Raw genomic sequence first — 115,343 nt, 5'->3', positions numbered from 1 at the left:
TTACGAGATCACGGACCGCGATGTAACGCATGACCCCGAGCTGAAAGACAATGACCGCAAGATCACCGTTACCAGCTGGCATACCGTAAACGGCCAACATTTCAAGATCACCTCCGGTGACTATGTAACCCGCTCTGAACAGATCCTGGCCGGCCTGCGCATCAGTATAGTGTCCAAACTCATCATCCTTATATTATTGCTGGTGCTTACCGCCCGCCTGGCCTCGCGCATCGTTCTGGCGCCGTTTTACAGCACCCTCAAAAAACTCCAGCATTTTAACCTGAAAAACAAAAAGAAACTCGCCCTCCGTCCCACCCGCACCAAAGAGTTCAGCGAACTGAACACTTACGTGAGCAAAATGACGGACAAAGCGGTGGACGATTATATCTCCCTCAAAGAATTCGCTGAAAATGCCAGCCACGAGCTGCAAACACCGCTGGCCATCATCCGCAGCAAACTGGAATTGCTCTCGGAATCGGACATCCGTGGCGAACAGGCCGTGCTGATCTCCGATATGCAGAACTCGGTGGACAAACTCACCCACATCAACCGTTCACTGGTACTGCTTTCCCGCCTGGAAAACAACGAATACGAGGCCCGGGAGGAAGTATCCCTCAGCAAATACACGAAAGATGCCATGGGCTCTTTCGGCGATCTCATTACCCTCAAAGGCCTACACCTGGAATACAAGGTGGCGGACGATGTGGATGTAAAACTGCACGCCTCCCTCGTGGACATCCTGCTGAACAACCTGATCGGCAATGCCATCCGGCACAATATACCCAACGGCCGCATTGAAGTGGTACTGGACAAAGACTGCCTGCGCATCAGCAACACCGGCGTGCCGCCCACCGGCAACCCGGAAGAAATGTTCCAGCGCTTCAAAAAGGGCACACAATGCAACCATTCCATCGGTATCGGGCTGTCTATTGTAAAACAGATCTGCGACATAAATTCCTTCAAGATCCGCTACCAGTTTGCATCCAGCCTGCATATGGTGACCATCGCCTTCCCCGCGGCCTCCAACTCTTCAAAATTGCTTCAAAATGATGAGCGCTATTTGCATGAGAAAATTCAGCTTTAAAGCTGCCCATGCTTAAATCGCTCATAAATACAAGATGACACAACGCTCTGCTGTTCATCTGCTGTTGTCTGTTATCCTTCTGAGCTGTACCTGGAGCGCTAAAGCACAGGTGCTGACCATGAAAGATGCAGTGCAGACGGCGTTGAACAATTATGGTACCATTAGGGCCAAAGCTAACTATGTGAATGCCTCCAAGGCGACCGTACAACAAGTGAAACGGGACTATCTCCCTAATCTGAATATCTCAGCCCAGCAGGACTATGGTACAGTGAACGGACAGAACGGACCTTTGTACGGCTTTGGTGGTTTAGGGGTAGCCTCCTCGGGCCTTCCGCTGCCTGAGCAAAACTGGAATGCCGCTTTCGGCGCCCTTTACCTGGCCAATATCAACTGGGAGTTTTTCGCTTTCGGGAGAATGAAGGAAAGAATAAAGACCGCTGAAACACTTGCCCGCCGGGACGAATCCGACTGGCAGCAGGAGCAGTTCCGCCACGAAGTAAAAGTAGCGGCCGCTTACCTGAACCTGCTGGCCGCGCAACGCCTCACGCAAAGCTGGCAAAGGAACCTCGAAAGGGCGGATACGTTCCGCTCCGTGGTGGCCCGCCGCGCCAGCAACGGCCTCATTGCCGGGGTGGATTCCTCCCTCGCCAATGCCGAAGTATCCAGCGCCCGGATCGCCCTCACCCGCTCCATAGACCTTGAACAGGAACAAGGCAACCAGCTCTCCCAGCTGATGGGCGTGCCCGCGCAGGACTTCTCGCTGGACAGCCTCTTCCTCACCCGCCTGCCCGCCGTCGTTACAGACACGCTCAGCTTCCGGGGGGAAACGCACCCGCTGCTGCAATTCTACCAAAGCCGCATCGCGCTCAGCAAGGAACAGGAGAAATATATCAAAACACTGAACTACCCGGCTTTCAGCTTCTTCAGCGTCATGCAGACGAGGGCTTCCGGCTTCAGTTCTTCCTACGCCGTGGATCAGAGCGCTTATACACACGATTACTGGGAAGGCATCAAACCCACCCGCAGCAACTACCTGCTGGGCGTCGGCGTCACCTGGAACCTTACCAGCCCGCTGAGGGTAAAGCAGCAGAGCACCGCTCAGAACTTTACATCCAAAGCATTGCAGGATGAAATGACCGTGATAGACCAGCAGCTGAAAGCACAGATGGTACTGGCGGACGCGAAGATGAAAAATGCGCTGGACAACTACCGCGAGGCCGGCATCCAGATCAGCAGCGCATCACAGGCCTATCTCCAGAAAACAGTGATGTACCGCAACGGTCTCAGCACGCTGGTAGACGTGACACAGGCCCTCTATACCCTCAACCGCGCTGAAACGGACCGCGAGGTGGCGTACAGCAACGTATGGCAGGCGCTGCTGCTGAAAGCCGCGGCCGTTGGGAATTTCGGGTTATTTATCAATGAATTCTAATTATACAAGATAATGGGACTTATCAGAAGCGCACTGGAAAAACCGATCACCATACTCGTACTGGTGGCGGGGCTGTTTTTCTTCGGCCTCAAAGCAGTGCGGGACGTGAAGGTGGACATCTTCCCTAAGCTGGACATGCCGGTGCTGTACATTGCGCACCCCTTCGGCGGTTACACGCCAAACCAGATGGAAGCGTTTTTCGCGAAGAACTATGTGAACATCCTGTTGTTCGTGAACGGTGTGAAATCCATCGAAACCAAAAACGTACAGGGCCTGATGCTCATGAAACTGAGCTTTTACCCCGGTACGAACATGAGCCAGGCCGCCGCGGAAGTATCCGCGTTCTCCAACCGCGCCCAGGCTATATTCCCGCCGGGCTCCCAGCCCCCGTTCATCGTACGTTTCGACGCATCCACGCTTCCCGTGGGCGAGCTGGTGCTCAGCAGCGACAAACGTACGAACAACGAACTGATGGACCTTGCGAATGTGTATGTGCGTGCATCCTTCACCTCCATCCCCGGCCTGGTGGCGCCGCCTCCCTTTGGTGGCAACATCCGTACCGTGGTGATCAAAGCGGACCCCGAACAACTACGCGCGCACCAGCTTACGCCGGACCAACTGGTGGAAGCCCTCCGCCTGAACAACCAGGTGGCGCCCTCCGGCAACGTGCGCATCGGCGACAAAAACTATATCACTCCCACCAATACGATCATCAAAACGATCAAGGATTTTGAGAACATCCCCCTGTTCAAGGGCGGCGGGGTGCAAAACCTTTACCTGCGTGATGTGGCCACGGTTGAGGATGGTGCGGACATCGCCGCCGGATATGCCCTGGTGAACGGTAAACGCTCTGTATACCTCAACGTGGCCAAGTCCGCGGACGCCTCCACCTGGGAAGTAGTACAGAACCTTAAAAAGGCGATCCCGCGCCTGCAATCGCAGCTGCCGGAAGACGTATCGCTCACCTATGAGTTCGACCAGAGTACTTACGTAATGAACGCCGTAAAAAGCCTCATCAGCGAAGGTATCATCGGTGCCGTGCTCACCGGCCTGATGGTAGTGCTGTTCCTCGGTGACCTCCGCGGCGCGCTGATCGTGATCATGACCATCCCGGTGTCCATTATCTCCGGCGTACTGTTCCTGAGCCTCTTCGGGCAAACCATCAATATCATGACGCTGAGCGGCCTTGCCCTCGCCATCGGTATCCTGGTGGATGAGAGTACAGTAACGATAGAAAATATTCACCAGCACCTGGATATGGGCAAACCAAAAGCCCTGGCCATCTGGGATGCGTGTAAGGAGATCGCGTTCCCGAAACTGCTGATCCTTTTCTGTATCCTCGCGGTGTTTGCCCCCGCCTTCACCATGAGCGGCATCCCCGGTTCGCTCTTCCTGCCGCTGGCATTGGCGATCGGCTTCTCCATGGTGACGTCATATTTCCTTTCACAGACCTTTGTGCCGGTAATGGCGAACTGGATCATGAAAGGGCATAAAAAAGGCCATGTGCCCGCAGCCGCATCTGAAAACGATACCTGGGACCAGAAAAAAGTATTGGTGGAACGCGCGGACAGCAACGCAGACGGGAAGATCTCCCGCTTCGAAAAATTCCGCAACCGTTTCATGCGCTTTATAGACAGGATCATGCCTTACCGCGTGCCCATCGTGATCGCCTACCTGGTGATCATCAGCGGCCTGGCCGTATGGCTGCTCTCCGGCATCGGCCGCGACGTACTGCCTAAAACCAACGGCGGCCAGTTCCAGGTAAGGATCAGGGCGGAGGAAGGCACCCGTATGGAACGCACCGAAGCCAAAACCCTCACCGCGCTGCACGCTATCGAACAGGTGGTGGGGAAAGAAAACATTTCCATTACCTCCGCTTACGTAGGCCAGCACCCCGCGCTGTTTTCCGTGAGCCCGATATACCTGTTCATGGCCGGCCCTCACGAAGCGGTGATACAGGTGAGCCTGAACAAGGAGAAACATTTTGAGCTGGATGAAGTAAAGGACAGGATCCGTGAGAGGCTGAAAGAAACCGCCCCGGACCTGCAGCTTTCCTTTGAACCGATTGAACTGACGGATAAGATCCTCAGCCAGGGCTCGCCCACACCGGTAGAGGTACGTATCTCCGGCAGGAATAAAATACAGAACGAAGAATACGCCAATAAAGTAATCAACAAACTGAAGCAGATCTCCTACATGCGCGACGTGCAGCTGATGCAAAGCACAAAGTACCCTTCTATCAATATCGAAGTGGACCGTACGAGGCTGGCGCAGCTGAATGTGGACATGACGGATGTAACGCGTTCCCTGATCGCTTCCACCTCTTCTTCGCGCCTTACGGAAAAGAACGTATGGGTGGATGAAAGGGCGGGCCTCATGTACAGCGTGCAGGTGCAGATACCTGAAAACAAAATGAACAGCCTGGACGAGATCGCGGAGATACCGCTGATGAAAAACTCCGCCAGGCCGGTATTGGGAGATGTGGCTACCATCAAGCAGTCCACCACCTACGGTGAAAACGACAACCTGGGCGCGATGCCCACGATGTCCGTAACGGCGAACCTGAACGATAAAGACCTTGGCACCGCTTCCGCGGACGTGCAGAAAGCGATCGCATCGCTGGGCGAGCTGCCCCGCGGCCTGGCGGTAGAGGCGGTAGGCATGAGCAATACCCTTACCGAAACGCTGGACAGCCTGCAAAGCGGCCTGCTGGTAGCGGTGGTAGTGATATTCCTGATGCTGGCGGCAAACTTCCAGTCCTTCAGCGTATCGTTTGTAGTACTCACCACCGTGCCCGCGGTAATACTCGGCTCGCTGCTGCTGCTGAACATTACGGGCAGCACGCTGAACCTGCAATCGTACATGGGCATCATCATGTCCGTGGGCGTATCCATCTCGAACGCGGTACTGCTGATCACGAATGCGGAACATTTACGGCTACATAACGGCGACTCCATAGCAAGCGCCAGGGAAGCGGCGGCGCTGAGGCTCCGGCCGATCCTGATGACGAGCCTTGCGATGGTGGCGGGCATGATACCTATGGCTATCGGCCACGGCGAAGGCGGCGACCAGGTGTCTCCCCTCGGTCGCGCGGTAATAGGCGGGCTCGTGGCTTCCACCGCGGCTGCGCTCATTATCCTGCCCCTGGTATTTGCCATGGTGCAGAAAAAAGCATCCATTGCTTCCGTTTCCCTCAATCCAGAAAACAAAGACAGTAAACATTATATACCCTCCCTGTATGATAACAATCATCAATAGAACGCCCGGGCGCGTACTGATGGCGGCAGTGTTGCTGGCCGGCTGCGGCGTTTCGCAGAGCAAACCGGACAATAAAAAAGCGGAAGAATCACTCCCTGCGGCAGTGAGCACCTTCCCGCTGGAGAAACAGATATTTTCCGCTACCCTCAGGATGCCCGGTGAGCTGGTGGCATTTCAACAGGTGGACCTGTATGCCAAGGTGAACAGCTTTGTCAGAAAACTCTATGTAGATGTAGGTTCCAGCGTAACCGCGGGCCAGGTGCTGGCCACCATGGAAGCGCCGGAGCTCAGCTCGCAACTGGCCGGCGCGGAATCGCGCCTGCACAGCCAGGAGGCCGTATACCTGGCCAGTAAAGCCAATTACGACCGCCTGTACCAAACCAGCCTTACACCGGGTACCGTGTCTCAAAACGACCTGGACCTGGCGTTTGCCAAACAGAAATCAGACCTCGCACAGCAGGAAGCAGCCCGCGCCGCTTACCGCGAGATCGCCGATAACCGCAATTACCTGGAGATCCGCGCCCCCTTTGCCGGCGTGATCAGCTCCAGGAACGTGAGCGCCGGCGCCTATGTAGGCCCCTCCGGCAGAGGCTCCGAAATGCCGCTGTTTACCCTCCAGGAACAAAAGAAACTGCGCCTGGTACTGGCTGTGCCGGAACAATACACCGCTTACCTGAGCGGCAAAAGCGATGTGAAATTCACCGTAAAATCCTTCGTGGGCCAGGAATTCAAGGCAAGCATCAACCGCCTGTCCGGCACGCTGGACAGCAGGCTACGCAGCCAGCGCGTTGAAATGGACGTGACCAACAACGATAAAAAACTCCTGCCCGGGATGGTGGCGGAAGTATATATTCCACTCAATACCGCGGACAGTGTGTTTGTAGTGCCTTCCACCGCGGTGGCCAACGGCACGGAGAAGATATTTGTAATCCGCGTGAAGAACGGAAAAGCTGAATGGGTGGATGTAAGAAAAGGCCGCGAGGCAGACGGGAAAACGGAAATAATCGGCGAATTACAAACCGGAGATATGCTTATGGAAAAGGCCAATGATGAAGTACGCAACGGATCAGCAGTGACGCCTAAAAAGTAACGAATCAAAGACTGGAAATGTGAAAGGGGAACGGCACGGTGATAGGTGCTGTTCCCCTTGTGTTTTAGGCGGTTTCAGGCCATCCACAAACTGTGCCATTGTGAAACCCTTGCCAGTACAGCGTTAGCGCAGGCAATAAGTGTGGAGATAAATCTACAGTGGGATCGCGGGAAAATTAGATAATTTACCGGCTGTTTTTTTATTGTTATGACTTGATATGATCCTTATCGTAGACGACCGTCCCGAAAATATATTTTCCCTGCAAAAGCTGCTTGAGCTGAACAATTTCGCCGTGGACACAGCTTCTTCCGGGGAAGAAGCTCTCCGGAAGATTTTGAAGAATACCTATTTCCTGGTCATCCTGGATGTGCAGATGCCCGGTATGGACGGCTTTGAAGTGGCTGAAGCCATCACCGGCTACAGTAAGTCAAAAGATATTCCCATCATATTCCTCTCCGCCGTCAACCTGGAGAAAAGGTTCATCACCAAAGGCTACACCTCCGGCGGAATGGATTACGTGACCAAACCTTTCGACCCGGAAATACTCCTGCTGAAAGTAAGCACCTTTTACCGCCTCCACCTGCAGACGAGGGAGCTGCACGACGCGCAGCAAAAGCTCCGGGAGGAAGTCGCGGAGCGCAAAGCGGCCCAGGAAGCGCTGTATCACAGCCTGGAAGAGCTGCGCTCCATCCTGGAATCCATCCAGCACATCGCTTTTACCCTGAACCGCGAAGGCAATATCGAATTTGTGAACCGGTACTGGCACGAATATGCCGAGGGGCGTGAAAACCTCCCCGCCACACCGGAGGAGGGCCCTTCCATTACGGAATGTATCGAAAAAGCCATGGCCTCCGGCCGCCAGGAAGTGCTGGAAGTATGCATCAAACCACTCAAAAGCGAAGAATACCGCTATCACCTGCTGAGCATGACGCCGGTGCGGAAAGACAACGTTATCGCAAAATGGGTGGGCATCTTTACGGACATCCACGAGCAGAAAATGATGAACCAGCTGCTGGAAAACCGCGTGAGCCAGAGAACGGAGGAGCTGCAACGGGCCAACCGGGACCTCGCCGCCAGCAACCACGAATTGCAGCAGTTCGCCTATGTGGCCTCCCACGATCTGAAAGAGCCGCTACGGAAGATACAGGTGTTCGGCAATCTCATCCATGGCAAATTCGGCACGGATCAGCAGGATACGGTGCAATACCTCAGCAAGATCATTTCCAGCGCGGACCGCATGAATAAACTCATCACCGACGTGCTGGATTATTCCAAATTGTCCATCAGCGAAAAGTTCCATGCCACGGATGTGAACGTGATCATCCGCGAAATACTGGACGATATGGAGCTGCTTATCCGTGAAAAAAGCGCGGACATTGTTGTGGATAATATACCGCCCCTGTGGGCCGTGCCCGGGCAGATGCGGCAGGTATTCCAGAACATCCTCAGCAATGCATTGAAGTTTTCGGCAACAGGCGTGAAGCCGGCCATACACATCCGCGCGGAGCGCGTAAGCCGGCCGGCCCCGGATGCCACCGTGGATAAAAACGGGCAATATTGCCGCATTGCCGTTTCAGACAACGGCATCGGCTTTGATGAAGTATACCTCGACAAAATATTCGTCATATTCCAGCGCCTTCACGGCCGGAACGAATACGAAGGCACGGGCATTGGCCTGGCTATCGTCAAGAAGATCATAGACACGCACGGTGGCGTTATAACGGCCACCAGCGAGGAAGGGAAAGGCAGCAAATTTATACTGGTATTGCCCATGGGCAGCCAGCAAACAAAACAAACAGAACAAACATATTCATGAAGTCGACATTTCAAAGAAACCTTGCCATCGGGTTCGGCTTTTCATTATTCCTGCTGATCATCAGCGCCATCGCCTCTTACGTGAGCATCAGCAACCTTGTAGCGAGCGCGGAAAGGGTAGAGCATACCAATGACGTGATCCGTTACCTGGATGATGCTATTTCTTCCATGAAAGATGCGGAAACCGGCCAGCGCGGTTATATTATCACCAACGATGAAAATTTCCTCGATCCTTACCGCGGCGCGGAGGACAGTATCAGGAAATATATCCGCCAGTTCAAAGACGCAACGGTGGATAATCCCACACAACAGGCCGCCGCGGAGCAGCTGATCACCGTCAGCAACCAGCGGATGACCGTGCTGAACAACAACATCCGGAAAAAAAGAAAGGGTGACGTGCTCACCATGCAGGACATGGCTGAAGGCAAAGTGTATATGGATGAATCAAGACGGTTGATAGAAGAGATGAAAGACCGTGAGCGCGCATTGCTCGCGGAACGTACCGGCAGGATGAACAGGTTCGCCACCACTACGCCGGTGTTTATCGTAATCGCTTCCATCATCGCCGTACTGATCACGCTGATTTCTTACGCAAGAGTGAGCAAAGATTTCCAAGAACGGCTACTGATACAAAAACAGCTGGAAGACAAAGACGCGGACATCAACCGCCGTATCAATATTATCCAGAACGTGGCCGGAAATATCTCAGCCGGGGAATACAATACCCGCGTGAAAGAAGAAGGGGCGGACGGCCTGGGTGTGCTTTCCGTATCGCTGAACAGGATGGCCGCTTCGCTGGAAAGCAGTTTCAACGAACTGTCTGCCCGCGAATGGCAGCAAACCGGCATTGCCTCGATGAATGATAAAATGATCGGCGAATACGACCTGCCCACACTTTCCCGCAACATCATCGATTATCTCGTACAATACACCGGTAGCCAGACCGGGGCTTTTTATGTAGCCGAAGGCGATTCTCACCTCAACCTCACCGGCGGTTTTGCCATTGACAACGCAGGTACGGACAAAACCATCGCCTTTGGTGAGGGCCTTGCCGGCCAGTGCGCGCTCAGCCGCCATACGCTGAAGCTGGAAGACATTCCCGAAGAACTGCTCACCATCCGCCATGCCACCGGTACCCTCAAACCCCGCTCCGTGATCGCCATCCCGCTGTATCACGAACGGAAAATAACCGGCGTGATAGAACTCGGCTCTTTGAAAAACTTCGGCCCGCGCGAACAGTCTTTCCTCGAAGACGCCGCGCATAACATAGGCACCGCCATCTACAGCGTGGAAAACCGCAGGCGCCTGCAGGAACTGCTGGAAGAAACACAAAGCCAGTCAGAGGAGTTGCAGGCACAACACAACGAACTCGAAAATATTAACAGCGAGCTGGAAGCACAGACGGAAAAACTCCAGGCTTCCGAAGAAGAACTGAGAGTACAGCAGGAAGAACTGGTAGATGCGAACGACCTGCTGGAAGACCGCGCCCGTGTGCTGGAAGAAACCAACCAGCTGGTGATGGAACGGAATGCGGATATACAACGCAAAGCTGAAGAACTGGCGCAAAGCACCCGCTACAAATCGGAGTTCCTGGCAAACATGAGCCATGAACTGCGCACCCCGCTAAATTCCATCCTCCTGCTGTCTCGCCTGATGGCGGAAAACAGCAAGCAGAACCTGAGCGATGAGCAGATAGAATACGCACTCGTGATACAACAGTCCGGTAAAGGCCTGCTCACGCTGATAGACGAGATACTGGACCTTTCCAAGATCGAAGCCGGTAAAATGGACCTGGTATATTCCGAAGTGGATGTGAATGAGCTGACGCAGGATATGAAATCGCTGTTCACCCCCATGGCCATGGAAAAAGGCATCCGCTTTACGGTCACGCAGGAGCCGGATGTGCCGCCTTCCATGGAAACGGACCGCCAGCGGCTGGAACAGATATTACGCAACCTGTTGTCCAACGCGATGAAGTTCACAGACGAAGGCAGCGTGGAACTGAAGATATACAGGCCCGAAGGCTCCCGCGACAAGCTGGCTTTCGTGGTGAAAGACACAGGCATTGGCATTGCGGCGGATAAACAGAACCTGATCTTTGAAGCCTTCCGGCAGGAAGACGGCTCCACCCGCCGCAAATACGGTGGCACCGGCCTTGGTCTGTCCATCAGCCGGGAATTTGCCAAACTGCTGGGCGGCGAGATCCGCCTGAAAAGCGCACCCGGCAAAGGCAGCGAGTTTATCGTCATATTACCCGAAACGGCCGCCAGTATCATTGTGCCGGAAGAAGAACAGAACAGCGGGCCTGCTCCCTTAAAAGAGATACCGCAATTGCGCCAGCGTTTTGTAAGTGAAACCATCCCCGCGCCAATAGAAGACGACCGGAACCAGGTCAAACCCGGCGACCGCGTGATCCTGATCGTGGAAGACGATACCAACTTTGCGAAATCGCTGCTGGAATTCACCAGGAGCAAAGGTTACAAAGGTGTTGTATCCGTACGCGGCGACGAAGCGTTTAAGCTGGTTGAACAATATTCGCCGCTCGGCATCCTGCTGGACATCCAGCTGCCCGTAAAAGACGGATGGGAGGTGATGGAAGAACTGAAGAACAACCCGAAGACCAAACATATTCCCGTACACGTCATGTCCAGCTACCAGGCGCGCTTCAAGAGCCTGAGCAAAGGCGCGGTGGATTTTATAGACAAACCCGTGAGCTTCGAAAAGATGGAAGATATCTTTTCGCAGATCGAGTTTATGCTGAACAAAAACCCGCGCAAAGTGCTGATCGTGGAGGAGAATATCAAACACGCCAAGGCGCTGGCTTATTTCCTCGGCAACTATAAAGTGAACACGGAAATAAAAGACTCCATCAGCGGCAGCGTGGAAGCATTGCTGAAAAAAGAAGTGAACTGCGTGATCCTGGACATGGGCGCGTCGCGCAGCCGCTCTTACGACACGCTGGAAGAAGTGAAAAAACAGCAGGGGCTGGAAAACATTCCCATCATCGTATTCACCGGCAGGAACCTGGGCCGCGAGGAAGAGCAGCAATTGCGCAGCTATGCGGATTCCGTGGTGATCAAAGTTGCGAATTCATACCAGCGTATCATGGACGAAGTATCCCTGTTCCTCCACCTGGTGGACGGGCAGAAAGACGCCAACGGCAACGCCGGCGGCCTGGGTATGATGGATGTGGTACTGCGTGGCAAAACAGTGCTGGTGGCGGACGATGACGTGCGAAATATCTTCTCGCTGTCCAAAGCCCTGGAGCAATGCGGTATGAAGGTGATCTCCGCCATGGACGGCAAAGAGGCGCTGGATAAAGTGAAAAAAGAACCGGTGGACATTGTGCTGATGGATATGATGATGCCTGAAATGGACGGTTACGAATCCACCCGTCTCATCAAAGCGGACCCGCAAACCGCCGCCATGCCGGTGATAGCCGTTACGGCCAAAGCGATGAGAGGGGACAGGGAAAAATGTATTGAAGCAGGCGCTTCGGATTATATCAGCAAACCGGTAGACATTGATCAATTGCTCTCTCTGTTAAGGGTATGGTTGTATGATACCGGTAAATAACAAGGAGATGATGGAGGAATTTGGGGTGCAGGACGCACAGATAGACGCATTGCTGGAACAGATCCTGGACAGGTACGGATATAATTTCACGCATTATGCGCGGCCTTCCCTGAAACGCAGGATCAACCGGCTGTATATGCTGGACCGGTTCCGGGACTTTGAAGATTTCAGGAACAGGATACAGTACGACGCGGATTATTTCAGGCACTTCGTGGAAGAGATCACGGTGAACGTTACAGAGATGTTCCGCGACCCGCATTTTTACCGGTGCCTGCGGCAGGAAGTATTGCCTAAACTGGCCGCCGCCCCCCTGATACGCATCTGGCATGCGGGCTGCTCCACCGGCGAAGAAGTGTTTTCCATGGCCATCATGCTACAGGAAGCCGGCCTGCTGCAAAAATCGCTGCTGTACGCTACGGATATCAATCCCGGTGTACTGGAAAAACTCAGGAAAGGGATCTTCCCGCTGCGGTACATGAAACAATTCTCCGAAAACTATATCCTCAGCGGCGGCACCGAAGATTTTTCCAAATACTACTCCGCCCGCTACGACTGGGCGAAGTTCGACGAACAGCTCGTCAAAAGAATGGTTATTTCCCCGCACAACCTGGCCACAGACCGGTCCTTCAACGAATTCCAGCTGATCCTGTGCAGGAATGTGCTCATTTACTTCAACAAAGAATTACAACACAAAGCCCTCCAGCTCTTCGATGACAGCCTGGAAATAAACGGTTACCTGGCGCTCGGCGGCAAGGAAAATCTGAAATATTCCCCGATCGCGTATAAATACCGCCAGTTCCCGGACCACCAGCGCATCTGGAAAAAGAACATTTAACGGAATATGTGCCCATTCCGCGTAAACATAGCAGCGGGCAACCTATTCAGTCAGCCGGAAAAAATCAGTTAAAATAACGTTTGAGGATCTCCTTCAGCGAAGCGATACTGTATTGTTTCACCACGTAATCCGTCGCGCCAAGCTCTTTGGTGTCCTGGATATCCTTCGGGTCCGAAGAAGTAGAGTAGATCACTACCGGGATGGAAGCCAGCATGGGATTGCTTTTGATGGCGGTCAGGCAGTCTTTGCCGGTCATGCGCGGCATATTGAGATCCAGGAAAATGAAACTGGGAACAAAGTTCTCCTCCGTTTGCAGCATTTGCAAACCCTTGATACCATCATCCGCAGTCAGGCAATACACTTCCTCGTTTACATCCTGTAAAGCAAGTTTGAATATTTCCTGGTCATCCCTATCATCATCAATCAACAGGCAGCTAAGTTTGTGCTTCATTTGGATTGAACAATCTTTTTGTAATGAGCAAAGGTAATAAAAGCGAAATGAAAAAGTGTAGCCCGGCGCACAATACCGGGCTATATTTTATTTACGCGCGGCTTTTTTGGTAAGTTCCGCCAGATCAAGGTTTAATTCCCTGCCGGCCGGTCTTCCCTGCCGGTAAGAAATGACCCGGATATGATGAGCGCCTTTCGGAATAGCAACGGGGGCGCCGGTATAGCGGGGATAAAAATTATCGGGGCTGGTATCGTCGAAACTATAATGAATATCAAGCCCTTCCACTTCCGCGGCTAAACGGATGCAGTAAGTACTGTCCGGCATAATGACGGCATTTACGAGCGGTTCCAGGTATGCGGTGGCATATTTTACGCCGGCGCGGTCAAAGCGCGGAAACTGGGCCTCCATACGCCCGGTAAACCGGGGCCAGTTCAGGCTGTCCCTGGGCGACCACAATACTTCGGCCAGCGCCAGCGCCCGTGGCCAGGTCATATATTGGAGTTTCCGCTCGTTGGGCACCTGTTCCGTCCAAAGACTGCCCTGCCCGCCAAGTACGTTGGTTTCCAGCGCACCATCCGCCAGCGGGTCAAAGGCGTAGCAGCTGCTGAGGCGGCAAACGGTGAAAGGACCGTTTTCCAGCGAAGGATCGTTTTGATAAAAATCGAGGTAGGTAAAAAATGCGGGCGTCATCACTACTTTGTGTCCCGCCTGCGAAGCCAGCGCGCCGCCTTTGGTGTTTTTCCAGCTCATCTGCGCCATGCCGGGCACCATACTGCTATCAAGGTTTTCGTACCAGCCCATTACCTTTTTGCCTTTGCTCTCCACGATCTTCGCCACGCGGCCGATAAAGTAGGTTTGCAATGCTTCCGCGCTTTTAAGTCTTTCGCTATTGATGCGACGCTTGCAATGCGGGCATTTGTTCCAGTAGATCCGCTGTACTTCGTCACCGCCAACGTGAATGTATTCGCCGGGAAACAGTGCAGCCACTTCCGTGAATATTTTATCCAGCGCGGCGTAGATGCTGTCGTTTCCGGCGCAGAGCACATTCGCGCGCGAGGTATTCCATGGATCGCCGGCCAGTACCTGCTGCGGCTGTTTGGTACAGCTCAGCTCCGGATAGGAGGCAATCAGCGCAAGACTGTGGCCGGGCACATCTATTTCCGGCACGATGGTCACAAATCTTTTGGCGGCGTATTGTACCATTTCACGGATATCGTCCTGCGAATAAAACCCGCCGTCAGTAGCCGCTTCACCAGGCGCGGGTGCGGGCATGCCTTTCCAGTAACCGGTGCGCGGCACTCTCCATGCACCCACACTGGTAAGCTTCGGCATGGATTTGATCTCTATGCGCCAACCCTGGTTGTCCGTAAGGTGGAGATGGAACGTATTGAGTTTGTATTTCGCCATCTGGTCGATGTAAGAGAGGATCACCGCTTTGGAGAAAAAATGACGGCTCACGTCCAGCATCAGGCCGCGCCAGGCGAAGCGGGGCCGGTCCGTGATCTCCATGCAGGGAATACCGCGCTCCGCGGGAAGCAGCTGCAACAGGCTTTGTATGCCGTAGAACCAGCCCGCGGGCTGGTGAGAAATTATGTTGATCCGCCCCGGTAATATTTCCAGCCGGTAACCTTCATTGCCCAATGAATCCGCGCCCTGCAGAAAATAAATACTGCCGGGACCAGTAGCAGCTGTTTTTAGATCTATACCCGTCAGCTCCCTGACAGAGGCGGCTAATAGCTTTGCCAGCGCGGTATCCGGGGCCACAATACGCATGCTCTGTTTTATAACAAAACTGCCTTTTGTTCTCACTGTTTTTGCAGGCACGGGCAGGATAGAAATATTTTGCGCGGCCAGAGGGCTGGCCGCGCAAATGAATACAATACATCCGAATAAAAAAGACTTCATATTAAGGCACTATAGTCAACGTAATTTCTTTCACAACTGTTTTTATTTCCTTCGAGCTGGTATTCGATCCTACAAAAGTGACGGTGTAGGTGCCGGGTTTGGCGAATACATAGCTGTAGCTTTCTTTCCTTTTGCTGTAGTCTTTGATGGCAGTGCCTTTGTCCGGCGCTACTTTGGTAACCCAGATAGGTTTGGTGATCATCCAGTCTTCGGATACTTCCAGCGTGCCGTTTGGTGCAAACTGGATATTATCCGCGGCCACCGCCCATTTGTTGGCCTTATTGATCACGTCAATGGCCAGCCAGCCCGCGGATACGTGATTCACGAGGGTATTCGGAGAGCCGCCGGGCAATGTGCTCGTCAGCGAGAAACCGAGAATACGCCAGGTACGCTGTGTGGGGGTGGCGCCGGGCGGTTTTTCACCGAGGTACTGGAAACCGAGATACAGCGGTTTGCCTTTTACCACGAGGTCGGAGAGGTCCGCTTTGCCGGAAGGTGTGTTTGCGCTCAGGCCGCCGCCGGGCGCGGTAGCCAGCGTAAAGCGGCTGGTGATGTCCACCCAGCTGCTCTTTTTTACATTGGCGGAGTCGTAGATGCCCGTGAATTCGTTGGAGGCTACTACCTTCAGGTTGTTCGCCTGGCTGCCGTATAGCACGCGGCTGATGAATTCCAGCTGGGTAACGCCGGCTTCCATATCCGTACGGTCTTTGTAACGGTATTCTTTACCAGGCTCGCCGGAGTAAAATGTAATGATGTCCGGCTCGCCGGAGAAAAAGAAAAGCACGGAATCTCCCGCTTTATATTCCGCTTTTTCGGCACGCGCTTCGAAGGCTGGAAGCTCCACCACATCCCGCTTGCAGGCGAAAAGAAGGCTGATGGCGGCCAGGGGAAGCATATTTTTATACTTGAACATTTGTCGATGATTTAAGGGTTGCTGAATTGATTACCATTCCGGGTTTTGAACAAGCGCTTTGTTGATCGCCATTTCGGAACTGGGTATGGGCAGCAGCAGGTGGCGCTGGCCCAGGTTGTCCCCGTGGCGGGAAGCGTATTTGTAAGCCGCCGGCGCCGTAGTAGTGATCTCGTTCGCAAGGTCTTTCATCGTGGTGATGTAAATGCCCCAGCGGATGAGGTCGTGGCGGCGGATGGCTTCAAAACCAAGCTCCAGCGAACGTTCTTTTCTAACGGCATCGCGGAAGGAAACCTGGTCCAGGCCATCTGCAAGGTCCGCGTCCGCAGCAGGATCGGGAGGCGTGGGCAGCAGCAGGCCATAGGCTCTTCTTCTTACTTTGTTCACCGCTTCGTAGGCTTCGGCGGTCGGGCCGCTCACTTCATTGTCCGCTTCGGCGAACATCAGCAGCACGTCGGAGTAGCGGAGCACAGGGAAGTTGATGGAAGAGGTGTTGATGTTTTTGGGAAGGGCTGTTTCATATTCCCTTCTCCACTTTGCATTACACCTGTTATAAATGGAGGTAGCCGGGTAAGGTATTTTTGAATTCACCACACCGCCTACGGTGCCGTAATAATAAGCGTTGCTGGTCCAGTCGCGGCGCAGATCGCCCGCGCCGAACGCGCGGTAATATCTTTCGGTGATGTGCACCGCGCCGTAGCTGTACATGCTCCTGTCCGAAGAACCGATGCCGTTGATGGAGCCCACGGAACCTTCTTCGTCCTGGCTGCCGTTGTTCACTTTGTTGAACTCCACTTCCCACAGCACTTCTTTTGTATCGTATTTATCCTGGCACTGGTTGATGAAGATCTGTGCGTAATTCGGATTTAAAGTATGACCGTTCGCCGGTTCCATGGCCTTAAAAGCCCATTTGCGCGCTTCTGCCCAGCGGGTGGCGTCGTTCAGCGGATACCCCGCCATCTTCAGGTTCACCCTGGCGAGGATGCCCCATACTACAGACTTCGTGATACGGCTGTTGTAAGTATAGGCGCTGATCGGGTTCACCAGGTCCGCCGCCGCTTCCATGTCTTTTACGATGAAGGCGTATATCTCTGAAGAAGCGGTTCTGGCACGGCTTACATCGTTTACATTTTTGATGGATTCCAACCGCACCGGTACATCGCCCCAGTTGCTCACCAGCATAAAATAATAATACGCCCGCAGGAAAAGCGCCTGGCCTTTGGCAGCCTTGCGTTTGGCCTCATCCATTTCCACATCGGCATTGTCGATGTTCTCAAGGAATACGTTCGCGCGGTTGATGCCCTGGTACAAAAGGTTCCAGAGCGTGTTCACCTTGGTGTCCGACGAATTGAAGTTGTTGATGGACAGGTCGATGGTAGTGGTGGACAGGGCGTTGAAACCTTCGTCGCTCATATCCAGCTCAAAGAACAACGTACGGCCATAGGTGCCGGTTTTACCCAGCGGGTCGTAAATGCCGCTGAGCGCGGTATTCACGTCGTTCTCCGTTTTGAAATAATTTTTCGGCAGGGGGAAGTCCGTGGGCGTTTTATCCAGGAATTTGTTGCAGGATATGGCGCCGGTGGACAATATCAGGAAGCTATACAGGATGTATTTCATGTTCTCGCCATTTTGAAATTAGAAGGTAACGTTTAAGCCTACGGTAGCTGTTTTCGGCCGCGGGTAAGCGGAGTAGTCGAAGCCGGGCGTAAGCGCGCTGTTGCGGATGGACACTTCGGGATCATAACCGGAATACTTCGTCCAGGTGTACAGGTTCTGCGCGGTGGCATATACGCGGATGTTGCTGATCTTCGCTCTTTTCAGCACGCTCTGCGGGATGTTGTACCCCAGCTGTACGGTTTTCAGGCGAAGGAAAGAACCGTCTTCCACCATCCAGGTGGCGTAGGTCTTCATGGTAGTGCCTTTCACACGCGGGATGTTCGATTCGGGATTCTCCGGGCTCCAGTGATTCTTATAAGAGGCGTACTGGTTCGTGTTGTATTTATAACCGGTTTCCAGCATCAGGCGGTTCGCATTGTAAATGTCGTTGCCATAAGACCACTGGAAAAAAATGCCGAGGTCAAAACCTTTGTATTCGAAATTGTTGCTGAAGCCGCCGGTATGCACGGGCAGCGGGTTGCCGATCACCGTTTTGTCGTAATCGTCTATCAGCAGGTCGCCGTTCATGTCTTTGTATTTGATGTCGCCGGGCTGTACCTGTGTGCGCACTTCGCCGTTGGCGGTTACGTTGTCTTTGAGGATGTAATTTTCACCTACTTTATCGAAGTCTGAATATTTATATACACCGTCTGATACATGGCCGTAGAACTGTGCTACAGGCGAGCCAACCCTGGCGATGTACGCCGGTATCAGCACCCAATCGTCTCCCCAGTACTGGGTCGTGAGCATGGAGCGTTCGTTTTCCGCCAGTTCCAGTACCTTGTTGCGGTTAAAAGAGATGTTGAAGCTGGAATTCCAGTTAAAGTCTTTTCCTTTCACCACGTTCGCAAAGAGGCTGATCTCCAGGCCTTCGTTGCGCACCTTGCCGATGTTTTTGAACTGCGTGGCATAACCGGTACTGCCGGGAAGGTTCGCGTTCAGCAGCAGGTTGCTGGTGTTTTTGCGGTATACGTCCACCGCCAGTTTGATGCGGTCTTTCAGGAAACCGAGGTCCAGGCCGATGTCTGTCTGCGCCGTCCTTTCCCATTTCAGGTCCGGGTTGCCCATGGAACCGGGATAGCTGCCCGGGTTCTGGATGTTGCCGAAGGAATAGCCGCCGGTGGTGGGCGTGATGTAGTTCATATAATTGGAGAAGTTACCCACGTTGTTGTTTCCCGTGATGCCCCAGCTGGTGCGCAGTTTCGCGTCCGAGATAAAATGCAGTGACTGCATGAAGGGCTCCGCGCCGAAACGCCATGCGAACGCGCCGGAAGGGAAGGAGCCCCAACGGTTGCCGTTGCTGAAGCGGGAAGAGCCGTCCGTACGGAAAGATGCCGTGAACAGGTACTTCGACATAATATTATAATTCACCCTGCCCAGGAATGAAGCCAGGCTCCATGCGGAAGAAGTGGAGGTGATCGATAAAGGAACGCCTTCATCCAGGCCGCTCAGGCCAAGGCCCTCGTTGGGCAGCAGTTTGGCATATGCGCCAAACGCAGAGCTGGCGCCTTCCTGCATGGTAAAGCCACCGAGTACGGACAGGCTTTGGTGCTGGTTGATCTTTTTATTCCAGGTCAGCGTGTTTTCATTCAGCCAGCTGGAAGAGTTGATATAGGTCATGCCGCCGTTCACCTGGTTGTTCGTGGTAGGGTTGCCGCTGCGGGAAAGGCCGTTGTTAAATACGTCCACGCGGGTGGCGCCTTTGGTATAACCGATGCTGCTCCTGAATTTCAGGCCGGGCAGGATGGCGTATTCGCCATAAGCGTTGATGGAGAAATTGTCGTTGTAGTTTTCGCGCAGCTCGTTTTGGGTGGTGATGATGGGGTTCCACCTGAAATCAAAACCAGGCTCTACTTCGGGGTCCGTCCCTTCCTCGATGAGGTTGGAGGTAGAGTTCAGCAAAGTGATGGGGCGGTAGGCCCATACGCTGAAGAGTAGGTTCAGCTCGTTGTTGTAACTGCTGGAGGAAGTGGGCGTGCCGTACCGTTTTACGTTCGCATACGCGGCGTTCATCCCTACTTTCAGTTTGTTGGACACGGTGTGGTCCAGGCTCAGGCGGCCCTGCAGCCTTTTGAAGCCGGAGTTGATGATGATGCCCTGCTGGTCGAAGTAAGAAAAAGAGGCGTTGAATTTCGTTTTGTCATTACCGCCGCCGAGCGAAAGGTGATGGCTTTGCATAGGCGCGGTTTGCATCACCTGGTCTTCCCAGTTGATGCCCTGCACGTTTTTATAATATTCCAAAGGCAGGGTGTCCTTCACGCCATTCTGGTTCCTGATGCGGTAGAGCGTCATGGTCATGAGCGGATCGATGTCGTTCTGGAGTTTGATGAACTCGTAAGGGTCCAGTACGTCCAGGCGTTTGTTGCTTTCCTGCCAGCCGAAGTAGGTATTATAATTAATGGTGGTTTTGCCGGCTTTACCGCGTTTGGTGGTGATCACGATCACGCCGTTCGCGCCGCGGGCGCCGTAGATGGCGGTGGCGGAAGCGTCCTTCAGGATGTCGATGGATTCGATGTCCGCAGGGTCCAGCGCGTTGATGGGATTGCTTTCGTTGTCCCCGCCCGGGTTCTCCATGGGGAAGCCGTCTATCACGTAGAGGGGCGAGTTGTTTTGGGTAACGGAGTTACCGCCGCGGATCACGATGTCTATAGCGGCGCCGGGGCGGCCTTCGGAGGAGGTTACCTGTACGCCCGCCACGCGGCCGGCCAGGGCTTCGTCAAAGGATTTTACGGGCGCTCTCTGAAGGTCCGCCACGTTCACGCTGCCCACCGAGCCGGTGAGGTCTTTGCGCTGGACGGTGCCGTAACCTACTACCACTACCTGTTTCAGGGCCTGCGGGTCCTGGACGAGCACGGTGTTGTACACGGTGGCTTTGGTGAGCGTCACTTCTTTGGTGAGGAAGCCGATGCTGGAGAATACGAGGATCCCTTTCAGTTCCTGGGGGCTGAGGGTGAATAGGCCCTGTTCATTGGTGGCGGTGCCTGTTTTGGTGCCTTTTACCATAATAGATACACCGGCCAATGGTTCCCCATCTTCCCCGGTAACCTTTCCGGTGATCTTAACGGCTTGTGCTGCTGATGTGAGGGATGCCAGCATCAGCAACAGGATAGCGAATGTTGTTTGTTTCATTAGCGTACTTGTGGTTGATATGTTTCGAGATACTTGCGTTTTGTCCGTGGTATGCATAGCGTGTTATCAAAGCAATAGTTGAAAAAGCGGTATAGGAACGTGGCACTTCCCGGCAAAGGCCGGCTGATTACTTAGTTAATTATTTTAAAAGCGAGTTTCAAGTTAATAATTAATATTTTAATAGTATAGTACTTTTTAAATAATATTATTTACTAAGCTCCTTTGATACAAAAATGATAATTAATTAATAGAGAGGAAGATAAACGGGTTAGAAAGTATAGGATATGCGGGGCTGAATTTTGTATTTTGGGAGTAATTCCAATCGTTATGAAACAACTTGTCATGAGTTTGCTGCTGTGTATAGCCGCCGGAAAAGCGGGTGCGCAGCAGGTTCAAAGACCGGAGATCACCGGTATCGCTTATGTTGAGATTCAGGTGAGCCACCTGGATTCAGCCGTTAAGTTTTATGGGGATTACCTGGGCTATCCGCTGCAAAGGACGCCGCATACCCTTATTGCGCAGGTGAATGCCCGGCAGCACATCCTCCTCAGGGACGGCCTGCCGCCCACGCAGGACGACCGGCTGCTGAGCCTCGCTTTCCAAACCTCCGATTTAGCCCGAATGAAGGCTTATTTACTCCAGAAAGGGGTAAGTGTCCAACCCGGGCCGGATAAGTCCGCTATCGGCGTAAAAGACCCCGATGGGCATAAGATCTTATTCGTGCAGCTGGAGGTGGGTAAACCGGCGGCTACCCCCGCCATCTCGGATCGTATCCTTCACGCGGGCCTTACCGTGGCTGATCCCATCCGTGCGGATTCTTTTTACGCCGCCATCCTGGGTTTCAGCGAAACCTGGCGCGGCGGCGCCACGGACAGTGTTACCAGCTGGATCAACATGCGCCTTCCCGAAAGCACGGATTACCTGGAATACATGCTCGTAAAACCACCGGCAAACCGCCGCCAATTGGGCTCCGCCCATCACATCGCCCTGATGGTGCCCGATATGCAGAAAGCCGTGGACGCCCTGCGTTTCCGCAATGGCGGCGTGCCTTCTCCCCGCATCGGGCGAAACAACCGCTGGCTGCTGAACCTTTATGATTCGGATGGCACCCGGGTGGAGCTGATGGAGCCGTTCACCGCCCGGTAAACGGTTGCTGCACGTCGTATCCCCTGTACTTAGCGCAAACTGCACAGGCGATGGCGTTTCTAACCGGCCTCTAACCTACGTCTAACCTAGGTAAAAACCCGGTCTAACCGGCCTCTAACCTACGTCTAACCGGCCTCTAACCTACGTCGCCTTTTTTTCGTACAATCCTTTGTCATGAGCATGACAATGTGGTGGGTGGAGGGGTGAAATTTGGTTCTTATCGGGTCTACCTCGGTTCTATACCGGGTCTACATCGGGTCTATATCGGGTCTACACCGGGTTTGCACCGGGTCTACACCGGGTTTGCATCGGGTTTGCACCGGGTTTACACCGGGTTTGCACCGCAAATCATTGTAAGCCTATATCAGGACAAGACCGGGCAAAATGCCGGCTAACCTTTGTCTAACTCACCGTAACCTTTGTAAAAGCCGGTGTAACCTTTGTCTAACCTTTATGTAACCTTTATGTTTTTCGGGAAAAAATGGCTGCCCGTACCGTTGAAGTATAGATACTCCATAGATACTCCTACGATACGCCTGGGATAGTGTATGGTGAGTGTATGGACGGGGTGCTTTTGTCATGAGTATGACAATTGGCGTCTAATAGCGGTGTAAGAGTAGTGGTAGTGTAGTAGTAGAGTAGTCTAATAGTAGTGATAGAGTAGTAACAAGTAGCGAAGCTGTTCCTAAGCAGTATAGAAGTAGCAGACAAGTAGTAAACGGGACCGGTAATAAAAAGACCGGAACACCGTTCCGGCCTTTTTAATCATTTTATCCCGGCAAAGGCATCATTTTAAAATTTTACCCCGCCTGTATCTGAGTTTTAATTTTCCAGCCCACGGCTCTTCAGCAGGAACTTCACCTCCGGCGCGCGAAGGCGGAAGGCCTTATAAAGGTCCATCGGCTCCACGGTGCCGCCTTTTTCCAGCACATTCGTACGGAACGATCTGGCCGTAGCAGGATCGAAGATATTGCCGGTTTCCTTAAACGCGGCAAAGGCGTCATTATCCAGTACTTCGGACCAGATGTAACTGTAATACCCCGCGGAATAACCGCCGGAGAAGATATGCTGGAAATAAGTGCTCTTGTAACGCGGCGCTATCTGCGGGATGAGGCCGAGTTTATCCATCTGCTGTTTTTCAAAAGCGGGCGCGTCCACTTTCGTGCCGGCAGCGATGGTATGATAATTCATATCCAGCAGCGAAGCGGCCAAATATTCCACCGTGGCAAATCCCTGGTTGAATTTGGACGCTTCTTTCATTTTGGCTACCAGCGCATCGGGCACCAGTTCGCCGGTTTCATAATGTTTGGCGTACATCTTCAGTACTTCAGGCTCAAAGGCCCAGTGCTCCATGATCTGCGAAGGCAGCTCCACGAAGTCGCGGGGCACGGAAGTGCCGGAAAGGGTTTCGTACCGAACGTTGGACAGCAGGCCGTGCAGCGCGTGGCCAAACTCGTGGAAGAAGGTTTCCACTTCATCGGGCGTGAGCAGCGCGGGCTGGTTGCCGTTCGGTTTGGTGAAGTTGCATACGATGGATACCACCGGCGCAATGCGTGTTCCTTTTTCGGTGGCCTGCTTGCGGTAGGAGGTCATCCATGCGCCGCCGCGTTTGGACGCGCGCGGGAAAAAGTCCATATAGATCACACCGATGTGCTGCCCGTTTGCTTCTTTTACCTCGTAAGCGGTCACGTCTTCCCGGTACACGGGAATGTCCTTCAGTTGGGTGAACGTGATGCCGTAAAGTTTTTGGGCGGTGGCAAAGATGCCTTCGCGCACGTTCTCCAGCTTGAAGTACGGGCGCAGTTCCTCAGCGTCGTAGTTGTATTTTTCCTTTCTTACTTTATCCGCGTAGTAAAACCAGTCCCAGGCTTCCAGCTGTTCGTTTTTGCCCTCCCGGTCCATTACTTTCTGCATTTCGGCGGCCTCGTTTTTGGCAACGGGCAGTGCGGCGGTCCAGAGTTTGTTCAGCAGTTCGTTTGCCTGCGCGGGCGTTTTAGCCATGTTTTCTTCCAGTACAAAGTCCGCATGTGAGGCATAACCCAGCAGCGCCGCTTTTTCCGCGCGCAGGGTAGCCAGCCGGGATACGATCTCTTTATTGTCGAGCGCATCGTTGTTGTTGCAGCGGTTGGTATAGGCTTTATACATTTTTTCACGGAGGGCGCGGTTCTGCGCGTATTGCAGGAAAGGCATCACGCTGGCGTTGTGCAGGGTGAAACGCCATTTGCCTTCTTTGCCGGCGTCTTTGGCGGATGCCGCGGCGGCCGCAGTCACGGAGGCGGGGAGGCCTGCAAGGTCCTCCTGTTTGTCCACGATCATTTCAAAACCGTTCGTTTCGGCCAGCAGGTTCTGCCCGAATTTTACGGTGAGCAGCGACAGCTCCTTGTTGATGTTGCGCATCTGCATCTGCTGCGCTTCGCTGAGTTTTGCGCCGCTGCGCACAAATGCCTTGTATGTTTTTTCGAGCAGGCGGTACTGTTCGGGGGTGAGTTTGAGTGTGGCGCGATGGTCGTACACGGTTTTTACCCGGGCGAACAAATTCGGGTTCAGGTAAATATCGTCGCTGTGCTGGGCCATGCGCGGCGCTATCTGTCGGCTGAGGGCTTCCAGCTCAGGATTGGTATTGGCGGAAGTAAGGTTAAAGAAGACCGTGCCGGCAAGCTGCAATTGTTTGCCGCTTTGCTCCAGCGCCGCAATGGTGTTCTCGAAATCGGGCGCGCTTTTTTGTGCGGTGATCGCTGTTATCTTTTCCTGTTGCTGCTGCATGCCGGCTTCAAACGCGGGCATAAAGTGCGCTGGTTTGATGTCTGTAAAAGGCGGCACCTTAAAAGAAGTGGTGTAAGGCTGTAACAACGGGTTGTCCGCGGCCGGCGCCTGGCCGGATAAAGTAGTGGCTGTAGTCATGCTGATGGCGAATATCAGGTTGCGGGAAATGTTTTTTGCCCTCATCGGTTAGATTTTGAATGTAAAGCTGGCTAAAGCCTAAAAATAACAAAAAACACGGAGGATATAAACGGAACAGCCCGCAGGCTTCAAAACCTGCGGGCTGTTTTTATATTTTATTGCTCATGTATCTTAGCGTACACGCCTCACCCTGATCTGCCGGGAAAAACTCGGCGTCACTGTCCGGATCATGATCATGCTGTCCCCCTTTATCGTATACCGGTAACCCTGCACGGTGGAGGAAGAGGCCATTTCTATGCCGTGAAAATAAATACTGTCCGCCCCGACCGTGTAATACCGCTGGCCCTCCATTTTCAATTCGTTGTCCGAGGCCGGGATCTTCTGGATAAAATCGTATTTATCGCCATCATGAAAAGACAGGTAAATATCCAGGATATCCCTCTTGAGGTCGCCTTGCAGCGTATAGGTTATGCCTTGGTAATGATAATCTCCGAAGGGAGCATCGGGATTAATATCCTTTTTATTTTTTTTACAGGCAAAAAGCAGCAGTGTGGAGAGAAGCAGGAGGACTAGGGACCGCATAGCTTAGGTTTTATTTCTGTTTAAACGGAGCGGGGCCGGCGGATGTTACAGGCCCCACGCCATTAATTTACGTGTTTTACCTTAAAATAACCCTTCCAACCCGGGCATATAGGCAGTACTGCTCAAGTTTTCCGGTTTGGCGTAAAGAATTTTCCTTTTGCGTAAATGCCCTGGTTGTTTTTTAGCCACATTTGCCCTCCGGCAATCCGGGCCAACGCTAAATCATCATCATGAAACATCTCCGGCTCCAATGGGCGAAGCACCAGCAGCGCTGGTTCGGCAAATGGCACCTGTACCTGGGTATCGTCGCGGGCGCTATTGTGGCCTTTGTAGGCGTCACCGGCAGCATCCTGGTGTTCCAGGACGAAATAGACCGGGCGCTGAACCCGGAGCTGTTCCTCGTCATGGAGCAGCAGCACCGCATGAGCATCCCCGAAGTAGTGCCTGTCATCAAAAACAAATACCCGGACATACGTTTCGATTACCTGCTGATGGACGTGGAAGACAAGCCCAACCGCGCTTACCGGCTTTTTAACTTTAATACGGAAGACGAGTTTTTTATCAATCCATATACCGGCGGGCTAAGCGGGAAACGTATTCATGAAAGTTCTTTTATTCACATCGTCACGGAGCTGCACCGCACGCTGCTGATACCCGTGGCGGGAAGATATATTGTGGGCCTTTCGTCGCTCTGCCTGCTGATACTCACTATCAGCGGCCTCCGGCTCTGGATCCCGCAGAAGTGGAACCAGCTGAAGGCTATGCTGACGGTGAAGTTCAGCGCCGGGTTTAAACGCCAGAACTACGACTGGCACAATGTACTCGGGTTTTATTCCTCGCCTGTGGTCGCTTTGCTGTCGCTCACGGGTTTCTGCATCACCTTTTCCCCGCTGGTGATCGCATTGCTTTTTATACTGAACGGCCAGAACCCGCAGGGCGTGGCCGCGTTGCTGGGCGCACAGTCCACGTACACGGCGGGCGCCAAAACCTTGTCGCTGGACGAAGTAGTGTCCATCACAGGAGAAACGATGCCGGGCGCAAGGATCGCCGGGCTGGCGTTTCCGGTGGACAGCACCGGCAATTACCGCCTGGACCTCGTTGGCCAGGGCGCGCCCAAAAGCGGCAAGCGCGAAATGCTCATCCTGGACCAGTACAGCGGCAGGGTGCTGCTGAACAGCAGGACGGACTTTCCCCCATCCGGCAATGCTTACCTCAGCTGGCTCACACCGATACATTACGGCAGCTTCGGCGGCAGGCCTACGCAGGTGCTGGCCCTGATCGGCGGGCTGATGCCGCTGGCGTTGTTCGTCACCGGTTTTATCATCTGGTGGCCGCGTTACCGCAAACAAAACGGCAAACCGAAAGAACGCATCAGGATACTGATCCACACCGGTATCAGAAGCAGGATGCAATACTTCTTCACCATGTTCAAAAAAGGATGCAGGTATGCCTTGTATTGCCTGGCGGTGACGCTGCTGATGGGCGTTTTGTACGGGCTGGCCTCGGGGCTGGTGATTGAGCCCGCCGTGTTTGCCGTATCGTTCACCGCTTTGCTGGTGGTGATGAACTTCCTGGTGGCGCTGCCCGTCTGGGGTGTTCACTTCTTTTTCCTGGCGCCGTTCAGGAAAGGCAGCAGGAAGATAGTGCGGTATTTTGCGTTGAGTCTTTCTTTCCTGTTGGTGTTCCTGGTGAGTTATCTTTTACTGATGAATACAGGAATGGGGATATTTTAAAAGAGGATTGATTAATTTCAGGCTTTGCTACTCTGAACATGAAAAAGATATTCCTCCAGGCGGTATGCTGCCTGTTATCCATCGGCGGCTTCGCGCAGGCGCCCGTGTACCGTCAATCCTTCGACGATAAGGCCGCGTATCACACCGGCAAAGGGATACAGGGTGCGGCCCTGGACCTTGGCGCCGATGCGGCCGCACGCAAGCCGCTTTATTTTCCCTACGTTCTAAAAGATCATAACGGCTCTTATTCCGTTCAATGCTGGTTGAAGGCTTCCCCTTCCCAAAGCCGCTACACTGCCCTGGCGGCTTATGCCCCGAAAGGAACGGCATACACAGGCTGGCAGCTGGGCGTGCAGGAAAACGGCGCATGGTTCTGGGAAATGCGCGGCGAAAAGAACATGTACAGCTATCAGCCCACCCCGCAACGACAGACTGTCCGCGATACGAAATGGCACCAGCTGACGTATTGCTTCGATGCGGAGAAGTCGGAAGCCAGCCTGTATTACGACGGCCTCCAGGTAGCCGTTTATTTCATTGAAGGCATACCGGCCATGCAGCAGGCGGACACACTGTTTGCAGGAGGACGGGAGCAGGGTGACCGTGGCGAATGGAATACATTTTACGGCGCCATGGACGAAATTACATTGTACAAAGAAGTGCTCAGTCCCGCATACATCGCAAAGAGTTATGCTGCATTTTTCCCCATGAAACCCGCTGCACAGCTGGCTCCGGGCAAGGCGCTGAAAGTAATGAACTTTAATATCTGGCATGGCGGCAACGAAACCGGCAAAGACGCCGGCCCGATGCGCGTAGCGGAAGTGATCCGAAATTCCGGGGCGGACATTGTGTCTATGCAGGAAACCTACGGTTCCGGCGAAAAGATAGCCGACGCGCTGGGATATTACTTTTATCTGCGCGGCAGCAATCTCAGCATCATGAGCCGCTTCCCCATCGAAAATACACTTCCCGGTTCCCGTTCTTTTTTTAACGGCGGCGCGCTGATACGCCTCAATGCAAAACAAAAAGTAGCCTTTATTACGAACTGGCTCAGTTATCCATTCGATTACTGGGATATGCAGGAGAAAAAACAACCGCTGAACGTGGATACGCTCATCGCAAAAATGGAGATCAGCAACGCAGGCCAGCTGCGCCGCACGCTGGAAACGATAAAGGAAGTGACCGCCGCCGCGGACGAGATCCCGGTCATCTTCTGCGGCGACTTCAACAGCGGCTCCCACCTGGATTGGACGGAAGCCACTAAACAGTTCAACAATGGTTATGTGGTAAAGTTCCCGCAAAGCCTCATCATGCAGGAAGCGGGCTACAAAGACAGTTTCCGTGAGATCCACCCGGACCCGCTCAAAGAAAGAGGCATCACCTGGACGCCTGAATTCCCGAATGCTTTCAAAGACCGCATCGACTATATCTATTATAAAGGCAAAAACCTGAAAGCCCTGCAATCCGAAGTGCTGAACCGGCACCCGGTGCGGTGGCCGTCGGATCATGCGGCGGTGGTGACGACGTTTTCAGTGAGGTAATAAGAAGAGCTAAGTGATAAAATAGAGTAAGGATAAGTAATAAAGTGACAAGCCTGGCTACTTTCTGGCCGGGCTTTTTTATTTGTCCCAGCTGTTAGTTAAAAGTATAGTAATGCGGGAAAATCTAACACAGAACTGGCCTTATTTGTGGCGTCGTTGTAAAAAGGCCGTCATTGCGAGGAGCCGCGGGGGATCTGTGCAGAAGCCGCGACGAAGCAATCTCCGGATATTGGAGTACATCCATTCGATAGAAGAGATTGCTTCGTCGCCCCACCCACTTTGGCGCTGCTGCTCCTCGCAATGACGTGTTATTCCTAAAATATTGAAAGTGAGTGAATATCTACTCAATCATAGAAATATTTGGGCAACCAAATGGTTGTGCTTATATTTGAGCAACCAAATGGTTGTATAATGATAGAAAGAAGAGATGTTTTCCAGGCCATCGCAGATCCCACCAGGAGGATGATCATACAGAAGTTGTCGCGCGGGCCGCTGAACCTTGCCGGGATCGGGGAAGATTTCGGCATTAGCAGGCAGGCGATTGCCAAACACATTAAAGTGTTGAACGAATGCGGCATGATCTCCGTTACGCAAAAAGGGCGGGAGCAATTCTGCGAGGCTCACCTTGGTAAGCTGGATGAGGTGTTGAGCTGGGTGGCGGAATCGCGCAAGGTGTGGAACCAGCGGTTTGATAAACTGGAGAAATTCCTGGACGATACTTCGTCTGAGTAGCATATTGATAAATCGAAAAAACAATAACATGGAAAATCGTGTGAATACTACGGAGGTTTTCATAGAAAAGACCTTTAACGCAAGTCCTGAAAAAGTCTTCAGTGCCTGGACGGACCCTGAGAAATTGATGAAATGGTATGCACCCGATGGCTGCACTATAAATTTCAAAAAGCTCGACATTATAACAGGCGGGCGCTTCCACTCGTGTATTACGAATCCTCAATACGGAGACTGTTGGTGTATAGGAGAATACAAAGAGATCCTGCCGCATACAAAAATTGTGTTTACCCTGATCAATGCAGATGAAAATGGTGATCCTGCAAACCCCGCGGACATTGGAATGGACCCTGACTGGCCCGGAGAAACACTGGTTACTGTAACGTTCAAAGCAGAAAACGGGAAAACCGCTATGCAGCTAAGGCAGACCGTTCCCCAGGAATTGGCTAAGAAAACAGGCGCATACAGGGGCTGGATACAAATGCTGGACAATATGGAAACCATGCTCAACCTAAACTAATCCAATGAAAAGGACAATGATATACGCTGTTTGGACACTACTGGTATTATCGTCAAACAGCGGGAAGGTTAAAGCGGATTTTAATGATACCCTGGTTGCCAAAAGTGGTTATTCGGAAGTGAACGGGATTAAAATGTATTATGAAATCTATGGGCAGGGCAAACCACTTGTTTTGATACACGGTGGCGGCTCTACGATTCAGACAACATTTGGACGGGTCATCCCCATGCTTGCCAGGCACAGAAAGGTTATAGCCATTGATTTGCAGGCTCACGGAAGAACCAGTGACAGGAACAAGGATCTGTCCTTTGAGCAGGACGCGGATGATGTTGCGGCGCTTTTAAAGAACCTTGGTATTGACAAAGCGGACTTTTTTGGATTCAGCAACGGGGGAACCACTACGGTCCAGGTTGCCATTCGTCATGCCGGGATAGTCGATAAGATCGTGTTGGGTTCAGCGCTTTGCAAACGCAATGGTATGCCCGCATGGTTCTGGGATTTTATGAAACAGGCGCAGTTATCCAATATGCCGGCGGAGCTGAAGGAAGCATATTTACAGGTTGCGCATAATCCTGCCGGCTTGCAGGTAATGCATGATAAAGACGCCAAAAGGATGGTGAACTTTAAAGACATACCGGACGAACAGATCAGATCTATCAAAGCGCCGGCGCTGATCCTCATCGCGGACCGGGATGTGATACAACCGGAGCACGCTCTCGAAATGCACAGGCAGATGGCCGGCTCATCATTGGCGATCATTCCGGGTGTGCACGGTGAGTATATTGGGGAGGTAACGACGTTGAAGTCTGGTACTAAAGAGGAGGAGTGTGTTATTCCGATGATAGAGAGATTCCTGGATGGAGCAAAGACGAAGGCTGGATCCTTTTAGTATCCCTTAAGGATCTGCATAAACCAAACTAAGCTATAAAAATGCTCCAACCAGGTAGCAAACAAGAGAGATTTGAGGTTCTGCAAACAAAAAAGCCTCTGAATTTCTTCAAAGGCTTTTTTCTCTTGTGGAGGACAGGGGAGTCGAACCCCTGACCTCTTGCATGCCATGCAAGCGCTCTACCAACTGAGCTAGCCCCCCAAGCGGAGTGCAAATTTAGCCGGTTTTTTGAAAAAACAAAAAATAATTATTAAAGGCCAGCCATTTCGGCCACAGCCGCCGCCCGGGAAGCACCGGCGCCGGGTTAATCAACAGTTGATTATTCCCACATATCTGGAACATTTCCCCACCCCCGTCCGCCTGACAAACCCCACTCATCCTTTCCCCATAAATTTTCCATCCCCAAAATTTGGTAATAATTATTCATATCGTATATTTGCCTACATATTCTACAGAAATAATAGAGTATATAATTTACCACCACAAGACATTCACGGAAACCGCTCCCGGAGCAGGCTTCATTTAACTCGTAATAAAATGCATCAGCTCATGAATCATTTGCGTTTTGTGGTGTGCTCCCGCTCCTGTTCGTGTTGCACGCGAATGTAAAACTCATCGGAAATATTGTAACCTGATTATAAGCCTTTGTCAGGCTGCGGGGGAAGCACGCCTTGTATTACTTGGTGGTAAATTATCGGCGCCGCCGATCCCGCAACCGCCTGACACTATCCTGTAAAACCAGAAACCAACCATTTCCCAGTTTTTAAGGCCCCGGCGCCATATGTTGACTGCTATGGCGCCGCTCCGGCCTTTTTAAAACATTGTCTTTGCCAATATTGTTAATAATGATGGATCTGTAAACAGCCTGCGGAATCACTCCGCGGGCTGTTTATTTTTTTCAGTATATTCATTATCCAACGGAAAAAATGAAGATTCTTATCATTGAAGACGAACAGGCCCTGGGAAAGAGCATTGCCGCTTACCTGCAAGCGGAAAACTACACCTGCGAGCTGGCGCCGGACCGCAAAACAGCCCTGGACAGGATTGAAAGTTTTGACTACGACTGCATCCTGCTGGATATCTCATTGCCGGACGGCAACGGCCTGTACGTACTACAGGCCCTCAAAGAAAATCATAAGACGGACGGCGTTATCATCATCTCCGCCCGCGATTCCATAGACGACCGCATCAAAGGCCTGCAACTCGGCGCGGACGATTACCTTACCAAACCATTCCACCTCCCGGAGCTCAGTGCGCGCATCGCCGCCGTGATCCGCCGCCGCCGTTTCTCCGGCAGCAGCCTCCTGGAAGCGGACGAACTTACCCTCAACACGCAGGCCCGCACCGTGCAGGTGAACGGCCAGCCCGTGGAGCTCACCCGCACGGAATACGACCTGCTGCTGTACCTGCTCACGAACCGCAACCGCGTGGTGAGCAAACACGCCATTGCAGAACACCTTAGCGCGGATGGCGAAGGCCTCTTTGATAATTATGACTTTATTTACGCCCATATGAAAAACCTGCGCCGCAAGCTGGTAAGCGCCGGCTGGACGGACCGCATCAAAGCGGTGTATGGGATGGGATATAAAATGGAGGTGGGGGCATGAAATGAAATTCCATTAGACAATTGAAAAGACATTGATTACTAATGAAACTGTTGAACAAAACAATACAGTATTATTTTATCCTCAGCATGGTATTGCTGCTGGTAGCGATACCTGTGTTTTATTTTGTGCTGCGGAAGATCGTGATCGCCAATATAGACGCGGACCTCGTAGCCACCAAAACCCAACTGATCCCACGGCTGCGGGTCATGGAGATCAAACCCGGCGACCCCAATCCATTGCTGAACAACGATGTGACGCTGGAAAAATCCCAGGGCAGGGGGGAAGCCTCCGATTCTTTGTATACATCCGAATCGCACCGCCTGCTTTCCTCCTACCTCGTGATCAACCAGGAGACATACCGGCTGCAGATCAAATCTTCCATCGCCAATCACCAGAAACTGATCGGCAGCATCATCATCCTGCAAAGCGTGCTGCTGATATTGCTGCTGGCCGGCCTGCTGCTGGTGAACCAGGGGCTTGCCCGCCGCATCTGGAAACCTTTTTACCAGACACTCCGAAAGCTGCGCGCTTATAAAGTAGACGATGCCGCGCCCCTGGAACTGGGCAGCTCCGCCGTCGCTGAGTTCAGGGAGCTGAACACCGCCGTGGAACAACTGGCGGAACGCAGCCGCAAAGCATACGTCGCGCAAAAGGAATTCGCGGAAAATGCCTCCCACGAAATGCGTACGCCCCTGGCTATTTTCCAGGGCAAGCTGGAACTGCTCATGCAGACGGACCCGCTCACGGAAGAACAGGCTGACCTGATCACCGATCTGGCCACAGCCAGCCAGCGCATGGCCCGGCTGAACAGGGGGCTCATCCTCCTCACCCGTATCCAGAACGGGCAATTCCCCGAAACGGAAGAGATCGATGTGAAAAGGACCGCCGAACACCTGCTGGATCAATACCAGGCCCAGATAGAACAGAAAAACCTGCAACTGGAAAAAGACTGGCTGGACGATATCTCCCTCACCATAAACCGCACCCTGCTGGAGGTGCTCCTCGGCAACCTGCTCTCCAATGCCATCCGTCACAACATCCCCGGCGGCAGGATCGTCGTGAAGCTGGCCAACGGCGCATTTACCGTGCGCAATACCGGGCAGCCCTACGCCCTGCCGGAAGACCGGATATTTGAACGGTTTACCAAAAGCAGCGCAGATACGGATAGTATGGGCCTCGGCCTGGAGATTGTGAATAAAATATGCGCCCTTTATGGCTTCTCCATCCATTATTCCTATGAAAATCAATACCATTCCTTCACAGTGCAAATGAAAAGTTAATTCTCTCCCTCACCCCGGCGGTATTCAGAATGTATTCAGAATGGGCGGTCATTTTTACACCATCTAAACTGGATACTATGAACAAAAGAAATCTTATTGCAGGCGGCCTCGTGGTCGCGGCTTTTACAGCCGGCGCCTTCGCATTCAGCGGAAAGGCCGGTGATCTTTATAACAGTATCGCACAGGACCCCACCCAGCCCCTGATCAAAACGGCCTATACCGGCACCCCGGCGGCTCAACCAGTAGATTTTGAAAAAGCGGCAGGTGCGGCAGTGCCTTCTGTGGTACATATTAAAACACTCGTTCAGTACAAACAGGCAGCGGACCGCCAGAATCCTTTCGGTGGCGAAGAAGATGATATCTTCCGCCGTTTCTTTGGCGACGGTGGCGGCCAGCGGCAATTCAGAAGCCCTGAACAACGCGCTTCCGGCTCCGGCGTGATCATCAGCGAAGACGGTTTTATCGTAACCAATAACCACGTGGTGGACAATGCCACCGAGATCACCGTCACCCTGAACGACCGGAAGAACTACAAAGCGAAAGTGGTAGGTACAGACCCGAATACGGACCTGGCACTGATCAAGATCGATGCGGACAACCTTCCGGCGGTAGCCATCGGCAACTCCGATGAGGTAAAGCTGGGTCAATGGGTACTGGCTATCGGTTTCCCGCTGAACCTGGACGTAACGGTTACGCAGGGTATTATCTCCGCCAAATCCCGCAACATCGGCATCAACCGCCAGGGATCGGCTCCCGTGGAGTCTTTCCTGCAAACAGATGCGGCGGTGAACCCGGGCAGCAGCGGCGGCGCATTGGTGAACACCAATGGCGAACTGATCGGTATTAACGCGGCCATTGCCTCTCCCACAGGCTCTTACGCCGGTTATGCCTACTCTATTCCCGCGAACCTGATGAAAAAAGTGATCAATGACATTAAACAGTTCGGCAGCGTACAACGCGGTTACCTCGGCATCAGCATGGCGCCGGAGAACCTGGAAGACGCACAGAAAAAGGAACTGGGCATTAATAACGATGTGGCCGGCGTATTTGTAGCCGGTACAGATCCGAACGGCGCGGCAGCGGCTGCCGGCGTTAAACAGGGCGATGTGATCACCAAAGTGAACGGCGCGGCCGTGAGCACAGGATCACAGCTCTCCGAGCAGATCGCCAGGCTGAAACCCGGTGACAAGGTAAGCCTCACCCTCAGCAGGAACGGCAGCGAAAGCACCGTGAACGCTACGCTGAAAGGCAAAATGGGTGACATCGCGGGCTCCCGTTCCGGCAGCGCGGTCATCGAATCGCTTGGCGGTGAATTCGCCAGCCTGTCAAGAGAAGAAGCTGCAAAGCTGGGTATTGCAGGCGGTGTGAAAGTAACAGACATCAGCGAAGAAGGCATGCTTGGCGACCAGACGAACATGAAGCCCGGCTTCGTGATCACCAAAGCCGGCGGCATCCCTGTGAGGAACGTGGACGAGCTGAAGGCGGCGCTGAGCCGGCAGAGCGGCAACTTCCAGCTGGAAGGCACCTATCCCGGCAGCGGCAGAACTTATTTCTACGGCATTAACGATTATTGATAAACGAAAGGAATTTAAACAGGGGTTAACTAGAAGTGGTAAGGCTTCTTCATCTTATGAAGGAGCCTTTTTTTATTGCTCCTTGAAGATGTTTTCGATCACTTCCTTCAGCTCTTTGGGCTGCAAAGGCTTTTTGAGCAGGCGGATCACCATGGGGTTCGCATTTGTACGGGAGATGTCGCCGAAGTCCAGCGAAGAGGAAACCATGATGATATAACACTGGTTTTTGATCTTCTGCGGGTAGGAATCAAAAGAGCGGAGGAATTCGAAGCCGTCCATCTCGGGCATCTGGATATCCAGCAGGATGACGGTGGGCGGAATGTGGGGCAGGGTGATGTTGCTGGAAAGAAATTCCAGCGCTTTGTTGGCATTGCTGAACGAAAGGATCGTATGGCTGAGCTGCTGGATGGATATCAGCCGCTCATGCAATAGCAGATCGATGTCGTTATCGTCTATCAGTATTACGCGAAGATCAGGAATCGAATTCATTTCTGTTTGGAATCGTAATTTCAAATTGGGTGCCTTCACCATAACGGGAATCAACACCAATGGTGCCGCCGATCTTGCTAAGGGCTTCTTTCACGATGTATAAGCCGATCCCGCTGCCGGGCTTGTTATTGTTCTTGGAGCGGAAGAACATCTTGAAAATATTACTTAAGTGCTCGCTCAGGATACCGATGCCATTATCTTCGATACGGATGGTGGCTTTGTGCGGTTCCACCTTGACAGACAGATTCACCTGCGGGCTCGATTCGTCAGGCTTTTGATATTTAACGGCGTTTGAAATGAGATTGTTCAAAATAACGCTGATCCTGAAGAAATCGCCTTTAAAAGGTACCAGCTGATCCACTTTCACATTAAAATTGATAGAGGTGTTCTGATGTTTGAAGGTATCGATACAATCATCGATCAGGAGGTTGAAGTCAATCTTTTCGAATTCGAGGTCAAGACGGGAGTTGCGGTAATATTCGATGATCTTCTGGATGAAACTGTCCAGCCGGGTGATGCAGACCTCTATCATGCCCATATATCCCTGCGGGTCCGTCATCGAATTGTCCAGCCGGCTGAGATTGATGATACCCTGCACACTCATGAGCGGCGCGCGCAGGTCGTGGGAAGTGGAGTAGATGAAACGGTTCAGCTCATCATTTGTTTTTTCCAGTTCCAGCACCTTTTCCTTAAGCTGTTTGCGGGCGGAATATATCTCGTAGGCGTTATTGATCGTTTTAAAAAGTTCGTGCTCGTCCCAGGGTTTTTTGATGTAGGAAAAAATGTGGCCTTTGTTGATGGCGTCTATGATATCCTCTACATCGGTATAGCCGGTCAGCAGGATCCTGATGGGGTCAGGCAGTAAGTCTTTGATCTGGTTGAAAAATTCCACACCCGTGGTGGTGGGCATCTTCTGGTCCGCAATGATGATGTGCACTTCAATGCCCTTCAGCACCTGCAGGCCTTCCGCGGCTGAATTGGCCGTATATATCTCGTAGCTCCGCCTGAAATTTGCACGGAACGCATTGAGGTTATGTACTTCATCGTCGATGTACAGAATTCTGATACGGTTATTTTTCATGAGGGTCTTTTAATTAGGACGCTTGACTTTGGGCAATTGGCACATTCTGCGGTAAATATATAATAAATTCCGCTCCTTTGCCCGGCTCTGATTCAACCACTATCTTACCATGATGCTTCTCAATGATACTAAATACAATGGATAATCCAAGGCCCGTCCCTTCACCAACATCCTTGGTAGTGAAGAACGGCTCGAATATCTTTTCTTTCACCTTTTCCGTCATGCCTATGCCGGAATCCTTGATGCGTATGCTGATCATCTTGTTCTCTTCCAGCCTGGTGGAGATGGTGAGGCTTTCTTCTCCCTGCTCCGGTTTCATTTTGATGGCGTTCAGCGCGTTGTTGATGATGTTCAGGAACACCTGGTTCAGCTTGCCCGCAAAACACTCTATCTTGGGTAGCTCCGCGTAATTGTAATGTACGGTCACGTTTTTCGGGACATTATTGCGAAGCAATACCATCGTGGAGTTCAGCCCTTCGTGGATGTCCACGAACTTCAGGTCGCTCTCGTCCAGCCGGCTGAATGTACGCAGCCCTTTCACGATCTCGGCCGTACGGTTCGCCCCGTCTTCGATGCCTTTGATGAGGGTTTCTATCTCCGTGTGTACGTAATCGATATCGATCTGCTGCTTGAACTGTTCTATCTCGTTGAGTTTCTCCTGCACATCATCCGCGGGATTGATGGATTCGTATTTGCGCAGCAGCGCCTTCAGGTCTTCAAAATCGAGCTTCAGCGGTTTGATGTTGCTGGTCACGAAGTTGATAGGATTGTTGATCTCGTGGGCGATACCGGCCGTGAGCTGACCGAGGGAGGCCATCTTTTCGGCTTCCACCAGCTGGGTCTGGGCTTCTTTCAGGTTATTCAGCACACGGTTCAGTTCTTTGTTCGAGTTCTGCAACGCCTCGGTGCGTTCGGCTACTTTGGCTTCCAACACAATGTTCTGTTCGCGCACCAGCTGCTCGTTCTCCTGCGATACGGCCAGCGCCATGGCCTGTGATTCTTCTTTTTCCTTGCGGTAGATATTGATCTTATTCGCCAGGGCAAAGGAGAGGAGGGTTACCTCCGCCGCGGAGCCTACCTGCAGGGCATAGTAGGTAAAGTCATTGTACGGCAGGATGTTGAAGTTCCGCATCACGAAAATGCATACGCTCGTGAGGAAGATGCTCCAGGCCAGCAGGAAATAACGGGCGGGTATAAAGCCCGTCCCCGCTACTTTGAAACCGATGAACATAGCGGCCAGCGAAGCGGTCATGGCAGTGATCTGGGCCATCATGTTCGCGATAAAGTACTGGTCTATGAACGTGGGGATGAGCACCAGTGAATAGGCGATCACCACCCCGGTGAGTATTTTGTGCCCGAGCTTGTAACGCTCGCGGGTATGGAGGAACGATTGTATGAACAGGGCGGCGGTGATGCCGTTCAGCACGGGGATGATGAGCGTGTCGTGCGCGGCCAGCCACATATTGTTCGGCCAGAGGAAGCGGAAGGTATAGCCCTGCTGCGATGCCTGGGTGAGGCCCACACAGATGATATAACTTACGTAGATGAGGTAGCTCCGGTCCCTGGTGGTAAGGTATATGAAGAAGTTGTACAGGGCCATTACGAGGATGATGCCGATGTACAGCCCGAAAATGAAGTTCCTTTCGTTGTTTTTGACGTTGAGGGTGGTCTCCGCGCCGAGGTAAACGGGCAGCTGCGCCTGTTCGCCGGCCCTTACTTTCAGGTAAAACTCCCGGGTTTCGCCATGCGGGATGTCCAGGGGGTAGATGTAGTTCTGATGGTCGTAAGGACGGTTCCGGTAAGGCTGGAACTGGCCGAGGCTGACAATACGGTAACCGCCGCCTGGGAGTACTTCGTACAGGGTGATCTCGTCTATGGTCGGGTATTCCACTTCCAGCAACAGTCGTGGCAGGTCTGTTTCATTTTTGATAAAGAAGCGGGCCCAGTTTGAAAAGGGGGAGATCTGGAGGTTAGGCACTGTTTGCCCGGTAGGCGCAAATTGCTGTTTCCGGATTTGGTCGATGGTAAGCAGGTTGGTACTGTCCCGGTAAAGGTCCAGAGATTGCCCTATCTGCATGAGTTTTGAGCTGTCTCTGAATACTACCGGTTCAGATGCAAAAACGTTCCCATACCCAGGCAGGACGAGGAAAAACAAAACAAAAAAACGTATAGGCATCTCAAATCGGGATTGTATATGCAAACATAACAGATTATTGCACCATTTGTGGCAGACCGAGCAGGTAATTCACTTCAAAAGTTCCTTTAGGGCCCGTTTCTGTCCTTACCTGGTTGGGGTTGCTGCGGAGGTTGCGTATCAGTTCTCTTTCACCGGGGTCCGCGCTGGCTACTTCGTGTATGTCCCTGATGATCATGGCGGTAGCCACCAGGTCGTCTTTAGGGTAATAGAACACCCCTTCGTTGCCGAGGGAGGTATCTATCACGGCGCCCACTCTTTTGGCCCCACGGGTGGTTACGGGGGCGCAGAGTACGTGCACGTTGTCCACCGGCAGCTGGGTCATGAGCGCCACGCATACCCTGCTGAGTATCAGGCTTCCGATGCCCATACCGGCTACTTCCTTCGAGTTCCACAAGCCGCAGATCTCCGCGCTGCCGATCTTCACATCTGAATATATCTTGGGATCATACTTGCCGATTGCCGTTTCGATAGGCAGGGGGAGTACCCCGTCCGCCATCTGCACGCGAGCGCCGCCATAGGTTTTGGTGCCGGTATCGTCCTCCACGATCACCACCACGGTATTCCTGTGGTTGATCCAGTCCACGTTGCCGGACGTGATCTTGGTGATACCGAAGTATATCTGCAACAATTTACTGTGGCCTTCGTAAAACCGCATAGCTGCCTCCGGGTCATCCGGTGCAAAAAAAGCCCTTACGTTAATCGGTGCGCTCATTGGTTGCTTCTTTTATTTACAGGGGCATTATTGAATAAGTTGATCAAAATCCACATAATACCGGCCTGATACCCTCAGCTGATCCAGCAGTATGCGCCTGCATGTATCAGTTACCATTGCACCTCCCAGCATCACAGATGATGCCAGTTGCGGCCAGGTCGTAATTGTTTTGCCGATCTGCCCCACGGAATATTTCATTCGTTGGCTCATATCGGCGAAACCTGCCATCGGGCCCAGGATGGGCACCTTTTCCTCGTTGGTGAGGTGGCGCAGCGTGCTGAGGTCATCAATCTGCGGAATGAGGCCGTGGAGCATCGGGTAATCCGGGTCCAGGTCGTACCGTTCAATATCCAGCATGCCGCGGTCGTTCGTATCCATCACCACGGGTATTTGCAGGGCTTTGGCTTTCTGGCGGCTGAGTATCTTTACGTCTATGCCGTCGCACTCTTCCACGAGTATATCCAGTTTACCGCCTTCGGTCAGGAAGCTGTCTAAATTGTTTTCTGTAGCGCCGTCTGTAAAACATTTGACGCTGAGATAAGGATCCATTTCCGCGATCTCGCGGGCCGCTACGATCACTTTGGGCATTCCCAGGCTGGACACATCCGTACGCAGCCGGTTCATGTTCGTCAGCTCCACCGCATCAAAATCCGCAAGCCGCAATTCGCCGCACACCCTTTCCATGGCCAGCGTGAGCGCAATCGTCTGCCCTACGCTCAGGCCGATAATGCCGATCTTTTTCTCTGCCAGCAAGTCCCTTTCTTCCGCGGTGATCTTATGCATGTTGCGGGATGTGCGCAAGGCTATGAACTCTTCCCTTCCCAGCAGGTGTACCACCTTGCCGGACCAGGGAAAATATACCCAGACGCCGTAGTCTTCCGGCTGTACCCCGTCCAGATGCCGCGCGATGGCGGCTTCGGTCTCCGCTGCCGTGAGGCTGCGGGTAGGATGGCTAATTTTGATAAGCTCCCTCATCTGGCTGTGGAGCTCGTCAAATACGCTGATCTGCGGGTTTTCACGCAATAGACCCAGCAGGGCATCCTTTTCCTCTTTCCGGGCTGGCTCAAAAAATACTGGCGAATAGGTTAAACGCTCATGCCGTGACTGCTGTATACGTTCCTGGATTGTCATGCTGCCTCCACTCTCAATTTTACTAGGTGATCAATTCTGCTTTTCGTGGTGCTCCTTGATGCTTCGTTAGGTTATTATGTACTTCAAAGTATAAGGACCATTCACCAAATCTTTTCTCCGCCGGAAAAGGGCTTTAATTAAAAAACTCCTCTCAGGCTTCAAAACAAGCAATAAGTGAATTAAAATTAAATCTGTTAAAAATACTGTTGGCTTCCCGGCTTCACAGCCTGGTAAAGTATATCTGTGTCTGCTAAGCCCCTCTTTTGGGGAATAGCGGTTAAATTATGAACTGAAGGAAAATCAAGAACTACATTCAAACATTTGCGGGGGATGGACGAGTGCCGGCGGCAGCCGGTGAAGGAAGTACAGGTTTCCCTCCGGCGAAGTCCGGTTCGGGGAAGGGTAAAGCCTTATTCCAGGGATAAATAGCTTCATCTTTCGAAAATGATTAAAATACTACTACTACAACACATGAATATAAAAGTAAAATAGCAATTAATTTCAAATTAAACTATATTCTTCTACTTTATTTTAATCAGTTAGCAAATATAACGATAATATTATGTTCGGTTTTTCAACCCTAAAACATCACATTGGTGTAAAATTTGCTCCCATTGTGATGTTAAATTATAGATTTGTAACATTAATATTTTCATATGAATAAAAGAGAATTCATAAAATTGGCCGGCCTCGCAGGGATTGCAGCTCTTGCAAACCCCGGAACCGGCTGGGCAGCCGCTCCCGCGGCGGACAATAAAAGCCTCCTGGCCCTTAAGGCGCCCTTTACGCTGCCCGCGCTGCCCTACGCTACGGACGCCCTGGAGCCGAACATCGATAAGATGACCATGGAGATCCACCACGGAAAACATCATGCTGCCTACGTTACCAATCTGAACAACGCCACAAAAGAAGGTGCTTTCGCCGGTCTCAGCCTCGGGGAAATCCTCTCCAAAGTGACCGCTAATGACGCCGCCGTTCGCAACAACGCAGGTGGTCATTACAACCACAGCCTCTTCTGGACCCTGCTGTCCGGCACCAAATCCGCTCCCGCTGATGCACTGAAGCAAGCCATCAGCACTGCTTTTGGTTCGCAGGAAGCAATGCAGACCAAGTTCGCCGATGCCGCCAAAGGCGTATTCGGCAGCGGCTGGGCATGGCTGATCGTGAAAAAAGGCGGTGGCCTGGCCATCACCTCCACGCCCAACCAGGACAATCCATTGATGACCAACCTGGCCAAAGAACCGGGCACCCCCATCCTCGGCCTGGACGTTTGGGAACACGCTTATTACCTCAAGTACCAGAACAAACGCCCCGATTACATCACGGCGTTCTGGAATGTGGTGAACTGGAATACGGTGAATGAGCTGTACGCGGAAGCACTGAAGAAATAACGCAGTCTGTACGACATAAAAATGCCGGGTGAGCAGCAGGAGATTCCTGTGTTTACCCGGCATTGATGTTTATGGCGCCGTGGGAGGGAAGTATCTTTACCTGGGCTTACCCCTTTTTCGGTCATTTCCGTTTGAAGAAGACAAACCCGTTCTTTTCCCCGATCTCCTGCAGGTTCGGGTGCTGTCGCCAGGGCTCCGCATCGGTGATGCGGCAGATAAAATAGGCCGGTTTGTCTATATCGCCTTCCAGCAGCCACTTTTCACGGCTGGCTTTGTCCGTGTAATAGGCCTTGTTCTGCGTCGGCTGTTTCCTGCTATAATAAAGGTGTGCATAACTGTGATAACTCAGCGGCTTCACATACACATCCTTCCCGATAAAGGATTCGTAATATTCAATGGCCGCACGCTGGCTGAACCCCTCCACCTTCGGCACAAAATGCACCACGGTGATCCATATCATCAGGACGCTGCTGGCAAAGAGGCAAAGCAGGCCCCGCTGCACTTTTTTGCGGAACAGCAGTACACAACTCACGATCACCAACACCATATATATAAGGCCAAACGCCATTTCGCCAAAACTGAAATGGATATCCGCCTGCAGGTTCGCCCGGGCAAAACGGTCGCCGATGTGCGGGATCAGCTCGTTTTTGTAAATACCCACCAGCGGCAGCACGCCTATTGCCAGCCCCAATATTATGCCGATCACCAGGATAAGGGAAATATTCCAGCCTTTGAGAGTGAACCGGCCTTCCAGCAGGCGGTACACCTGCAGCGCCGCGAGGTAGCTCAGCGGGAAATAACAGAGCGAGGAATAATGTACGATCTTGGTCTTGACAATGCTGAAGAGAATAAGTACTACCCAGAACAGTACCCACATCCATACCCTGAAATCCTTTCCCTCCGTGGGTTGCGAGAGATAAATGGATTTTGCGCGCGCGGTGGTGATATAACTGAAAAGGAACAGGCTCGCCGGGAAACAACCTATCAGCAATACCATCGGGTGGTAAAAGAAAGGCTGGTCGTGCCCCGCATCCGGCGTGGAAAACAGGCGCCACTGGTATTTTACGAACTCTTCCACGAACCACCAGCCATGGCTGGCTATCTCGTAACCGAACCACAGCAGCGTGGTGACGATGGCGGAAGTGGCGATCAGCAGCAGGTGCGGGATGCGGATATAAATGCGGAATTTGTTGTAGACCCAGTACACCACGAGCGTAAGGCCGGATATCAGGATGGCCGCGGGGCCTTTGGTGAGCACCGCCAGCCCGAGGAATATCCCGCTGAAGATCGCCATGCGGAACGCTTTTTCAGCATAACCGATGCGATAGGCAAAATACAGGCCGAGGAAAATAAAATAGTTAAAAGCAGGATCGATGATGCCGGACTTAAAATAAAAATGCGGCAGCCAGCTGCCGGCATACACCAGCGCCCACCAGAGGCCGAACTTTTCATCCACCTGTTTTTTGCCGATATGAAAAAAAGTGAGCAGCGTGGCAATACCGATCACGGCATTCGGGAAACGCGCGGCGAAATCATTGATGCCAAAGAGTTTCATGCTGAGCGCCTGGAACCAGATGAACAGCGGGGGCTTTTCCCAGAAAGGAGAGAAATCGATCTGTACCTGCGAATAGTTGCCGGTCACGATCATTTCCCGCGCAGCTTCCGCGAAATTGATCTCATCCCAGTCGAACAGGTGAGAGTCGCCAAGAAAAGGAATGAACAACAGGGCAGCTACAATAGCTATCAGCAGATACTTCATCAGGATAATACGATTTATGTGCTCCGGGCGCGGGGCCGCGAAGCACTGAGTTCCTCAGGTAAGGTGAATGACGCCGTTTCAGGCTACGCCCGCGGACGGAGTAATAACGGTTTCACGGGAGCGTGTAGTACCCGGTTTGCCCGTTTTTCTAAGTTCAAACAGCCCGTAGATGAATACGCTGCTGAAAGTACCGATGATGCTGCCGGCATATACGTCTTCAAAAAAATGCTGGCAAAGGTAGATCCGCGAATGTGCCGCGGCCAGTCCCAGTGCAAAGAACAGCAGACCCATCTGTTTTTTCTCCCACCAGATGGCCATAAAGCAGAATAGTGCGAAGGCCGTGGAAGTATGCCCGGACGGAAAACTGTTCCACGCATGTGGCGGCACCCATGATACCGTGTGCAGCGTGGAGGCGATATCCGCGAAATAGGTGATGGGCCGCGGCTCGTCAAACACATGTTTGCCGCTGATGACCAGCAGGGTTACCAAAGCAAGGATGGAAGCGCTGATCATAAAAGGCCGCCATTGGCGCCTGATCAGGAGGATGAGCAGGATGCCGCCGTATGTTTTACCATCGCCCAGGTAGGTGGTGATGGTGGTGAGGATGTCAGCCACCGGATTGTGCAGCTGATTGACGGTGAGGAATAGGTCTTCTTTCGGGTACAATAATATCAGGAGGCCGCCTAAGATTATCCATACAAGGAATGGAATAAAAAAATAACGGTTCTTCTGCACCATTGTAACAAGGGTGTAGAACATTAGTAATAGTTGTAGGTCCGCAATGTGTGTTAGTCAGCTACGGCGCTTAAGTGCTTATCTCGTGTTGGCTGCGCCGCTTCTGAATGTATTTTTTAACAGTATTAAATGCTCTGAAGTAAGCCTCTTTATTGAAGAGGTTCGAATCGTTCATGGCCTTGTATACCAGGAACGCCGCAATAGGTAAAAGGGCAATGTTGGCCAGCCACATCCCGCTCCAGGATGCCATTACATCCTTACGGGCCATTTTCTCCCCCAACATAAAAAATATATTGAATATCACAAAGAATATCACCGCAAATACGAGTGGAGTGCCTAATCCGCCTTTCCGGATGATGGATCCGAGGGGTGCGCCGATCAGGAACAGCACGATACAGGCCGCCGCCAGCGAGAATTTACGCTGCCATTCCACTTTAAAGAGCGCTATTTTGCTCCGGTTGTCCGTATAGTCTTTCGCGCTGGTGGTAAGCGAGGTTTCCGTCTCACGCAGGTTGGACTCCACGCGTTCCAGCACATAACGCTGTGATTTTTCGGGGACCACCTTCCAGAAACTGTCCACCTTCAAAGGCGGCGCTGTGGCCAGCCAGCCGGTATCTTTCCATTTGTAGAAAGGATAACGGGTGGTCACATAGGCATGAACGGTACGGATATACGAAGAATCGATGCCGCGCAGTGAGTCGATGCCCTCGTCCAGCTGGCGGATATTGAGCATCTGCTGGTTGGAGGCGAACGCGTCCAGCGGCAGGCGGTCAAATGCCAGGGCTTTGAGGTCGAATGGTTTGATGTATGTTTTGAAGCCCAGGCGGATCAGCTCATTGCCGCTTCTGCCGGAGCGGCTGCCGTCTCTTTCTTCAAAGCGCCAGCCGTTTTCAAGGGTAAAGTTCAGGTAACGTTTATCCGGCGACAGTTCCATGGTGCCTTTTTCCGCGAGTATCAGCTTTTCGTCGTTGCTGCCGCTGTTCGGAGAGCGGTCGTAGATCATCACCTGGTGGATGGTTTTGTTATCCGGGTCTTTTTTCGCCACTTTGATCACATACCCGGGAATGTCACTGTAAAACACGCCCTGCTTGATGTTGAAGGCGGGTTTGGACTGGGTGATATCGTACAGGAGCGATTTTGCGCGGAGGTTGGCGATGGGGATGATATAGTTGGCGAAAAGAAAAGCGCCGGTGCCGATGATGGCGGAGAGGAAAAACAGCGGCCTGATAAAACGCAGCAGTGAAATGCCGGCGGATTTGATGGCCACCAGTTCAAAACTTTCCCCGAGGTTGCCGAAGGTCATGATGGAAGAAAGCAGCACGGCCAGCGGCATGGCCAGCGGCACGAGGCTGGCACTGGTGTATACCAGCAGTTCCACGATCACCGGCGTGTCCAGCCCTTTACCCACGAGATCGTCTATGTACTTCCATACAAACTGCATGATGAGCACAAATAGCGTCACAAAAAAAGTGGCTATAAAAGGCCCCACGAAGGTCTTAATGATGAGTTTATCGAGTTTCTTCACAACCGCTCAACGGAAATTAAAATTGAAAAATGTAAAACTGCCTGGTTTTCAGTATACTTTTGTAAACCAGCCGCACAAAGTTAACACGAATCCCTGAAGCAGGAAGCGGCCGTAAATCAAAAAACCGTTAATTTATTTTCATGGGCACATTTGAGCTGAATAATACGGAAATGGGAATGGTGCGGGATGCCGAATGGATCCTCACCAAAAACCGGATCATTGACAAGGTGTATGGCCTGTTCGGGGCTTTGCAGGAGGCGATGGCGGCGGAGCCCGCGATACAGGCATTGCAGAAGGAGTATACGCAGGCGCCGAAGATCAGCAGGGGAGAACAATACGAAGGGCTTCCATATGTGATCCTGGATTACCCGCGGGCTTTCAGCCGTGAAAGCATTTTTGCCTGCCGCACGTTTTTCTGGTGGGGGAGGTTTTTCAGTATCACGCTGCACCTGGCGGGTGAATCGCTGGAGGGCTACCGTACACGGCTGGACGGCGTTCAGGCGGCGCTGGCGGATGCGGGCTGGTATGCCTGCGTGCAGGACGATCCGTGGCAGCACCATTTCGGGCACGACAACTACCGCACAGTACAGTCTCTCACACCGGCGCAATGGGGATCGCTGGTGCGGAAGCCGTTTGTGAAGCTGGCAAAACAGTATGACTTAGAGGACTGGGGAAACGTGATACCCGTTGCAGTGGCTCAATATGCCGCACTGCTGGAATTGCTGAAAGGGGAAACGGTCTAGTTGCCTATACGGTGGAAAAGATCTTTAATCTGGTAATCCCACAGCTGGCTCTGATCTGCCACTTCTTTCTTTTCGGCGAAATCTCTGATCACCAGTATGGTCATATTGGTAACTTCGGAAATCTGGATCCTGAACTCGAAGAATTCATTTTTTGGAGCGTGTAGCCAATGTAAACGGATGAACTCGTCTTCCTCCTGTTCCATTACTTCTGCTTCTTCCATTGATCCGTTCCAGGAGAAAGAAAAAACATTGTCACGGAAATCAACTTTATCTGCAAACCATTCCTGCAAGCCTGCCGGGGTGGAAAGAAATTCAAAAAGGATACTTGGAGAGCACCGAACCGGATATTCTAACTCATATTGCACTTTCTTTGACATCGCACAGTATTATTAATAAATCAAAATCATCTGCCCTGCAATTATAGAATTTTTTTCATGCTATCAAAATAAATTTTAGAAAATTTTCGATATATTAACTATTTCATTCTCAAACCTGAGTATTATTTGAAATATGAAGTTTTGTGATTATGTATCAGGCAGTTTCTTACCTTATTAGTCAGGTTTACTGACTATCTGCTTCAAAATCAAAGCGAATCCAGTATCAAAACATGTTAATAGAGTATAACACGAACAGATTACAGCCAACAATCGATTTAGCTTAAAGATGTTTCAACGGGGGGATATTTTTTTTGGGTGGTATCTAAAAAAAGTTATTTTTGTCTAGCATTCTTCTAAATTAATCTATTAATAACCTGTAACTGTTCCCGTGCTATGTCAATGCGCCAACTTAAAATCACGAAATCAATCACGAATCGTGAGTCACAGTCGCTAGAAAAGTATTTGCAGGAGATCGGCAAAGTGGATCTCATTACGCCGGAAGAAGAAGTGAACCTGGCAATCCGCATCAAACAAGGGGACCAGCGTGCTTTGGAGAAGCTGACAAAAGCCAATCTGCGTTTTGTGGTATCCGTTGCAAAACAATACCAGAACCAGGGCTTATCCCTTTCCGACCTTATCAATGAAGGCAACCTCGGCCTTATCAAAGCCGCCCAGCGATTTGATGAAACCCGCGGGTTTAAATTCATTTCCTATGCTGTATGGTGGATCCGTCAAAGTATCCTCCAGGCTCTGGCTGAGCAGTCCCGCATCGTTCGCCTCCCGCTGAACAAAGTAGGCCTGTCCAACAAGATCAGCAAGGCATATTCCCAGCTGGAACAGGAATTCGAGCGTGAACCCTCTCCCGACGAGCTGGCTACCATCCTCGAGATCAATACAGAAGAAGTAGAAGCTACCCTCGGCGTTGCCGCCCGCCACGTATCCATGGATGCGCCTTTCATAGACGGGGAAGACAACTCCCTGCTGGATGTACTGGAAAACCCGAACGCCGTTAGCGCGGACGAAGAGCTGGATCACCACGATTCACTCCGCCGCGAGATCGAACGCTCCCTGTCTACCCTTACAGACCGTCAGAAAGACGTGATCATGCTGTATTTTGGCATCGGTGTGGAACATCCCATGAGCCTCGAAGACATCGGCGAAAAATTTGGCCTCACCCGCGAAAGGGTACGCCAGATCAAAGATAAAGCGATCACCAAGCTCCGTACTACCAGCCGCAGCAAACTGCTGCGCAACTACCTGGGAGGCTGAGCCGGTACATAAAAAACAAGCTGAAAAAGTAAAAAAGAAGGTTCGGACGCAATGCCAGCCATCTTTTTTACTTTTTTAGTTTATATAAACCGTATTTTTGCAGTCCAAAATTTTTACCAGCATAATATATGTTTGAATCATTATCAGAGCGGCTCGAAGGGGCCTTCAAACAACTAAAAGGGGAAGGCCGCATCTCGGAAATCAACATTGCCACCACGGTGAAGGAAATCCGCAGAGCCCTGGTGGATGCCGACGTGAACTACAAGATCGCCAAGGATTTTACTGATAAAGTGAAGGATAAAGCCATGGGCGAAAAGGTGCTCACCGCCATTTCTCCCGGCCAGCTCATGGTAAAGATCGTGAAGGACGAGCTGGTGGAGCTGATGGGCAGCACGGAATCCGAGCTGGACATCAAGACCAACCCCACCGTCATTCTCATCGCGGGCCTGCAGGGTTCCGGTAAAACCACCTTTTCCGGTAAACTGGCCAATTACCTCAAAACCAAGAAAAACAAGAAACCCTTGCTGGTGGCGGCGGACATTTACCGTCCCGCGGCTATCGATCAGCTGAAAGTGCTGGGCGGCCAGGTAGGGGTGGAAGTATACAGCGAACCTGAGAACAAAAACGCGGTGCAGATTGCCGAAAACGCCATCAAACACGCGAAAGCCCAGGGGAACAACATCGTGATCATCGACACCGCCGGCCGCCTCGCGGTAGACGAAGTGATGATGACCGAGGTGACCAATGTCAAAAAAGCCGTAAATCCCCAGGAGATACTGTTCGTGGTGGATTCCATGACCGGCCAGGATGCCGTGAACACGGCCAGTGCGTTCAATGAGCGGCTGGACTTCTCCGGTATCGTGCTCACCAAGCTGGACGGTGATACACGCGGCGGTGCGGCCCTTACCATCACTTACACGGTACAGAAGCCCATCAAGTTCGTGAGTATGGGCGAAAAGCTGGACACGCTGGACGTATTTTACCCCGAGCGTATGGCCCAGCGTATCCTCGGCATGGGCGACATCACCACCCTCGTGGAAAGGGCCCAGTCACAGTTCAACGAAGAGCAGGCCAAAAAGCTGGAAAAGAAGATCCGCCAGAACCAGTTCGACTTCGATGACTTCAAGGAACAGCTGCAGCAGATCAAAAAGATGGGCAGCATCAAAGACCTGCTGGGCATGATCCCCGGCGTGGGCAAAGCGGTGAAGGACCTGGACATCAGCGATGATTCATTCAAAGGCATCGAAGCGATGATCAATTCCATGACCCCGGCCGAGCGCGGCAACCCGGACCTGATAGACGGCAGCCGCCGCAGGAGGATCGCAAAAGGAGCCGGTAAGGAGATACAGGACGTGAACCAGTTCATGAAACAATTCGAGCAGATGCGCCAGATGATGAAAATGATGAATAAGATGCCAGGTGGTGCGAAAGGCTTGAAAATGAAATAGTAAGGTATAACAGCAAATAACAGAGTTAATTTTATTTTGCGAATTTCAATTTTAACTCTACATTTGCTGCCCCAATAGAAACAATATTTTTTAACAACTCGCAACAAATAACTCGACTTATTTATGCCAGTAAAGATCAGATTACAGAGACACGGCGCGAAAAAGAGACCTTTTTACTTTATTGTAGTGGCAGACGCCCGCGCGCCCAGGGATGGTAAATTCATCCAGAAAATTGGTACATACAATCCTTTGACTGTACCCGCATCTATCAACATCGATACGCAGAAAGCGCTCCGCTGGCTGCAGAAGGGCGCACAACCCACCGATACTGTTAGGCGCATCCTGTCCTTCAAAGGCGTACTGTACCTGAAACACCTTCTCAGAGGGGTTAAACTCGGTCTGTTCGACGAGCCTACCGCTTACACTAAGTTTGAGCAATGGCAGGCTGACCACGAAGAGAAAGTATCCGCACGCCGCGAAAGCCAGAAAAGGGCTGTACGCGCTGTTACACCGGTTGTAAGGAAAGTTGAGGACGTAGCTCCCAGCGCTCCTGCTGCTGAAGGCGAAGCGCCTGAAGCATAATCCGGGCAACAAATAACATAATTCAGAAAGGGAAGATTTGTTCGCAAAGATTCCCTTTCTGCTTTTACAACGTACCCGTCCAATGGCTAATTATTTCAATATCGGCAAGCTGAGCGCCACTTACGGCACAGACGGAGAGTTTATTCTCCGCCACAGCCTGGGTAAGCGCACAACCCTGAAAGACGTCACGGCTGTTTTTATCGAAGAACGGAAGGACAGCTTTATGCCCTATTTCCTGCAAAGCGCCCGGGCGAAGGACGCCGAGCACGTATATGTGAAGCTGGAAGGCATAGATACCCGTGAAGCGGCCAGGAATATGCTCCAAAAGGGCGTTTACCTGGAAGAGACGGACTTTAAGGCACAGGCATCCGGCTCCGCGCCGCTCTCCCTGCTGGGATACCAGGTGGAAGACAGCGTGCAGGGCCCCCTCGGCCAGATCGAAGAGATCATCGAAATGCCGCACCAGGTGCTGGCCAAGGTGACTTACCGGGAAAAAGAAATGCTGCTGCCGCTAAATGAGCAGACGTTGCTGAAAGTGGACAAAAAGAACCAACTGGTGCGTCTTGAGCTGCCGGAAGGCCTGCTGGACATATATTTAGGCTAAGAAAAAGAACATTATGCGGATAGATATCATTACCGTATTACCGGAACTGCTGGAAAGCCCTTTTGCCCATTCCATCATGAAAAGGGCGAAGGACAAGGGCCTGCTGGAAGTAAACGTGCATCACCTGCGCCAATACTCCAATTTCCGCCAGAACCAGGTGGACGACTACCAGTTTGGCGGCGGGGCCGGTATGGTAATGATGATAGAGCCGCTGGTGAACGCGATAGAGGCCCTGCAAAAGGAAACTACTTACGACGAGATCATCTACCTCACGCCGGACGGCCAGACCTTTAACCAGAAAATGGCTAACAGGCTGAGCCTCAAAGGGAACCTGCTGCTGATCTGCGGCCATTACAAGGGCATAGACGAGCGGGTGAGGGAACATTTCGTGACCATGGAGATCTCCATCGGGGATTTTGTACTGTCCGGCGGAGAGCTGGCGGCAGCCGTGGTGGTGGATGCCATCGGGCGGTTATTGCCCGGGGTGCTGAACGACGAAACCTCGGCGCTGTTTGATTCCTTCCAGGACAACCTGCTGGCGCCCCCCGTATACACCCGCCCCGAGACTTTCCGCGACTGGAAGGTGCCGGCCGTGCTGATGAGCGGGGATCACCGGAAAATTGAGGAATGGAGGCACGATGAGGCGGTAAAACGCACACAGGAGCGCCGGCCGGACCTTTTAAATCACGATTAGAGTAATATTTTTATTAAAAACCGGGAAAAAGGTCTTGGTATTTGGAGATTGTTCCTTACCTTTGCCGTCCTATAAATAATTGAAAGATGAACGCAATTTCTTTTGTTCACGAGCAGTTGACTGCTAACAAGCAACTTCCGAAGTTCAAAGCCGGTGACAACGTTACCGTTAACTATAAGATCGTAGAAGGTAACAAGGAGCGTATCCAATCCTTCAAAGGCGACGTAGTGAAGCTCCAGGGTTCTGGATTTACAGCTTCTTTCACTGTACGCAAAATCTCCGACGGAGTGGGCGTAGAAAGGCTGTTTCCCCTCTACTCTCCCAACATTGACTCTATCGTACTGAATAAAGTTGGTAAAGTGAGAAGGGCTAAACTGTATTACCTCCGCGAACGCCAGGGTAAAGCAGCACGTATCAAAGAAAAAAGGGTTTAGTATTTTATACAGGGAAATTAGTATGCGGAGGTCCACCGGACTTCCGCTTTTTTTATGCCCTGCCGGCGCTGAAGCGGAATACCTTCAATGTCCCGGTTCACGAAGATTTCCGGGCTGGAACAGCTGTATATGAAGGCGGTTCATGCGTGAAGTGTCATTTTTTTGTGGCAGGAAGTCCGGCGGCCGGAAATAAACGTATCTTACCTACGGTAAATGTGTATGCAGACAGGGTGAGAGGAGCGTTGAAGGACCATGCCACGGCTGTTTTGAGGAACCTTAAAAGTTCATTAAAGTATAGCCATGTGCATTGAAAAAGCCCGAAATATACCCTACCTTTGTTAGCTGAACTTTTTAAAAACTGAGAAATGACTGCTATTTTCGCTAAATCACCGTTTTTACTTTTTCAAGAATTAGGCATGACCGAACTTATCCTTATTGCTGCCGTTGTATTACTCCTGTTCGGCGGTAAAAAAATCCCTGAGCTCATGCGTGGTCTTGGTAAAGGTATCCGTGAATTCAAAGATGCCAAAGACAACGTTCGTCGCGAGATGGAAGATGGCATGAAAGAAACCGAAGTTAAGAAAAACGCCTAGTCAACCTTACGGGAATGGCTGGTATAGCCCATTCTCATTGTTGTAGAAATCTCCGATTGTAAGATTTAAACTGGTTTGGGTTTGACTGAATTCAGCAGTATATCGTCTTTTCATGAGGCGTTGTATGCCGGAAAAACGACCTGCGAGTCCATGGTACGCATGTACCTTGACAGGATTGAGCAGGCCCGGCACCTCAATGCTTATTTAGAAGTATTTTCAGAAGATGCTTTGGCGCAGGCGCGTTCCCTGGATGAAAAGATCCAAAGGGGAGAGCGTCCGGGCCTTTTGGCGGGTGTGGTAGTGGGCATCAAGGATGTGATCTGCTACAAAGGCCATAAAGTTTCCGCCGCATCGAAGATATTAGAGGGATTCACCTCCCTGTATAACGCAACGGCGGTTGAAAAACTGCTGGCCGAAGGCGCCATTATCATCGGGCGCCTGAACTGCGACGAGTTTGCCATGGGTAGCACCAATGAAAACTCCGCATATGGCAAGGTGCTGAACGCGCTGGACGTCACCCGGGTACCGGGCGGCTCTTCGGGCGGTTCCGCAGTGGCGGTACAGGCCGGTCTCTGCCAGGTAAGCCTGGGCAGCGATACCGGCGGTTCCGTACGCCAGCCGGCCGATTTCTGTGGTATTGTGGGACTTAAGCCCACTTATGGCAGAATTTCGCGGCATGGCCTTATTGCATACGCTTCTTCCTTTGACCAGATAGGTATTTTTGGCTCGAATATTGCAGATACGGCGTTGGTTCTGCAAGTCATTTCCGGGCCTGATGCCTATGATAGCACAGCCTCTCAAAGTGAAGTTCCTGATTACCAGGCGGATCTCCGGCACAATAAAAGCCGGAAATTTGCGTATTTGAAAGATGCCCTGCACCATGAAGGTCTGGATACCGAAATGCGGGGGGGATTTGAAAGTTTCTTTGAACAATTAAAGGCTGAAGGTCACACCGTCGAAGGGGTGAACTTCGATTACCTGGATTACGTGGTGGCCGCATATTATGTGCTCACTACCGCGGAAGCCTCCAGCAACCTGAGCCGGTTTGACGGGGTGAAGTACGGCTACCGTACCCCTCAGAAAGGCCTGGACCTGACCGATTTTTACAAGAAAAGCCGGTCCGAAGGGTTTGGAAAAGAGGTAAAACGCCGTATCTTACTTGGCACCTTTGTATTGAGCGCCGGATATTACGACGCTTATTTCACGAAGGCGCAGCAGGTAAGAAGGCTGGTGGTGGAGAAAATGCAGCATATTCTGTCAGAATACGACGCAATTTTACTGCCTACCGTGCCCAGCACAGCCTTTAAGATCGGAGAAAAAATGGACGATCCCATAGCCATGTACCTGGCTGACATTTATACGGTATTGGCCAATCTGACCGGGGTTCCGGCGATTTCAGTACCTTTGCTCCGGCATTCAAACGGGATGCCATACGGCCTGCAGATCATCACGAAGGAGTTTGACGAAAGGAACTTGTTACAGATAGCACATAACATGTTGCAAGAGCAGCAAGTACAAATAGTATAAAAACAAACAACAACGCGTATGACGAAAGTCTTTTTATTACTCTTATTGCCGGCCTTAGCGGGGAGTACCAGTGCGGTAGCCGCCAGCAGTGAGAGCCCTAAGGAGATAGTGTTTCCGGTTCAGGAAGCGCGCGCCGATACCTCCGTTACGCTCAAAAAGTCCGCCCACCTGCCGAAAGACACGGTAATACACGGCGCACCCGCTTCACAGGCGGTTAAGCAGGCTGCCCAAAACATGCCTGTCGTGGTTCGTACCCCCAAGGTATATGAACAGCTCGGCAATCACTTCGTAAAAGGTTATATCAACGATTACGCGACCCGTTATTCCCGTCACCTCGCGGTGATGGTAGAGCGCTCCGCACCGTATTTTACCATGATAGAAAAGGTATTCACCGACCACGGCATCCCCGAGGAAATGAAATACCTGGCCGTGATAGAATCCGGAATGTCCTATAATGCCCGCTCACGCGTTGGCGCCGTAGGCATGTGGCAGTTCATGAGCGGCACCGCCCGCATCTTCGGACTGAGCGTTGGTAAAAAAGTGGACGAAAGGAAAGATTTTTATAAATCCACCGTAGCCGCCGCCAAATACCTGAATGAACTGTACGAACAGTTCGATGACTGGTTACTGGTGGTAGCCGCCTACAACTGCGGCGCAGGCGGTGTACAACGTGCACAGAAGATCAGTGGCAGGAGCGATTTCTGGGGTATCCAGTATTTCCTCCCGGCCGAATCCCGCGGGCATGTGTACAAATTCATCGCTACCGGCTACATCCTGGACCGTTTCAATACCTTCTTTGGTGTGGGTGACAACTACGCCGCCGCTCCCGCAGCCCGTATGACCACCGCCGCGGAGTTCCGCAAAGCGGCGCCGCTCACGGAAGATGATATGTTCAATACAGTGGAATTCAACATCTCCGGTAAATTCAGGCTGGAAGCCATTGCCAAAAAACTGGCCATGGAACCCGCTGAACTGGAACGCCTGAACCCCGGCTTCTCACAAGCCCTGGCCAGCGAAACCAACAGCTACGACCTGCGTATCCCGAAAGAGAAAATGAAACTCTTCCAGGCCGAAAAAGAGGAGATACTGAAAGAATCCCTCCAGATCACGCTCGACGACAAGGCTTCAACGGTTGACAGGTCCCGCTTCCCGGCCCCTGTTAAAAGACCGGAAGTGAATGCCAACCCGAAAAAGAAAGTGGTAGCCAAAAAGACCTCCACCCGCAAAAAAACAACGACCAAGAGAAAATAACAGTTCAGAAGATATAAGAAAAGGGCCGCTTGAAGAAAGCGGCCCTTTTTATTTGGTAAAGGCCCGGATTCCCGGGCCTTCGTTATTTGTAAAATGATATGCAGTTTCTGAAGGGTAGGAGGAATGCAGGCTTTTAAGCTGCCGGAATCATCCCGGTTGTTATCACCCTTCTAATGCTGGTGCAAAGTCTTTTGCCTTCCCTGTGCGTAGCTGAAATTGATAATGTCCAGCAGCGGCCCGGTCATGAAAGTGGTGGCCAATGCCATCAGTACAAGCATCGCAAACACCTGGGGCGTAAGAATACCCAGCTCATAGCCGATATTCAGCACCACCAGCTCCATCAGGCCGCGGGTATTCATGAGTGCGCCGATAGACAATGCTTCCGGCCAGGGCTGCCCCACGATCCTCGCGGTGAGCGCGGAACCTGCAAATTTCCCGGAAACAGCCACCAGCATGATCACGCCGAATACCGCCCACAGATGGCCTTCATTCAGCAACCCGATCTGCGTGCGCAGGCCGGTCAGAACGAAAAATATAGGGAGCAGGATCACCACGCTCACATCTTCCAGTTTATCCGTCAACACATTTTTGATATTACTTTCAACCGGCATGATCACGCCTGCCAGGAAAGCACCGAACAGCAGGTGTATGCCGATCACTTCCGCCAGGTACCCCGAGATCAGTAGCACAAAGAAACCCAGCGCCACTTTGGTTTTGGTGCCGTAAAGCGTACTCATCCTGTGTTTCAGCCAGGGGCGCACCACCAGCAGCATACACAGTACAAAAGCAATCGCCAGCAGGATAGTGAACAGGGCGCTGAGGATACCGCCTGCCTTTACGATCGCCACTACCACCGCCAGGATACCCCAGGCCGTGATATCGTCCGCGGCCGCGCAGGTGATAGCCATCACGCCCAGCGGCGTGCCGGTGAGCCCGCGCTCCTGCACGATGCGCGCCAGTACCGGGAACGCGGTGATACTCATCGCGATGCCCATAAACAACGAAAACGAAAGGAAACTGACGTGTACCGGGGCATATTGCTGGTAGATAAAATACGCCAGGCAAACGCCCAGGAAAAAGGGTATGATAATGCTCGCATGGCTGATCATTACCGCGTCATGGGCTTTCTGGCGGATCTTGCTGATGTCCAGCTCCATGCCTACGATGAACATAAAAAACGCGAGGCCGATCTGGCTGAGGAACTGGAGGTTGGACAGGGAGGCTGTAGGGAATACCCCCTGCATAACCGCCGGAGACAACCATCCCAACAGGGAAGGGCCGAGGAAAATACCGGCGACGATCTCGCCTACCACGGCGGGCTGCTTCACTTTACGCGCCAGGAAACCAAAAGCCCGGGACACACAGAGGATCAGGATGATCTGCATCAGCAGCATACTCAGCGGGTGCTGCGCATGATGCAGCAGTTCTGCGAATACATTGCTGCCAGCCGCTGCGGGAGCGGCAGGCGCCGGTTGCGCCACGGCATTGGTGAGCGGTGTGGCGGTGCGTTCAGGTAATTTTTCTCCCCGGGCGATGATCAGCCAGGTGAGCAGGGCAAATGCCCCGATGATCAGGGGGTAAAGCAGGTGGCTCCTTTTCATTCCGATAGATGATAATTCTCCGAAATATACGAACTCATCGCTTTATTCTCATGCAAAACGAAGGCCGGGAGATGTTACATTCCTGTAAAATCTCCCGGCCTGATATTGAAGTATATGCGTTATCAGCCGAAGGCTATATCGGTTTTACCTTCCTGTGCCAGCTTCTGCCTGCGCAACTTATGATAAAGGAAATAGGAGCCAAACACGAACGCCATGGGCAACGGGATGAACCCCCAGGTGCTGGCAGGATCACCGGACATAAAGTGTGAATACATGGCGCCGATGAGGTCGAATATAAGGCCGGCATAAGCCCACTCTTTCAGCCGTGGGAAGCCCGGTACCAGTATGGCGATGAGCCCCAGTATTTTAGCTACGCCCAGGAATTGAGCGATGTAGGCGGGGTACCCCAGCTTAGTGACGTAAGCCACGGCCTCGGGTGCGCCGCTGGCGTCATAGATAGCGCCTAGGCCCATAAATGCGGCCATCAGGCCGGTTACTATCCAGTAGAAGATCTTTGTTTTTTTCATAGTAGTGTGGTTTTGTGGTTGTGTGAAACAAAATTAAGCCAGGCCCTTTGTTCAGACGGGTTGTGATTGAGACATATTGGGGGTCGGATACGACATTTTGCGTAATTTTGCGCCCATGAGCGCGGAAAAAGTACGCCTGGACAAATACCTCTGGGCCATCAGGATATTCAAAACCCGCACACAGGCGGCAGCCGCCTGCGACAGCGGGAAAGTAAAGCTGCGCGGCACAGCCGTGAAAGCCGCAAGACCCGTGGTGACCGGCGACCAGTACGACATACGCACCGAAGCAAAACGCTGGAAGATAGAGGTGACGGGGCTGCTGGCCAACCGTGTGCAGTATACCGAAGCCATTAAATATTACCTGGATATCACTCCCGAAGAAGACAAGCTGTTCAATCAACGGACGGCCGCCAGCTTTGATACCGGCAAGCGCCAGAGCAAGATCGGGCGCCCCACCAAGAAGGAACGCCGGGACCTGGACGATTTTATGCAGGAAGATTAATATTCTTATTATTTTCGCACATTCAATTTACAAGATACAATGGCTAAACAAAGCGATGTTCTCAGCGCGGAGTTCCTGGTGAAAACCGCACAGGAATTCGGCACCCCGGTATACATTTACCATGCGGAAAAGATCAAAACACAGTACGAGAAGTTGCAGAGCGCCTTCAGCAAGGCGGATGCACGCTTTTTTTATGCCTGTAAAGCCCTGACCAATATCAACGTGCTCCGCTATATCAACTCACTGGGTTGCGGGCTGGACACGGTTTCTATCCAGGAAGTACAGCTGGGCCTGAAAGCCGGCTTCGATCCGAAGAACATCATTTTCACCCCCAACTGCGTTGACCTCCAGGAAATCATCGCGGCCAAGGAGCTGGGCGTGAACCTGAATATCGACAACATTTCCATCCTCGAACAGTTCGGCAACCAGTTTGGCGGCAGCTATCCCATCTGCATCCGGCTGAACCCGCACATCATGGCAGGGGGGAACTTTAAAATATCCACCGGGCATGTGGACAGCAAGTTCGGCATCTCCATCCACCAGCTGCGCCACATCGAGCGTATCGTGAAATCCACCAAACTGAAGGTGACCGGCCTGCACATGCACACCGGTTCCGAGATCAAAGACGTGGACGTGTTCCTGCGCGGCGTGGAGATCATGTTTGAAATGACCGAGCACTTCCCGGACCTGGAATTCATCGACCTGGGCAGCGGTTTTAAGGTTGCTTATCAGCAAGGCGATCCCGAAACGGACATCGACCTGCTGGGTAAAAAACTGACCGAAGCTTTCAACAAATTCGCCAAAAACTACGCAAGGCCTTTACAGCTCTGGTTTGAACCGGGGAAATTCCTGGTGAGCCAGTGCGGTTACTTTGTGGTGAAAGCCAACGTGATCAAACAAACCACGGCTACCGTGTTTGTGGGTGTGAACTCCGGTTTTAACCACCTGATCCGCCCCATGTTCTACGATTCTTTCCACCTGATCAAGAATATTTCCAACCCGAAAGGCACGGACAGGATCTATACCGTGGTAGGTAATATCTGCGAAACGGACACCTTCGGCTGGGACCGCAAGATCAACGAAGTGCGCGAAGGCGACTACCTCGTGTTCTACAACGCGGGCGCCTACGGTTTTGAAATGTCCAGCAACTTCAACAGCCGCCTGAAACCTGCCGAAGTGCTGGTGAAAGACGGGAAAGCGCACCTGATACGCAAGCGGGACACGATAGACGACCTGCTGAAAAACCAGGTAGAAATCACGATGTAATGATGACGGGCCAGCTGATCCAATCGCTCCGGGAACAAGGGTACGAGGAATACTCCCGGTTCAGCTTCAACGAGCTGGTGATCCCGCTGCGGGAAGGGCTGAAATCCGGCAATATATACGCCACTTCTTTTTTTGTAGTGATATTAACAGGCTGCGGAGGCATGGGTGCCCTCGCAGCCTTTTTTCTTTTATCCGATACCCTTACCGGCAGCCAGATGGCAGGCTGGACGCTGGCCTGCATACCCGCCACACTGCTGCTGGTGCCGCTGCACGAGCTGATCCACGGCTGGATGTTCCGCTGGTATGGCGCAAAAGACGTACGGTACGGCGTGATCTGGAAAAAACTGATGTTTTACGCCGTGGCGCACGGTTTTGCCGTGAACTACAGGCAGTTCCGCTACATCGCCCTCGCCCCTTTTGTGGTCATTTCCCTGCTTTTGATAGCCGCTTTCCTGTTGGTAACCGCCCCCTGGAAAGCGCTGATCCTGGGCGTCATGGTGTTTCATGCGATGTGCTGCGCCGGAGATTTTGGCCTCTGCGCGTACTTTTACCAGGTCCGCCACCGCCAGCCCCTCAGTTTCGACGATGCGGACGGGGACGTCACCTATTTTTACACGCTGCCGGATTTGAAAACGGAAAACCCGTAACTTTGCATAACTAACTATCCCTCGCAACCGATCTGTTTTCCTGCACTGTGACTGTAAGCACAATTGGATTTATGTATTGCATATGAAAATACTCACAGCACACCCCGGCTTATTTAAGGACGACCTCCTGATAGATAGTCACATCTCGTTTGTGCCATTTATCAGGTTCATGAAAGATAAAGCTGAACAAGCACAGGGTGCAAGAGCCGCATATTTTAGAGAAATCGTCCGCCACTTTGAGAGTAACCCGGAACTGCAGCAGCCGCTCAGGGAAGACACAGACATCTCGAAGTACCAGGAATACCTGGACCTGATCACCGCCACCGTGTTTCCCGTCACTATGGATGAGAGCCGGGATATTTACGGCATCGGGGTACCATACCGTTTCGCCATATTTTATTATTCTGACCGATTCCGCCAGATATTCACGGAAGACGGGAAGGAACTCATGGCCGTGCCGAAAGGTATTTCCGTGGATAAAGTGAGAAGGGATAAACTGTACTGGCTGTACAAAATGATCCTCGAACGCTGGTACAACCTGCCCATCAACTACGACCAGGAGCTGATCCATCATATCGTGAACCCGGAGACCGGGCTTTCCAAATACATCAAAGTACACATCGACCCGCGTTTTACAGACGTAAAACTCGTAGGCGAGCTGCCCAAGCTGGACTGCGGGGAGATCTGCGCCGGGGACTTTAAGTTCCAGGACATCGAGGAACTGGAAAAACTCGTGCCGCTGAAAAACTTTGAGCTGGAAGGTTTCGTGATCTGGACCATACAGGACGTGACCAGGGAACATGTCGTGAACGGCATGAAAAACCTGGTGCTCAACATCCGGAAAGATAACGAGCTGAAAACATACACCCAGGCAAGGGAGTACCTGAGAACACTCACGGGCCGCAGTGATATGAACATCCACCTGGTACCCTTCCTGAAGGTGAACAACAAAAGCGTGCTGGAAACCACCTATATCACGCAAAGCATCATCTTCTCCAGCGCCCGTAACGACCAGGAGCGCCAAAGCATCAACGAACAGCTGCAGGAATTCCTGGAGAACAATCCGCAGCCACTGGTATTGCCGGAAGTGAACCGGCAGACGGTGGAGCTGTATCCTTTCCTGAAATACCTGCCCCTGCATGGCGTAAAAAGTTTCCTGCTGTTTCCCATACAACATGAAAACAACCTGCTGGGTATGCTGGAAATAGCCACTACCGGCAGCCAGGGAGTGGATTGGGATATACTGGGCCAGCTGCAGCCTACCTATGCGGTGGGCACCATGTTGCTGGGAAGAAGCATTGAGCTGGCGAACGAACGGATCAATGAAGTGATCAAAGAACAGTTTACCGCCCTGCAACCTGCTGTGGAATGGAAGTTCACGGAAGCCGCGTGGGAATACCTGCATACGCCCAAAGCGCAGCAGAAAGACATCGGCAATATCCTTTTCGAAGACGTGTACCCGCTGTATGGCGCGGTGGACATCCGCAACTCTTCCGTAGAGCGCGGCTCCGCCATCCGCGATGACCTGAAGGAACAGCTTCAGCTGATCCAGCAAACGTTTAAACGCATCAACGGCGACCTGCACCTTCCCTTGCTGGAAGAACTGCAATTCAAGAACAATCGCATGCTGAACAGTATGCACGACACGCTGTTTGCGGAAGATGAAGTAAAGATCAATGAATTCCTGGATCACGAGATAGCGCCCACTTTCAAACACCTGTATGAAAGCGGGGAAGAGCTGAAACCTTTATTGAACCAGTATTTCGAGAAGATAGACAAAACTACCGGCCACGTATATCATCACCGCAGGGAATACGAAGAAAGCCTGCGCGATATCAATATGGCCATCAATCAATTCCTGGAAAAAGAAAAAGACGAACTGCAACGCTCTTACCCCTGCTACTTCGAAAAGTACCGGACAGACGGGGTGGAGTACAATATCTATATCGGGCAAACGATCGCGCCGGACCGTAAGTTTGATACGCTGTACCTGCGTAATCTCCGCCTGTGGCAGCTTTCAAGTATGGCATCCATCGCTAGGATCACGCGCGAACTGGAACCGAAGCTGAAACTGCCATTGCAGACCACGCAGCTGATCCTTGCGCATAGCAATCCTATCGATATCAGTTTCCGGAAAGATGAAAGGAGATTTGATGTGGAAGGGGCTTACAATATCCGTTACGAGATCATGAAAAAACGGATAGACAAAGTACGTATCAGGAATACCAATGAAAGGCTCACGCAGCCCGGAAAGATAGCGATCGTATATTCTTACGCACGCGAAGCGGACGAATACCGCAAATACATCGAGTTCCTGCAAAACAAAGACGTATTGCTGCCGGACGTTGAGATGCTTGACCTTGAAGAGGTACAGGGCATCAGCGGCCTGAAAGCAATACGCCTTACAGTGAATTTTCCTAAAACTTAAACCCGAACGTTACGTAGGGTAAAGTATCTTCGGTGGAGTGGCCTATCACTGCCGTGATTACCAGCAGGTTCACGGGAGAGAAGTAGAGCCCTCCGCCAAAACCGTCGTGCCACTGGCCGGACTTTTCTCCTTTCTGCCAAACCCTTCCCACATCGTTGAATGCGATCAGCCCCACAGAGCCGGGCACGATATACGATGCAAAGTCGAACAGCTTTACGCGGAGTTCCATATTGTTATAAACCATGCCGGTACCGGTAAAACGGTTGTTCCTGAAGCCGCGCAGGTTGGCCGTTCCGCCGAGGGACAGCGCCTGGAAAAACTCGGGCTTGCCCCAGGTGTAACCACCGCCGATGCGGGTTACCAGCACTACGCTGGGCGGCAGGCCGAGGGAGGCGTATATGCTCATGTCCGACCGAACCTGGAGGAAGTCATTGCTGAATTCATTCAGACCTTTGTTGCCAATAATGGAAGTATTCCACAGCAGGCCGCGGGTGGCCACTACGTTGTTGTCACGCGTATCAATATTAAATGTACCGCGCAGCCCGGCGAAATATTTATTCTTGAACAATGCGGCGGAATCCAGCCCATGAGCCTTGTAATTCGTGAGGAAGCGACCTTCGTTGTCCTCCTGCTCCAGCGTGACGGCTGTAAGGGAAGGGCCTATGCCGAAGCTGATATTCTGCGCGAGGTTGGTCCGCAGGAGCGCTTCCACGGAATACAGGTTAAAACGGCTGCGGTAATAACGTATAGGCGGATCAGTTATATTTTTATCATACACGGTTTCGTTCCCATACCCGAAGAAATTCGCTGTATTGTGCGGCGCTTTGGCGATGCCGTACAGCAGCAGGTCCGATTCTCCGATCACGTCATTGAACTGCCCTTCGTATTTGAACTGGAACGCTTCCGTAGCCACGGCATGTACGCCGGTGAGCGTATGTTTTACAGCAAAGGAATCTTTCCTGAAACCATGCCCGGTGTATTGGAGGCCCAGGCCGATGAGCAGGCCATCGTCCAGGTTGTAGCCGCCGGCAACCAGGGGCATGAGTTTGTTGTATTTAAACGCGAAACGGTTGTAACGGATCACTTCCGGGCTGGAAGAGAGTTTCAGCTTTTCACGGCGCGTGATGGCAAAGCTGTCTTCTTTTCCTTTGAGGTCGTAAATGAGCACACGTTTACCGCCGCCGGCACTGGCGCTGTCAATATAGGTATCCTTGTTCCTGCCGCCAACGAGGCGCACACGGATGGGGGATTTATTGTCTCCGCGTACCACGAACCGGTCTTCGCCCCCGAGGCCGTAAACGACCACTTCTTTCGTGTGGGCGGGGTTGAAGGTACGGTCGTAGAGCGTTTGCTCCAGCTCACCTTTTTTGCTGATCTTCTGCGAAGTAACCTGTACATGGCCGCCCGGCAGGCGGTTCACAGTGAACAGTTCGTTTTTCTGCGAGCCGGGCACATCCACGGCTTTAGCGAGGAAGCGGTAATATTTCATGGCTTCTTTTTCCATGATCCCTCTCCTGGCGATCAGCGTGCTCACCATCATGTCCTCCGTCTGTTTGCGGATAGTATCCGGGAGCTGCGCCACTGCGGCTTTGATCACGCTGTCCGTCATAGCGGCTACCAGTGCTTTTGATTTTTCCTTCCACACTTCTTCACCAAGCCCGGTCAGGAGGGTGTGATCAAAATAGCGGTTGTTAAAGGCAAAGCCGTTTACATTCGGGATCTTTTTGCGGAAACCCTGCGCGAAAGGTAAAAAGTAGGGCTGGCTCAGGATTCGCGGAAGCACGCCGGTGTTTATAAAAAACGCCTGGTCCCTGTCCCTGGGAATGGGATAAAAGATCTTCCGTTTTTTATCTTTCTCCGCATACCAGCGCCACTGGTCGTCATGACGGTCCCAGTCTGAAATGTAGGTGTCAAACAGCCGGGCATACAGCACGGACGGCTGATGAACGCTGTTGTCATTATCTGCCAGCATTTCTTCCAGCAGCTTCATGGTGTTATAGGTTTTGCTGGCGGTCACGGGCTCGCGCTCTTCAAAAAGATACAGTTTGTTGGCGAAGTCTTTCCTGTAAATGCCCAGCGCGGTATCGTCGGGGAGATATACAAATGTGGGCGTGGTGTGCGGAATGCCGGCGGCCTTCGCCAGTGGCGACACGGCCAGCGGGGCATAAGGGTTGGCGGCGGATATCTGGTCCTGTACGATCTCTTTCGCAAAAGTTTCTCTCAGTATTTCAGGCATGGCGCTGACCGGCCATTTTTCCAGCGAGCGCAGCACCCATTCCTGGCCGGTGGGATCTTCAAGACGGAGAGAGCGGGTCTGTTTGCCGCCGCCGCGTTTCAGGATCTTCAGGCCGCCTTTGGCAGTGTCCAGGTTTATTACCGGGAAGGTGAGGGGAGTGGCCCATACATCGCGGTAGTTCGTTCCGAGGAACCATTTGTGAAAGCCGTTTACATCCGCATATTGCGGATCCGCGGGCAGGGTCACGGTTTTAGGCGGCGGTATGGAAGCCTGCACGGCCAGGCGGCGCTGGTAATCTTTCAGGTTCAGCAGCGGTTCGCTGTAAATGGGCTGTGCATTTGTTTCATCATAAAAGTCCACGCGCACGGAACCGTTTTTCATTACGGTAATGGTGCTGTAACCATTGAGGTGGCTGGCGAAGAGGGAGTTCTTTCCTTTTTTGGCCCTGTTATCTTTTGCACCCGAGCCGCTGACGATATAATTCCTGTCGTGCTCACGGATGAGCTGGAGACTATGGTCATGACCGGAAACAAATACCACGGCGGCATCTTTCGGCATGGCCTCTTCGATGCCCGCGATCATTCTTTTATAGAGCGGGTGCGGGAGGTCTTCCCGGGTGCCAAACACACCGCGCACCAGGGGATATACGGATCCGATGACGGGCATGGGCACGTAAAGGAAACGTTTCGCATCCGTTAAGGGAAAAATATGCTGTTTGAGGGTATAATATCCGCCGTGTATGCCATGACTGCGCAAAGGGTGATGCGCGGCGAACACCAGCAGTTTACCGGGATTGCGGGCGGCGATGTCCGCCAGTTCGGTGAGTACTTCATCTTCCGTTTTCTGGTCGCAGCTGGATTCCACACCGGGTTTTCTGCCGGGGTACAGCCACCATTCGGTATCCATGATCACCAGCAGCACATCGTCTCCGAGGGGCACGGTAACGGGGCCGGGGCATCCGTCCTTTGGCAGGAAGTTCACATTCGGCAACAGCAGGGAATCGATGTATTGCTGCTGGTTGCGGATCTGGCGCCATCCGTCCGGGCGGTGTTTGCTCCAGTCGTGATTGCCGGGCACAAATATGCCATCCGCCTTGGTGTCTTTCACGAGGCTCACCTGGTAATCGAGGATGAAGCGGGCTTCGTCATAATTTTTGGCGAGGGCGTCGGGTAACCCGAGGGGATACACGTTGTCTCCCAGGAACAGGACGGTGTTTTTACCCTGGTTCAGATTGATGTTGCGGCGTACGGCATCTACCACGGCGTTTTTGCCGTTCTGCATTTCACCGGCGTCGCCGATCAGGATGATGCGTTGCTGCACGCTGTCCTGCTGCGCCAGGGCGCCTGTGGCGATACAGCTGAGTAGGAGAATAGATAGGTATTTCAATTTTTCGGATGATATTTGAATTTGAGAATATCTGCGGTGTTTTCATCGTCCCCCTCATTGGAGATATACATATCCCCGTTAGGTGCGAAGGTAATACCTTCCGGTTGTGAAAAGTGCTTCCGGGGCAGGTGGTGCGCCTCCAGGACGTTACCCTGAAGGTCGGTAATCACCAGCAGTTCATTCACAGAAGCCACGATATATACACGCCTTTCAACAGGATGTACAGCGGCGCCGGAGGGGCGGAAGTGTTTGGAAGGGGATTCGGCCAGCCCCGGTATGGTGGCGGTGCTGATCCTGAAGGCGGTATCGGGGATGTAGGCCATGGAGTCCAGCCTGAAGGCATATACGCTGTTATAGGGCTGTTTTTTGTCCTCGTCACAGGTTTTGCAGATCACCATCACCTGGTTCCGCTGGATGTCGTAATAAGCGGCTTCCATATCCCGTTTGCCGGGTTTAAAGAATGGATAGGTAGTGGATTCTGTGGTATCAGTAAACAAATAATTGATCTGGTTGATGGCGCCGTTGCTTTTGAGCACGAGCCAGTCTTTGCCGGTGTAAACCAGTTCTTCGTAATCGCCGCCCTTCCCGAACTTCCAGAAAGGATAGGCGGATTTGGTGCGGAGCCCCACCTGGAACACCTTTCCCTGCTCGTCGTTATTGGCCATAAAGTGGTTCTCATCGCGGTAGAACACGAGGCTGGATATCTCCTGCAACGATTCCCTGACCTTAAAACGCTCATATTGCGCAAGGTTATAACCTTCCGGGGAGGTCTGGTGTTTCCTGGACTTTATCCCCAGCGCATCGCAGGAAATGAGGGTAGTGACCAGCAGGGCCTGCATTAACATCTTCATACGCCATTCTTTATACAATAAAATTAACGCAAAAAATGCCGTAATTTGGAAATAGAAATACTTTCTCAGTAAATACAACATCAAATGGAAATAAGTTCAGTGATTGCAACTGCACAATCCTATATTACCCGCCAGTATGAGCAACATGCGGACCCGGTGCTTGTTTATCATAATCTCGCGCATACTTTACAGGTAGTCAGCGCCGCGGAGCAGATCGCAGCTTATTACAGGCTCACGGAGGCGGACCAGCTGGTGGTGTACCTGGCTGCATGGTTCCATGATCTGGGTTATATACTGGGCGACCGTACGCAACACGAAGCGGCGGGCGCGGAAGCGGTCAAAACCTTCATCGCGCAGCAGCAACTGCCGGAAAGTATAGGCCAGGCCGTAGCCGACTGTATTTTGGCCACCCGCATCCCGCAGCATCCCCGCAACCTGGTGGAGCAGATCGTTTGCGACGCGGACCTTTTCCACCTGGGCAGCAAAGATTTTTCCAAACGCAACAAACTGCTGCGCACCGAATTGGAGCTGGCCACCGAACAAAAGATCTCCGGCGCCGACTGGGCGAAGTCCAGCATCCAGTTCCTCGAATCACATACTTACCACACCGCTTATTGCCGCACCCTGCTGAAGCAGCAGAAGGAAGAAAACCTTGAAAAACTCCGCGGTAAACTGGAGCAGAAGCTGGCCGAAGCATTGGAAGAGAAAAAGGATAAAACATTCAAAGCGGATAAAGAAGAAATGAAAGAAGGGAAAAAGGAAGAGAAAAAAGAGAAGGAAAAGAAACCGGAACGCGGTGTGGAAACCATGTTCAGGACCACTTCCACCAATCATATCAGGCTGAGTTCCATGGCGGACAGTAAGGCGAATATCATGATCTCCGTGAACGCCATTATCATTTCGGTGCTTTTATCAGTACTGCTGCGCAAGCTGGAAGATTACCCGAACTTTATCCTGCCGGCCATCATCTTCCTGACCACGAGCGTGACCACCATCGTGTTCTCCGTGCTGGCCACCCGTCCGAATGTAACCAGCGGCCGGTTTACAGACCAGGATATCCGCAGCAAAAAAGCGAACCTCCTGTTCTTCGGCAATTTCCACCAGATGACTTACCAGGAATACGAGCAGGGCATGGAAACCATTATGAAGGAAGGTGAGTACCTGTACAGTAATATGATCCACGACATTTATAACCTGGGCGTGGTGCTGGGCCGGAAGTACCGCCTGCTGCGCCTGGCATACAATACATTCATGTTCGGCATCGTGGCTTCCGTATTGGCTTTCACGATAGCCGCCATATTTTTCCCGGTAAAAGGATAGGCTTTGCAAAAGAACGATATACCACTGAACGACCGGGACCTTAGCTGGCTTTCCTTTAACCACCGCGTGCTGGGCATGGCGGCGGACCCGCAGGTGCCCTTATTTGAACGCGTACGTTTCCTGTCCATCTTCTCTTCCAACCTCGATGAATTTTTCAGGGTGAGAATGCCCGCGCTGATGGCGCTGCATCATATCGAGGAAGCGGACACCGCCGTGCTGCCCACCGTGCAGGAAGAGCTTAAAAAACAATTGCAGGAATTCGGGCAAACGCTCACCAAACAATTGTTGCCCGCCCTCAAAGCGGAAGGCGTGCACCTGTATTACGGCGAAGAAATAGACGCGGCAAATAAAAAACCGGTCAAGGATTATTTTTACAATACCGTACTGGGTTTTCTTCAACCGTTGACGCTGGAGCTGGATAAGCCCGTGGAAATGTTCCTGGAAAACAATGCGCTGTACCTCATCGTATGCCTCGAAGATGGCAGGCACGGCATCGTAAACATCCCGTCTTCCAATCTACCCCGCTTCCTCCGCCTGCCGGATAAACAGATCGTCTTCCTGGACGACGTGATCCGGGAGCACCTGGATTTCCTCTTCCCGCACAAAAAAGTCACCGGCTGTTACAGCATCAAAGTGACCCGGGACGCGGAAATTGATGTGGAAGAATTCAGCGGGCATCTTTTGGACAAGGTGGAGGATATGCTGATAAAAAGACAGCTGGGCGTGCCCACGCGTTTCCTGTACGATGCCCGTATGCCGGACGAACTGCGCGATTCCCTCGCTGCGTATTTCCGCATTGCGAACGTGGAGCTGGCTGCCGGAGGCAGGTATCACAACCTCAAAGACCTCGCGGAGCTGCCCATGCAATCCGGCAATTCCGCCTGCGCATACCCGCCCATGCCCGCCGCGCCCGTGGCTCCACTGGAAGGAGATGGCAGCCTGCTGGATACCATCAAACAAAAGGATGTGCTGCTGCATGTGCCTTACCAGAAATACGATTACATCGTCCGGTACTTTAACGAGGCCGCCACCGACCCTGATGTGAAGGAGATCTACGTGACGCTGTACCGTGTGGCTTCCGGCTCGCAGATCGTGCATGCGCTGATCAGCGCGGCGAAAAACGGTAAACAGGTGACGGTGATGGTGGAGCTGAAGGCCCGTTTTGACGAAGCGAATAACATCCGCTGGGCCAAACGGATGAAAGAAGCCGGCGTAAAAATATTATACAGCATCCCCGGTTTGAAAGTCCACGCCAAAGTAGCGCTGGTAAAACGGAAACGCGGTTTTCACTGGGATCATATCGGCCTGCTGGCAACGGGTAATTTCAACGAAAGCACCGCGCGTTTTTATACGGATCATATCCTGCTCACCGCCCACAAGGGCATCACGCAGGAACTGGAATTATTGTTCGTATACATGCAGACCGGCATAACACCTACCCGGTACAACTTCATGCATTTTGAAGACCTGCTGGTGGCGCAGTTCAACCTGGTGGACCGCTTTACCGCCATGATCCGCCGCGAAGCGGAAAACGCCCGTAAAGGCCTGCCCGCGCGCATCGTGATAAAACTCAACAATCTCCAGGAAAAACAAATGATCGCGGAGCTGTATGCTGCCGCCGATGCCGGGGTGGAGATAGACCTGATCGTGCGCAGCATCTGCTGCATCGTGCCCCGCAAGGGCATACGCCTGCGCCGGATCGTGGACCGTTACCTGGAACATGCGAGGATATTCATTTTCCACAACAACGGGGAAGAAGAAGTATACATGGGCTCCGCGGACTGGATGAACCGCAACCTGCACCGGCGGATAGAGGTCTGTTTCCCGGTATACGACCCCGTTTACCGCCAGCAGGTAAAAGATATCATCAATATTCAGCTCGCGGATAACACAAATGCCGTAATATTGGATGCGCAAATACGGAATATTCCCGTTACAAGGGAGCCCGGCGAGCCGGCCGTAAATGCGCAGAAAGGCATTTACGCCTATGTACATCAACGTTAATGACCCTGCATATGGCCACACCCTCTTCCACAGAACGGTTTATCGCAAAAGTGAACAACCGGTTCAAATTCTCCCTGTTCCTGCTGTACAAACTGCCCAGCGCATGGATGGCCGGTGTGCGTGTGCGTTCAATGACCGCTGAAACCTGCACCACGGTAGTGCCCTACCGCTGGCTTTCCCAGAATCCCTTCCGCTCCACTTATTTTGCCTGCCTGGCCATGGCCGCGGAAATGAGCAGCGGCGTGCTGGCCATGGCGCATGCGGATGCCGCACCAGCCAAAGTATCCATGCTGGTGACGGGAATGGAAGGGCTCTTTCTCAAAAAAGCCAAAAACAAAACTTATTTCACCTGCAACGCGGGCAATGATATCCTGAATGCAATTCATCAGACGGTGCAGACCGGGGAATCTTCGGCGCTGACCATTTCCGTGGCCGGCGTTTCGGAAGACGGTACGGAGATCGCCCGTTTTATGATCACCTGGAGCTTTAAAAAAATTTCATCATGAAGATAACATTTCACGGCGCGGCGCGTACGGTGACAGGTTCCAAACACTTGGTCACATTGAAGAACGGAAAAAAGATCTTACTGGATTGTGGTATGTATCAGGGTATGGGCAAAGAGACGGTGCCGCTGAACCTTGACTTTGGATTTGATCCGAATGAAGTGGATGTGATGATCCTTTCACATGCGCACATAGACCACTCCGGCCTGGTGCCCCGCCTTTCCAAACTGGGCTACCGCGGCAAGATCTATTGCACGCCTGCTTCCCGCGACCTCACCGAGATACTTTTACTGGATTCCGCGGAGATACAGGAAGACGATATCAAATACGTCAACAAAAAGAATGCCCGCGAAGGCAAACCGTATATAGAGCCGCTGTACCGCATCGAAGACGCGAAACGCGCCATTGATCAGCTGCATCCCGTGCCTTACGGCAAGTGGTTTAAGATCGACAAGGATGTGGAAGTACTGTTCACGGACGCGGGCCACATCATTGGCAGCGCCTGCGTGCACCTGCGTATCACGGAAGACGGCAAGGCAAGACAGATCACCTTCAGCGGCGACATCGGCCGTTATGGCGACGCCATCCTGAAATCACCCGAAGTATTCCCGCAGGCGGATTACATCATCATGGAATCCACTTATGGCGCCAGCCTTCACGAAGACATTGCGCCCACAGATGATGTGCTGCTGAAATACATTCACGATACCTGCGTAGGAAAAAGAGGTAAACTGATCATCCCCGCATTCAGCGTGGGCCGTACACAGGAATTGCTTTATACGCTCAACCGCGCGCAGCTGGCAGGCAAGCTCCCGCATGTGGACCTGTTTGTAGACAGCCCGCTGTCGCTGGAAGCCACGGAAGTGACCCGGCTGCATCCGGAGTGTTTTAATAAAAAAGTGCAGAAGATACTGGAAGTGGATGATGACCCGTTTAGCTTCCCCGGTATGAAATATATCAAAACCGTGGATGAATCCAAGATGCTGAACTTCCGGAAAGAGCCCTGCGTGATCATCTCCGCATCAGGCATGGCCGAAGCGGGCAGGGTGAAACACCATATTGCGAACAACATCGACCAGGAGCGGAACACCATCCTGATCGTAGGATATTGCGAGCCGCAATCCCTTGGCGGGCGCCTCATGCGCGGCGCGAAGGAAGTATCCATTTATGGCGAAAGGCACGAGGTGAAAGCCGAAGTAGGCGTGATCCGCTCTATGAGCGCACACGGCGATTATGAAGATATGAGCCAGTGGCTCGCCTGCCAGGACCCGCAGCAGGTTAAAAAATTATTCCTGGTACATGGGGAATATGAAGTGCAGACCGTCTTTAAAGACTGGCTGGTGAAAAAAGGATTCGGTGACGTAGAGATCCCTGAAAGACATTCGGAAGCAGGCCTCGGCTAATCTTCCAGCAGCGGGAACCAAAGGTTCACCCTGGTGCCGCTGGCATTTCCATTCGTTTCCTTCAGGTCCTCGATATCAAAGGAAGCATCCATATTGAACCGGCTGTTGTATATCTGCAGCCGGTCTTTTGTTATCTGCACGCCCCTCGAAATATGCGTGGGATGGCTTTGTTGTTTCAGCGTGGTGGCGGCGTCGCGGCCGATGCCGTTATCTTCAATGATACAAAGTATCTGGTCGCCGCGGCGGATAAATTCTATGGTCAGCAGCCCCCTTTCATTTTTATGCTGAAGCCCGTGCCAGATTGCGTTTTCCACGAACGGCTGGATCACCATGGCGGGTATTTCCAGGAAGTCTTTTTCGAGTTTGGGGTCCACCATGATGCGGTAATCGAAACGCTCGGAGAGGCGCAGGCGCTCCAGCTCCAGGTAGTTTTCCAGCATATCCGTTTCGCGGGTGATGGAGATGCTGTTCAGCTGCGAATGGTCCAGCACGTTGCGGATCAGCCTTGCAAAGCGGCTCAGGTAGGCCAGCGCCTGTTCCGTTTCATTTTTCATCATGAACGTCTGGATGGAGTTCAGCGCATTGAAAATAAAATGCGGGTTCATCTGCGCCCGCAGGGCTTTCATTTCAAGCTGCGCCAGCTCTTCCCGGAAAGCCGCGCGGCTTTTGGCTTCTTTCCTTACGAGGTACATCCTCACCCTGAAATATCCGTACACCAGCGATAGGATCACGAGCACAAACAGCAGGCGGAACCACCACGTCTGCCAGAAGGCAGGCAGCACATTGATGTACAGCGACGTGACGTTGCGGGAAAACACGCCGGCCATATTCATGCCCTTCACCCTGAAAATGTATTCGCCGGGCGGAAGGTTCGTATACCTTGCCACCAGCAGGTTTCCCGCATGTATCCAGTCTTTGTCCAGGCCTTCCAGCTTGTAGTAGTACTGTGTTTTTTCCGCGTGGTATTGCAGGGATTTAAATTCGATGCCGATATAATTCTGGTGATGCGTCAGTTTGAGCGGCGTGCGGGGATTCAGCGCGGAATCCACGTTCACCGGGTGATTGAGTACCCTGAAATCCAGTATGCTGACGTCAGGGGGCGGCGGTTTTACCTCCAGCCTGAATGCGGAAAATGCCACGGCATGGTCCGAAGCGCCCACGAGCAGCCGCCCGTCCTGGAGAAAAACAATGTTGCGGCGTACTTTCCTGGAATTGTCGATGATGTCGTCGTTTTGTACAAACGAGGACAGTGCGCGGGTTTTCCCATTGAGCCTGTAAAAACCGAAGGGTGTGGCGAACCATGTATCGTCATTGCCTGCCGCCTGCATGCTGAGTATCCATTCGTCAAACAACTGGTCGTTGATGGTCTGGGCTTCCCAGAAGTTGCCCCGGTGATTATAAAAAAAGATGCCATGATCAGTACCTGCTATGAGCACACTGTCCGAATAAGGTAGCAGCGCGGTGACGTTGCGCACGGTATCCGTGCCGTGGCGGAACATGATCTGCCTGTCCAGCTTTCCGGAGGGCCTGTGAAGCCGTAATATGCCGCCGTTGCTGGATGCGAGCCAGAGATAGTCGCCCTGTGGTACAACGCCGATCACGGATGTATTGCGGTGAATGTATTCCTGTAGTTTGTAACCCGTCACTTCACCGGAGTGCATATTCCAGCGCACGATGCCGAGTTTGTAAAGACCTACCCACACGAGGGAGTCGTTTTCCGGCCATATACAGAGCACTGTCTGGTCGCTGAAGCCGGGAGGATGATAATGTTTAAAGCGGCGGCTGGCCGGGTTAAATTCGGAGATATACCCGTTTTCCTGCCCGATAAGGATAGATCCGTTTTGCCGCTCGGCAAAACTCCATACCTGCGAACGTTCTTCCGGAATGCCGGAGCCGTCCGCCTTATGGGTGTAATGCGCTTTCATCCGCAGGTCCGGTCCCAGCCAGGCAAAACCCTTGCCCCAGTACCCGATGAACACATCGCCGTTGCGCGTGGTTTGGATGCCGGTCACTTCGGACTGGGGGAGGGGGCGGTTGCGGTAATCCAGCCGGGTGAAAGACTGGTTGTGCAGGCTCATGATATTCACGCCGCGGTCCGTACCTACCCAAAGGTGGCCGTCCCGGTCGGTAAGCAGGCAGTTAGTCTCATAATCGTAATGAAGGCCGAGAGGGTCCTTGTTATTGCCGGGGAGCTGGAGGTTGAACCCGCTTTTTTCGTTGTACCGGTGAAGGCCGCCATGCTCCATCGCGATCCATATTTCTTCGTGGATGTCTTCCGTGATATCGTACACCTGGTCGTTTTCGCCCTTTTTATACGGGAATGCGAATGTGTGGAGGCGGTTGGTATCCGGGTGCCAGGCATACAGCTCGTTGAGGCCCCGGGAGGCTATCCACAACCGCTGGCGGTGATCTTCGAATATTTTTTTGGCACTGGTAGGGATGTTCAGCACTTCCAGGCCTTCGGGGTTGTTGTGCTGACTGAATACTTCCTTCCGGTTTTTGGGGATCATGTACATTTCGTGGATACCGCTTATCCACAGCCTGCCGGAAGCATCTTCAAGAATGGCGCTCCGCATCCTGTTGCGCAGGCTGTCCGGTATGCCGGGAGCTTTGCGGAACAGGTGGTTTTTGGCGTCCAACCGGAGGAGGCCCGCGCCGGTGGTAAGCCAGAGCACCCCGTTGTGATCCTGCAAAAAGGCATGGCAGCGGAGATCGCCGGGGCTCATAATGCCGGGCTCCAGCGGCACGGTGGTCACTTTGGCGGTCACGGGGTCGTACACGCGTATATTGTCCGGGGTGCCCATCCAGATGCGGCCCTGGTGGTCTTCGAACAGTGCAATGTCTTCGTAATAAATGGAGCCGGGCAGCCGGTCGAAGTTGGAAATGGTGAGGAAGTTTTCACCGTCAAACCGCTGGAGGGCGGTGCTGGCGATCCAGATAAAGCCTTTTTTGTCCTGTAGAATAGCGGATACGTGGTTGCCGGCCAAACCATCTTCCATGTCCAGGTGGGAAAAGGTATAGGCGTGCTCGGGCTGTTGCGCTACCGCGCTTAATCCGAAAAATATGGCTGCCAGCAGATGTATAACTCTCATTCAGGTATAAGCAACTTCCGGGCGGGCGGATTGCCGGCCCGGAAGGTGTAAAGTTACTTCGTTACGTTCAACTGGTAAGCGGAAACATTGTTACCAAAGAAGGTCGGCACGTACACGATCTTCTTTTTGGCATCATAGCCGATGTCCGCGGACTGGAGCTTGTTCGCCTGCGTGTCCAGCACTTTGGTGGCAGTACCGGTTTTGATGTTTACGTAAAACACCTCGCCCTGCCAGCAGGAAACAATGTATTCATCGCCCTGGACATGTTCGATGCCGTCCGTACCGCGGGTCACGTCCGCCAGTTTGGTGAGTTTGCCGTCTTTTCCCGCACGGAATACCGCGCCGGCATCCAGCACCAGCAGGCCGTCAGCACGGTAAAGTACACCGTTGGGGCCTTTCAGGCCGTTGGTGGCGCTGTCCAGCAGTACGGCGGATTTGCCGTTGATGAGGGTGTGCACTTTTTTCCTTTTGGAATCGGTGACGTACACCGTGCCTTTCGGGTCCACGCTGAGGTCGTTCAGGTTGAGCGCGTCCGGAATGGCGTGCCTGGTGACGATAGCGCCCTTGGCGATGTCTATTTCCACTACCTGGCTCATATCCGCAACATACAGGCGATTGCCGTGAATGCCCATGCCTTTGGGTGAATTCAGGCCGTCCACCCAATGCAGGGAGGTGATCTTGCCATCAGGGCTCATTTTGGAAATAAAGCCCTGGCCGTCGTTAGCCCATGGCTGGCCGTCGATATTGGCGACGAAGAGCACATTACTTTTGGCATCGAAATAAACGGATTCGGGCACGCGGAGCGTGGTGTCTGTTGTCCATTTTTTCTCTAAAGAGGCCGATTGGGCGGAAACGCGCATAAGTGGAAGGGCTGCGCATGAAAGACAAAGGATAGCAGCTGTAAATTTCATAACTGGTTAAGATTAGGTCTTAAATTTAATAAATCCCGCCGGTATTAATGAAATAAGAAAAGCCGGCTTCTGGAGCCGGCTATGCCAATGTTGTTCTGTTGTTTTTCAAAAAGTGAAGCGTTCAAACTGATATTATTTTAACCAAACCGTGGAGCTTATACGAACCTTATACGATCGATATAGGATCGATATAGGATAGATATAGGAGAGAATGGTGAAAAAAGTACCGGAAAGGTGTCAGGGCTGCTGTAAATAATCCGGGGGAACATCCGTATCGTTCTTTTACTCTTTGATCTTCAGCAATCCCGCATTAATCGCCACCACCACCGTGCTCACGCTCATCAATACGGCGCCGGCCGCAGGGCTCAGCAAGATGCCCATGCCGCTCAGCACGCCCGCCGCCAGCGGAAGGGCCACCACGTTGTAACCTGTGGCCCAGGCCAGGTTCTGTACCATTTTACGGTAGGTGGCCTTGCCGAAAAGCACCAGGTTCACCACATCTTTAGGATTGCTGTTCACCAGCACAATGTCCGCCGTTTCGGCCGCTACGTCGCTGCCGGAGCCCACGGCAATGCCCACATCCGCCCGGGCGAGGGCAGGGGCGTCGTTCACCCCGTCTCCGGTCATGGCCACATATTCACCGGCTTTCTGCAACGCTTCTATTTTTTCAAGTTTCTGGTGGGGCAGCACTTCGGCGAAATACTGGTCCATGCCCAGGGTTTTGCTCACGCTTTCCGCCACCACTTTGTTGTCGCCGGTGAGCAGCACGGTTTTGATGTTTTGTTCGCGCAGCGTGCGGATGGCGTCCGCGGATTCAGGCCGGAGCTTGTCGGAGAGGGCGATGTAGCCGATCACCGCCTCATTTTGCAGTACGTATACCAGTGTTTCTCCCACCCGAATGTCCATCGGCTGCGACTGCAAAGCATTCGGGCTTACGATGGACACGGTCTGGCCGTTCACCGTGGCGGTAATGCCTTTGCCCGTAATGGCTGTTACATTGGAAGCTTTTTCAGCGGTCAGTTCCATTTCTTTTACTTTCTGCACAATGCCCGTGGCAATGGGATGTTCGGAGCTTTGCTCCAGCGCATAAGCAAGGCGGAGGATATCATCATCTTTAAAATTTTTATCCAAAGCCCCGTACCGCACCACGGCAAACTGGCCAACGGTGAGCGTACCGGTCTTGTCGAATACGAGGGTGCTGATTTTGCGGGCGTTCTCAAAGGCCGTGCGGTTTTTGATCAAAAGGCCATGCCTTGCCGCCAGCGCGGTGGATTTGGCCACTACCAGCGGGATGGCCAGCCCGAGCGCGTGCGGGCAGCAGATCACGATCACTGTCACCATTCTTTCGATGGCGAAAGCAAGGGTACTGCCTGAAAAATACCAGGCTGCAAAGGTGGCGAGCCCCGCCACGATCGCGATCAGCGTGAGCCAGCGGGCCGCTTTATCCGCCAGCAATTGGGTATGCGATTTGGATTGCTGCGCGTCGTTCACCAGTTTGATCACCTGCGAGAGATAAGACTCCGCGCTGTTGTGCGTCACTTTTATCCGTAATGCGCCGTTGCCGTTGATGGACCCGGCGATCACTTTGTCCCCTTCGTGTTTCTCCACCGGCCGCGATTCCCCCGTGAGCATGGATTCGTTCACGGCGCTTTCTCCTTCGGTCACCAGCCCGTCCGCGGCGATCTTCTCGCCTGGTTTCACGAGGATGATGTCCTCTTTTTTTAATGAACCAGTCTCCACTTCCATCACATGATCGCCATGCACAAGGTGGGCGGTGGAGGGCATCAGTTTTACCAGCAACTCCAGCTCCCTGGAGGCGCCGGCCACGGAAGTCATCTCTATCCAGTGGCCCAGCAGCATGATGAGTATCAGTGTGGCCAGTTCCCAGAAAAAGTCCATTCCTTCCAGGCCGAATACCGTAGCGGCGCTGTAGATGTACGCCACGGCAATGGCAAAACCGATCAACGTCATCATACCGGGATTGCGGGTTTTCATCTCGTCCGTGAATCCTTTGAGGAAAGGCCAGCCGCCGTATATGAATATGATGCTGGACAAAATAAAAAGCAGCCATTTGGATCCGGGGAAACCCCAGTCCACCTGCAGCCAGTGTTGTATCATGGGGCTCAGGAGCAGCACGGGCACCGTGAGCACGAGCGTCACATAAAAACGTTTTTTGAAATCCCCGATCATGGCGTGGTGGTCATGACCGGCATGGCCATGAGCGGGATTGGAATGGTTTCCATGACCGGCGTGGGTTTCGTGGCCCTTATGTGTTGCGTGTGCCTGTGGTGTCTGGGAAGGCTGCTGTCCTGTTGGGTGATGGCCGTGTGAATGATCCATTGTTGCTGTCGTTAGGTGATTAAAAATGAAACAGGTATACACGCGGGAATGTTCAAAATCCTTACCAAATAAGGGTTTTGGACGAATTATGTAACAGAAAACAGGAATTATATAAAAAGAAGGGAAGGCTTATTCAGCGGTGTGATTGACCAGCATGGTGCTGTTCAGGTGTTTGTCCAGTAGCTGACGCAGGGCGGTGAATTCGATGGGTTTGATCACGTAATCGGCGGCGCCTTCGCGGATGAACAGGTCCGCCGTTTCGGTAAAGGCGTCGCCGGAGGCGATGATGACGGGGATATTCCTGAGCTCTTCATCCTGTTTGAGATGATAGAGCATTTCGCGGCCGTTCATTTTGGGCATGTGCGAATCGAGGATGATGAGGTGGGGCGTTTCCTGCCTGGCGAGGTCGAGGCCTTCCACGCCATTGTTTGCAAGGGCTACGGTAGCGCCGTTGTTTTGCAGGAAGTTCCGCAGGATGGCCTGGTTCATTTTATCGTCTTCCACCACCAGGATAATTTTACCGGCAAACTGCCGCGGTATGGGCGCCGAGCGCAGCGGCGCCGGCGTATGGCGGCTTACGATATCTTTTGCGGGAAACGCGACGGTGAATGTGGTGCTGATGCCCGCCAGTGTGTCCACGGTAATGCCGCCGTCCAGCAGCTCCGCGAAATGTCTGGAGATGTGCAGGCCAAGGCCTGTGCCTTCCATAAAAGAGCTCCTGTCCGCTTCCAGGCTATGGTAGATTGTTTTCAGCTTGTCGCTCTCCACACCGCCGCCCTGGTCTGTAATGCTGATGTACCACTTATCTTCCCGCACGCCGCAGTCGATCGTGATCACGCTTTGGTTGCGGGTGTATTTGATAGCGTTCAGCAACAGGTTGTTCACGATCTGTGATAGTTTGGTATCGTCCGTAAAAACGAGATCGGGCATATCCGTAAAGGTGAGTTTGATCTCTACGGCTTTGGTAATGGCCACATATTCATACACGCCGGTGATGCCCTGCAGCAGGTGACGGATATGCACATGTTTACGGTTCACCGCATCCAGCTGCCCTGCTTCGATGCGGGAAAGTTCCAGCACATTGTTGATGATATCTTTTACGTTAAAAGTCGCCACGTACAGGTTATCCACCAGCGCGGGCAGGGATTCTTCGCTCCGGCCGTTCTTCAGGTCCAGCCGCATCAGCTGTACGATCCCGAAAATAGCGTTCAGCGGGTTCCTGATCTCATGGCTCGTTTCCTGCAGGAATATCTTTCTTGACTTATTGGCTTTTTCCAGTTCCTTCGATCTTTCTTTTAAAGCGGCCAGCAGGCTGTTCGCCGTGTTTTTATAAAACAGGATACACACCGTGTTGATGGTGAGGATAAATGCGATGCATACCCAGCGGATAAAAAAAGTAACGTTATGCGAAAATTCGATGGGTTTGATGATATTACTGTAGTAGAAAAACTCGGTGACGAATAAACCGCCCAGCGTAATACAAAAACAGATCAGGATAGATTTCCGTTTGTTAAACACCAGGTAGGTGGCGCTGATCATAAACAGCAGTGCCAGCACTACTTCCACCTGCGTTCCCAGCAGCACCCCGAAATACACCACGCACATGGCATGATAGCTGATCATGCAGATGCCGGCGGTTTCGTGTTTTTTAAGATGATTGAGATAAATGATGAAGAAAAAACCAAGCCCTTCGATGATGGCGGGAATAAGTATCTGTAGTTTGTGCGTGATCAGCCAGAAGATAAACCCAAAAACAATGGCCAGTACACCCGTAGTAAGGCATAGCGCGTTGTTGATGCGTATTCTCTGCTTTTTTTCATCGGTGAGGTCGTCGTGCGTACCTGTTGCGATGATGGAAGCGATGAGCGAAAATACTTTCATGTTTTGGTTATTCTGCACTGAACGTCATCAAATGATTTAGTGGGGCTTTGGGTTCATACGGCTGCTTTTATAAATTTACGCATAAGAGCCGTTCTCTCAAAATGAGAATTTCTATACAAACTAGTTTGTTGTCTATAATATACGAAAAAAGGCTGCTCTCAGGGAGCAACCTTTTTCTTCTTTCCTACGCCAATCTGTCAACACTATACTTTCTTATTTCGCACCGGCTTCTTCCAGCAGGCGGATGATCTCTTTCTGGCCTTTGTGGCGTGCATGGGTTAATGGCGTAACCCCATCTTTATCAGCGATATTTACATTAGCTCCTGCCGCAATCAGCATCTTCACTACCGCGATATGGCGCTCGCTGCCGGTGCCGAGGATGATCGCTTCCAGCAGGCCTGTCCAGCCAAGGCGGTTGATATGGTCCACCGGGAATTTCGGGTCGCTCAGCAGGGCGGCCACCGTTTCCACATGCCCGTGCTCACAGGCAGGGATCAACGCGGAGCCGCCATAGCGGTTGTATACGGTGTAATCCGCGCCGGCTTTCATACACATTTGTACGATGGCTGTAAAACCCTCCGCGCCTGCATAGAGGAACGGCGAGTTGAGGATCTTGTCCTGCGCGTTCACATTAGCGCCTGCCTCGATCAGCAGCCTGGCCACTGCGGTATGATTGCGGTAAACGGCCGCCATCAGCGGCGTCCTTCCTTCATTGTCACGGGTTTCTTTGTCCGCGCCGGCGGCGAGCGCCCGCTGAACGGCTGTAGTGTCGTTTGCTGTGGCGGCGGCCAGCAGTTTTTTATCCGCGTTCGTCTCTTTCATCGTCAAATCCTTTTTTTGTTGCGCGCATGCGGGTGTAACGCCCAGCATGAGTATGATAAGGAGCTGTTTCATATCAGTGTAAAATTAAGGATGAGGTACGAAGGAAAGGGGCGCTTATTGTGCGGATCCGGGTACTTTCTGAATGTGTTGGCGGAAAGCCACCGGCGTTTCGCCGGTATAACGGCGGAAAAAACGGGAGAAGTAGGAAGTGTCTGAAAAGCCCAGTTCAAAAGCGATCTCTTTCACATCCTGCCCGGTGAGTGTGAGCAGGCGTTTGGCTTCGAGCAGTACGCGCTGGCGGATGCAGCTGCCGGCGGTGATGCCTGTTTCTTTTTTGCAGACGATGTTAAGATATTGCGGCGTTACGTGTAGTTTGTCCGCATAAAATTCAACCGTCGCATTTTCCCTGTAATGTTTTTCGAGCAGCTCCAGGAATTGTTTTACCATGCGGCGCAGGGGCACCTGGTTATCTGAGGGATGTTTGACGTCATAATATCTTTCCAGTAGCGCCAGCAAGGTTTTCAGGCGGTGCGTGATGATGCGCACGGAGAGCCAGTCTGCAAGGGCATATTCTTTTTCGATGTTTTCCAGTTCCTGCATAACCGTTTCAAACTGCGGCGCGGAAAGTTGCAGGAACGGAGAAGCGGAGAAAGAAAAGAAAGGCCATTGCTGCGGCCCGTCCGACAGGAATTCGGGGCCGAACATCAGCTGGAAGCCGGTAGTGCGCGGATGCAGCTCCCAGCTGTGCGCCTGCCCCGGTGCAAGAAAACAAACGGAGCGGGGCGTCACTTTGTAAGTGGTGAAATCGATGGTATGGGTGCCGCCGCCTTTTTCGACGACCAGCAGCATGAAGAAGTTGTGTTTGTGCGCCTGCGGAAGGCTGGCCTTTCCCTGCTGCTCATGCCTGAAGAGGCTGAATACTTCAGCTTTCAGCGGTGTGCAGATGTCTGTAATGCCAATAACGGGCAGGTTATTTTTCTGGCGCATACCACGAAAGTAAGGATTTAAGGCATGCGGCTCAGCGGATGAGGGTGGCGGTGCCGGTGAGGAAAAAATCCAGGCCGAGATAATCGACTGCTTTCACTTGCCATACATACACACCGGTGGATTGCGGTGTGCCGTTGATGCGCCCGTCCCAGCCAATGCCGTTTGCAGTGCCCGTGAATACCATCTGCCCCCAGCGGTTGTATATGGAGAAATATTTGATCTCTTTGATGCCCACCCCGATCGGCCGGAGGTAATCGTTCGTACCGTCTCCATTGGGCGTGAAAGCGGTAGGTACAAATACCTGCGGCATCGTGTTGTACACTTTCACATTGATAAAAGCGGAATCCGTGCAACCGGCCTGGTCCTGCACATATACCTTGTATTGTATGGCGGGTGTGGGTGAGCTGAAGGTAATAACAGGATTGGGAATAAAAGGATTCGATAACCCGGCCGCGGGCGACCAGGTATAGTTCTGCCCGCCGGAAGCATTCAGCTGCAAAGGCTGGCCGAGCACAACGGCGGTATCCCTGCCCACTGACGCATTTACCTGCGGCAATACCACCACCAGTACAGTATCTCTCGACGGTTTGGGGCATCCGCGTGTATCCATGGCCGTGAATATATAGGCGGTGGTAACGGGGGGGCGCACCAGGGGATCGAGTGTGCGGGGCAGCACAGGGCTCCAGGTGTAGGAGCTGCCGTCTGTACTGGCATGCAGCGTGGCGAAGGTATCAAAACAGATCACGGTATCGGCACCGGCGAAGGCGCTCGGGTATGGAACGGTGTTTACGTTGATATCATCCGTGGCGGTGCAGTTGCTGATGGATGCCGTGACCGTGTAAAGGGTATTGCCGGTGGGCGTGGCCAGCGGGTTTTTTGTGCCGGCGTTACTGAGGCTGGCGGCTGGCGTCCAGGTATAACGGAGGCCGTCCGAGGCGGGCCGCAATGTGATGGCGTCTCCCAGGCAGATGACGGTATCCGTGGGCAGGGAAAGGCTTACACGGTTTACGGCGCGTATCATCACGGAATCGCGGTTCAGGCATCCGTCATAGTTGAGGTCCACGTAATATTTCGTATCTGTGGTTACGTTCACACTGGGCGTGGGCGTATTGGCCCCGGTCATGTTCACGGTCGGGCTCCAGGTGAAAACGCCCAGGCCTCCGGCCTGTAATTGCAGGGGATCGGGCGGGCAGATGAGCGTGTCGCGGAAGGAGAGAAGGATAGGCGGTTTGTCCAGTATCTCCACCGTCTGGAACAGGGTGTCTTTACATCCCACAGTGTTATGCGTGATAAGCCTTACGCTTTTCGGGCCGGTGGCAGTGTAGGTGTATGAAGGATGTTGCGCGGGCGAAAAATCGACTTGTGTGCCTACGTCGCCAAAGTCCCAGTCCCAGAAATTGACGGTGCCGAATACGGTGGTGGTCTCATCGCGGAAAAGAACAGGCTTGCTGATGCAGGCGCCCGCCGATGAAAAACGCGGTTCAAAGCCGGGGTATACGAGGGCTAATGATTCGGTGGAATCGGGGCACTGCATGCCGCGGTTAGTCGTGAGTTTCACGGTATAGGTGCCCGGAGCGGGGAATGTATAATCCGCCACCTGCTGGGAGGAGTTGTATACCACCGCTCCCGCATTGTTCCGGAATTCCCAGTTCCAGGATGCGATCAGGGGACTATTGCTTTGATTCGCCACGGTGAGCCGCTGGGTATTGCCGCAAAGCATGTATTCCGGTAGTAATGAGGCCGCCGCTATGGTACAACCGGTGATATTGAGTTGAAGGTCTTTCCGCTGTACTGCAATGGCTACGCCGTTCCTTATTTCCTGCACGCAAACGGTGACCACGTAAATGCCCACACCGGGCGCAATACCGGAGATCATGCCCGTGGAAGGGTTGATGGTCACACGGCTGCCCAAAGGGCTGCTGCCCGCGAAGCCTGAGCCGTAAGGCAGGGAATAATAGGGAGGGCCTACAACGGGCTGGCTCGTCTGCCCTCCGCCGCCCCCACCGCCACCGCCTCCCCCTCCGCCGGAATAACCAACGGTCTGGTAGGCCTCGCAGAAATAATATCTCAGTTCATCGCCGTCCGGATCTACCGCGGCGAAGCTGTAATTGAATGAATTCTCCGCGCAGATGGTCACCAGGTCGCTGCCGGTGAAATGTGCGCTGCCATTGGAAGGGGCTGATATGAGCGGTCTTGAGCCGGGGATCTCGGCAGTGTAGGTAGCGCCTATGCGGCCATAACCGGGGTCGAGATTCGTGATGCCATCCACGCGGTTCGTCACCTGCGAGGTGAGCAGGTAACCGTCCGCGGATACCGGCAGTGTCACATCAAATTCCCAATACCCCACATAAAAACAGATCAGCGGAGGCCGTGTGATACATGGGTCCGTACTGGTGGCGCTCAGCTCTTCTTCCCGGGTAAGCGGCACCTGTTCGTCCCGTATACGCTCTCCCGTTATACGGTTGAACACGCCGATATAGATAGGGTTGTAAAAATTCCTGTTGGCCGTAAAACAGCTTCTGAATTGTTTCAGTGTAACGTGATAGGTATTCATCCCCCCCGAAGAGCTACGCAGGACATAATACATCTCCCCGCCGGTGATATGATCGGCTTTAAGGGTGAGAAATGACCCCATGAAAAGGAGCAACAAAATGTGCCTCATTCAGATGTATTTGAGCTGACTAGGGATACGTAAATGCTCATGTACCGGTTGCTCCGGCCCGCAAATGTTAGGTTGGATGGTGCATTATAAATGTAAGCATCCCGGGGCATTATTTCACATTCTATAATTGCATAATATAATAAGGATTGCTTACGAACAAATAACTTTTTAACTTAGGGGATATGATAAGCTTAAAACGTATTTTTTGCTGCCTGGCGATCTGCTCCGCCTTGCAGGCAAACGCGCAACAGCGCCCTAATATCATCGTTTTCCTCGTGGATGATATGGGCTGGCAGGATACCAGCGAGCCTTTCTGGACGCAAACCACCCCGCTCAACAAACGTTACCGCACACCCAATATGCAGCGGCTGGCCAGGCAGGGCATGAAATTCACCAACGCGTACGCCACGCCCGTGTGCACGCCCACGCGGGTGAGCCTGATGACGGGCATGAACGTAACCCGTCACAAAGTGACCAACTGGACGAATTACCCCCGCGATAAACGGTCGGACGCAAAGGATTCCACGCTGCTATCCGGCAACTGGAACCTGAACGGGATGAGCCCCGTGCCGGGTATTCCCAATACCGTATATGCCACACCGTTACCGAAGCTATTGGCACAGGCCGGGTATTATACTATTCACTGCGGCAAAGCGCATTACGCCTCAAACGGCACACCCGGCGCCGATCCGCTGGCGATGGGTTATGCGGTGAATATTGCCGGTCATGCCGCCGGTCACCCGGCGAGTTATCTTCCTGAGAAACAATATGGCGCGGCCAATGCCTCGCATGGCGTGCCGGGATTGGAGGAGTTTTATAACACAGATGTATTTCTCACCGAAGCACTTACGCGTAAAGCGCTGGCGGCTATTGAGCAGAACCGCGCGGCGAAAAAACCGTTCTTCCTGTATATGGCGCAATACGCGGTGCATGTGCCGTTGGAGGCGGACAAACGTTTTTACCAGCATTACATAGATCAGGGCCTCAGCACGGAAGAAGCGAAATACGCCAGCCTGGTGGAAGGCATGGACAAAAGCCTGGGCGATATCATGGATTACCTGGAGCGGGAAGGCATGGCAAAAAACACGGTCGTGATGTTTATGTCGGACAATGGAGGGCTGAGCCTTGCGCCGCCGCGTACTCCGCCCGCGCATACGCAGAACCTTCCTTTAAAAGCAGGCAAAGGTTCGGTGTACGAAGGCGGCATCCGCGAACCGATGATCGTGAGCTGGCCCGCGGTGATCAAACCGGGAACGGTAGCGGCACAGCCGGTGATCATCGAAGATTTTTTCCCGAGTATTCTTGAGATGGCGGGTGTAAAGAAACCGGGAATGGTACAGCAGGTGGACGGGCAGAGTTTTTTACCGGTCCTTAAAAATAATGCGCTGAAAACAAAAGACCGGCTGCTGGTATGGCATTACCCCCACCGCTGGACGCAAGGCGAAGGGCCCGGCCTGCACTTTTTCTCCGCCGCCCGCAAAGGTGACTGGAAACTGATCTACGATCAGCGGAAACTGGAATTACACCTTTACAACCTGAAAGATGATATCGGCGAGGAAAATGATGTGGCGGCGCAGAACCCTGCCATCACAAAGGCGCTGGCAAAAGAACTGACGGATTATATGGGGAAAAGGAATGTAGTCATGCCCATTTCGAAGCTGACGGGCCACCCGGTAGAATGGCCGTCGGAACTGGTGGAATGACATCGTAACGGTCACGGCGCCACGTTTAACGCGTGGCGGGATATAAAAGCCCATGCAACAAACCTACCAGCTCGGAGAATTTTTCCGGCTTGGTAATGAACTGGAAAGCGCCGAGTTGTTTGGCTTCCTGGATGGTCTGGTTGTCTGAAGCTGTGGAGTAGATCACCACCGGCACGTCCTTGGCTTTGTGCGCCACTTTCACTTCCCGGAGGAACTGCACGCCGTTCATCACGGGCATGTTGAGGTCAAGAAAGATAAGGTCAGGCAGGGAATCGGCGTCGTTCAGCTGCATAATAGCTTCGTAACCATTCGGCGCAGTGTTGCATACAATGGATTCGTCTATAAACTCAAGGGCGGAAAGGAACATTTCCTGGTCATCGGTATCATCGTCGATCAGTAATATCGTGGGTACATTTGTCGTCATACGGCGCTGGGATTAAAATTAAAACTTCGAACAATCGGCTTATGCAATACATTGAAAAATAACCTCATGTATTCTATTGCAAACGCATTACTGTTAATTTAATCAATTTATGTTGAAAAAAGATCTATTTAATGAGTAAGATTGTAACCCGATATTTAATTAACGTTTACCCGATGAAAAAGTTACTCTTTATGCTGATAACGGGCCTCCTGGGCCCGGGTGCTTTTGCACAGCAAAAACCGAATGTTGTCATTATTTATGCAGATGATGCGGGGTATGGGGACCTGAGCTGCTACGGCGCCACCAAAGTAAAAACGCCAAACCTCGACCGGCTGGCCAAAAGCGGCATCCGCTTCACGAACGGTCATGCCACCTCCGCTACCTGTACTCCTTCCCGTTTTGCGCTGATCACCGGCAGGTATCCCTGGCGCAAGACCGGTACCGGTGTGCTGCCGGGCAATGCCGCCATGATCGTGCCTGTGGGGCAGCCCACCCTTCCGTCCATGATGCGGAAAGCCGGTTACAAAACCGGGCTGGTGGGCAAATGGCACCTGGGCCTGGGTGATGGAAAAGAGATCGACTGGAATGAGGATATCAAACCCGGGCCAAACGAAGTGGGTTTTGATTATTCGTTCTTTTTCCCCGCCACGGCGGATAGGGTGCCTACCGTGTTCGTGGAGAACGGCCGCGTGCAGGGGCTTGACAAAAACGACCCGATCACCGTCAACTATAAAGAAAAAGTCGGGAACGAGCCGACTGGTAAAGAAAACCCGGAGTTGCTGAAAATGCAGGCCTCCCATGGTCATAACAATACGATCGTGAACGGCATCGGCCGCATCGGTTTTATGAAAGGCGGCCAGAAAGCCCGCTGGGCGGATGAAGAGCTTGCTTACGCCTTTACGGACAAAGCGGAGCAGTTCATCGAAGAAAACCACAGGCACCCCTTTTTCCTGTATTTCGCGCTCAGCGACATACATGTGCCGCGTATGCCCGCTACTGCATTCAAAGGCAAGAGCGGCCTCGGTTACCGTGGGGACGCCATCCTTGAGATGGACTGGATGGTGGGCCGCATCATGGAAAAACTGAAAGCGCTGGGCCTGGAGAAAAATACGCTCGTGATATTTTCCAGCGACAATGGCCCCGTGCTGGATGACGGGTATGTGGACGAAGCGGTGACCATGCAGAACGGGCATCAGCCGCTTGGCCCATTGAGAGGTGGCAAATACAGCGCGTTTGAAGGCGGCACCCGTGTGCCCTGGATCGTGAGCTGGCCCGCTGGTGTAAAAGCCGGTCAGACCTCTGACGCGCTCATAAGCCAGGTGGATCTTTTTGCGTCTTTTGCAAAAATGACCGGCCAGCCCCTGGGCGCCACCGATGCGCCGGATAGTTTTGATATGCTGGGCGCGCTGCTGGGCAAAACACAAAAAGGCCGGGACTGGCTGATCCTGCAAGGTGGCCCGCTGTCCCTGGTGCAGGGCGACCTGAAATACATCTCCCCTTCAAACGGGCAGAAACTAATGAAAGAAGTGAATGTCGAATCCGGCAACGATTCCGCGCCGCAGCTGTACGACCTGAAAAAAGACGTAGGGGAAAAACAAAATATCGCGGCGGAGCATCCTGAAAAGGTGAAAGAGATGGCGGCTATGCTGGAAAAACTGAAAGAAGCGGATAAGACGAGGAAGTAAAGCGGTTGCATGGGAGCATGAATAGATGGTCAATACCTGGCACTGCCGTCGAACATGATGCATGTATGGGTCATACCTGGACTTACCCTGGACTTAGCTTGGACTTACCCTGGACTTACCCTGGACTTAGAATGGCGAATTTGAGAGTAAAAAGGGGGTTGAAGGTGCTGAGGGGCTTTATGTGTACTGCGTTTGCGTACTTTTAGCAAAGCGTGGCGGTTGAGCAAGCCGTTTGCCGGATGATGATAGAGAATACCGCATCAAAAACGAATGATATTATACAACAAATCCCCGGCCACAAACGAGCCGGGGATTTGATTTTTATAAGATATCTTATAGCTCTCAGTTATTGTAATCGCTCGCCGCGTTCAGCTGATCCATGGCATCGGTATCCAGCTTCAGGGAAACGGCGCGGAGCAGTTCGTCCAGCTGGGTGAGACTGGTGGCGCTGGCGATAGGCGCGGTGACGCCGGGCCGGTTCATCAGCCAGGCGATGGCTATCATAGCGGGTTTGGCGTGATAACGCGCGGCCACATTATCCAGCGCGTCCAGGATGCGGAAGCCTCTTTCCGTCATGTATTTGCCAAGGTATTTGGCGCGGCTGCTGTTCGTAATATCTTCCGCCGTCCTGTATTTGCCGGTAAGGAAACCGCTGGCCAGCGCGAAATACGGGATCACACCGAGGTTGTGCTCCATGGCGTAAGGCGCATATTCCGTTTCAAATTTTTCACGGTCAAAAAGATTGTATTCCGGCTGAAGGGTTTGGTATTTTGGGAAACCTTTTTCCTTGCTCAGCGCAGCCGAAGCAATGATGCGCGGCAGGCTCATATTGGAAGTACCGATGGCGCGCACTTTTCCTGATTTGATTATTTCGGCGTAGGCTTCCAGCGTTTCCGCGATGCGTGTTTCCTCGTCATCGTAATGCGTCTGGTAAAGATCGATGTAATCCGTTTGCAGTCTTTGCAGCGAATCTTCGATGGATTGAAGGATGTAAGCTTTTTTCAGCCCCCGTTTTTCTTCACTGAATACGCCGCCTACTTTGGTGGCGAGTATGATCTTATCGCGTTTTCCTGTTTTGCGCAGCCATTTCCCGATCACCCTTTCAGAATCCCCGCCCGTATTGCCGGGTACCCAGCGGGTATAGGTATCCGCGGTGTCCACCGCGTTGAAGCCCGCATCTGTGAATGCATCCAGCAGGCGGAAGGAAGTTGGTTCATCGGCCGTCCATCCGAACACGTTGCCGCCGAACATCAGCGGGGCGATCCGGAATCCTGTATTTCCAAGCGTTCTTGTTTCCATGAGCATGATTTAAGGGTACGAATCTAACAAAATAGCATGATCTTTATCCTTACAACCGGCATCGATCATGAAAGTATTCATCACCAGGATCATCCCTGAAACAGGACTGGAATTATTGCGTAATGCAGGCATTCAATACACAGAGCACCGTGAGAAAAGGCACCTCAGCCCGGAGGAGCTGATAGCCGCCTGTAAAACCCACGATGCGCTGCTGAGCGTAGGCGGAAACAAAATAAACGCGGCATTCCTGCAAGCCTGCTCTCACCTGAAAGTGGTGTCGCTCATGGCCGTTGGATATGATAATGTGGACGTTCCGGCGGCTACCGCGCTGAAGATCCCTATTGGCAACACGCCCGGTGTGTTGAGCAATGCCACGGCCGATACTGCTTTCCTGCTCATGCTCGCCACCGCCCGCAAGGCTTTTTATATGCACAAGGTGATCGGGCGGGGAGAATGGGGCTTTTTTGAACCTACCACCAACCTGGGCATTGAACTCAACGGCCGGACGCTGGGCGTGTTGGGCCTGGGTAAAATAGGTATGGCGCTGGCAAAAAAATGCCGGGGCGCATTTGATATGCCGCTCATTTACCACAACCGTCACCGGAACGAAGAAGCGGAACAACTGCTGGGCGCCCGGTATGTGAGTTTTGAAGACCTGCTGAAAGAAAGCGATGTGCTCAGCCTTCACGCGGCCCTTACCCCTGAAACCGCCGGTAAATTCGATGCAGCCGCCTTTGCTCAGATGAAACCCGGTTCCATCTTTATCAATACCGCCAGGGGAGCCATGCACAATGAGCAGGACCTGCTGGCCGCGCTGGAAAGTAAAACCATCTGGGGTGCCGGCCTGGACGTGACCAATCCCGAGCCTATGGATCAAAACAATCCATTGCTGAACATGCCCAATGTAGCGGTGCTGCCGCACATCGGGTCCGCCACGGTGGAAGCCCGCAGCGGGATGGCCAGGATGGCGGCGGAAAACATCATTGCGGGACTGAAAGGAGAGGCCCTGCCATATGGCGTGAATAAGGTGTGAAATATTTCATGTGGACTTCACCCTTTTGGTACTATAAATTGTCTTATATTAAGAATGATGTTCACACATGCATAACCCACCGTATTGAGAAATTTTGTCATCTGTCTCATCCTGGCGCTTTTATCTCCACGGTTGCTGCCGGCTCAGAATGTGAATGTACTGAGCAGCGACAGGCCCTACGTGCGCATAGCACAAACCTCCGGCTGGCTCGTGGATCCCACCGCTATGCTTACTTTCCAGCAGGTGCGCCAGCAGGCTTACGGTTCGCTTTTTCAGCCGGTGAAACATGAGATGGGCGCATTCGGCATTACTTCCTCCGCCGTGTGGATACATGGGAGGGTGAGCAATAATGCCACCAACGTTACTTACCTGCTGATAGAGTTTTCCAATATAGACAGCCTGAGCCTCTATTACGAACACGAGGGCCAGCTGCATACCGTACAATCCGGCAGTATGCAGTACAAGCCCAATACTTTCCACTTCCATGGGTTTACTTTTGAGCTGCCGGCAAACGATGGGCTGCCGGTGGATTTCTGGCTGCGGGCGCGTACGGGCAACGCCCTGATCGTGCCGCTGGCAGTAGCTACCGCAGAAGGCATACCCACCGCGCTGGCGGGTATGTACGTGGTGGAGCTGATCTATCTCGGGGTAGTGCTGGCGTTGTTTTTCTACAACCTTTTGTTGTTTATCTGGATCAGGGACAAGGCTTACCTCTGGTACCTGGGTTATCTTATTTCGCTGGCGGGCTTCAATCTTCTTTACCTTCGCGGCTTTCATTACAGCCTGAGCCCTTCCGCCGCCTTGTTCTTTAACCAGTACGGCATCGGGATGGCGGCGATCAGTTATATGTTCACCATCGGGTTTTCCATCCTTTTCCTGCAAAGCAAAAAATATGCGCCGCTGCAAACGCGCATCCTCCGTGTTATATTCTGGCTGCTGTGGGTGCCGGTGTTTTGCCTGGCATTCGGCTGGCGCGAACCGGCCATCCGCATCAATGAGCTGTGCAGCTTCTGCATTCCCATCCTGTTCATCTGGATGGCGATAAGGGCTATCAGGAGAGGATATAAACCCGCGCTGTATTTCATCATTGCATGGAGCACGCTACTGGTCTGTATCCTGCTGTTTGTGACCACCAATATCGGCGTTTTGCCTTACGGACATTGGTCGTTCCACATATTGCCCATTGGTTCCGCTGTTGAAATGGTATTGCTGTCGCTGGCTTTAGGCCACCGGTATGCGCTGCTTAAAAAAGAAACGATCGACATGCAGGCGGCGCACCTGCAATATGCCATTACGCAAAAGGACCTGCTGGAGGATAAAGTGAACCTCCGCACGCAGGAGCTCGCCAAAATGATGCAGCACCTCCGCGAAAGCAATACGGTAAAGGATAAATTGCTGGGCATCATTTCCCACGACCTGCGTACGCCGCTGGGCACCTTGTCCGGACTGCTGGAACTGCTGGAAATGAAAGCGCTTACGCCGCAGGAGATCAAGGAATTTGCACAGATGGCACGGCAGCATATCAAACATATCAATTCCACCATGCACAATATGCTCAACTGGTCGCTGTCGCAGATGAACCGCATTGAGACGAGACCCGTGAAAGTAGAACTGGCGCAGCTTTTCCAGCTTATTACCGATACTTACCGGTTTTCCGCGGGGCAGAAAAACATCAAACTGGAGGCTTCCGTGCCGCCGGGCGCCGTTGTGTATGCGGACGATCACCAGCTGGAACTGATCGTCCGAAACCTGCTGGACAATGCGATCAAGTTCACGCCCCGTGGCGGTACCGTTTCTCTCGGCGCCAGGGACGCCGGCAATAAAGTGGAATTGTTTGTAACGGACAGCGGCAATGGCCTTACCAGTGAAGCGGTGTACAAAATACTGTATGGCAATAAACTCTATTCCACGGACGGTACGGCCAACGAAAAAGGCACCGGCCTGGGCCTGTGGCTCTGCAAGGAATTTGTGGTGAATAATGGCGGCGAGCTGCGGATCAACAGCATTCCCGGCCAGGGCAGCACGTTTTATTTCCAGTTGCCCAAAGAACCGCCGGCCGTGTTCTAAACACGAAAGTTTGTAATTTACCCCTGCATGATCACTCCCTCTTCAGACTTCAATAACGAGAAGGCCAGGATGCGGCGTACGACTGAAAACAACCATAATAATATTCATGGCACATCATTTGGGCACACAAGGGTAACTTAGCAATACACCTTCAGTGCCCATGGAAACAGATACAAACAACCAGCACACAGATAAACCTGCAGGGGGGATACCAGGGGCGGGATACCTGGATTTCATTCAGACATTACCGGCAGCTATATACTCCACTGACGCTTCCGGGCGGATCAGCCACTATAACCACGCGGCCACCCTTCTTTGGGGCCGGGAGCCCGAGCTGGGGAAAGACCTGTGGTGCGGTTCCTGGAAGATATATGATACTAATGGTGAGCCCATGGCGCTGGACAGCTGTCCCATGGCGATCACGCTCCGGGAAGGCCGGGAGGTGACGGGTGTGGAGATCATAGTGGAACGGCCGGACGGCAGCCGCCGGAATGTGGCGCCTTTTCCACGCCCCATGTTTGACGGGGAAGGAAAAATGACCGGCGCGGTAAATATGCTGGTGGACATCACGGACATCCGGAAAGCGGAAAACCTGCTACGAGCCAGCGAAGAAAACTCACGCCTGATGGTGGTCAATCTCGAAAAAAACGCACTGGAGCAAACCAGGGAACTGATCGAAAAAAACCGGGAGCTGAAGATCAGCGAAGAGCGTTATCATAAAATGATTGAGGAAGTGGAGGATTACGCCATCCTGTTAATGAACAAGGAAGGAATCATACAGAACTGGAACAAAGGGGCGGAAAAGATCAAAGGGTACCGGGAAGAGGAGATCATCGGGAAACATTTCAGTATATTTTACCTGCCCGAAGACCGGCAGCAACAACTTCCCAATAAGCTGATGGCCGCCGCGGAAACATTTGGCAAAGCCATGCAGGAAGGATGGCGCATCAGAAAAAACGGCACCCGTTTCTGGGGCAGCATCGTGATCACCGCACTGCACAACGATGCGGGAGGCATCATCGGGTTTTCAAAAGTAACGCGCGACCTGACGGAGAAAAAGATCGCGGAGGACAAGATCAGGAAATACGCGGAGGAACTGGAATTTCAGAACAAAGAACTGGAACAGTTTGCCTACGCGGCGGCGCATGATATGAAAGAACCTTTACGCAAGATACAATTCTATAATAACTACATCAATGAGCACGCCGGAGCGCTGCCCGAAAAAATGAAAGAATATCTTGGCCGGTCCGTTAACGCCGCCGGGCGAATGCAGCAGCTGATAGACGACCTGCTCACCTATTCCAAAGCCTCTTCCTTTTCGCAGGAACTGGCGCCTGTGAACCTGAACGCGATCGTGAATACCGTTGTGCTGACCTATCACGATTCCATTGAAAGAACGGGCGCGGTGATAGAATGCGGGCTGTTGCCCGTGATCAGGGCTATTCCTTTTCAATTCAACCAACTGTTCGAAAATCTCATCAGTAATTCGCTCAAATATTTTCACCCGGACCGTGCGCCAAAGATCACCATCGCCGCCAGTCTTGTGCCCGGCTCGGAGTTAAAGGACATCAGGAACCCGGAAGCCATATATCACAAGATTACCATAACAGATAACGGGGTAGGGTTCGATACCTCCTATACATCAAAAATATTTGACCTGTTTCAGCGCCTGCACGACGATCCGGGGTATGCCGGCACGGGCATAGGGCTGGCAATCTGCAAAAAGATCGTACAGAACCACCAGGGGATCATCAGGGCGAGCAGCCTGCCCAGCCAGGGTGCTGAATTTGCAATATATCTTCCCGGAACGGGTTATTGAGGGCGTTTGTCCAAAGCGTTTTCGCAGAGGTCCAACATACGGCGGGCAATCTCTGCCAGTTCGCTCATCTGCATGGGTTTCACAAAATATTCAAGGGCGCCTTTCTGAAGGCATAATTTCACATGTTCCGGCTGGTTGGAGGTGCTCCATACTACTTTGGGAATGGGATGCAGCCTGGGGTGGTAATGTATCCGTTCCAGCACTTCCACTGCATTGAACACAGGCATTTTATAATCCAGGATGATAAAACAAGGCAGGTCCGGGTCGCTGCAACTTTCAAGGTACTCTATCGCCTGCTGCCCGTTGTGCACCATGTGCAGTTTGATCTCCGGATCAATGGCCTTTATTGCATCTTCCAGTATTTCCTGGTCTTCGGGATCGTCATCTGCGAATAAAAAGATCTTCGGACGGTTGCTCATGGTATACACAACAATTTTCAATTGCTAAAGTAAGGCAAATCACTACTCTTTCAAAGTATTCACTTCTTTTGCCATATCCCCCTGTTCCGGCCACCAGATTCCACGAATGGAACAACCATAGATCAGGCCTAAAAACGTACCTTTAAGAACGCTAACCAATCAGCCCCGGAGCAGACCTCAAAACCGGCACTAATCAGACGTTCGTATTATAATCATCTGAATATCAGTTTATGGAAACAAATAAAAAGACGATCCTGTTTGTAACAGGCTCATTCGTGACCCATCATTGCTGGGATGAATGGAAGACCTATTTTGAAAAAAAGGGCTATAATACCATTGCCCCGCCCTGGCCTTTTAAAGACGGCACCGCCGCGGAACTGCGCGCACGCCAGCCGAACGACGTGGACCTGGCAACCCTCACCGTTTCCGAGGTGATCGACAGCTACGCAAAAGTAGCATCCAGCCTGCCGGAAAAGCCTTACATCATCGGGCATTCATTTGGAGGGATGATGACGCAGGTGCTGAACAACCGTGGCCTTGCCAGGGCCGCCGTGGTTATCCATTCCGTGCCTACGCTCGGTGTGTTCCCCTATGAATTTACTTTCCTGAGATCAACCTGGAAAAGCCTCGGGCTGTTCACTTCCGTGAGAAAGACCTACCTCATGTCTTTCAAAGACTGGCAGTACGCTTTCGTGAACGGCATGCCGCTGGACCAGCAGCAGAAAGGCTGGGAACAACTGACCATCCCGGAATCCAAAACCGTGTCGCGCGGTGGCCTTACCAGTGCGGCTAAAGTGGACTACGATAAGTCCCATGCGCCCCTGCTGTTCGTCGCGGGCAGCGAGGATCAGACTATTCCGGCGCATCTCAACAGGCGGAATTTCAAAAGGTATAAACGAAACGGCTCTGTGCTGGAATACAAGGAATTCCCCGGCCGCAATCACTTCGTACTGGGACAGCCCGGCTGGGAGGGGAATGCGGATTATGTGGCGGACTGGATCGCGAAGCACTAAATAGAACGGCTTATACACAGTCCTTATCGCTCTTCCGGGTGGTAAGGGCTTTTTTGCGGGCCGGGAATATGGAAGTGAAAAACGTGAAACGTTTTGTGTTGATGAGCGGCCGGGCGCGGGGAGGTGAAGAACTGGATACGGCGCAATAATATCAGGATTGTTTCTCGGGTATGCCGATGATAAACGTCGTGCCATGATCTACCTCGCTGGTGGCGGTAATGGTGCCGTTATGATGCTCCATGATCTTTTTGCAGATGGAAAGCCCTATGCCGGTCCCTTCGATCTCCTGGTAACTGTGCAGCCGTTTAAACACCGCAAAGATGTCTTCCAGGTAGCGGTTGTCTATCCCGATGCCATTGTCCGCCACGAATATCTGGTACATGCCGGGTGTTTCCACATCCTTCGTTTTGCGCGCATAGATATGCACTACGGGCATCACGTTCTTTTTCCTGAATTTGATGGCGTTGCTGATCAGGTTGTTGAACACCTGCCGGATCATGGTGGGGATCACGGGTATGCAGGGGAGCGGGTCCACCTGTATGCTGACCTGGTTGTTCTGGATGGCGATCTCCAGCTCTGATACGGCTTCTTTCACGATCTCGTTCAGGTCCGCGTTCACATAATCGCGGCCCTGGGTGGAGTGGCGGGAGAAACGCAGCAGGTCGTCCACCAGCTGCTGCATCCTTTGCGCGGCCTCGCCGATCTTGGAGATATAACGATCCAGCTCCTGCGGGGTACCGTTGCTTTTGTTGCTGATCAGGTCTGTGAATACACGGATCTTCCGTAGAGGTTCCTGTAAATCATGGGAAGCTACGTAAGCAAAGCGGTCCAGCTCTTCGTTCACTTTTTTGAGATGCACATTACTGCGGTACAATTGCCTGTTCAGTTCCAGTACTTTAATTTCAGACGCTTCTCTTTCCTCAATTTCCTTTTGCAGCAGGGCATTTGCCTGTAGCAGGCTTTTTTCCTGCTCCAGCAGCGAGTGTGTTTTCTGGTACAGTTCAACAAACAGTCCTACCTTGATCTTCAACAGCTGCGGGTTCAGCGGTTTGTGAATAAAATCCACGGCGCCCACGTTGTACCCCTTGTATATCGCCTCTTCTTCATGGCTGTGGGCAGTGATAAAGATGATAGGGATGTTCTTCAGTTTTTCACGCTGGTATATGAGCGCGGCGGTTTCGAAGCCGTTCATATCCGGCATCTGCACGTCCATCAGGATAAGGGAGAAATCGATATCCTGCAGCAGGGCCTTCAGTGCGGCCCTGCCGGAGGATGCTTTGACGATGTGGTAGTTCTCCTTTTCCAGGATAGTCTCTATGGACAGGAGATTATCCGGCCGGTCGTCTACGATCAATATTTTTACTGCTTTGTTCATTCACCCGGTTAAAAATGTTACCTGTAAAGCCAAACCCTCATCAGCGATAGCAGTTGGTCTATCTTCAGCGGTTTGGTGATATAATCAGATGCGCCGGCCTCCAGGCATTTTTCCCTGTCGCCTTTCATGGCTTTGGCCGTTACGGCAATAATGGGCAGCGCATGATTTTTATGTTCACGCCTGATCTTCTGCATCGTTTCATACCCGTCCATTTCGGGCATCATGATGTCCATCAGCACGATATCTATATATTCCTCTCTTTCATCAAGAATGCCCATGGCTTCATGACCGCTTTCCGCCGTAATGGTGTTGATGTGATATTTCTCAAAGGCGGTGGTGAGGGCGAACAGGTTACGCACGTCGTCATCCACTACCAGCACGTTTTTATTGCTCAATACATCTTTCTGCGAACGGAGATCCTCTATCAGTTTCCTTTTTTCTTCCGGCAGCGAATGGTGGTTGATATGCAGCTGAAGAATCGTTTCTTCCAGCAGCAGGTCGAGCGAGTTCACGTCTTTCAACAGGATCTTATTGGCGTATTGTTTAAGCTTCGATTTTTCCGAGATGGAGAAATCTTTGGCTGAATATACGATAAGCGGCGTAGTATTTTGCCTGTTTGATGCCTGGATGTTGGCAAAAAGATCGGAACCCTCCACATCGGGCAACATATAATCGGCGATAATGCAGTCGTAGGAATTGGTGCTCAGTTTTTCCAGCGCCATCTGGCCGTCTTCCACGAAGTCCAGGTCTATCAGCTCGCCGTTCTCCAGTATCCTCGCGATCTGTGAGGCATCAGGCTGGTTGTCTTCCACTACCAGCACGCGTTTCTTTTTCTGCTCGTGCTGCTCCATTACTTTTTTGAAGAGTACGGTGAGGGCTTCGGCTTTGAGCGGCTTCAGGCTGAAGCTGCGGGCGCCGCGCTGCATGGCCAGCAGGCGGTTCTCTTCGCCGGAAATGAGATGGATGGGTATATGCCGAAGGTTCACGTCGTTTTTGAACAGGTCCAGGATGCGCCAGCCACTGGCATCCGGCAGTTTCACGTCCAGTGTCACGGCAATGGGGTTGTATTTGTTGGTGAGGTCGAACACTTCGCCGAAGCTCACCGCCACCACTACCTTGAGGCCCATCTCATGCGCCTTTTCCTGCATGATCTTGGCGAAGCGCACGTCATCTTCGATGATCAGCACTACTTTGTCGCCTTCCATGATATTGTTCCGGTCATCACCGATCTCGTTGATGATCTCGTTGAGCCCGTCCAGGTCTTTGGTCTCGGTGTTTTTGGGCGCGCTTTCATAAGGAGCCGCACCGAAGTTGCGCGGTTTTTCCTTACGGACGACGGTCATCGTCTGGTTGTTGACCAATGGCAGGAAGAGCGTGAATTTGCTGCCCATGCCGGATTCACTTACCAGTTCGATGGAGCCGCCCAGGAGGTCCGCCAGGCCGCGGCTGATGGACAGGCCAAGGCCGGTGCCGCCGTATTTCCGGCTGGTGGAGCCTTCCGCCTGCTGGAATGCTTCAAAGATGATATTCTGTTTGTCTTTTGAAATGCCGATGCCGGTGTCCCGTATCTCGAACGCTACTACGTGTTCGGCGGTTTCGAGGCTGTCGTTTTGCCCTTTCCAGTTGCGGTCCGCCATGTAGACGCGCAGCTTTACCTCGCCTTTTTCGGTAAACTTAAACGCGTTGGACAGCAGGTTCTTTAATATCTGGTTCAGGCGCTGTACGTCCGTTTCCAGCATCTGCGGCAGTCTTTCGTCCAGCTCTATGCCAAAGCGCAGGTTCTTGCTTTCGGAAATGTGTTTGAAGGTGGTTTCCACGAAGGTGATCACTTCCTGGAAACGTACTTTTATAAAGTCCGTTGAGATATACCCGGATTCGATCTTCGAAAGGTCAAGGATGTCGTTGATCAGCTGGATGAGGTCATCGCCGCAGCTGTGGATGGTTTTGGCGTAACGTACCTGTTTGTCGTTCAGGTTGCCGTCGCTGTTTTCGTATAGCTGTTGCGCGAGGATCAGCAGGGAGTTGAGCGGTGTGCGGAGCTCATGGCTCATGTTCGCCAGGAACTCTGATTTGTACTTGGAAGTAAGCTGCAGCTGTGCGGCCTTTTCTTCCAGGGACAAACGGGCTTCTTCCACCTCCTTGTTTTTTTCCTCCACTTCGTTCTTTTGTTTTACGAGGAGGTGCGCCTTGTCCTGCAGCTCTTCGTTCGCTTTACGCAGCTCGTCCGCCAGTGATTGCGACTGTGCCAGCAGGCCTTCCGTACGGGAGCTCGCCTCGATGGTGTTCAGTACGATACCGATGGACTCCGTAAGCTGGCTCAGGAAGTCCAGGTGGGTTTCGCTGAAGTTGTCGAACGAAGCCAGTTCGATCACGGCTTTGGTTTGTGATTCGAAAAGCACGGGCAGCACGATGAGGTTGAGCGGCGGCGCGGCGCCGAGGCCGGAGCTTATTTTGATATAATCGCCCGGTACATTCGTGAGCAGGATACGTTCCTTGTCCACGGCGCATTGCCCTACAAGGCCCTGGCCGAGGCCGAACTCACGTTTGCTATGGGATTCTTCGCCGTATGCGTAGGAGGCGTGCAGCTTCAGCCTGGGCAGGGAGGTATTTTCGTCCTGCTTCAGCACGTAGAACATGCCTTTCTGCACATTCACCACGCGGGCCAGCTCTGTAAGGATGCGGTTGGTTACCGTATGCAGATCCTTCTGGCCTTGCAGCATCTGGGTGAAGGTGGCGAGGTTGGATTTCAGCCAGTCCTGCTCCTGGTTCAGCTGCGTCGTTTCTTTCAGGTTGGCGATCATCTGGTTGATGGTGTCTTTCAGCTGTTCCACTTCGCCTTTTGCTTCCACGCGGATCATCTGCGTGAGGTCGCCTTTGGTTACGGCGGAGGCTACGGCGGAGATGGCGCGTACCTGTGTGGTGAGGTTTTCCGCGAGCTGGTTCACGTTTTCCGTGAGGTTCTTCCAGATGCCGGAGGCGCCGGGTACGCTGGACTGTCCGCCCAGCCTTCCTTCCACGCCCACTTCCCTGGCCACGGTGGTCACCTGGTCTGCGAACACCGCCAGGGTATCGATCATTTCATTGATTGTTTCCGTGAGCTGGGCCACCTCGCCGCGGGAAACGATGGAGAGTTTCTGTTTGAGGTTACCGGTTGCCACGGCCGTCACTACTTTCGCAATGCCGCGCACCTGGTTGGTGAGGTTGGAGGCCATCATGTTCACGGAGTCCGTGAGGTCTTTCCAGGTACCGGCCACGCCCTGTACTTCGGCCTGGCCGCCCAGCTTTCCTTCCGTGCCTACTTCCCGCGCCACGCGCGTTACTTCGTAGGCAAAGGAGTTCAGCTGGTCCACCATGGTGTTGATGGTATTTTTAAGGTCGAAGATCTCGCCTTTTACGTCGATGGTCACTTTTTTGGAAAGGTCGCCGGAAGCTACCGCTTTGGTCACTTCCGCGATGTTGCGCACCTGGGAGGTGAGGTTGCCGGTCATGTTGTTCACGGAGTCCGTGAGGTCTTTCCAGGTACCGGCTACGCCCGGTACAAAGGCCTGGCCGCCGAGTTTACCGTCCGTACCTACTTCCCGCGCCACGCGCGTTACTTCGGAGGCGAAGGCGCGGAGCTGGTCCACCATGGTGTTCAGGGTTTCTTTCAGCTGGAGGATCTCGCCTCTTACGTCCACCGTGATCTTACGGCTCATGTCCCCGTTTGCCACCGCAATGGCCACATCCGCAATGTTGCGCACCTGTGCGGTAAGGTTGCCCGCCATCATGTTCACGGAATCGGTGAGGTCTTTCCAGGTACCGCCAACGCCGGGTACGTGTGCCTGGCCGCCCAGCTTTCCTTCCGTACCCACTTCCCGCGCCACGCGCGTTACTTCGGAGGCGAAGGAGCGAAGCTGCTCCACCATCGTATTGATCGTATTTTTTAATTCCAGGATCTCCCCGGCCACATCCACTTCGATCTTGCGGGAAAGGTCGCCGTTCGCTACGGCGGTGGTCACTTCTGCAATGTTTCGCACCTGCGAGGTAAGGTTGGACGCCATGATGTTCACGGAATCGGTGAGGTCTTTCCAGAGGCCTTCCACGCCCGGCACACTGGCCTGGCCGCCGAGCTTTCCTTCAGAGCCTACTTCCCGCGCCACCCTGAACACTTCGGAGCCGAATGAGTTCAGCTGGTCCACCATGGTATTGATGGTATCTTTCAGTTCGAGGATCTCTCCTTTTACATCCACGGTGATTTTACGCGAGAGGTCACCTTTGGCCACGGCGGTGGTCACTTCGGCGATGTTGCGCACCTGCGCGGTAAGGTTGGAGCCCATCTGGTTCACGGAGTCGGTAAGGTCTTTCCAGGTACCGCCCACGCCCTGCACTTTGGCCTGGCCGCCGAGTTTTCCTTCTGTACCTACTTCCAGCGCCACGCGCGTTACTTCGGAGGCAAAGGAGTTCAGCTGGTCCACCATCGTGTTGATGGTCTTTTTTAATTCCGCGATCTCACCGGCTACATCCACCGTGATCTTTTTGGAAAGGTCGCCGTTTGCCACGGCGGTGGTCACTTCGGCGATGTTTCGCACCTGCGCGGTAAGATTGGAGCCCATCTGGTTCACGGAGTCGGTAAGGTCTTTCCAGGTGCCACCCACGCCCTGCACTTTGGCCTGGCCGCCGAGTTTACCTTCTGTACCTACTTCCAGCGCCACGCGCGTTACTTCGGAGGCGAAGGAGTTCAGTTGGTCCACCATGGTGTTGATGGTATTTTTCAGTTCAAGGATCTCGCCTTTTACATCCACCGTGATCTTGCGCGAAAGGTCGCCTTTGGCTACGGCGGTGGTTACGTCCGCAATGTTGCGCACCTGCGCGGTAAGGTTGCCCGCCATCTGGTTCACAGATTCGGTAAGGTCTTTCCATACGCCGCCTACGCCCTTTACGGTGGCCTGGCCGCCGAGTTTTCCTTCAGAACCTACTTCACGCGCCACGCGCGTTACTTCGGAGGAGAAGGAGTTCAGCTGGTCCACCATGGTGTTGATGGTATTTTTCAGTTCGAGGATCTCGCCTTTAACGTCCACGGTGATCTTACGCGAGAGGTCACCACGCGCCACGGCGGTGGTCACTTCCGCGATGTTCCGCACCTGGCCGGTAAGGTTGGAGGCCATCTGGTTCACGGAGTCGGTGAGGTCTTTCCAGGTACCGGCCACGCCTTTCACTTGCGCCTGGCCCCCCAGTTTTCCGTCCGTACCTACTTCACGCGCCACGCGGGTTACTTCGGAGGAGAAGGAGTTCAGCTGATCCACCATCGTGTTGATGGTGCCTTTTAGTTCCAGTATTTCGCCCTGTACGTCCACGGTGATCTTTTTGGAAAGGTCGCCTTTGGCCACGGCGGTGGTTACGTCCGCGATATTGCGCACCTGCGCGGTAAGGTTGCCCGCCATAAGGTTCACGGAATCGGTGAGGTCTTTCCATACGCCGGCTACGTCCTTTACTTTTGCCTGCCCGCCCAGTTTTCCTTCGGAGCCTACCTCACGGGCCACGCGGGTCACCTCCATGGAAAAGTTATTGAGCTGCTTCACCATGCCGTTCACCTCGGTGGCAATGCGGGCGAACTCGCCCTGGAGTACGTTGTCTTCTATCTGGAGCTTCATTTCCGTGGAAAGGTCGCCTTTGGCCACGGAGCTGATCACATGCGCTATTTCGATGGTGGGGTGCACCAGGTCGGAAATGAGGGTGTTGATGGCGCCCACGGAAGTGTTCCAGGAGCCTTTGGCGGTGCGGGGCATCATCACGCGGTGGTTCAGTTTGCCCTGTTTGCCGATGGTATTGCGCGCCAGGTGGAGTTCTTCCACGAAAGTTTCATTAAGGAAGATAATTTCGTTCATCAGGTCGCAGATCTTGCCGTTCAGCCCGGTTTTGTCCACCGGCATACGGGCGGTAAAGTTTCCGTTCCTGACTTCTGTTAATACCTGGAGGAGTAGGCTGGGATCTAATTCTTCGTGGCCGTTCGTAGAGGAAGACTGGGTAGTTTTTTCCACACTTCGGGTTTTGGGAACTGTGGGCTCCCCGGTTTTTTTCCGTGTGTTCATTGTAAAGGAATTAGCGCGTATAGGTCGATATTATTTTATTAATCATGCATACCGGTGACTTCGCAATATCAAAACAAGTATTAATTTTGCCTGTCAACCATTTTCAATCTTGCATATATGCAATTTCCAGGCCACGCAGCTACACGGTTCATCGTCCTCGCGGAGGACGATCAGGACGATCAGGAGATGCTGCAATTTGCCTTCCGGGAGGTAGACCCGAAGATGCCGCTCATTTGCCTGCCTAATGGCAAAAAATTTATGAACTGGCTGGAAGAACAGCCCGATGATGCTTTGCCGTCCGTTATAGTGTTGGATTACAATCTTCCTGAGCTGAACGGGGCGGAAATTATGCAGCTGCTGGAGCCGGACGAGCGCCTGAAAGACATTCCCCGGATCGTCTGGAGCACTTCCAATTCCCCCGTTTTCAGGACCATTTGTATGGAGCTGGGCGCGCGGGATTATATTGCCAAACCCAGTGACCTGGCATCTTACATTGCCATTGCCCGTCATATCCTGACATTTGTCTGAATCTTTTTCTATTTTAAGGGTTTCAATCCAACTCCCTGCTCATGAAGAAGGTTATCAGCCTGATGCTCATTACTTTAGTATTTCCCTGCGCGTTATTTTCACAGGAACGTAAGCCCGACCGTAAACTGGAAAAGGCGCTGGCCGCGATGGTCGGCGAATTTAAAGGCACCGCCGGCGTGTATGTGCTGCATGTGCCCAGCGGGCGTTTTGCGGCCGTGAACGCGGATACGATCTTCCCCACCGCCAGCATCGTAAAAGTGCCCTTGCTGGTAGGCCTGTTCGACAAGATCGACAAAGGCGAAGTGAAGTGGAACCAGCCCCTCGTGTACCACGATTCCATCAAATACGGCGGCTCCGGCCTGATGCAGTTCTTTAAAGACAGCTCGGAAACGGAAGTGAGCGTGCTGGCTGCCTTGATGATGGCTTACAGCGACAATACCACCTCTCTCTGGAACCAGGCGCTGGCCGGGGGCGGGGCGCAGGTGAATATTTTACTGGAAAAATACGGGCTGAAAGATACCCGGGTGAATTCCCGTACGCCCGGCCGCGAGGAGGACCGGAAGGTGTTCGGCTGGGGGCAGACCACCCCGCGCGAAATGAGCACGCTGCTGCTGAAGATCCGCAATGGTGAAGTGGTAAGCAAAGGCGCCAGCGAAAAGATGTACCGGCTGATGACAAAAGGTTATTATGACAACCAGGCCGTATCTGAAGTGCCGCCTTACGTGCAGGTGGCCGCCAAAACCGGTTCGGTGAACGAGTCCCGGTCGGAACTGGCGCTGGTGAATGCGCCGCACGGCGATTATGTATTTTATGTCGGAACCAAGGGGATTAAAGACCAGCGCTGGGAAGAGGAAAACGAAGCCGTGCAGCTGATCCGCAAAGTAAGCGCATACCTTTGGGCGTATTATGAACCGAAGAGCGGGTGGAAGCCTAGCTGGGACGTGTTTAAAAAATAAAATCCTGTTGAATGCCTGCAATCATCGCGCTGCATAAAGTTCAGAAGAGTTACCAGGATTTTCCCGTGCTGGATATCGCGCGGCTGGAATTGTCTCCCGGCATTTACTGGCTGCAGGGGGAAAACGGCGCCGGGAAAACCACCTGCATGAAAGTGATGGCCGGGCTGATCCCTTTCAAAGGGGAGATCGTGTTACAGGGCAACGTGAGCAGCAGGCAACATCCTGTACAGTTCCGGCGGCTGATCAACTACGCGGAGGCGGAGCCATTGTATCCTTCATTTCTCACCGGCCGCGACCTGCTGGAGCTATACCTCGGCACAAAAGGCGGGGACCGCGAACATATCCGGCAGCTGGTAGAGCGGCTGGGGGTGAAGGGCTACCTACACAATCCCGTGAGCACCTATTCCAGCGGGATGCTGAAAAAACTCTCGCTGCTGCTGGCTTTCACCGGCAATCCCATTCTTATTTTACTGGACGAACCTTTGATCACGATCGATACGCAGGCGCTCGCGGTGTTGTATGATCTCATCAGGGAATACAGCGCAAAAGGCGTCACCTTCTGCATCACTTCCCATCAGCCGCTGGATCAGCGCGAATTGCCCTTGAGCGGCACGCTGCGGGTGGCGGATAAAAATATCACACTGGTCTGATGGGGAGGGTAACCGGTATATTACAGACGATATTCGTGCAGCGGTTCTACATTCAGAACACGCTGTTTTTCCTCGTGCTTTTTTATTTGCTGTTCGGCGTGGTGAACGGGGGCAACCTGGTAAGTTACCACCGCTCGCTGATGATGGGTTTCCTGGGCAGCCTGCCTTTCCTGCTGATCGTACTGGCCTTGTGGGCGCTGTACGGGTTGAAATGCGCAGGTTTTGTGCTGAAGACATTCCAGACGCAGGGTTTTGAGTTTTTGTACCCCACCCTTGGAAGCCTGGAAAAACACCGGCGTATGCGGTTGTGGCTGCTCATTCACTGCGGGATCTATTTGCCGGTGCTGGTGTATGGCGGCGTTGCGGCGGCGGTGGGGATCGCGCACCGGTTGTATGTACCCGCCGCGCTGGTCGTTGTGTTTAATGTCCTCATGTGCCTGTGGCCGCTGGCCGTCTACGAACGCAAACTTCACCACCCCGATGTTAACTTTTTTACCGGGCATCTCCAGCGATGGCTGAACCGGCGGTTTACCAAACCGCCCGTACTTTATTTTATTTACGAACTGCTCTCCAACTACCCGCGCCGCATCCTGGGCGTAAAACTGGCTTGTGCGGGCATCCTCTGGCTTACTTTTTACCTCCTGCGGGAGACGGGCGGCTTCGACATACGGGGGCTGGCGCTGGGCCTGATGCTCTGCGTGATCGCGCACGGGCAGCTCATGATGCAGCACCGGGCTTTTGACGATACCTATCTCGGGTTTCTCCGGCAGCTGCCGCAGCCGCTTTGGCAGCATTACCTGCGGCTGGCCGGCGTTTATATCCTGCTTTTTATCCCTGAAATGGCCATGATGGCGGCGAATAATATCCCGCCCGCCGCGCTGCTCACCTGTTTTGCCCTGGCCATGTCCATGCTCCTGCTGTTCCGCTGCCTGCTTTATTTTCCTAAAATGAACGCCGAGATCCATATGCGGTATGTGCTGCTCAGCTCCTTTGTGACACTGTTCCTGGTGCTGGGCGGGTACGGATGGCTGGCTGTGGCCGTGATGCTGCCGGCTTCACTGGCCCTGTTTTTGTACCTGTTCCGCAGTTACGAAACATATGTGGATCAGGAATCATAGTATTCTCCGTTTATATGTGTGTCAAAAAAAAGCGTCACAAATACATTTTCTTGATAAATTTGTTCCAGACCAACAGCATTTATTCCATTGTCTACGGGTATGCAATCAGAGAAGGAGTTGCTGCAGCTTGCAGCAGGTGGAAACGAATTGGCATTTACCAGGCTTTTCCACGGATATAAATATAAATTGTACGGTTTTGTTTTCAGGCTCACCGGTTCTCATTCTTCAGCGGAAGATGTGGTGCAGGATATATTTGAGAAGTTGTGGAAAGACCGTGAGGTGCTTTTGCAGATAGAAAGCTTCCAGAGTTATGTATTCCGCATGGCGCAGAACTATGCGATCAACGGGTTTAAACGCATGGCCCGCGAGGTGGTCATCCTGAAACAACTGGCGGATGCGCCTGTAACTTCCTCCACCATTACCCCGCAGGGCAGCCTTGCTCTGAAAGAAACGCAGGAACGTCTTCATAACGCCATCCAGCAGCTGCCGCCGCAGCAAAAGATCGTTTTCCTGCTCAGCCGGGAAGAAGGCATCAAACACGAAGAGATCGCCCGGCGCCTGCAGATCACCACGGGCACCGTTAAAAATCACATGATCCAGGCGCTGCGCACCCTGCGCAAACACATGCAGCAATATCCTAACTCGCTGGATACCATTTACCTGCTCATGTTGCTGGTGCCATTGTTCTGCCTCTAAACGACGCCGGATGCCGTGCCCTTACAAACTATCCTCCGGCAGATGCTCCGGGCCTTATTACCTTTTTCTTAAATTTTTTTTCAAACAGACTATGCCTGTTTCGCTTCCCGCTTGTCTTACTCTATTACAGGGGGCAACCAACCCTTTATTTAAACATTCAACCATATGTCTGACGCCAGGGTCCACTATCTCGTTTCACGCTTTTTTGAAGGTTCCATCACCACGGTGGAAAAAGAAGAGCTGGCTGCATGGGTAAACCAGGCAGAGGAAGATGATATGTTGAAAAAGGTGTTGGAAAAAGCCTGGGAAGATTACGAGCCGGATGCCGCATTAAAGGAACAGGCGGATCCCGCGCTGAACAGGATTATCGGCGGTATGTTCACCGACGCGCGTGGTGTGGATATAACAACCCGCCCCGTACGGTTCCGTTATGTAAAACGTATCGCCGCTGCTGCCGCCATTTTGCTGGTAGCGGGCACGGGTATTTATTACTGGTACAATCCCGCTTCAAAACAGGAAACCACCACCACCCTGATAGCCAACGACGTGATGCCGGGCGGCACCAAAGCCGTGCTGACGCTTTCCAACGGTCAGCAGATCGTGCTGGACGGCGCCGCGGACGGGGTGCTGGCAAAGCAGGGCGGCACCAGCATCAGCAAGCAGGCGGGCGGGCAGATCGTATACGACGCCAGCGGAGAAGCCACAACAGAAATATTATACAACACCATGAGCACGCCCAGGGGAGGAGAGTACCAGCTTACGCTGCCGGACGGCACCAAAGCCTGGCTGAATGCCGCCTCTTCCATTACCTATCCCACGGCTTTTGCCGGGAAAGAAAGGAACGTGCGCATCACCGGCGAAGTATACCTGGAAGTGGCAAAAGATAAAACCAAACCCTTCCTGGTGGAAGTGAACGATGTGAAGCTGGAAGTGCTCGGCACCCACTTCAACGTAAACGCTTACGACAAAGCGGTGAGCACCACCCTGCTGGAAGGCAGCGTGAAAGTGAATACCGGCAGCAACAGCCGCGTGATAATACCCGGTGAGCAGGCGAAGGTGGAGCAGGGCAAAATGACGGTGAAAAACGTGAATCTATCCGAAACGATGGCCTGGAAAAACGGCCGTTTTGTATTCGAAGGTGCTTCCATCGAAACCGTGATGCACCAGCTGAGCCGCTGGTACGATGTGGAGGTGAAAGCTGTGGAAAATGTGGACGACCTCTTTTTTGTAGACGTGCCAAGGAATAAAAAAATATCGGATGTGCTGAAAGCACTGGAGCTGACAGGGAAGGTGAAATTTAAGATCGAAGGAAAAACAATTATGATACTGAAGTAAAAATTCGTCCGATAGGAACGGAATGGAAAACGCCCTGCCTGGTCCGCAGGGCGTTGAAAACGTCCGAGCTTATCCAGTTATCCCGTTATCGAAACACAGTTTTATTGGTTCACTCAAACTATGCAAATCTATGCATTTAAAGCTCCTTTGTACCTCTCTCCCGGAGGGAATTAACAAAAAAATGCGGGTTATGAAACTTACCGCTATTCTACTCTTATCCGTTTGTATGTGCGTCAGTGCTAAAACTGTCAGCCAGACTGTCACGTTATCTGAAAAGAATGCTCCTCTTGACAAAGTATTCCGCGAGATTAAAAAACAAACAGGATACACGTTCGTTTACACCGCGAAACAGCTGGCCAAAGCCACGCCTGTAACGCTTACTGTAAGGAACAGCAACATCCGTGAAGTGCTGGACATCTGTTTCCGCAACCAGCCGCTTATTTACACACTGATGGACGACATGGTGATCGTCAAGGAAAAAGCCGTGTCCGGCGCTATTGCCATGGCTACTGAAGCCGCGGCGAAACCGCCCGTCAAGGTAAAAGGTTCTGTAAAAGACGCCTCCGGCGCGCCCCTGATTGCTGCCACGGTGGTGATCAAGGGCACCCAGAAAGGGGTGCTGACGGACGAAAAAGGAAACTTCCAGATAGACGCGGAACCCAATGCCGTGCTGGTGATCTCACTCCTGGGCTTCCAGTCCAAAGAAGTGACGGTGGCCCAGGAAGAGATCTCCGTAGTGCTGGAGCCCAAACAAAGCGACCTGGAACAGGTTGTGGTAGTGGGTTACGGCGTACAGAAAAAAGTGAACCTCACCGGCGCGGTAGCTACCGTAAATTCCAAACAACTGGAGAACAGGCCGGTGACCAGCGTATCCAACGCTTTGCAGGGTACGATGGCCGGTGTGGCGGTAACCGCTGCGAGCAGCGGCCAGCCCGGTAAAGACGGCGGTACCATCCGCGTAAGGGGTATCGGTACCCTCAATAACAGCAACGCCATGGTGATGGTGGATGGTGTTATTTCATCCATGAACAATGTGAACCCAGACGATATTGAGACCATTTCCGTGCTGAAAGACGCCGCATCAGCGGCTATCTACGGCTCCCGCGCCGCAAATGGCGTGATCCTGATCACCACCAAAAAAGGAAAAAAAGGCGCCCCGCAGATCGTGTTCAACACCTATGTGGGTAAACAGAACGCTACCGCGCTGCCGGACTTCCTTCCTTCATGGCAGGCCGCCACACTCTACAACCAGGCGCTGAAAAATGAAGGCAAACCCGTTCGTTACACCGACGCGGAGATCGGCAAATTTCGCGACGGCTCCGATCCGTTCAACTACCCGAATACGGACTGGCTGGACATTGCCTACCGCGGCAACGGTATCCAGCAGAACTATTACCTGGGCGTGAGCGGCGGTACGGACAAGGGGCAGTATTCTTTCTCCCTCGGTATGTACGACCAGAACGGTATCATGGAAGAAACCAACGCCAAACGTTATACCACGCGTTTCAACATCAGCCAGAACCTGACCGACCGGCTGAAAGTATATGGCAACCTGGCTTACACTTATTCCATTACCAAAGAGCCGCAGGCCAGCTACCCGGGTGTTCCTGATTTCACGCAGATCATCCGCCAGTTCAACCGTATTTCTCCCATCATCCCCTACCAATACGCAAATGGCCACTACGGCAGCATCGGCGACGGAAACCCCGCAGCCTGGCTGGAATCACCAAGCTACGGCCGTGAGAACTACGCGGACCTGCTGGGCAATGTGGGCGCGGACCTGGAGATCGTAAAAGGGCTGCATTTCAAACCGTCCATGGCTTACACCATGCGCGCCGGGCAAACGAAATCTTTTGTGGCGGACATCCAGTATTACAATGCCGCCGGTGAAAAGACTTTCTACCAGGGCCCCAATTCGGTGACCGACGAGAATACCACCACGAACGTAGTGACCTTCCAGCACCTGTTGGAATATGGCCACAACTTCGGCAAACATAATTTCAAAGTATTGGGCGGTTATTTCCAGGAATACACCAAATACACCTGGGATGAAGGCTACCGCAAAAACCTGCTGAACAACGAGCTGAGCAACGTGAATCTTGGTTCCACAGATGGCCAGCGTGCCGGCGGTTATTCCTACGAAGCGGCGCTCCGCTCTTTCTTCGGCCGCCTGAACTATGATTACGACGGCAAATATCTTTTTGAAGCGAACGTACGCCGCGACGGTTCTTCCCGCTTTAAACCGGATAACCGGTGGGGTACCTTCCCGTCTTTTTCCGCAGGCTGGAACATAGACCGGGAGGACTTCTTTACGCCGGTCAAAAGTGTGGTATCCAACCTGAAACTGCGCGGCGGCTGGGGCCAGCTGGGCAACCAGACGCTCACCGGCTTTGATGACGTGAATTTCCCAACCTACCCATATTATCCATACATCCCAACTGTCAGCGGCTCACAGAACTATGCGCTGGGCGGTACCTCCGCCATCATCGCGGCTGGCGTGGCTCCTATGAATGGAGCGAACAACGACATTAAGTGGGAAACCACCACAGAAACTAACGTGGGTATAGACGCTGGTTTCCTGGGCGGCAAATTCACCCTTACCGCGGACTGGTTTAAGAAGAGAACGGCGGACATCCTGATAGCCGTGCCTGTGGGGGCTGTATATGGCCTCAATCCTCCTACACAGAACGCGGGTATTGTTGAAAACAAAGGCTGGGAGTTCACCGCTGGCTACAACGACAGCAAAGGGGACTTCTCCTGGAATGCCACCGCGAATGCTGCCATTATCGACAACCAGATCGTGGAATACATTTCCGAAGGCCCATCAGGCTACACCATCAAACAGGAGGGATTGCCCATCAATGCACTGTGGGGTTATATCGCCGAAGGCATCTTCCAGACCAAGGAAGAAATTGCCGGACATGCCAAGCAGTCGGCCAATACACAGCCCGGTGATCTGAAATACAAAGACCTGAACGGGGACAAAGTAATTGATACGAAAGACAAACAATATCTCGGTAATTATTACCCGAAAGTAACTTACGGCCTGAACCTCGGCGGTTCATGGAAAAACGTGGACGTTATGGTGTTTTTCCAGGGCGCGGCGGGTGTTAAAACCTACATCGATGCGGGTAAGCTCGGCACGATCAGCACCAGCTCCGGCAAACCCACTTCCGCCTTGCTGAACACCTGGACGGATGCGAACACTTCCGCTTCACTGCCAAGGGTATTGTCTACGCAACAGCAGAACGACCCATCCAGCATGCCTTCTTCTTTCTGGGTAAAAAACGCTTCTTATATGCGCCTGAAAAACCTGCAGATCGGTTACACCATTCCGCAGGGCCTCCTGGACAGGATCGGGATCAAAAAAGCGCGCGTGTTCTACAGCGGGCAGAACATCCTTACGTTTAGCGGCCTGTACGACTGGATAGATCCGGAAGCACCTTCCACCAGCAGCATTTATTATTACCCGCAGGTGAAAGTGAACACCGTAGGCCTGAACGTAACTTTTTAAGGGTAGTAAAAAACGAATACGATGAAACAGAGCATGTTAATGCGAAGTTCCATCCGGCAAATTAAAAAGATAAATATTAACGGATGAAAAGGAAATTATTTTATCTCATAGCCATTTCAGGCGCTCTATTCACCACAGCTTGTAACAAAGACTTCCTGGACCGTGCCCCGGAAGACCAATACAGAAACGAGGTCCTGTGGACTTCCGAGTCCGATGCCCGCGCGGCGCTCAGCGGCTGCTACCGCGACTGGGAAGACAGCTACAATGTCATCTACATGGACTGTGCATCGGACAATGCCTACAGCCAGTTCCTTTGGGAAGGGTATATGAATATCGGCAATGGTTCCCTGACCCCCGCGGACGTAAACGTAACTAACCGCTGGAATTTCAAGACCATTCAGAAATGCAACTGGTTCCTGGAGAACGTGGATAAAACGCCCATGGACGAAACGCTCAAAACCCGTTTCAAAGCCGAAGCCCGTTTCCTGAGAGCTTACCAGTTCTATACGCTCACGCAGCTCTATGGAGATGTGCCGCTGGTGCTCAAAACGCTTACCACAGGCGAAGCCAACGTTGTAACCCGTACGCCCATCGCGGAAGTACAGAAATACATCCTTGACGAGCTGGCCGCAATTGCGCCGCAACTGGAGCCTTCTTATTCCGGTGCGGACGTTGGCCGCATCACCCGTGGCGCCGCTTATGCGCTGCGCGCAAGGCTGGAGCTGTACATGGGCAATTACGCTGATTGTATCGCCGACTGTGAAAAGGTAATGGCCCTCGGCTACGACCTGTTCCGCAATACAGCTACTCCTGCAAATAGTTACCAGGACCTCTTCCGTATCCAGAATGAAAACAACGTGGAAGTGATCCTTGATATGCAATACAAGGAAAACGATTATGCCAATGGCAACATCGGTATCATGCCTACTTCTTCTTCAGGCGGCTGGAGCTCCGTAGATCCTACGCAGGCGCTCGTGGACGCTTATGAAATGAAGAACGGCAAACTGATCACCGATCCGTCTTCCGGTTATAATGCAGAAGACCCATACACCAACCGTGACCCGCGCCTTTCAGCCAGCATTGTTTACCCGGGGCAGATGTACGATGGGAAATATTACAACCCCATCGATCCCGCTTCGGGAGATTTTATGCTGGGAGACAACAACTCCAAGACCGGCTATCTCCCGAAGAAATTCATCTCTCACCTGGAGGACTACACCGACATGTGGAACACCGGCCTGAACATGATCCTGATCCGTTATGCGGACGTGCTGCTGATGTATGCAGAAGCAAAGATCGAAACAGGCGTGGTGGACAACACTGTGTACGACGCCCTCGACAAGATCAGGCTGCGTGCGGGCATGCCGGCGGTAGACCGCCTGGCGTACAATACGCAGGCTACCCTCAGGACGCTGGTGCGCAGGGAAAGAAGGATAGAGCTGGCATTGGAAGGCCTTCGCTGGTATGACATCAAACGCTGGAAGATCGGTGACGAAGTAAGGAAAGGCACCGTGTATGGCGCAAGACAAGGCACAGTGAACGCGACAAACGGTAAGGTTACCTTCACCGCGGATCACCAGCTGGTGGAAACCCGCCTCTTTGACCCGAGCATTCACTACCTCTGGCCCGTGCCGCAGAAAGAGATAGATATCAACGGGAAAATTTCACAAAACCCGAATTATTAATCCACATTCTACAGGGATATAAAGGGCTGGCCGTAAAAGGCCGGCCCTTTTCATTGGTCCCAGCCGTTAGTTAAAACTGTGCATTTAGTGGAAGGGCTTTAGTAATGCGGGAAAATCTACCACAGAACTGGCCCTGTCTGGGGTGTCTTTGTGAAAAGGCCGTCATTGCGAGGAGCAGCGGGGATTTGTGCAGGAGCCGCGACGAAGCAATCTCCATATCCTGTCGTACCTCCATTCGATGCAGGAGATTGCTTCGTCGCCCCACCCACTTTAGCGCTGCCGCTCCTCCTTTAGTTCAAAATAGTTCTTTGAAAAAGATTGCTACTACTATTACTACTATAAGCATTTAAGGAGGGGGGCCCGGGGGAGTGCGGATACTGTGAAAAAGATGTGCATTTTTGTGGA

81 protein-coding genes and 1 tRNA gene (1 of these 82 running past the window's edge) are annotated in these 115,343 nt (G+C 52.6%); 49 read left to right on the top strand and 33 right to left on the bottom strand.

From position 1 onward, the window contains the following. The 7 genes from EG028_RS23205 to EG028_RS23175 all read left to right on the top strand — a co-directional run. Nucleotides 1-1,084: the 3' portion of a sensor histidine kinase gene (locus EG028_RS23205; RefSeq protein WP_120518776.1), read on the top strand. The gene continues 245 nt to the left of window position 1, outside the view; 1,084 of the gene's 1,329 nt are visible here — the last part of the coding sequence; its start codon lies off the left edge, out of view; it ends in the stop codon at nt 1,082-1,084. Nucleotides 1,085-1,118: 34 nt separating this feature from the next. Beyond that, the gene (locus EG028_RS23200; RefSeq protein ID WP_120518777.1) at nt 1,119-2,516 is read left to right on the top strand and encodes a TolC family protein; all 1,398 of its coding nucleotides are present in this window, start codon (nt 1,119-1,121) and stop codon (nt 2,514-2,516) included. 12 nt (nt 2,517-2,528) lie between these two features. Next, nucleotides 2,529-5,774, top strand: a complete 3,246-nt coding sequence (locus EG028_RS23195) for an efflux RND transporter permease subunit (protein ID WP_120518778.1) — start codon at nt 2,529-2,531, stop codon at nt 5,772-5,774. After that, nucleotides 5,755-6,864 carry an efflux RND transporter periplasmic adaptor subunit gene (locus EG028_RS23190; protein WP_120518779.1) on the top strand — a complete coding sequence of 370 codons (1,110 nt, stop codon included), beginning with the start codon at nt 5,755-5,757 and terminating at the stop codon, nt 6,862-6,864. The genes EG028_RS23195 and EG028_RS23190 overlap by 20 nt, the downstream gene beginning before the upstream one ends. A 217-nt stretch (nt 6,865-7,081) precedes the next feature. After that, nucleotides 7,082-8,680, top strand: a complete 1,599-nt coding sequence (locus tag EG028_RS23185) for a hybrid sensor histidine kinase/response regulator (protein WP_120518780.1) — start codon at nt 7,082-7,084, stop codon at nt 8,678-8,680. Then, nucleotides 8,677-12,255 carry a response regulator gene (locus EG028_RS23180; protein ID WP_120518781.1) on the top strand — a complete coding sequence of 1,193 codons (3,579 nt, stop codon included), beginning with the start codon at nt 8,677-8,679 and terminating at the stop codon, nt 12,253-12,255. Before EG028_RS23185 ends, EG028_RS23180 begins: the two co-directional genes overlap by 4 nt. A 7-nt stretch (nt 12,256-12,262) precedes the next feature. Beyond that, a complete protein-coding gene (locus EG028_RS23175) occupies nt 12,263-13,090 on the top strand; it encodes a CheR family methyltransferase (RefSeq protein WP_206614508.1) in 828 nt (275 codons plus the stop codon). Between the two features lie 64 nt (nt 13,091-13,154). Here the strand turns inward: EG028_RS23175 and EG028_RS23170 are convergent, their stop codons facing one another. The 5 genes from EG028_RS23170 to EG028_RS23150 form a co-directional block, all read right to left on the bottom strand. Further along, complete coding sequence (locus tag EG028_RS23170; RefSeq protein WP_120518782.1) at nt 13,155-13,541, bottom strand: response regulator; 387 nt, start codon at nt 13,539-13,541, stop codon at nt 13,155-13,157. 87 nt (nt 13,542-13,628) lie between these two features. After that, the gene (locus tag EG028_RS23165; RefSeq protein ID WP_120518783.1) at nt 13,629-15,446 is read right to left on the bottom strand and encodes a beta-N-acetylhexosaminidase; all 1,818 of its coding nucleotides are present in this window, start codon (nt 15,444-15,446) and stop codon (nt 13,629-13,631) included. Between the two features lies 1 nt (nt 15,447). After that, nucleotides 15,448-16,359 (bottom strand): DUF5017 domain-containing protein, encoded by a 912-nt coding sequence (locus EG028_RS23160; RefSeq protein ID WP_120518784.1) that lies wholly within the window; start codon nt 16,357-16,359, stop codon nt 15,448-15,450. Nucleotides 16,360-16,389: 30 nt separating this feature from the next. Then, nucleotides 16,390-17,973, bottom strand: coding sequence for a RagB/SusD family nutrient uptake outer membrane protein (locus tag EG028_RS23155; RefSeq protein WP_120518785.1), 1,584 nt, complete (start codon nt 17,971-17,973; stop codon nt 16,390-16,392). A gap of 18 nt (nt 17,974-17,991) precedes the next feature. After that, nucleotides 17,992-21,141 carry a SusC/RagA family TonB-linked outer membrane protein gene (locus tag EG028_RS23150; RefSeq protein WP_120518857.1) on the bottom strand — a complete coding sequence of 1,050 codons (3,150 nt, stop codon included), beginning with the start codon at nt 21,139-21,141 and terminating at the stop codon, nt 17,992-17,994. 327 nt (nt 21,142-21,468) lie between these two features. Between EG028_RS23150 and EG028_RS23145 the strand changes: the two genes are divergently transcribed. Next, the gene (locus EG028_RS23145) at nt 21,469-22,287 is read left to right on the top strand and encodes a VOC family protein (RefSeq protein WP_120518786.1); all 819 of its coding nucleotides are present in this window, start codon (nt 21,469-21,471) and stop codon (nt 22,285-22,287) included. An 822-nt stretch (nt 22,288-23,109) separates the two neighbouring features. Here EG028_RS23145 and EG028_RS23140 read toward each other — a convergent pair. Both EG028_RS23140 and EG028_RS23135 read right to left on the bottom strand, forming a co-directional pair. Next, nucleotides 23,110-25,233: a M3 family metallopeptidase gene (locus EG028_RS23140; RefSeq protein ID WP_120518787.1), complete on the bottom strand. Its 2,124-nt coding sequence runs from the start codon at nt 25,231-25,233 to the stop codon at nt 23,110-23,112. A gap of 126 nt (nt 25,234-25,359) precedes the next feature. Next, nucleotides 25,360-25,770 (bottom strand): hypothetical protein, encoded by a 411-nt coding sequence (locus EG028_RS23135; protein WP_120518788.1) that lies wholly within the window; start codon nt 25,768-25,770, stop codon nt 25,360-25,362. Nucleotides 25,771-26,000: 230 nt separating this feature from the next. Here EG028_RS23135 and EG028_RS23130 point away from each other — a divergent pair, with 230 nt between their 5' ends. From EG028_RS23130 to EG028_RS23110, 5 genes are all read left to right on the top strand, one after another. Next, nucleotides 26,001-27,503: a PepSY-associated TM helix domain-containing protein gene (locus EG028_RS23130; RefSeq protein ID WP_120518789.1), complete on the top strand. Its 1,503-nt coding sequence runs from the start codon at nt 26,001-26,003 to the stop codon at nt 27,501-27,503. A gap of 38 nt (nt 27,504-27,541) precedes the next feature. Then, nucleotides 27,542-29,041, top strand: a complete 1,500-nt coding sequence (locus EG028_RS23125) for an endonuclease/exonuclease/phosphatase family protein (protein WP_120518790.1) — start codon at nt 27,542-27,544, stop codon at nt 29,039-29,041. Nucleotides 29,042-29,452: 411 nt separating this feature from the next. Next, entirely contained in the window at nt 29,453-29,773 is a 321-nt protein-coding gene (locus tag EG028_RS23120) for an ArsR/SmtB family transcription factor (protein WP_120518858.1), read from the top strand. Between the two features lie 28 nt (nt 29,774-29,801). Beyond that, nucleotides 29,802-30,290: an SRPBCC family protein gene (locus EG028_RS23115; RefSeq protein ID WP_120518791.1), complete on the top strand. Its 489-nt coding sequence runs from the start codon at nt 29,802-29,804 to the stop codon at nt 30,288-30,290. Between the two features lie 4 nt (nt 30,291-30,294). Next, nucleotides 30,295-31,179, top strand: coding sequence for an alpha/beta fold hydrolase (locus tag EG028_RS23110; protein WP_120518792.1), 885 nt, complete (start codon nt 30,295-30,297; stop codon nt 31,177-31,179). 128 nt (nt 31,180-31,307) lie between these two features. Here the strand turns inward: EG028_RS23110 and EG028_RS23105 are convergent. Further along, nucleotides 31,308-31,380: transfer RNA gene (locus EG028_RS23105), tRNA-Ala, on the bottom strand. Nucleotides 31,381-32,105: 725 nt separating this feature from the next. Here EG028_RS23105 and EG028_RS23100 point away from each other — a divergent pair. The 3 genes from EG028_RS23100 to EG028_RS23090 all read left to right on the top strand — a co-directional run bounded on the left by EG028_RS23100 (nt 32,106) and on the right by EG028_RS23090 (nt 35,640). Next, a complete protein-coding gene (locus tag EG028_RS23100; protein ID WP_120518793.1) occupies nt 32,106-32,786 on the top strand; it encodes a response regulator transcription factor in 681 nt (226 codons plus the stop codon). 41 nt (nt 32,787-32,827) lie between these two features. Continuing rightward, on the top strand, nt 32,828-34,066 hold the full coding sequence (locus EG028_RS23095; protein WP_120518794.1) for a sensor histidine kinase: 1,239 nt from the start codon (nt 32,828-32,830) through the stop codon (nt 34,064-34,066). A 77-nt stretch (nt 34,067-34,143) separates the two neighbouring features. After that, on the top strand, nt 34,144-35,640 hold the full coding sequence (locus EG028_RS23090; RefSeq protein WP_162946617.1) for a trypsin-like peptidase domain-containing protein: 1,497 nt from the start codon (nt 34,144-34,146) through the stop codon (nt 35,638-35,640). A 72-nt stretch (nt 35,641-35,712) separates the two neighbouring features. Here EG028_RS23090 and EG028_RS23085 read toward each other — a convergent pair whose 3' ends face one another. The 5 genes from EG028_RS23085 to EG028_RS23065 form a co-directional block, all read right to left on the bottom strand. After that, a complete protein-coding gene (locus EG028_RS23085) occupies nt 35,713-36,129 on the bottom strand; it encodes a response regulator (protein WP_162946618.1) in 417 nt (138 codons plus the stop codon). After that, nucleotides 36,113-37,210 carry a sensor histidine kinase gene (locus EG028_RS23080; protein WP_120518797.1) on the bottom strand — a complete coding sequence of 366 codons (1,098 nt, stop codon included), beginning with the start codon at nt 37,208-37,210 and terminating at the stop codon, nt 36,113-36,115. Before EG028_RS23080 ends, EG028_RS23085 begins: the two co-directional genes overlap by 17 nt. A 13-nt stretch (nt 37,211-37,223) precedes the next feature. Further along, nucleotides 37,224-39,287, bottom strand: a complete 2,064-nt coding sequence (locus EG028_RS28025; RefSeq protein ID WP_162946619.1) for a sensor histidine kinase — start codon at nt 39,285-39,287, stop codon at nt 37,224-37,226. Nucleotides 39,288-39,420: 133 nt separating this feature from the next. Further along, complete coding sequence (locus EG028_RS23070) at nt 39,421-40,119, bottom strand: hypothetical protein (protein WP_120518799.1); 699 nt, start codon at nt 40,117-40,119, stop codon at nt 39,421-39,423. Between the two features lie 27 nt (nt 40,120-40,146). Next, the gene (locus EG028_RS23065) at nt 40,147-41,250 is read right to left on the bottom strand and encodes a ThiF family adenylyltransferase (protein WP_120518800.1); all 1,104 of its coding nucleotides are present in this window, start codon (nt 41,248-41,250) and stop codon (nt 40,147-40,149) included. Between the two features lie 656 nt (nt 41,251-41,906). Here EG028_RS23065 and EG028_RS23060 point away from each other — a divergent pair. Next, nucleotides 41,907-42,641, top strand: a complete 735-nt coding sequence (locus EG028_RS23060; RefSeq protein ID WP_120518801.1) for a superoxide dismutase — start codon at nt 41,907-41,909, stop codon at nt 42,639-42,641. Between the two features lie 121 nt (nt 42,642-42,762). Here EG028_RS23060 and EG028_RS23055 read toward each other — a convergent pair whose 3' ends face one another. From EG028_RS23055 to EG028_RS23045, 3 genes are all read right to left on the bottom strand, one after another. Next, complete coding sequence (locus EG028_RS23055; protein ID WP_120518802.1) at nt 42,763-44,400, bottom strand: ArnT family glycosyltransferase; 1,638 nt, start codon at nt 44,398-44,400, stop codon at nt 42,763-42,765. Nucleotides 44,401-44,478: 78 nt separating this feature from the next. Continuing rightward, nucleotides 44,479-45,159 (bottom strand): phosphatase PAP2 family protein, encoded by a 681-nt coding sequence (locus tag EG028_RS23050; RefSeq protein WP_120518803.1) that lies wholly within the window; start codon nt 45,157-45,159, stop codon nt 44,479-44,481. Nucleotides 45,160-45,205: 46 nt separating this feature from the next. After that, the gene (locus tag EG028_RS23045) at nt 45,206-46,660 is read right to left on the bottom strand and encodes an LptF/LptG family permease (RefSeq protein WP_120518804.1); all 1,455 of its coding nucleotides are present in this window, start codon (nt 46,658-46,660) and stop codon (nt 45,206-45,208) included. A 140-nt stretch (nt 46,661-46,800) separates the two neighbouring features. Here EG028_RS23045 and EG028_RS23040 point away from each other — a divergent pair, with 140 nt between their 5' ends. Next, entirely contained in the window at nt 46,801-47,403 is a 603-nt protein-coding gene (locus tag EG028_RS23040; RefSeq protein WP_120518805.1) for a hypothetical protein, read from the top strand. Here EG028_RS23040 and EG028_RS23035 read toward each other — a convergent pair. Next, nucleotides 47,400-47,780 (bottom strand): START-like domain-containing protein, encoded by a 381-nt coding sequence (locus EG028_RS23035; RefSeq protein ID WP_120518806.1) that lies wholly within the window; start codon nt 47,778-47,780, stop codon nt 47,400-47,402. The two genes, EG028_RS23040 and EG028_RS23035, sit on opposite strands and share 4 nt — an antisense overlap. 393 nt (nt 47,781-48,173) lie before the next feature. On the opposite strand from EG028_RS23035, the gene EG028_RS23030 reads away from it, so the two are divergent. The 9 genes from EG028_RS23030 to EG028_RS22990 all read left to right on the top strand — a co-directional run bounded on the left by EG028_RS23030 (nt 48,174) and on the right by EG028_RS22990 (nt 56,182). After that, the gene (locus EG028_RS23030; protein ID WP_206614510.1) at nt 48,174-49,049 is read left to right on the top strand and encodes a sigma-70 family RNA polymerase sigma factor; all 876 of its coding nucleotides are present in this window, start codon (nt 48,174-48,176) and stop codon (nt 49,047-49,049) included. Nucleotides 49,050-49,177: 128 nt separating this feature from the next. After that, a complete protein-coding gene (gene ffh / locus EG028_RS23025; protein ID WP_120518807.1) occupies nt 49,178-50,497 on the top strand; it encodes a signal recognition particle protein in 1,320 nt (439 codons plus the stop codon). 123 nt (nt 50,498-50,620) lie between these two features. Further along, the gene (gene rpsP / locus EG028_RS28115; protein ID WP_120518808.1) at nt 50,621-51,079 is read left to right on the top strand and encodes a 30S ribosomal protein S16; all 459 of its coding nucleotides are present in this window, start codon (nt 50,621-50,623) and stop codon (nt 51,077-51,079) included. An 82-nt stretch (nt 51,080-51,161) separates the two neighbouring features. Further along, nucleotides 51,162-51,683, top strand: a complete 522-nt coding sequence (gene rimM, locus EG028_RS23015) for a ribosome maturation factor RimM (RefSeq protein ID WP_120518809.1) — start codon at nt 51,162-51,164, stop codon at nt 51,681-51,683. Between the two features lie 13 nt (nt 51,684-51,696). Then, entirely contained in the window at nt 51,697-52,377 is a 681-nt protein-coding gene (trmD, locus tag EG028_RS23010; RefSeq protein ID WP_120518810.1) for a tRNA (guanosine(37)-N1)-methyltransferase TrmD, read from the top strand. A gap of 86 nt (nt 52,378-52,463) precedes the next feature. Beyond that, complete coding sequence (gene rplS / locus EG028_RS23005) at nt 52,464-52,811, top strand: 50S ribosomal protein L19 (RefSeq protein WP_120518811.1); 348 nt, start codon at nt 52,464-52,466, stop codon at nt 52,809-52,811. A 365-nt stretch (nt 52,812-53,176) separates the two neighbouring features. Further along, entirely contained in the window at nt 53,177-53,404 is a 228-nt protein-coding gene (locus tag EG028_RS23000; RefSeq protein ID WP_120518812.1) for a Sec-independent protein translocase subunit TatA/TatB, read from the top strand. Nucleotides 53,405-53,485: 81 nt separating this feature from the next. Beyond that, the gene (gene gatA / locus EG028_RS22995) at nt 53,486-54,931 is read left to right on the top strand and encodes an Asp-tRNA(Asn)/Glu-tRNA(Gln) amidotransferase subunit GatA (RefSeq protein ID WP_120518859.1); all 1,446 of its coding nucleotides are present in this window, start codon (nt 53,486-53,488) and stop codon (nt 54,929-54,931) included. Between the two features lie 18 nt (nt 54,932-54,949). Next, nucleotides 54,950-56,182 carry a lytic transglycosylase domain-containing protein gene (locus EG028_RS22990; protein WP_120518813.1) on the top strand — a complete coding sequence of 411 codons (1,233 nt, stop codon included), beginning with the start codon at nt 54,950-54,952 and terminating at the stop codon, nt 56,180-56,182. A gap of 170 nt (nt 56,183-56,352) precedes the next feature. Here EG028_RS22990 and EG028_RS22985 read toward each other — a convergent pair whose 3' ends face one another. Beyond that, nucleotides 56,353-57,783 carry a cation:proton antiporter domain-containing protein gene (locus tag EG028_RS22985; RefSeq protein ID WP_120518814.1) on the bottom strand — a complete coding sequence of 477 codons (1,431 nt, stop codon included), beginning with the start codon at nt 57,781-57,783 and terminating at the stop codon, nt 56,353-56,355. A 122-nt stretch (nt 57,784-57,905) separates the two neighbouring features. After that, complete coding sequence (locus tag EG028_RS22980; protein ID WP_120518815.1) at nt 57,906-58,310, bottom strand: DoxX family protein; 405 nt, start codon at nt 58,308-58,310, stop codon at nt 57,906-57,908. 115 nt (nt 58,311-58,425) lie between these two features. Here EG028_RS22980 and EG028_RS22975 point away from each other — a divergent pair, with 115 nt between their 5' ends. The 4 genes from EG028_RS22975 (at nt 58,426) to EG028_RS22960 (ending at nt 63,153) form a co-directional block, all read left to right on the top strand. Next, on the top strand, nt 58,426-58,812 hold the full coding sequence (locus EG028_RS22975; protein ID WP_120518816.1) for an RNA-binding S4 domain-containing protein: 387 nt from the start codon (nt 58,426-58,428) through the stop codon (nt 58,810-58,812). A gap of 39 nt (nt 58,813-58,851) precedes the next feature. After that, nucleotides 58,852-60,078: a diaminopimelate decarboxylase gene (gene lysA, locus EG028_RS22970; RefSeq protein ID WP_120518817.1), complete on the top strand. Its 1,227-nt coding sequence runs from the start codon at nt 58,852-58,854 to the stop codon at nt 60,076-60,078. Then, nucleotides 60,078-60,725, top strand: coding sequence for a DUF3267 domain-containing protein (locus tag EG028_RS22965; RefSeq protein WP_120518818.1), 648 nt, complete (start codon nt 60,078-60,080; stop codon nt 60,723-60,725). The genes lysA and EG028_RS22965 overlap by 1 nt, the downstream gene beginning before the upstream one ends. A gap of 82 nt (nt 60,726-60,807) precedes the next feature. Continuing rightward, nucleotides 60,808-63,153 (top strand): hypothetical protein, encoded by a 2,346-nt coding sequence (locus EG028_RS22960; protein ID WP_120518819.1) that lies wholly within the window; start codon nt 60,808-60,810, stop codon nt 63,151-63,153. On the opposite strand, the gene EG028_RS22955 is transcribed toward EG028_RS22960, so the two are convergent. Both EG028_RS22955 and EG028_RS22950 read right to left on the bottom strand, forming a co-directional pair. Continuing rightward, nucleotides 63,143-66,775 carry a BamA/TamA family outer membrane protein gene (locus EG028_RS22955; protein ID WP_120518820.1) on the bottom strand — a complete coding sequence of 1,211 codons (3,633 nt, stop codon included), beginning with the start codon at nt 66,773-66,775 and terminating at the stop codon, nt 63,143-63,145. The two genes, EG028_RS22960 and EG028_RS22955, sit on opposite strands and share 11 nt — an antisense overlap. Next, entirely contained in the window at nt 66,772-67,626 is an 855-nt protein-coding gene (locus EG028_RS22950) for a hypothetical protein (RefSeq protein WP_123864769.1), read from the bottom strand. Before EG028_RS22950 ends, EG028_RS22955 begins: the two co-directional genes overlap by 4 nt. Before the next feature lie 84 nt (nt 67,627-67,710). Between EG028_RS22950 and EG028_RS22945 the strand changes: the two genes are divergently transcribed. From EG028_RS22945 to EG028_RS22930, 4 genes are read left to right on the top strand one after another with little or no spacing between them, the layout of a single operon-like run. Then, on the top strand, nt 67,711-68,946 hold the full coding sequence (locus EG028_RS22945) for a Pycsar system effector family protein (RefSeq protein WP_120518822.1): 1,236 nt from the start codon (nt 67,711-67,713) through the stop codon (nt 68,944-68,946). Between the two features lie 3 nt (nt 68,947-68,949). Then, on the top strand, nt 68,950-70,950 hold the full coding sequence (ppk1, locus tag EG028_RS22940; protein WP_241559208.1) for a polyphosphate kinase 1: 2,001 nt from the start codon (nt 68,950-68,952) through the stop codon (nt 70,948-70,950). After that, complete coding sequence (locus EG028_RS22935; RefSeq protein ID WP_241559209.1) at nt 70,950-71,456, top strand: DUF4442 domain-containing protein; 507 nt, start codon at nt 70,950-70,952, stop codon at nt 71,454-71,456. Before ppk1 ends, EG028_RS22935 begins: the two co-directional genes overlap by 1 nt. Next, the gene (locus tag EG028_RS22930) at nt 71,453-72,856 is read left to right on the top strand and encodes an MBL fold metallo-hydrolase RNA specificity domain-containing protein (protein WP_120518823.1); all 1,404 of its coding nucleotides are present in this window, start codon (nt 71,453-71,455) and stop codon (nt 72,854-72,856) included. Before EG028_RS22935 ends, EG028_RS22930 begins: the two co-directional genes overlap by 4 nt. On the opposite strand, the gene EG028_RS22925 is transcribed toward EG028_RS22930, so the two are convergent. From EG028_RS22925 to EG028_RS22895, 7 genes are all read right to left on the bottom strand, one after another. Continuing rightward, nucleotides 72,853-75,948: a ligand-binding sensor domain-containing protein gene (locus EG028_RS22925; protein WP_120518824.1), complete on the bottom strand. Its 3,096-nt coding sequence runs from the start codon at nt 75,946-75,948 to the stop codon at nt 72,853-72,855. The two genes, EG028_RS22930 and EG028_RS22925, sit on opposite strands and share 4 nt — an antisense overlap. A gap of 53 nt (nt 75,949-76,001) precedes the next feature. Continuing rightward, nucleotides 76,002-76,859, bottom strand: a complete 858-nt coding sequence (locus EG028_RS22920) for an SMP-30/gluconolactonase/LRE family protein (protein WP_241559210.1) — start codon at nt 76,857-76,859, stop codon at nt 76,002-76,004. Between the two features lie 282 nt (nt 76,860-77,141). Beyond that, the gene (locus EG028_RS22915; RefSeq protein WP_120518826.1) at nt 77,142-79,199 is read right to left on the bottom strand and encodes a heavy metal translocating P-type ATPase; all 2,058 of its coding nucleotides are present in this window, start codon (nt 79,197-79,199) and stop codon (nt 77,142-77,144) included. A 129-nt stretch (nt 79,200-79,328) separates the two neighbouring features. Then, the gene (locus tag EG028_RS22910) at nt 79,329-81,080 is read right to left on the bottom strand and encodes an ATP-binding response regulator (RefSeq protein WP_120518827.1); all 1,752 of its coding nucleotides are present in this window, start codon (nt 81,078-81,080) and stop codon (nt 79,329-79,331) included. Nucleotides 81,081-81,293: 213 nt separating this feature from the next. After that, nucleotides 81,294-81,974, bottom strand: a complete 681-nt coding sequence (locus tag EG028_RS22905; RefSeq protein WP_120518828.1) for an ankyrin repeat domain-containing protein — start codon at nt 81,972-81,974, stop codon at nt 81,294-81,296. Nucleotides 81,975-82,016: 42 nt separating this feature from the next. Then, a complete protein-coding gene (locus EG028_RS22900) occupies nt 82,017-82,889 on the bottom strand; it encodes an AraC family transcriptional regulator (protein ID WP_120518829.1) in 873 nt (290 codons plus the stop codon). Between the two features lie 31 nt (nt 82,890-82,920). Beyond that, nucleotides 82,921-85,551 carry a gliding motility-associated C-terminal domain-containing protein gene (locus EG028_RS22895; RefSeq protein ID WP_120518830.1) on the bottom strand — a complete coding sequence of 877 codons (2,631 nt, stop codon included), beginning with the start codon at nt 85,549-85,551 and terminating at the stop codon, nt 82,921-82,923. Between the two features lie 182 nt (nt 85,552-85,733). On the opposite strand from EG028_RS22895, the gene EG028_RS22890 reads away from it, so the two are divergent. After that, nucleotides 85,734-87,254, top strand: a complete 1,521-nt coding sequence (locus EG028_RS22890; RefSeq protein WP_120518831.1) for a sulfatase — start codon at nt 85,734-85,736, stop codon at nt 87,252-87,254. Nucleotides 87,255-87,279: 25 nt separating this feature from the next. Here EG028_RS22890 and EG028_RS22885 read toward each other — a convergent pair whose 3' ends face one another. Continuing rightward, complete coding sequence (locus EG028_RS22885) at nt 87,280-87,678, bottom strand: response regulator (RefSeq protein ID WP_120518832.1); 399 nt, start codon at nt 87,676-87,678, stop codon at nt 87,280-87,282. 173 nt (nt 87,679-87,851) lie between these two features. Between EG028_RS22885 and EG028_RS22880 the strand changes: the two genes are divergently transcribed. Further along, nucleotides 87,852-89,363, top strand: coding sequence for a sulfatase family protein (locus tag EG028_RS22880; protein WP_120518833.1), 1,512 nt, complete (start codon nt 87,852-87,854; stop codon nt 89,361-89,363). Between the two features lie 342 nt (nt 89,364-89,705). Here EG028_RS22880 and EG028_RS22875 read toward each other — a convergent pair whose 3' ends face one another. Further along, nucleotides 89,706-90,662, bottom strand: coding sequence for an aldo/keto reductase (locus tag EG028_RS22875; protein ID WP_120518862.1), 957 nt, complete (start codon nt 90,660-90,662; stop codon nt 89,706-89,708). A gap of 67 nt (nt 90,663-90,729) precedes the next feature. Between EG028_RS22875 and EG028_RS22870 the strand changes: the two genes are divergently transcribed. The 3 genes from EG028_RS22870 to EG028_RS22860 all read left to right on the top strand — a co-directional run bounded on the left by EG028_RS22870 (nt 90,730) and on the right by EG028_RS22860 (nt 95,581). Continuing rightward, nucleotides 90,730-91,695, top strand: a complete 966-nt coding sequence (locus EG028_RS22870; RefSeq protein WP_120518834.1) for a 2-hydroxyacid dehydrogenase — start codon at nt 90,730-90,732, stop codon at nt 91,693-91,695. A gap of 84 nt (nt 91,696-91,779) precedes the next feature. Further along, entirely contained in the window at nt 91,780-93,762 is a 1,983-nt protein-coding gene (locus EG028_RS22865) for a sensor histidine kinase (RefSeq protein WP_123864768.1), read from the top strand. Between the two features lie 160 nt (nt 93,763-93,922). Beyond that, complete coding sequence (locus EG028_RS22860) at nt 93,923-95,581, top strand: PAS domain S-box protein (protein ID WP_120518836.1); 1,659 nt, start codon at nt 93,923-93,925, stop codon at nt 95,579-95,581. Here EG028_RS22860 and EG028_RS22855 read toward each other — a convergent pair. Then, nucleotides 95,575-96,000 carry a response regulator gene (locus EG028_RS22855; RefSeq protein WP_120518837.1) on the bottom strand — a complete coding sequence of 142 codons (426 nt, stop codon included), beginning with the start codon at nt 95,998-96,000 and terminating at the stop codon, nt 95,575-95,577. The genes EG028_RS22860 and EG028_RS22855 overlap by 7 nt on opposite strands. 230 nt (nt 96,001-96,230) lie before the next feature. Here EG028_RS22855 and EG028_RS22850 point away from each other — a divergent pair, with 230 nt between their 5' ends. After that, nucleotides 96,231-97,013: an alpha/beta hydrolase gene (locus EG028_RS22850; RefSeq protein WP_120518838.1), complete on the top strand. Its 783-nt coding sequence runs from the start codon at nt 96,231-96,233 to the stop codon at nt 97,011-97,013. Between the two features lie 151 nt (nt 97,014-97,164). Here EG028_RS22850 and EG028_RS22845 read toward each other — a convergent pair whose 3' ends face one another. Continuing rightward, nucleotides 97,165-98,388 (bottom strand): sensor histidine kinase, encoded by a 1,224-nt coding sequence (locus tag EG028_RS22845; RefSeq protein ID WP_120518839.1) that lies wholly within the window; start codon nt 98,386-98,388, stop codon nt 97,165-97,167. A 17-nt stretch (nt 98,389-98,405) separates the two neighbouring features. Beyond that, nucleotides 98,406-104,456, bottom strand: coding sequence for a HAMP domain-containing protein (locus tag EG028_RS22840; RefSeq protein ID WP_120518840.1), 6,051 nt, complete (start codon nt 104,454-104,456; stop codon nt 98,406-98,408). Between the two features lie 117 nt (nt 104,457-104,573). Here EG028_RS22840 and EG028_RS22835 point away from each other — a divergent pair, with 117 nt between their 5' ends. From EG028_RS22835 to EG028_RS22800, 8 genes are all read left to right on the top strand, one after another. Continuing rightward, entirely contained in the window at nt 104,574-104,984 is a 411-nt protein-coding gene (locus EG028_RS22835) for a response regulator (protein WP_120518841.1), read from the top strand. Between the two features lie 41 nt (nt 104,985-105,025). Then, nucleotides 105,026-105,940 carry a serine hydrolase gene (locus EG028_RS22830; RefSeq protein WP_120518842.1) on the top strand — a complete coding sequence of 305 codons (915 nt, stop codon included), beginning with the start codon at nt 105,026-105,028 and terminating at the stop codon, nt 105,938-105,940. Between the two features lie 11 nt (nt 105,941-105,951). Continuing rightward, complete coding sequence (locus EG028_RS22825; RefSeq protein WP_120518843.1) at nt 105,952-106,590, top strand: ABC transporter ATP-binding protein; 639 nt, start codon at nt 105,952-105,954, stop codon at nt 106,588-106,590. Then, nucleotides 106,590-107,708 carry a hypothetical protein gene (locus tag EG028_RS22820; RefSeq protein WP_120518844.1) on the top strand — a complete coding sequence of 373 codons (1,119 nt, stop codon included), beginning with the start codon at nt 106,590-106,592 and terminating at the stop codon, nt 107,706-107,708. The genes EG028_RS22825 and EG028_RS22820 overlap by 1 nt, the downstream gene beginning before the upstream one ends. Nucleotides 107,709-107,807: 99 nt before the next feature. Further along, nucleotides 107,808-108,404, top strand: coding sequence for an RNA polymerase sigma factor (locus tag EG028_RS22815; RefSeq protein WP_120518845.1), 597 nt, complete (start codon nt 107,808-107,810; stop codon nt 108,402-108,404). Nucleotides 108,405-108,569: 165 nt separating this feature from the next. Continuing rightward, complete coding sequence (locus tag EG028_RS22810) at nt 108,570-109,739, top strand: FecR family protein (protein ID WP_120518846.1); 1,170 nt, start codon at nt 108,570-108,572, stop codon at nt 109,737-109,739. Nucleotides 109,740-109,929: 190 nt separating this feature from the next. Beyond that, the gene (locus EG028_RS22805; RefSeq protein WP_162946620.1) at nt 109,930-113,253 is read left to right on the top strand and encodes a TonB-dependent receptor; all 3,324 of its coding nucleotides are present in this window, start codon (nt 109,930-109,932) and stop codon (nt 113,251-113,253) included. An 83-nt stretch (nt 113,254-113,336) separates the two neighbouring features. After that, nucleotides 113,337-114,938 carry a RagB/SusD family nutrient uptake outer membrane protein gene (locus EG028_RS22800; protein ID WP_120518848.1) on the top strand — a complete coding sequence of 534 codons (1,602 nt, stop codon included), beginning with the start codon at nt 113,337-113,339 and terminating at the stop codon, nt 114,936-114,938. Nucleotides 114,939-115,343 lie beyond the last annotated feature (405 nt).

It is taken from the genome of Chitinophaga barathri, from assembly GCF_003807585.1.
GTDB lineage: Bacteria > Bacteroidota > Bacteroidia > Chitinophagales > Chitinophagaceae > Chitinophaga > Chitinophaga barathri.
Note: the sequence above shows the minus strand (reverse complement) of the source record. Positions and strands in the feature narration are given on the sequence as shown.

Excerpts from the sequence above, each read along its gene's own strand:
- EG028_RS22820 (WP_120518844.1), top strand. The coding sequence starts at position 106,590 with ATGGGGAGGGTAACCGGTATATTACAGACGATATTCGTGCAGCGGTTC.
- EG028_RS22910 (WP_120518827.1), bottom strand. The coding sequence starts at position 81,080 with ATGAAAGTATTTTCGCTCATCGCTTCCATCATCGCAACAGGTACGCAC.
- EG028_RS22845 (WP_120518839.1), bottom strand. The coding sequence starts at position 98,388 with ATGAACAAAGCAGTAAAAATATTGATCGTAGACGACCGGCCGGATAAT.
- EG028_RS22805 (WP_162946620.1), top strand. The coding sequence starts at position 109,930 with ATGAAACTTACCGCTATTCTACTCTTATCCGTTTGTATGTGCGTCAGT.
- EG028_RS22895 (WP_120518830.1), bottom strand. The coding sequence starts at position 85,551 with ATGAGGCACATTTTGTTGCTCCTTTTCATGGGGTCATTTCTCACCCTT.
- EG028_RS23145 (WP_120518786.1), top strand. The coding sequence starts at position 21,469 with ATGAAACAACTTGTCATGAGTTTGCTGCTGTGTATAGCCGCCGGAAAA.
- EG028_RS22835 (WP_120518841.1), top strand. The coding sequence starts at position 104,574 with ATGCAATTTCCAGGCCACGCAGCTACACGGTTCATCGTCCTCGCGGAG.
- EG028_RS22900 (WP_120518829.1), bottom strand. The coding sequence starts at position 82,889 with ATGCGCCAGAAAAATAACCTGCCCGTTATTGGCATTACAGACATCTGC.
- lysA (WP_120518817.1), top strand. The coding sequence starts at position 58,852 with ATGGCTAAACAAAGCGATGTTCTCAGCGCGGAGTTCCTGGTGAAAACC.
- EG028_RS22935 (WP_241559209.1), top strand. The coding sequence starts at position 70,950 with ATGACCCTGCATATGGCCACACCCTCTTCCACAGAACGGTTTATCGCA.
- EG028_RS23095 (WP_120518794.1), top strand. The coding sequence starts at position 32,828 with ATGAAACTGTTGAACAAAACAATACAGTATTATTTTATCCTCAGCATG.
- EG028_RS22965 (WP_120518818.1), top strand. The coding sequence starts at position 60,078 with ATGATGACGGGCCAGCTGATCCAATCGCTCCGGGAACAAGGGTACGAG.
- EG028_RS23100 (WP_120518793.1), top strand. The coding sequence starts at position 32,106 with ATGAAGATTCTTATCATTGAAGACGAACAGGCCCTGGGAAAGAGCATT.
- EG028_RS23030 (WP_206614510.1), top strand. The coding sequence starts at position 48,174 with ATGTCAATGCGCCAACTTAAAATCACGAAATCAATCACGAATCGTGAG.
- EG028_RS23190 (WP_120518779.1), top strand. The coding sequence starts at position 5,755 with ATGATAACAATCATCAATAGAACGCCCGGGCGCGTACTGATGGCGGCA.
- EG028_RS22880 (WP_120518833.1), top strand. The coding sequence starts at position 87,852 with ATGAAAAAGTTACTCTTTATGCTGATAACGGGCCTCCTGGGCCCGGGT.
- EG028_RS23115 (WP_120518791.1), top strand. The coding sequence starts at position 29,802 with ATGGAAAATCGTGTGAATACTACGGAGGTTTTCATAGAAAAGACCTTT.
- rpsP (WP_120518808.1), top strand. The coding sequence starts at position 50,621 with ATGCCAGTAAAGATCAGATTACAGAGACACGGCGCGAAAAAGAGACCT.
- EG028_RS23055 (WP_120518802.1), bottom strand. The coding sequence starts at position 44,400 with ATGAAGTATCTGCTGATAGCTATTGTAGCTGCCCTGTTGTTCATTCCT.
- EG028_RS23035 (WP_120518806.1), bottom strand. The coding sequence starts at position 47,780 with ATGTCAAAGAAAGTGCAATATGAGTTAGAATATCCGGTTCGGTGCTCT.
- EG028_RS22925 (WP_120518824.1), bottom strand. The coding sequence starts at position 75,948 with ATGAGAGTTATACATCTGCTGGCAGCCATATTTTTCGGATTAAGCGCG.
- EG028_RS23175 (WP_206614508.1), top strand. The coding sequence starts at position 12,263 with ATGATGGAGGAATTTGGGGTGCAGGACGCACAGATAGACGCATTGCTG.
- EG028_RS22950 (WP_123864769.1), bottom strand. The coding sequence starts at position 67,626 with ATGAAGATGTTAATGCAGGCCCTGCTGGTCACTACCCTCATTTCCTGC.
- EG028_RS23000 (WP_120518812.1), top strand. The coding sequence starts at position 53,177 with ATGACTGCTATTTTCGCTAAATCACCGTTTTTACTTTTTCAAGAATTA.
- EG028_RS22975 (WP_120518816.1), top strand. The coding sequence starts at position 58,426 with ATGAGCGCGGAAAAAGTACGCCTGGACAAATACCTCTGGGCCATCAGG.
- EG028_RS28025 (WP_162946619.1), bottom strand. The coding sequence starts at position 39,287 with ATGCAGATAGGGCAATCTCTGGACCTTTACCGGGACAGTACCAACCTG.
- EG028_RS23140 (WP_120518787.1), bottom strand. The coding sequence starts at position 25,233 with ATGAGGGCAAAAAACATTTCCCGCAACCTGATATTCGCCATCAGCATG.
- EG028_RS22810 (WP_120518846.1), top strand. The coding sequence starts at position 108,570 with ATGTCTGACGCCAGGGTCCACTATCTCGTTTCACGCTTTTTTGAAGGT.
- EG028_RS22960 (WP_120518819.1), top strand. The coding sequence starts at position 60,808 with ATGAAAATACTCACAGCACACCCCGGCTTATTTAAGGACGACCTCCTG.
- EG028_RS22840 (WP_120518840.1), bottom strand. The coding sequence starts at position 104,456 with ATGAACACACGGAAAAAAACCGGGGAGCCCACAGTTCCCAAAACCCGA.
- EG028_RS23165 (WP_120518783.1), bottom strand. The coding sequence starts at position 15,446 with ATGAAGTCTTTTTTATTCGGATGTATTGTATTCATTTGCGCGGCCAGC.
- EG028_RS23200 (WP_120518777.1), top strand. The coding sequence starts at position 1,119 with ATGACACAACGCTCTGCTGTTCATCTGCTGTTGTCTGTTATCCTTCTG.
- EG028_RS23170 (WP_120518782.1), bottom strand. The coding sequence starts at position 13,541 with ATGAAGCACAAACTTAGCTGCCTGTTGATTGATGATGATAGGGATGAC.
- EG028_RS23080 (WP_120518797.1), bottom strand. The coding sequence starts at position 37,210 with ATGAAAAATAACCGTATCAGAATTCTGTACATCGACGATGAAGTACAT.
- EG028_RS22855 (WP_120518837.1), bottom strand. The coding sequence starts at position 96,000 with ATGAGCAACCGTCCGAAGATCTTTTTATTCGCAGATGACGATCCCGAA.
- EG028_RS23130 (WP_120518789.1), top strand. The coding sequence starts at position 26,001 with ATGAAACATCTCCGGCTCCAATGGGCGAAGCACCAGCAGCGCTGGTTC.
- EG028_RS22915 (WP_120518826.1), bottom strand. The coding sequence starts at position 79,199 with ATGGATCATTCACACGGCCATCACCCAACAGGACAGCAGCCTTCCCAG.
- EG028_RS23090 (WP_162946617.1), top strand. The coding sequence starts at position 34,144 with ATGAACAAAAGAAATCTTATTGCAGGCGGCCTCGTGGTCGCGGCTTTT.
- ffh (WP_120518807.1), top strand. The coding sequence starts at position 49,178 with ATGTTTGAATCATTATCAGAGCGGCTCGAAGGGGCCTTCAAACAACTA.
- EG028_RS23125 (WP_120518790.1), top strand. The coding sequence starts at position 27,542 with ATGAAAAAGATATTCCTCCAGGCGGTATGCTGCCTGTTATCCATCGGC.
- EG028_RS22870 (WP_120518834.1), top strand. The coding sequence starts at position 90,730 with ATGAAAGTATTCATCACCAGGATCATCCCTGAAACAGGACTGGAATTA.
- EG028_RS23110 (WP_120518792.1), top strand. The coding sequence starts at position 30,295 with ATGAAAAGGACAATGATATACGCTGTTTGGACACTACTGGTATTATCG.
- EG028_RS22815 (WP_120518845.1), top strand. The coding sequence starts at position 107,808 with ATGCAATCAGAGAAGGAGTTGCTGCAGCTTGCAGCAGGTGGAAACGAA.
- EG028_RS23050 (WP_120518803.1), bottom strand. The coding sequence starts at position 45,159 with ATGTTCTACACCCTTGTTACAATGGTGCAGAAGAACCGTTATTTTTTT.
- EG028_RS22945 (WP_120518822.1), top strand. The coding sequence starts at position 67,711 with ATGGAAATAAGTTCAGTGATTGCAACTGCACAATCCTATATTACCCGC.
- EG028_RS22985 (WP_120518814.1), bottom strand. The coding sequence starts at position 57,783 with ATGAAAAGGAGCCACCTGCTTTACCCCCTGATCATCGGGGCATTTGCC.
- EG028_RS22800 (WP_120518848.1), top strand. The coding sequence starts at position 113,337 with ATGAAAAGGAAATTATTTTATCTCATAGCCATTTCAGGCGCTCTATTC.
- EG028_RS22980 (WP_120518815.1), bottom strand. The coding sequence starts at position 58,310 with ATGAAAAAAACAAAGATCTTCTACTGGATAGTAACCGGCCTGATGGCC.
- EG028_RS23160 (WP_120518784.1), bottom strand. The coding sequence starts at position 16,359 with ATGTTCAAGTATAAAAATATGCTTCCCCTGGCCGCCATCAGCCTTCTT.
- EG028_RS23085 (WP_162946618.1), bottom strand. The coding sequence starts at position 36,129 with ATGAATTCGATTCCTGATCTTCGCGTAATACTGATAGACGATAACGAC.
- EG028_RS22905 (WP_120518828.1), bottom strand. The coding sequence starts at position 81,974 with ATGAAACAGCTCCTTATCATACTCATGCTGGGCGTTACACCCGCATGC.
- EG028_RS23040 (WP_120518805.1), top strand. The coding sequence starts at position 46,801 with ATGGGCACATTTGAGCTGAATAATACGGAAATGGGAATGGTGCGGGAT.
- EG028_RS23150 (WP_120518857.1), bottom strand. The coding sequence starts at position 21,141 with ATGAAACAAACAACATTCGCTATCCTGTTGCTGATGCTGGCATCCCTC.
- EG028_RS23065 (WP_120518800.1), bottom strand. The coding sequence starts at position 41,250 with ATGACAATCCAGGAACGTATACAGCAGTCACGGCATGAGCGTTTAACC.
- trmD (WP_120518810.1), top strand. The coding sequence starts at position 51,697 with ATGCGGATAGATATCATTACCGTATTACCGGAACTGCTGGAAAGCCCT.
- rimM (WP_120518809.1), top strand. The coding sequence starts at position 51,162 with ATGGCTAATTATTTCAATATCGGCAAGCTGAGCGCCACTTACGGCACA.
- EG028_RS22885 (WP_120518832.1), bottom strand. The coding sequence starts at position 87,678 with ATGACGACAAATGTACCCACGATATTACTGATCGACGATGATACCGAT.
- rplS (WP_120518811.1), top strand. The coding sequence starts at position 52,464 with ATGAACGCAATTTCTTTTGTTCACGAGCAGTTGACTGCTAACAAGCAA.
- EG028_RS23120 (WP_120518858.1), top strand. The coding sequence starts at position 29,453 with ATGATAGAAAGAAGAGATGTTTTCCAGGCCATCGCAGATCCCACCAGG.
- EG028_RS23180 (WP_120518781.1), top strand. The coding sequence starts at position 8,677 with ATGAAGTCGACATTTCAAAGAAACCTTGCCATCGGGTTCGGCTTTTCA.
- EG028_RS23135 (WP_120518788.1), bottom strand. The coding sequence starts at position 25,770 with ATGCGGTCCCTAGTCCTCCTGCTTCTCTCCACACTGCTGCTTTTTGCC.
- EG028_RS22860 (WP_120518836.1), top strand. The coding sequence starts at position 93,923 with ATGGAAACAGATACAAACAACCAGCACACAGATAAACCTGCAGGGGGG.
- EG028_RS23060 (WP_120518801.1), top strand. The coding sequence starts at position 41,907 with ATGAATAAAAGAGAATTCATAAAATTGGCCGGCCTCGCAGGGATTGCA.
- EG028_RS23185 (WP_120518780.1), top strand. The coding sequence starts at position 7,082 with ATGATCCTTATCGTAGACGACCGTCCCGAAAATATATTTTCCCTGCAA.
- EG028_RS23195 (WP_120518778.1), top strand. The coding sequence starts at position 2,529 with ATGGGACTTATCAGAAGCGCACTGGAAAAACCGATCACCATACTCGTA.
- EG028_RS22890 (WP_120518831.1), top strand. The coding sequence starts at position 85,734 with ATGATAAGCTTAAAACGTATTTTTTGCTGCCTGGCGATCTGCTCCGCC.
- EG028_RS22850 (WP_120518838.1), top strand. The coding sequence starts at position 96,231 with ATGGAAACAAATAAAAAGACGATCCTGTTTGTAACAGGCTCATTCGTG.
- EG028_RS22920 (WP_241559210.1), bottom strand. The coding sequence starts at position 76,859 with ATGAAATTTACAGCTGCTATCCTTTGTCTTTCATGCGCAGCCCTTCCA.
- EG028_RS23155 (WP_120518785.1), bottom strand. The coding sequence starts at position 17,973 with ATGAAATACATCCTGTATAGCTTCCTGATATTGTCCACCGGCGCCATA.
- EG028_RS22930 (WP_120518823.1), top strand. The coding sequence starts at position 71,453 with ATGAAGATAACATTTCACGGCGCGGCGCGTACGGTGACAGGTTCCAAA.
- EG028_RS22990 (WP_120518813.1), top strand. The coding sequence starts at position 54,950 with ATGACGAAAGTCTTTTTATTACTCTTATTGCCGGCCTTAGCGGGGAGT.
- EG028_RS22830 (WP_120518842.1), top strand. The coding sequence starts at position 105,026 with ATGAAGAAGGTTATCAGCCTGATGCTCATTACTTTAGTATTTCCCTGC.
- EG028_RS22875 (WP_120518862.1), bottom strand. The coding sequence starts at position 90,662 with ATGGAAACAAGAACGCTTGGAAATACAGGATTCCGGATCGCCCCGCTG.
- EG028_RS22825 (WP_120518843.1), top strand. The coding sequence starts at position 105,952 with ATGCCTGCAATCATCGCGCTGCATAAAGTTCAGAAGAGTTACCAGGAT.
- EG028_RS23070 (WP_120518799.1), bottom strand. The coding sequence starts at position 40,119 with ATGAGCGCACCGATTAACGTAAGGGCTTTTTTTGCACCGGATGACCCG.